The organism is Flavobacterium sp. (assembly GCF_031537875.1).
Classification (GTDB): domain Bacteria; phylum Bacteroidota; class Bacteroidia; order Flavobacteriales; family Flavobacteriaceae; genus Flavobacterium.
Genome location: NZ_JAVKNB010000011.1, coordinates 1 through 115,343, shown reverse-complemented (window position 1 = coordinate 115,343; position 115,343 = coordinate 1). Strand labels below are relative to the sequence as shown.

Annotated in this window: 106 protein-coding genes, 2 tRNA genes and 1 riboswitch (1 of these 109 running past the window's edge); of the genes, 43 read left to right on the top strand and 65 right to left on the bottom strand. The window is 34.3% G+C overall.

Annotated features, from left to right (window positions below; genetic code table 11):
• The 4 genes from pnuC to RMR09_RS07765 form a co-directional block, all read left to right on the top strand.
• Positions 1 to 391 carry the 3' portion of a nicotinamide riboside transporter PnuC gene (gene pnuC, locus RMR09_RS07780; RefSeq protein WP_310595233.1) on the top strand. Its footprint begins 239 nt before the window's first position, so the window shows 391 of its 630 coding nt (coding positions 240-630); its start codon lies off the left edge, out of view; it ends in the stop codon at positions 389 to 391.
• The gene (locus tag RMR09_RS07775; RefSeq protein WP_310595232.1) at positions 346 to 975 is read left to right on the top strand and encodes an ATP-binding protein; all 630 of its coding nucleotides are present in this window, start codon (positions 346 to 348) and stop codon (positions 973 to 975) included. Before pnuC ends, RMR09_RS07775 begins: the two co-directional genes overlap by 46 nt.
• Before the next feature lie 70 nt (positions 976 to 1,045).
• On the top strand, positions 1,046 to 1,450 hold the full coding sequence (gene arfB / locus RMR09_RS07770) for an alternative ribosome rescue aminoacyl-tRNA hydrolase ArfB (RefSeq protein WP_310595231.1): 405 nt from the start codon (positions 1,046 to 1,048) through the stop codon (positions 1,448 to 1,450).
• Positions 1,451 to 1,571: 121 nt separating this feature from the next.
• A riboswitch (TPP riboswitch) is annotated at positions 1,572 to 1,667 on the top strand.
• An 88-nt stretch (positions 1,668 to 1,755) separates the two neighbouring features.
• The gene (locus tag RMR09_RS07765; RefSeq protein ID WP_310595230.1) at positions 1,756 to 3,891 is read left to right on the top strand and encodes a TonB-dependent receptor domain-containing protein; all 2,136 of its coding nucleotides are present in this window, start codon (positions 1,756 to 1,758) and stop codon (positions 3,889 to 3,891) included.
• 52 nt (positions 3,892 to 3,943) lie between these two features.
• Here RMR09_RS07765 and RMR09_RS07760 read toward each other — a convergent pair whose 3' ends face one another.
• On the bottom strand, positions 3,944 to 4,357 hold the full coding sequence (locus tag RMR09_RS07760; RefSeq protein ID WP_310595229.1) for a hypothetical protein: 414 nt from the start codon (positions 4,355 to 4,357) through the stop codon (positions 3,944 to 3,946).
• Between the two features lie 167 nt (positions 4,358 to 4,524).
• On the opposite strand from RMR09_RS07760, the gene greA reads away from it, so the two are divergent.
• Both greA and RMR09_RS07750 read left to right on the top strand, forming a co-directional pair.
• The gene (greA, locus tag RMR09_RS07755) at positions 4,525 to 5,001 is read left to right on the top strand and encodes a transcription elongation factor GreA (protein ID WP_310595228.1); all 477 of its coding nucleotides are present in this window, start codon (positions 4,525 to 4,527) and stop codon (positions 4,999 to 5,001) included.
• A gap of 10 nt (positions 5,002 to 5,011) precedes the next feature.
• Entirely contained in the window at positions 5,012 to 5,401 is a 390-nt protein-coding gene (locus tag RMR09_RS07750) for an HIT family protein (protein WP_310595227.1), read from the top strand.
• A gap of 20 nt (positions 5,402 to 5,421) precedes the next feature.
• On the opposite strand, the gene RMR09_RS07745 is transcribed toward RMR09_RS07750, so the two are convergent.
• On the bottom strand, positions 5,422 to 6,576 hold the full coding sequence (locus RMR09_RS07745) for a HAMP domain-containing sensor histidine kinase (RefSeq protein WP_310595226.1): 1,155 nt from the start codon (positions 6,574 to 6,576) through the stop codon (positions 5,422 to 5,424).
• A 161-nt stretch (positions 6,577 to 6,737) separates the two neighbouring features.
• Here RMR09_RS07745 and RMR09_RS07740 point away from each other — a divergent pair, with 161 nt between their 5' ends.
• Complete coding sequence (locus RMR09_RS07740) at positions 6,738 to 7,121, top strand: DUF3127 domain-containing protein (protein ID WP_310595225.1); 384 nt, start codon at positions 6,738 to 6,740, stop codon at positions 7,119 to 7,121.
• Positions 7,122 to 7,204: 83 nt separating this feature from the next.
• The gene (locus RMR09_RS07735; RefSeq protein WP_310595224.1) at positions 7,205 to 8,551 is read left to right on the top strand and encodes a deoxyguanosinetriphosphate triphosphohydrolase; all 1,347 of its coding nucleotides are present in this window, start codon (positions 7,205 to 7,207) and stop codon (positions 8,549 to 8,551) included.
• 43 nt (positions 8,552 to 8,594) lie between these two features.
• Here RMR09_RS07735 and tyrS read toward each other — a convergent pair whose 3' ends face one another.
• Positions 8,595 to 9,890: a tyrosine--tRNA ligase gene (gene tyrS, locus RMR09_RS07730; protein WP_310595223.1), complete on the bottom strand. Its 1,296-nt coding sequence runs from the start codon at positions 9,888 to 9,890 to the stop codon at positions 8,595 to 8,597.
• A 128-nt stretch (positions 9,891 to 10,018) separates the two neighbouring features.
• Between tyrS and RMR09_RS07725 the strand changes: the two genes are divergently transcribed.
• Both RMR09_RS07725 and RMR09_RS07720 read left to right on the top strand, forming a co-directional pair.
• Complete coding sequence (locus RMR09_RS07725) at positions 10,019 to 11,014, top strand: NAD-dependent epimerase/dehydratase family protein (protein WP_310595222.1); 996 nt, start codon at positions 10,019 to 10,021, stop codon at positions 11,012 to 11,014.
• Between the two features lie 9 nt (positions 11,015 to 11,023).
• A complete protein-coding gene (locus tag RMR09_RS07720; RefSeq protein ID WP_310595221.1) occupies positions 11,024 to 11,443 on the top strand; it encodes an SRPBCC domain-containing protein in 420 nt (139 codons plus the stop codon).
• Between the two features lie 64 nt (positions 11,444 to 11,507).
• Here RMR09_RS07720 and RMR09_RS07715 read toward each other — a convergent pair.
• Positions 11,508 to 11,578, bottom strand: a tRNA-Gln gene (locus RMR09_RS07715).
• Between the two features lie 225 nt (positions 11,579 to 11,803).
• Here RMR09_RS07715 and RMR09_RS07710 point away from each other — a divergent pair.
• The gene (locus tag RMR09_RS07710; RefSeq protein ID WP_310595220.1) at positions 11,804 to 15,085 is read left to right on the top strand and encodes a DUF2723 domain-containing protein; all 3,282 of its coding nucleotides are present in this window, start codon (positions 11,804 to 11,806) and stop codon (positions 15,083 to 15,085) included.
• Between the two features lie 272 nt (positions 15,086 to 15,357).
• Here the strand turns inward: RMR09_RS07710 and RMR09_RS07705 are convergent, their stop codons facing one another.
• Genes RMR09_RS07705 through RMR09_RS07695 form a run of 3 tightly spaced genes read right to left on the bottom strand, consistent with a single transcriptional unit; the run spans position 15,358 to position 17,882 of the window.
• A complete protein-coding gene (locus RMR09_RS07705; RefSeq protein ID WP_310595219.1) occupies positions 15,358 to 15,798 on the bottom strand; it encodes a DUF4296 domain-containing protein in 441 nt (146 codons plus the stop codon).
• Positions 15,799 to 15,803: 5 nt separating this feature from the next.
• On the bottom strand, positions 15,804 to 17,144 hold the full coding sequence (locus RMR09_RS07700) for a dihydroorotase (protein WP_310595218.1): 1,341 nt from the start codon (positions 17,142 to 17,144) through the stop codon (positions 15,804 to 15,806).
• Between the two features lie 12 nt (positions 17,145 to 17,156).
• Entirely contained in the window at positions 17,157 to 17,882 is a 726-nt protein-coding gene (locus RMR09_RS07695; protein ID WP_310595217.1) for a polyprenol monophosphomannose synthase, read from the bottom strand.
• Between the two features lie 105 nt (positions 17,883 to 17,987).
• Between RMR09_RS07695 and RMR09_RS07690 the strand changes: the two genes are divergently transcribed.
• The 3 genes from RMR09_RS07690 to RMR09_RS07680 all read left to right on the top strand — a co-directional run bounded on the left by RMR09_RS07690 (position 17,988) and on the right by RMR09_RS07680 (position 20,041).
• Positions 17,988 to 18,659: a DUF4271 domain-containing protein gene (locus RMR09_RS07690; protein ID WP_310595216.1), complete on the top strand. Its 672-nt coding sequence runs from the start codon at positions 17,988 to 17,990 to the stop codon at positions 18,657 to 18,659.
• Between the two features lie 12 nt (positions 18,660 to 18,671).
• Positions 18,672 to 19,421, top strand: a complete 750-nt coding sequence (locus RMR09_RS07685; RefSeq protein ID WP_310595215.1) for a uroporphyrinogen-III synthase — start codon at positions 18,672 to 18,674, stop codon at positions 19,419 to 19,421.
• A gap of 149 nt (positions 19,422 to 19,570) precedes the next feature.
• On the top strand, positions 19,571 to 20,041 hold the full coding sequence (locus RMR09_RS07680; RefSeq protein WP_264534381.1) for an Lrp/AsnC family transcriptional regulator: 471 nt from the start codon (positions 19,571 to 19,573) through the stop codon (positions 20,039 to 20,041).
• Between the two features lie 12 nt (positions 20,042 to 20,053).
• On the opposite strand, the gene RMR09_RS07675 is transcribed toward RMR09_RS07680, so the two are convergent.
• The 4 genes from RMR09_RS07675 to RMR09_RS07660 form a co-directional block, all read right to left on the bottom strand.
• Positions 20,054 to 21,082 (bottom strand): hypothetical protein, encoded by a 1,029-nt coding sequence (locus RMR09_RS07675; RefSeq protein ID WP_310595214.1) that lies wholly within the window; start codon positions 21,080 to 21,082, stop codon positions 20,054 to 20,056.
• Between the two features lie 23 nt (positions 21,083 to 21,105).
• A complete protein-coding gene (locus tag RMR09_RS07670) occupies positions 21,106 to 21,780 on the bottom strand; it encodes a hypothetical protein (RefSeq protein ID WP_310595213.1) in 675 nt (224 codons plus the stop codon).
• Positions 21,767 to 22,324 carry an RNA polymerase sigma factor gene (locus RMR09_RS07665; protein ID WP_310595212.1) on the bottom strand — a complete coding sequence of 186 codons (558 nt, stop codon included), beginning with the start codon at positions 22,322 to 22,324 and terminating at the stop codon, positions 21,767 to 21,769. The genes RMR09_RS07670 and RMR09_RS07665 overlap by 14 nt, the downstream gene beginning before the upstream one ends.
• Before the next feature lie 135 nt (positions 22,325 to 22,459).
• Positions 22,460 to 25,507 carry a class I tRNA ligase family protein gene (locus RMR09_RS07660; protein WP_310595211.1) on the bottom strand — a complete coding sequence of 1,016 codons (3,048 nt, stop codon included), beginning with the start codon at positions 25,505 to 25,507 and terminating at the stop codon, positions 22,460 to 22,462.
• A gap of 198 nt (positions 25,508 to 25,705) precedes the next feature.
• On the opposite strand from RMR09_RS07660, the gene RMR09_RS07655 reads away from it, so the two are divergent.
• From RMR09_RS07655 to frr, 6 genes are all read left to right on the top strand, one after another.
• Complete coding sequence (locus tag RMR09_RS07655) at positions 25,706 to 26,581, top strand: permease-like cell division protein FtsX (protein ID WP_310595210.1); 876 nt, start codon at positions 25,706 to 25,708, stop codon at positions 26,579 to 26,581.
• 78 nt (positions 26,582 to 26,659) lie between these two features.
• Positions 26,660 to 26,905 (top strand): DUF3098 domain-containing protein, encoded by a 246-nt coding sequence (locus tag RMR09_RS07650; RefSeq protein WP_229330537.1) that lies wholly within the window; start codon positions 26,660 to 26,662, stop codon positions 26,903 to 26,905.
• Complete coding sequence (locus tag RMR09_RS07645; protein WP_310595209.1) at positions 26,906 to 27,691, top strand: undecaprenyl-diphosphate phosphatase; 786 nt, start codon at positions 26,906 to 26,908, stop codon at positions 27,689 to 27,691.
• Positions 27,691 to 28,395 carry a tRNA pseudouridine(55) synthase TruB gene (truB, locus tag RMR09_RS07640; RefSeq protein WP_310595208.1) on the top strand — a complete coding sequence of 235 codons (705 nt, stop codon included), beginning with the start codon at positions 27,691 to 27,693 and terminating at the stop codon, positions 28,393 to 28,395. The genes RMR09_RS07645 and truB overlap by 1 nt, the downstream gene beginning before the upstream one ends.
• A gap of 140 nt (positions 28,396 to 28,535) precedes the next feature.
• Complete coding sequence (gene pyrH / locus RMR09_RS07635) at positions 28,536 to 29,243, top strand: UMP kinase (RefSeq protein WP_310595207.1); 708 nt, start codon at positions 28,536 to 28,538, stop codon at positions 29,241 to 29,243.
• An 85-nt stretch (positions 29,244 to 29,328) separates the two neighbouring features.
• Positions 29,329 to 29,892 (top strand): ribosome recycling factor, encoded by a 564-nt coding sequence (gene frr, locus RMR09_RS07630; RefSeq protein ID WP_310595206.1) that lies wholly within the window; start codon positions 29,329 to 29,331, stop codon positions 29,890 to 29,892.
• A gap of 65 nt (positions 29,893 to 29,957) precedes the next feature.
• On the opposite strand, the gene RMR09_RS07625 is transcribed toward frr, so the two are convergent.
• Entirely contained in the window at positions 29,958 to 32,228 is a 2,271-nt protein-coding gene (locus RMR09_RS07625; protein WP_310595205.1) for a cation:proton antiporter, read from the bottom strand.
• Positions 32,229 to 32,427: 199 nt separating this feature from the next.
• Between RMR09_RS07625 and RMR09_RS07620 the strand changes: the two genes are divergently transcribed.
• From RMR09_RS07620 to RMR09_RS07605, 4 genes are all read left to right on the top strand, one after another.
• Positions 32,428 to 34,803 carry an MMPL family transporter gene (locus RMR09_RS07620; RefSeq protein ID WP_310595204.1) on the top strand — a complete coding sequence of 792 codons (2,376 nt, stop codon included), beginning with the start codon at positions 32,428 to 32,430 and terminating at the stop codon, positions 34,801 to 34,803.
• A gap of 59 nt (positions 34,804 to 34,862) precedes the next feature.
• Positions 34,863 to 36,296, top strand: coding sequence for an asparagine--tRNA ligase (gene asnS / locus RMR09_RS07615; protein WP_310595203.1), 1,434 nt, complete (start codon positions 34,863 to 34,865; stop codon positions 36,294 to 36,296).
• 83 nt (positions 36,297 to 36,379) lie between these two features.
• The gene (rpoN, locus tag RMR09_RS07610) at positions 36,380 to 37,846 is read left to right on the top strand and encodes an RNA polymerase factor sigma-54 (RefSeq protein WP_310595202.1); all 1,467 of its coding nucleotides are present in this window, start codon (positions 36,380 to 36,382) and stop codon (positions 37,844 to 37,846) included.
• A 256-nt stretch (positions 37,847 to 38,102) separates the two neighbouring features.
• Entirely contained in the window at positions 38,103 to 39,029 is a 927-nt protein-coding gene (locus RMR09_RS07605; protein ID WP_310595201.1) for a hypothetical protein, read from the top strand.
• Positions 39,030 to 39,087: 58 nt separating this feature from the next.
• Here RMR09_RS07605 and RMR09_RS07600 read toward each other — a convergent pair whose 3' ends face one another.
• Positions 39,088 to 39,684, bottom strand: coding sequence for a thymidine kinase (locus RMR09_RS07600; RefSeq protein WP_310595200.1), 597 nt, complete (start codon positions 39,682 to 39,684; stop codon positions 39,088 to 39,090).
• A gap of 181 nt (positions 39,685 to 39,865) precedes the next feature.
• Between RMR09_RS07600 and RMR09_RS07595 the strand changes: the two genes are divergently transcribed.
• The 7 genes from RMR09_RS07595 to RMR09_RS07565 are packed head-to-tail and all read left to right on the top strand — an operon-like array spanning position 39,866 to position 46,292.
• Positions 39,866 to 40,783 (top strand): hypothetical protein, encoded by a 918-nt coding sequence (locus RMR09_RS07595; RefSeq protein ID WP_310595199.1) that lies wholly within the window; start codon positions 39,866 to 39,868, stop codon positions 40,781 to 40,783.
• Positions 40,784 to 40,815: 32 nt separating this feature from the next.
• Positions 40,816 to 41,529 (top strand): 16S rRNA (cytidine(1402)-2'-O)-methyltransferase, encoded by a 714-nt coding sequence (gene rsmI / locus RMR09_RS07590; protein ID WP_310595198.1) that lies wholly within the window; start codon positions 40,816 to 40,818, stop codon positions 41,527 to 41,529.
• Complete coding sequence (locus RMR09_RS07585; protein ID WP_310595197.1) at positions 41,530 to 42,585, top strand: NAD(P)/FAD-dependent oxidoreductase; 1,056 nt, start codon at positions 41,530 to 41,532, stop codon at positions 42,583 to 42,585.
• Positions 42,586 to 42,597: 12 nt separating this feature from the next.
• Complete coding sequence (locus RMR09_RS07580) at positions 42,598 to 42,942, top strand: HopJ type III effector protein (protein WP_310595196.1); 345 nt, start codon at positions 42,598 to 42,600, stop codon at positions 42,940 to 42,942.
• Positions 42,943 to 42,963: 21 nt separating this feature from the next.
• Positions 42,964 to 44,652 (top strand): single-stranded-DNA-specific exonuclease RecJ, encoded by a 1,689-nt coding sequence (gene recJ / locus RMR09_RS07575; RefSeq protein WP_310595195.1) that lies wholly within the window; start codon positions 42,964 to 42,966, stop codon positions 44,650 to 44,652.
• Entirely contained in the window at positions 44,652 to 45,923 is a 1,272-nt protein-coding gene (locus tag RMR09_RS07570; RefSeq protein WP_310595194.1) for an MFS transporter, read from the top strand. Before recJ ends, RMR09_RS07570 begins: the two co-directional genes overlap by 1 nt.
• 6 nt (positions 45,924 to 45,929) lie before the next feature.
• Positions 45,930 to 46,292, top strand: a complete 363-nt coding sequence (locus tag RMR09_RS07565; RefSeq protein WP_310595193.1) for a DUF2200 domain-containing protein — start codon at positions 45,930 to 45,932, stop codon at positions 46,290 to 46,292.
• 9 nt (positions 46,293 to 46,301) lie between these two features.
• Here RMR09_RS07565 and RMR09_RS07560 read toward each other — a convergent pair whose 3' ends face one another.
• The 4 genes from RMR09_RS07560 to RMR09_RS07545 are packed head-to-tail and all read right to left on the bottom strand — an operon-like array spanning position 46,302 to position 48,500.
• Positions 46,302 to 47,057: a UDP-2,3-diacylglucosamine diphosphatase gene (locus RMR09_RS07560; RefSeq protein WP_310595192.1), complete on the bottom strand. Its 756-nt coding sequence runs from the start codon at positions 47,055 to 47,057 to the stop codon at positions 46,302 to 46,304.
• 10 nt (positions 47,058 to 47,067) lie between these two features.
• On the bottom strand, positions 47,068 to 47,520 hold the full coding sequence (locus RMR09_RS07555; protein WP_310595191.1) for a 6-carboxytetrahydropterin synthase: 453 nt from the start codon (positions 47,518 to 47,520) through the stop codon (positions 47,068 to 47,070).
• A gap of 35 nt (positions 47,521 to 47,555) precedes the next feature.
• Complete coding sequence (locus RMR09_RS07550; RefSeq protein WP_310595190.1) at positions 47,556 to 47,723, bottom strand: hypothetical protein; 168 nt, start codon at positions 47,721 to 47,723, stop codon at positions 47,556 to 47,558.
• Between the two features lie 9 nt (positions 47,724 to 47,732).
• Positions 47,733 to 48,500 (bottom strand): enoyl-CoA hydratase/isomerase family protein, encoded by a 768-nt coding sequence (locus RMR09_RS07545; protein WP_310595189.1) that lies wholly within the window; start codon positions 48,498 to 48,500, stop codon positions 47,733 to 47,735.
• 126 nt (positions 48,501 to 48,626) lie between these two features.
• Between RMR09_RS07545 and RMR09_RS07540 the strand changes: the two genes are divergently transcribed.
• A tRNA-Ala gene (locus RMR09_RS07540) sits at positions 48,627 to 48,700 on the top strand.
• A gap of 36 nt (positions 48,701 to 48,736) precedes the next feature.
• Here RMR09_RS07540 and RMR09_RS07535 read toward each other — a convergent pair.
• The 9 genes from RMR09_RS07535 to RMR09_RS07495 form a co-directional block, all read right to left on the bottom strand.
• A complete protein-coding gene (locus RMR09_RS07535; RefSeq protein ID WP_310595188.1) occupies positions 48,737 to 49,474 on the bottom strand; it encodes a rhamnogalacturonan acetylesterase in 738 nt (245 codons plus the stop codon).
• An 11-nt stretch (positions 49,475 to 49,485) separates the two neighbouring features.
• On the bottom strand, positions 49,486 to 51,498 hold the full coding sequence (gene pelA / locus RMR09_RS07530; RefSeq protein ID WP_409070960.1) for a pectate lyase: 2,013 nt from the start codon (positions 51,496 to 51,498) through the stop codon (positions 49,486 to 49,488).
• Between the two features lie 13 nt (positions 51,499 to 51,511).
• Entirely contained in the window at positions 51,512 to 53,134 is a 1,623-nt protein-coding gene (locus RMR09_RS07525) for a glycoside hydrolase 43 family protein (RefSeq protein WP_310595186.1), read from the bottom strand.
• Positions 53,135 to 53,143: 9 nt separating this feature from the next.
• Complete coding sequence (locus tag RMR09_RS07520; protein WP_310595185.1) at positions 53,144 to 54,349, bottom strand: glycoside hydrolase family 88 protein; 1,206 nt, start codon at positions 54,347 to 54,349, stop codon at positions 53,144 to 53,146.
• Between the two features lie 3 nt (positions 54,350 to 54,352).
• The gene (locus RMR09_RS07515) at positions 54,353 to 55,321 is read right to left on the bottom strand and encodes a DUF4861 family protein (protein WP_310595184.1); all 969 of its coding nucleotides are present in this window, start codon (positions 55,319 to 55,321) and stop codon (positions 54,353 to 54,355) included.
• 22 nt (positions 55,322 to 55,343) lie between these two features.
• Entirely contained in the window at positions 55,344 to 56,252 is a 909-nt protein-coding gene (locus RMR09_RS07510; RefSeq protein WP_310595183.1) for an alpha/beta hydrolase, read from the bottom strand.
• Between the two features lie 124 nt (positions 56,253 to 56,376).
• Positions 56,377 to 58,020 (bottom strand): RagB/SusD family nutrient uptake outer membrane protein, encoded by a 1,644-nt coding sequence (locus tag RMR09_RS07505; protein ID WP_310595182.1) that lies wholly within the window; start codon positions 58,018 to 58,020, stop codon positions 56,377 to 56,379.
• 12 nt (positions 58,021 to 58,032) lie between these two features.
• The gene (locus RMR09_RS07500; protein ID WP_310595181.1) at positions 58,033 to 61,101 is read right to left on the bottom strand and encodes a SusC/RagA family TonB-linked outer membrane protein; all 3,069 of its coding nucleotides are present in this window, start codon (positions 61,099 to 61,101) and stop codon (positions 58,033 to 58,035) included.
• 40 nt (positions 61,102 to 61,141) lie between these two features.
• A complete protein-coding gene (locus RMR09_RS07495) occupies positions 61,142 to 62,581 on the bottom strand; it encodes a glycoside hydrolase family 28 protein (RefSeq protein WP_310595180.1) in 1,440 nt (479 codons plus the stop codon).
• Positions 62,582 to 62,879: 298 nt separating this feature from the next.
• On the opposite strand from RMR09_RS07495, the gene RMR09_RS07490 reads away from it, so the two are divergent.
• Positions 62,880 to 63,908: a LacI family DNA-binding transcriptional regulator gene (locus RMR09_RS07490; protein ID WP_310595179.1), complete on the top strand. Its 1,029-nt coding sequence runs from the start codon at positions 62,880 to 62,882 to the stop codon at positions 63,906 to 63,908.
• Between the two features lie 46 nt (positions 63,909 to 63,954).
• Here the strand turns inward: RMR09_RS07490 and RMR09_RS07485 are convergent, their stop codons facing one another.
• From RMR09_RS07485 to RMR09_RS07445, 9 genes are all read right to left on the bottom strand, one after another.
• Complete coding sequence (locus RMR09_RS07485; protein WP_310595178.1) at positions 63,955 to 65,571, bottom strand: altronate dehydratase family protein; 1,617 nt, start codon at positions 65,569 to 65,571, stop codon at positions 63,955 to 63,957.
• 28 nt (positions 65,572 to 65,599) lie between these two features.
• Positions 65,600 to 67,036, bottom strand: coding sequence for a tagaturonate reductase (locus tag RMR09_RS07480; RefSeq protein ID WP_310595177.1), 1,437 nt, complete (start codon positions 67,034 to 67,036; stop codon positions 65,600 to 65,602).
• Between the two features lie 136 nt (positions 67,037 to 67,172).
• A complete protein-coding gene (locus RMR09_RS07475; RefSeq protein ID WP_310595176.1) occupies positions 67,173 to 67,988 on the bottom strand; it encodes an SDR family oxidoreductase in 816 nt (271 codons plus the stop codon).
• 4 nt (positions 67,989 to 67,992) lie between these two features.
• The gene (locus tag RMR09_RS07470; protein ID WP_310595175.1) at positions 67,993 to 68,661 is read right to left on the bottom strand and encodes a bifunctional 4-hydroxy-2-oxoglutarate aldolase/2-dehydro-3-deoxy-phosphogluconate aldolase; all 669 of its coding nucleotides are present in this window, start codon (positions 68,659 to 68,661) and stop codon (positions 67,993 to 67,995) included.
• 8 nt (positions 68,662 to 68,669) lie between these two features.
• Positions 68,670 to 69,692 carry a sugar kinase gene (locus tag RMR09_RS07465; RefSeq protein ID WP_310595174.1) on the bottom strand — a complete coding sequence of 341 codons (1,023 nt, stop codon included), beginning with the start codon at positions 69,690 to 69,692 and terminating at the stop codon, positions 68,670 to 68,672.
• Between the two features lie 48 nt (positions 69,693 to 69,740).
• Positions 69,741 to 71,141, bottom strand: a complete 1,401-nt coding sequence (gene uxaC / locus RMR09_RS07460; RefSeq protein ID WP_310595173.1) for a glucuronate isomerase — start codon at positions 71,139 to 71,141, stop codon at positions 69,741 to 69,743.
• Between the two features lie 17 nt (positions 71,142 to 71,158).
• Positions 71,159 to 71,944, bottom strand: a complete 786-nt coding sequence (locus tag RMR09_RS07455; protein ID WP_310595172.1) for a gluconate 5-dehydrogenase — start codon at positions 71,942 to 71,944, stop codon at positions 71,159 to 71,161.
• Positions 71,945 to 71,947: 3 nt separating this feature from the next.
• Positions 71,948 to 72,784, bottom strand: a complete 837-nt coding sequence (gene kduI / locus RMR09_RS07450; RefSeq protein WP_310595171.1) for a 5-dehydro-4-deoxy-D-glucuronate isomerase — start codon at positions 72,782 to 72,784, stop codon at positions 71,948 to 71,950.
• Positions 72,785 to 72,827: 43 nt separating this feature from the next.
• On the bottom strand, positions 72,828 to 74,273 hold the full coding sequence (locus RMR09_RS07445) for an MFS transporter (protein WP_310595170.1): 1,446 nt from the start codon (positions 74,271 to 74,273) through the stop codon (positions 72,828 to 72,830).
• 181 nt (positions 74,274 to 74,454) lie between these two features.
• Here RMR09_RS07445 and RMR09_RS07440 point away from each other — a divergent pair, with 181 nt between their 5' ends.
• Positions 74,455 to 75,396, top strand: a complete 942-nt coding sequence (locus tag RMR09_RS07440) for an alpha/beta hydrolase (RefSeq protein WP_310595169.1) — start codon at positions 74,455 to 74,457, stop codon at positions 75,394 to 75,396.
• 302 nt (positions 75,397 to 75,698) lie between these two features.
• On the opposite strand, the gene RMR09_RS07435 is transcribed toward RMR09_RS07440, so the two are convergent.
• Genes RMR09_RS07435 through RMR09_RS07425 form a run of 3 tightly spaced genes read right to left on the bottom strand, consistent with a single transcriptional unit; the run spans position 75,699 to position 86,213 of the window.
• Positions 75,699 to 76,613 carry a hypothetical protein gene (locus RMR09_RS07435; protein ID WP_310595168.1) on the bottom strand — a complete coding sequence of 305 codons (915 nt, stop codon included), beginning with the start codon at positions 76,611 to 76,613 and terminating at the stop codon, positions 75,699 to 75,701.
• Positions 76,614 to 76,660: 47 nt separating this feature from the next.
• Complete coding sequence (locus RMR09_RS07430) at positions 76,661 to 85,267, bottom strand: LamG-like jellyroll fold domain-containing protein (RefSeq protein WP_310595167.1); 8,607 nt, start codon at positions 85,265 to 85,267, stop codon at positions 76,661 to 76,663.
• A gap of 49 nt (positions 85,268 to 85,316) precedes the next feature.
• Positions 85,317 to 86,213, bottom strand: coding sequence for a tail fiber protein (locus tag RMR09_RS07425; RefSeq protein ID WP_310595166.1), 897 nt, complete (start codon positions 86,211 to 86,213; stop codon positions 85,317 to 85,319).
• Between the two features lie 113 nt (positions 86,214 to 86,326).
• On the opposite strand from RMR09_RS07425, the gene RMR09_RS07420 reads away from it, so the two are divergent.
• Positions 86,327 to 87,445 carry a hypothetical protein gene (locus tag RMR09_RS07420; protein WP_310595165.1) on the top strand — a complete coding sequence of 373 codons (1,119 nt, stop codon included), beginning with the start codon at positions 86,327 to 86,329 and terminating at the stop codon, positions 87,443 to 87,445.
• A gap of 169 nt (positions 87,446 to 87,614) precedes the next feature.
• Here RMR09_RS07420 and RMR09_RS07415 read toward each other — a convergent pair whose 3' ends face one another.
• The 7 genes from RMR09_RS07415 to mtgA form a co-directional block, all read right to left on the bottom strand.
• Entirely contained in the window at positions 87,615 to 88,481 is an 867-nt protein-coding gene (locus tag RMR09_RS07415; RefSeq protein ID WP_310595164.1) for a hypothetical protein, read from the bottom strand.
• A 73-nt stretch (positions 88,482 to 88,554) separates the two neighbouring features.
• Positions 88,555 to 88,980, bottom strand: a complete 426-nt coding sequence (locus RMR09_RS07410) for a hypothetical protein (RefSeq protein ID WP_310595163.1) — start codon at positions 88,978 to 88,980, stop codon at positions 88,555 to 88,557.
• Between the two features lie 37 nt (positions 88,981 to 89,017).
• Positions 89,018 to 89,539 (bottom strand): hypothetical protein, encoded by a 522-nt coding sequence (locus RMR09_RS07405; RefSeq protein ID WP_310595162.1) that lies wholly within the window; start codon positions 89,537 to 89,539, stop codon positions 89,018 to 89,020.
• A 12-nt stretch (positions 89,540 to 89,551) separates the two neighbouring features.
• The gene (locus tag RMR09_RS07400) at positions 89,552 to 90,091 is read right to left on the bottom strand and encodes an RNA polymerase sigma factor (protein WP_310595473.1); all 540 of its coding nucleotides are present in this window, start codon (positions 90,089 to 90,091) and stop codon (positions 89,552 to 89,554) included.
• A gap of 254 nt (positions 90,092 to 90,345) precedes the next feature.
• Positions 90,346 to 91,548, bottom strand: coding sequence for a PepSY-like domain-containing protein (locus RMR09_RS07395; RefSeq protein ID WP_310595161.1), 1,203 nt, complete (start codon positions 91,546 to 91,548; stop codon positions 90,346 to 90,348).
• Between the two features lie 441 nt (positions 91,549 to 91,989).
• On the bottom strand, positions 91,990 to 93,228 hold the full coding sequence (locus RMR09_RS07390) for a multidrug effflux MFS transporter (protein WP_310595160.1): 1,239 nt from the start codon (positions 93,226 to 93,228) through the stop codon (positions 91,990 to 91,992).
• Positions 93,229 to 93,250: 22 nt separating this feature from the next.
• Positions 93,251 to 93,946, bottom strand: a complete 696-nt coding sequence (gene mtgA, locus RMR09_RS07385; protein ID WP_310595472.1) for a monofunctional biosynthetic peptidoglycan transglycosylase — start codon at positions 93,944 to 93,946, stop codon at positions 93,251 to 93,253.
• A gap of 215 nt (positions 93,947 to 94,161) precedes the next feature.
• On the opposite strand from mtgA, the gene RMR09_RS07380 reads away from it, so the two are divergent.
• Complete coding sequence (locus tag RMR09_RS07380; RefSeq protein WP_310595159.1) at positions 94,162 to 96,057, top strand: S9 family peptidase; 1,896 nt, start codon at positions 94,162 to 94,164, stop codon at positions 96,055 to 96,057.
• Positions 96,058 to 96,096: 39 nt separating this feature from the next.
• Here RMR09_RS07380 and RMR09_RS07375 read toward each other — a convergent pair whose 3' ends face one another.
• The 7 genes from RMR09_RS07375 to pdxA form a co-directional block, all read right to left on the bottom strand.
• A complete protein-coding gene (locus tag RMR09_RS07375; RefSeq protein WP_310595158.1) occupies positions 96,097 to 96,561 on the bottom strand; it encodes a DinB family protein in 465 nt (154 codons plus the stop codon).
• A 152-nt stretch (positions 96,562 to 96,713) separates the two neighbouring features.
• Positions 96,714 to 98,060 (bottom strand): acetyl-CoA carboxylase biotin carboxylase subunit, encoded by a 1,347-nt coding sequence (gene accC / locus RMR09_RS07370; protein ID WP_229317833.1) that lies wholly within the window; start codon positions 98,058 to 98,060, stop codon positions 96,714 to 96,716.
• A gap of 96 nt (positions 98,061 to 98,156) precedes the next feature.
• Positions 98,157 to 98,645 carry an acetyl-CoA carboxylase biotin carboxyl carrier protein gene (gene accB / locus RMR09_RS07365; RefSeq protein WP_310595157.1) on the bottom strand — a complete coding sequence of 163 codons (489 nt, stop codon included), beginning with the start codon at positions 98,643 to 98,645 and terminating at the stop codon, positions 98,157 to 98,159.
• A 23-nt stretch (positions 98,646 to 98,668) separates the two neighbouring features.
• Positions 98,669 to 99,667, bottom strand: a complete 999-nt coding sequence (locus RMR09_RS07360; RefSeq protein ID WP_310595156.1) for a beta-ketoacyl-ACP synthase III — start codon at positions 99,665 to 99,667, stop codon at positions 98,669 to 98,671.
• A gap of 171 nt (positions 99,668 to 99,838) precedes the next feature.
• Complete coding sequence (gene rpmF, locus RMR09_RS07355) at positions 99,839 to 100,033, bottom strand: 50S ribosomal protein L32 (protein WP_031455170.1); 195 nt, start codon at positions 100,031 to 100,033, stop codon at positions 99,839 to 99,841.
• A 9-nt stretch (positions 100,034 to 100,042) separates the two neighbouring features.
• Positions 100,043 to 100,585 (bottom strand): DUF177 domain-containing protein, encoded by a 543-nt coding sequence (locus tag RMR09_RS07350; RefSeq protein ID WP_310595155.1) that lies wholly within the window; start codon positions 100,583 to 100,585, stop codon positions 100,043 to 100,045.
• A 66-nt stretch (positions 100,586 to 100,651) separates the two neighbouring features.
• Positions 100,652 to 101,716, bottom strand: coding sequence for a 4-hydroxythreonine-4-phosphate dehydrogenase PdxA (gene pdxA / locus RMR09_RS07345; protein WP_310595154.1), 1,065 nt, complete (start codon positions 101,714 to 101,716; stop codon positions 100,652 to 100,654).
• A 61-nt stretch (positions 101,717 to 101,777) separates the two neighbouring features.
• Here pdxA and RMR09_RS07340 point away from each other — a divergent pair, with 61 nt between their 5' ends.
• Positions 101,778 to 102,365, top strand: a complete 588-nt coding sequence (locus RMR09_RS07340) for a riboflavin synthase (protein ID WP_310595153.1) — start codon at positions 101,778 to 101,780, stop codon at positions 102,363 to 102,365.
• A gap of 16 nt (positions 102,366 to 102,381) precedes the next feature.
• Here RMR09_RS07340 and RMR09_RS07335 read toward each other — a convergent pair whose 3' ends face one another.
• The 8 genes from RMR09_RS07335 to RMR09_RS07300 all read right to left on the bottom strand — a co-directional run bounded on the left by RMR09_RS07335 (position 102,382) and on the right by RMR09_RS07300 (position 109,080).
• The gene (locus tag RMR09_RS07335) at positions 102,382 to 103,152 is read right to left on the bottom strand and encodes a hypothetical protein (RefSeq protein WP_310595152.1); all 771 of its coding nucleotides are present in this window, start codon (positions 103,150 to 103,152) and stop codon (positions 102,382 to 102,384) included.
• A gap of 77 nt (positions 103,153 to 103,229) precedes the next feature.
• On the bottom strand, positions 103,230 to 103,616 hold the full coding sequence (locus RMR09_RS07330; RefSeq protein ID WP_310595151.1) for a Dabb family protein: 387 nt from the start codon (positions 103,614 to 103,616) through the stop codon (positions 103,230 to 103,232).
• A 358-nt stretch (positions 103,617 to 103,974) separates the two neighbouring features.
• Entirely contained in the window at positions 103,975 to 104,895 is a 921-nt protein-coding gene (locus RMR09_RS07325) for a hypothetical protein (protein WP_310595150.1), read from the bottom strand.
• Between the two features lie 28 nt (positions 104,896 to 104,923).
• The gene (locus RMR09_RS07320) at positions 104,924 to 105,298 is read right to left on the bottom strand and encodes a hypothetical protein (protein WP_310595149.1); all 375 of its coding nucleotides are present in this window, start codon (positions 105,296 to 105,298) and stop codon (positions 104,924 to 104,926) included.
• Between the two features lie 159 nt (positions 105,299 to 105,457).
• Positions 105,458 to 106,666: a tyrosine-type recombinase/integrase gene (locus RMR09_RS07315; RefSeq protein WP_310595148.1), complete on the bottom strand. Its 1,209-nt coding sequence runs from the start codon at positions 106,664 to 106,666 to the stop codon at positions 105,458 to 105,460.
• Between the two features lie 4 nt (positions 106,667 to 106,670).
• Positions 106,671 to 106,880, bottom strand: a complete 210-nt coding sequence (locus RMR09_RS07310) for a helix-turn-helix domain-containing protein (protein ID WP_310595147.1) — start codon at positions 106,878 to 106,880, stop codon at positions 106,671 to 106,673.
• Positions 106,881 to 106,914: 34 nt separating this feature from the next.
• Positions 106,915 to 108,369 carry a DNA modification methylase gene (locus RMR09_RS07305; protein ID WP_310595146.1) on the bottom strand — a complete coding sequence of 485 codons (1,455 nt, stop codon included), beginning with the start codon at positions 108,367 to 108,369 and terminating at the stop codon, positions 106,915 to 106,917.
• A gap of 270 nt (positions 108,370 to 108,639) precedes the next feature.
• A complete protein-coding gene (locus RMR09_RS07300) occupies positions 108,640 to 109,080 on the bottom strand; it encodes a hypothetical protein (RefSeq protein WP_310595145.1) in 441 nt (146 codons plus the stop codon).
• A 250-nt stretch (positions 109,081 to 109,330) separates the two neighbouring features.
• On the opposite strand from RMR09_RS07300, the gene RMR09_RS07295 reads away from it, so the two are divergent.
• Genes RMR09_RS07295 through RMR09_RS07285 form a run of 3 tightly spaced genes read left to right on the top strand, consistent with a single transcriptional unit; the run spans position 109,331 to position 110,977 of the window.
• On the top strand, positions 109,331 to 109,852 hold the full coding sequence (locus RMR09_RS07295) for a hypothetical protein (RefSeq protein ID WP_310595144.1): 522 nt from the start codon (positions 109,331 to 109,333) through the stop codon (positions 109,850 to 109,852).
• 13 nt (positions 109,853 to 109,865) lie between these two features.
• Positions 109,866 to 110,480 carry a hypothetical protein gene (locus RMR09_RS07290; protein WP_310595143.1) on the top strand — a complete coding sequence of 205 codons (615 nt, stop codon included), beginning with the start codon at positions 109,866 to 109,868 and terminating at the stop codon, positions 110,478 to 110,480.
• Positions 110,477 to 110,977 (top strand): hypothetical protein, encoded by a 501-nt coding sequence (locus RMR09_RS07285; RefSeq protein ID WP_310595142.1) that lies wholly within the window; start codon positions 110,477 to 110,479, stop codon positions 110,975 to 110,977. The genes RMR09_RS07290 and RMR09_RS07285 overlap by 4 nt, the downstream gene beginning before the upstream one ends.
• Here the strand turns inward: RMR09_RS07285 and RMR09_RS07280 are convergent.
• The 4 genes from RMR09_RS07280 to RMR09_RS07265 form a co-directional block, all read right to left on the bottom strand.
• Entirely contained in the window at positions 110,974 to 111,282 is a 309-nt protein-coding gene (locus RMR09_RS07280; protein ID WP_310595141.1) for a hypothetical protein, read from the bottom strand. The genes RMR09_RS07285 and RMR09_RS07280 overlap by 4 nt on opposite strands.
• Positions 111,283 to 111,284: 2 nt before the next feature.
• The gene (locus RMR09_RS07275; protein ID WP_310595140.1) at positions 111,285 to 111,887 is read right to left on the bottom strand and encodes a recombinase family protein; all 603 of its coding nucleotides are present in this window, start codon (positions 111,885 to 111,887) and stop codon (positions 111,285 to 111,287) included.
• A gap of 145 nt (positions 111,888 to 112,032) precedes the next feature.
• Positions 112,033 to 112,389, bottom strand: coding sequence for a hypothetical protein (locus tag RMR09_RS07270; RefSeq protein WP_310595139.1), 357 nt, complete (start codon positions 112,387 to 112,389; stop codon positions 112,033 to 112,035).
• Between the two features lie 3 nt (positions 112,390 to 112,392).
• Positions 112,393 to 112,698 (bottom strand): hypothetical protein, encoded by a 306-nt coding sequence (locus RMR09_RS07265; protein ID WP_310595138.1) that lies wholly within the window; start codon positions 112,696 to 112,698, stop codon positions 112,393 to 112,395.
• Between the two features lie 625 nt (positions 112,699 to 113,323).
• Between RMR09_RS07265 and RMR09_RS07260 the strand changes: the two genes are divergently transcribed.
• The 3 genes from RMR09_RS07260 (at position 113,324) to RMR09_RS07250 (ending at position 114,913) form a co-directional block, all read left to right on the top strand.
• Complete coding sequence (locus RMR09_RS07260) at positions 113,324 to 113,923, top strand: hypothetical protein (protein ID WP_310595137.1); 600 nt, start codon at positions 113,324 to 113,326, stop codon at positions 113,921 to 113,923.
• Positions 113,924 to 114,121: 198 nt separating this feature from the next.
• Positions 114,122 to 114,334 carry a hypothetical protein gene (locus RMR09_RS07255; RefSeq protein ID WP_310595136.1) on the top strand — a complete coding sequence of 71 codons (213 nt, stop codon included), beginning with the start codon at positions 114,122 to 114,124 and terminating at the stop codon, positions 114,332 to 114,334.
• A gap of 3 nt (positions 114,335 to 114,337) precedes the next feature.
• Positions 114,338 to 114,913 carry a hypothetical protein gene (locus RMR09_RS07250; protein WP_310595135.1) on the top strand — a complete coding sequence of 192 codons (576 nt, stop codon included), beginning with the start codon at positions 114,338 to 114,340 and terminating at the stop codon, positions 114,911 to 114,913.
• Between the two features lie 165 nt (positions 114,914 to 115,078).
• Here RMR09_RS07250 and RMR09_RS07245 read toward each other — a convergent pair.
• A partial coding sequence (locus tag RMR09_RS07245) for a PfkB family carbohydrate kinase (RefSeq protein ID WP_310595134.1) occupies positions 115,079 to 115,343 on the bottom strand: 265 nt, incomplete at its 5' end.

Genomic DNA, 115,343 nt, shown 5'->3' with positions numbered 1-115,343 from the left:
CCATTGGACTCGAAAAAAAGGCGATACCATAGAATTCCCTATTTCAGTAATTTCCATTAATGAAAAACGTATTTCCTTATTTATCTTTATCTTTACCGTCGCATTTGTAGTCGCTGTGTACCACTATTTTAACAAATTCAACACTTGGTATGCCTACATAGACACATTTGTAACCGGAATTTTCTTTATTGGAATGTGGCTAATGGCTAAACGAAAAATTGAAAATTGGGTATTTTGGATTATTGGAGATGTGATTTCTATTCCGTTGTATTTTGCAAAAGGATTGACTTTTACCAGTTTTCAATATGTAGTATTTACAATTGTTGCCGTTTACGGCTATTTAGAATGGAAGAAAACCTTAAACAGCTCCCAACAGGCGCTAGAAAAATAATAAAGATTGCCTTATTTGGTCCCGAGAGTACTGGGAAAACTACTTTGGCAAAACAATTGGCAGAATATTACAAAACCGATTGGGTACCCGAATTTGCACGCGATTATCTTCAAGAAAAATGGGATAAACACCAAGCCATTTGCGATGTAAATGATATGCTCCCTATTGCGTACGGACAAACACAATTGGAAAATGAAAAAACAAAAACTGCCAATCAATATCTTTTTTGCGATACGAATTTAATGGTAACCAAAGTGTTTTCTGAAGTGTATTACAACTATTGTGACCCTTTATTAGACCAAGCGGCGCGCGAACACGAATACGATTTGTTTTTCTTAACCAATATTGATGTTCCTTGGGAAAAAGACGATTTACGTGACAAACCCGAAGGACGAGAAACTGTTTTTAGCGTTTTCAAACAATCTCTAATTGACAACAATAAACCCTTCATCACCCTTTCAGGCGATGCAAGCTTACGCTTAAAAAAAGCCGTTTCCATTATTGATGATTTAACTTTAGCATTACAAAAAGGGCAATCATCATTAGAATTTGTTCAGATGTATCTTAAAAATACAAGTAAATAATTCTTATTTTTAATTAAGAAACATTAAGCATAAAATCCTTAGTGCTTTGCGCCTTCGTGGCAGAAAAAAAATGAACAGAGAACAGCTTTTTACCGAACTCCATTTCAAGGCCGTACGCAGTAGCGGAGCCGGTGGTCAAAACGTGAATAAAGTTTCCTCTAAAGTCGTTTTAACCTTTGACATTCCAAAATCACAAGGGCTTTCTGAAGAAGAAAAAATAACACTTATTACCAATCTCAATTCGCGTTTAACTTCGGAAAATAGTTTAATTTTAAACTGTGACGAAGACAGAAGCCAACTCAAGAATAAAGAAATTGTCACCAAACGCTTTTTTGAAATCCTAAAAAAAGGGCTTTTGGTACCCAAAGAAAGAAAAGCAACCAAAATTCCTAAAGCAGCTATTCGAAAAAGAATAAAAGACAAAAAGAACCTGGGCGAAATCAAAAAATCTCGCAGAAAACCTGATTTAGATTAGTATTTTTTTGCCACAAACCTGCTTGCCGCAGGCAGGGACGCAAGGATGCAAGGTTTGATTTTGTATTTGAAATTGATTTTTGAAATTACCATTGCTATTGAAATTGATTTTTCTATCTTTGCACAGTCTCACGGGGTGCTCTAAATAACGAGCTGAGATTATACCCAATGAACCTGAGCGGGTAATGCCGCTAAGGGAAAACAGACCAACAATTAATGTGCACGTTAATCTTGAGGTCTAGAGTAACCATTTTAATTTTTTAACCAAGAATAATTTACCCCTGTTATTCGTAATTTTTTTTACGAATGAAATTTTTATTATTCAAAACGAGCCGAAAACAACTATTTGTTAACTCATTTCTGTTGTTCTCTTTAACAACATTTGCTCAAGAAAAACAAAAAGACACCACGCAAGTCAATCAACTCGACGAAGTGTTAGTCTCGGCGATTCGAGTAACTTCCAAAACTCCGGTTAGTTTTAGCAACCTATCCAAAAAAGAAATTCAAACTCGAAATTTAGGGCAAGACATTCCTATTTTGATAAATTATTTACCTTCGGTAGTAACCACTTCAGACGCTGGAAATGGTGTGGGTTATACTGGGATTCGTGTTCGTGGAAGCGATGCTACTCGCGTCAACGTAACCATCAACGGAATTCCGTACAACGATTCAGAAAGCCATGGAACCTATTGGGTCAATATGCCTGATTTTGCTTCTTCACTTCAAAGTGTGCAATTGCAACGCGGTGTAGGTACCTCAACAAATGGAGCGGGTGCTTTTGGAGCCAGCTTAAACATGTTAACCGATTCGTATTCAGAAAAGGCTTCTGGCGAAATATCCAATTCATTTGGAAGTTTCAATACCCACAAACACACCGTGAAATTTAGCACAGGTCTACTTAATGATCATTTTGAAATTGCAGGACGTGTTTCTACACTCAAGTCAGATGGGTATATAGACCGTGCAAGTTCTGATTTGAAATCCTACTTTTTGCAAGGGACGTATGTAGGCAAAACCACTTTAATCAAAGTCTTAGCTTTTGGAGGAAAGGAAAAAACCTACCAGTCTTGGAATGGTATTGATGGCGAAACTTTGTTAAGCAACAGAACCTTCAATTCGGCGGGGGTTTTTACGGATGAATTGGGGCAAACTCGTTATTACAACAATGAAACCGACAATTACCAACAAGATCACTACCAATTGCATTGGAACGAAAAAATTTCAAGTAATTGGAATACCAATTTAGCATTCCATTATACCAAAGGGAAAGGATATTATGAAAACTACAAGGAAGAGGCTGATTTCTCAAGTTATGGCTTAACTCCCATTGTAATCAACGGAACAACAATCAGTACTACTGATTTAATTCGCCAAAAATGGTTGGATAATAATTTCTACGGTACTACCTTCTCTGCAAATTACCAATCAAAACAATTAGAAGTAATCTTTGGCGGCAGCTATAACAAATACGAAGGCGATCATTTTGGTAAAGTGATTTGGGCAAGATATGCATCACAATCAGAACTGGGCGATCATTACTACGATGATTATGCTTCTAAAACAGATGGCACTACTTTTGCAAAAATCAATTATCAAGTAGCCGAAAACCTAAGCCTTTTTGGCGATTTACAAGTTCGAAATGTACATTACAAAGCCAATTCGTATGAAACGGGATTAGTGAATGACAACTTTACTTTTTTCAATCCAAAAGCAGGTGTAAACTATACCATCAATGATAAAAACAACCTCTATTTTTCGTATGCAAGAGCCAATAGAGAACCTAATCGTACCGATTATGAAGGAGGAAGTGTAAAACCTGAAAAACTGAATGATTTTGAATTGGGTTGGAGGTATTTGTCTGAAAAAATTCAATTCAATTCAAACCTATATTACATGGCTTACAAAGACCAATTGATTCTTACCGGAACCTTAGATGATGTAGGAAGTCCTATTCGTTCTAACAGTGAAAAAAGCTATCGATTAGGATTAGAAGTTGATGCTACTTTTGTAGTATCAAAACAAATCAGTGTTCATCCTAATTTTACACTAAGTCGTAATAAAAATCTAGATTTAGCGGTAAGTGGACATAATTACGGAACTAAAGACATTTCGTATTCACCATCTGTAATAGCTGGAAATAGTTTGATTTACAAGCCTACCGAAAGTCTTCAAATTGTTTGGTTACAAAAATACGTAGGTCAACAATACATGAACAATATTGAATCAGCTGAATCTACATTAGCCGATTACTTTATCAACGATCTGAATATTTCTTATGAAATCAAACCAAAATCAATTTTCAAATCCATTGTAATCAAAGGATTAGTCAATAATATTTTAGATAAAAAATACAGTTCAAATGGCTATATGTGGGACATCTATCCGTATTATTACCCACAAGCAGGGACTAACTTCCTAGCGGGATTGACATTGAAATTTTAGATTACTTTTTTATTATAAATTCGAAAAATCCTGGCAGCGATGTCAGGATTTTTTAATTATAAATATGAAGTACATTACCGTTTACTTCTACTCGGTATTGTTTCATTGGGTATTGCAAACTGCCTTGTCCTGTAAACAAACTATACGTTTTGCCATCACAAGAACAAACTGCCTCAATTCCGTTAATCGTCATAGCGGCACAGGAACTTACACTTTGATTTGGGCAAGCTGCATCAAAAGCATTGTAACCGCTTCCTGTATTGAAAATAATAAGACCCTTTACTCCTTTCCCTGCATAATAAACCGCATTGCTTGGATACTGAAGATTGGAATACAAAGGCAAGTTCATATTGATGTCTACTGTAAAAGTATAATTAGGAATAAAAGGATTCGTATTTACAGGTCCGTTAGTAGAGCAAGAAATGAGCATCAAAAAAAGAACAGACAACAATACAGACTTTTTCATTATTTAAGAATTAGCGCTAAGAATTAGTGAAACAAATTTAATTTATTTACATTTGATATAGATTGTGATAAAGAATATATTTACAGTCTAAATAAATTTATACTATCTTTGTGGAAAGAAATCCCGTCCTGATGGGATTTTTTCTATTTTATATAAACGATGAAGTTATGAGCACAGTATCTTATTACACCGCAGAAGGATTAAAAAAATTACGAGAAGAATTAGATTACTTAAAAAATGTGATGCGTCCAAAAGCATCTCAAGATATTGCCGATGCAAGAGATAAAGGTGATTTATCTGAAAATGCTGAATACGATGCCGCTAAAGAAGCGCAAGGTATGTTAGAAATGCGTATTGCTAAATTAGAAGAAATTCATTCTAACGCCCGTTTGATTGACGAAAGTCATTTAGATACTTCCAAAGTATTGGTTTTGTCTAAAGTAAAAATCAAAAACCAAACTAATGGTATGGAAATGGTATATACTTTGGTAGCTGAAAGTGAAGCGGATTTAAAAACAGGTAAAATCTCTGTAACTTCACCTATTGGTAAAGGATTATTAGGAAAATCTGTAGGAGAAGTAGCCGAAATTACGGTACCTAATGGAGTATTAAAATTTGATATCTTAGAAATTACAAGAGACTAATTCAAGCCCAATGAGTTCTATTTTTACCAAAATCGTAAACGGAGAAATTCCTTGTTACAAAATTGCAGAAGATGCTAATTTCTTAGCCTTTTTGGATGTTAATCCCAATGCAAAAGGACATACGCTATGTATTCCAAAACAAGAAATTGACCAACTTTTTGAAATAGAGGATGAATTGTATTTGGATTTAATGCAATTTTCTAAAAAAATAGCTACTGCATTACAAAAAACAGTCCCTTGCAAACGTATCGGGATGGCGGCAATTGGTTTAGAAGTACCTCACGCTCACATTCACTTAATTCCATTGAATGAAATGGACGAAATGCGATTCCAAAATAAAGTCACAATGACTAAAGATGAATTTGAGGCTTTAGCCAAAGAAATTCAAAGTAATTTATAACAAACAAAAAGCGAATCAGTTTAAACCGATTCGCTTTTTTTATAACTCAATTGTATCGTACTTCCTTTTCCTATTTCCGACTGAACGACTTTAATAAGTCCTTTATGGTACTCTTCCACGATTCGTTTAGTTAGAGAAAGTCCTAAACCCCAACCTCTTTTTTTGGTAGTAAAACCAGGTTCAAATATCATTTTGAATTGTTTTTTAGGAATCCCACTTCCTGTATCCGAAACCTTTATTTTGACCCAATCCCCTTCTTGCTCAATAACCAAATCTAAATTACCTTTCCCTTTCATGGCATCGATGGCATTTTTTACCAAATTCTCAATGGTCCAACTGTGCAAAGTAGCGTTAAACAAAACAAAAACAGGAATTTTGGGCGCTTGAAAAGAGAACACGACTTGCTTGGAGAATCGTGACTGTAAATAATCAAATGTTTCTTGGGTTGCTGCAATAATATCCTGCATTTCTAATTTGGGCTCCGACCCAATTTTAGAAAAACGATCCGTAATGGTTTGCAAGCGGTCAATGTCTTTTTCAATTTCTAACGTGGTGGATTCAGCAACATTTTCAGCCTTCAATAATTCGATCCAACCAATCAGAGAGGAAAGAGGAGTTCCTATTTGATGTGCCGTTTCTTTAGCCATCCCTGCCCAAAGTTTGTTTTGAGTCGCCATTTTTGTACTTCGGTAAAAGTTATACACCAAAGCAGCAAACAAAACAATAATTAACAATAAGGCAACCGGATAGTATTTTAATTTATTCAACAAAGCCGAATTACCATAATACAATTCCTGAAACTTTCCGGGTGCATATTCAATTACAATGGGTTCATTTTCGTTTTTAAGTTCGGCTAAAAAACGAGCCGATTCTGATTTACTTTTGATGATTTTATCCTCAATATTCACCGCATTAATAATCTTATTATTCTCGGTCAAAATAATTGGAATCGACGAGTTTGTACTGAAAATTTGCAGAGGCAATTCCACGTCGGTATTTTCATCGGCATTGATTAATGTTTTTTGAGCCTTCGCCCAAAGATTCATTTTTAAACGTTCTTCATTTTTGAAAATTTGAAAAAAAGTATAGGTATTCCAAAGTATTAATGAAATAATCAAGAAAGAGACCAATATGATAAACCAGCGCGTGGCATTTCTTCTGTCTGAGAAAAACATACATCAAATTTAGATTATAAATGTAACGAAATAATTTGAAAAAGATTTTAGGCCTTCGCCAAAGAAAAATTAATCCTATCAAAAAAGACCTCTTGCCTAGAAAAGAAGAAGTTAGTATATTTGTAAATCTAAAGAAGAAATAAACTTAAAAAATAATACAGATGGAAGTTACAGGAAGAGTAAAAATGATTGACCAAACTAAAGAAGTAGGTTCTGGTGGTTTCAAAAAAAGAGATATTGTTGTTACTACTGACGAACAATACCCACAACATATTTTGGTTCAATTTGTTCAAGACAAATGTGACTTATTAAACAGCTACCAAGTAGGTGATCAAGTTAAAATTGACATCAACCTAAGAGGTCGTGAGTGGACCAACCAACAAGGTGAAACAGTTTATTTCAATACTATTCAAGGTTGGAGAATTGGTAAAGTTCAAGCAGAAGCTCCTGCCGCTGCATCACAAACTCCTCCAATGCCAACAGCAGAAACTTTTGCTCCAGCAACTAATTTAAATGAAGAAGAGCCAGACGATTTACCGTTTTAATCTTTCTGAATATTCATAAAAACCCGACTCTTAAGCGTCGGGTTTTTTTATTTACATTTGTAATTCACAAATACTACCAAGCGATGAACTGGGAACAACTTTTATCATTAAAAAGACAAGGCGACAAAGGCAAAAGATTGCGTGTAGAACAAGACGACACCCGTTTGGGATTTGAAGTAGATTACGATCGTATTATCTTTTCGGCGGCTTTTAGAAGTTTACAAGACAAAACCCAAGTCATCCCACTTTCTAAAACCGACTTTGTTCACACCCGATTGACACACAGCTTAGAAGTATCTGTGGTAGGTCGTTCTTTAGGCCGATTGGTAGGAAAAAAAATACTAGAGAAATACCCGCATTTAAAAGAAGTTCACGGTTATCACATGAATGATTTTGGCGCTATTGTTGCCGCTGCATCCTTGGCTCATGACATTGGAAATCCGCCTTTTGGGCATTCGGGAGAAAAAGCTATTGGCGAATATTTTTCTATAGGAAAAGGACAGCAATACAAAGACCAGCTCAGCCCTAAACAATGGCAAGATTTAATTGATTTTGAAGGCAATGCCAACGGATTTTCGGTTTTGACAGCTGATCGTCCTGGGATTGAAGGGGGATTACGAATTTCATTTGCAACCCTAGGTGCTTTTATGAAATACCCTAAAGAGAGTTTGCCTAAAAAACCTACTAAGAATATTTCAGATAAAAAATATGGTTTCTTCCAAAGTGATAAAAACTTCTTTGAAGAAGTCGCTGCAGACATGGGTTTGATTCCAAATAAATCAGGAAAAGATATTGGATTTGAAAGACATCCACTAGCCTATTTGGTTGAAGCAGCCGATGATATTTGTTACACCATTATTGATTTTGAAGACGGAATCAATTTGGGTTTAGTTCAAGAAGAATTTGCCTTAGAATACCTCATTAAACTAGTGAAAGATTCTATCGACAGGGCTAAATACAGCACTTTAAATACTAAAGAAGACCGAATCAGCTACCTGAGAGCGTTAGCCATTGGCAGTTTAATTAACGATGCTGTTCGGGTTTTTATTGAAAACGAAGAAGCTATTTTGGCTGGTAAATTCCCTTATGCATTAACCGACAAAAGCAAGTACAAAGCGCAAATGGACGACATCATTAAATTGAGCGTTAAAAATATTTACCAAAGTCGAGAAGTCATCGAAAAAGAAATTGTGGGCTACCAAATTATCCAAACCTTATTGGACAAATTCATTTCGGCATTCAATAACAAATTCAATGGAAATGCTTCGAATTACGACCAATTAATTCTGAAAATGTTGCCTGAAAAACACGATTTAGAAAAAGAAAATCTATACGACCGACTGTTACATATTTGTCATTATGTTTCGATGTTAACGGACGGAAATGCATTGGAATTATTTGAAACGATAAACGGAACAAAAAAATCCTAATTAGATAACTAATTAGGATTTTTGTTTTTATTGAAACTGAAAATTACTTCACTCTTACAATAAAATAATTTTTCTTTCCACTTTGCAAAAGCACAAATTGATTATTGATTAAATCGTTGGTTGAAAGTTGGTATTCCTCTGTTATTTTTTCTTTGTTTACCGAAATTGAATTCGCTGTTAAAGCTCTTCTCGCCTCACCGTTAGATTTAAAGAAACCTGTTTTTTCATTCAAAACCGTTACAATATCCAATCCTGTTTCAATTTCATTTTTAGCAATTTCAGCTTGAGGAACTCCATCAAAAACTTCTAAGAAAGTCGCTTCATCTAATTGCTTCAAATCCTCAGCCGAAGCATTCCCAAAAAGAATGTTCGAAGCCTTAATCGCTTTCTCTAATTCTTCTTTAGAGTGAACCAAAGTAGTTACTTCTTCCGCTAATTTTCTTTGCAAAACTCTTAAATGTGGTGCTACTTGATGTTCAACAATTAAAGCGTCAATCGTTGTTTTATCTAAAAAAGTAAAAATCTTAATGTATTTTTCTGCATCTACATCGGTAGTGTTCAACCAAAATTGGTAAAATTTATATACCGATGTTTTATCAGCCGTTAACCACACATTCCCACCTTCAGATTTTCCAAATTTAGACCCGTCAGCTTTTGTAATCAAAGGACAAGTCATGGCGTAGGCTTTGGCGCCTTCGGCATTCATTCTTCGAACTAATTCAGTTCCCGTAGTTATATTTCCCCATTGATCAGAACCTCCCATTTGCAACAAACAGTTGTATTCTTTATGCAAATGATAAAAATCGTATCCTTGAATTAATTGGTACGTGAACTCCGTAAACGACATTCCTTCGCCTTCGCCAGACAATCGTTTCTTTACCGAATCTTTCGCCATCATATAGTTAACTGTGATTCGTTTACCCACATCACGAGCAAAATTGATAAATGACAAATCTTTCATCCAATCGTAGTTGTTCACTAAAACGGGTGCGTTGACATCTTTAGAATTAAAATCTAAGAAACGAGAAAGTACCGCCTTAATTCCTTCTACATTATGAGCTAAAGTCGCTTCGTCTAGCAAATTTCTCTCATCTGATTTTCCTGATGGATCTCCAATCATTCCCGTTGCGCCACCTACCAAGGCAATCGGTTTATGTCCAAAATTTTTCAAATGAACTAGCAACAAAATTGGCACCAAACTCCCAATGTGCAACGAGTCAGAAGTGGGGTCAAATCCAATATAGGTCGTTGTCATTTCCTTTAAAAGTTGTTCTTCGGTTCCCGGCATGATGTCATGAACCAAGCCACGCCATTGTAATTCTTCTACTAAATTTTTCATTTTGATAATCAATTTGCGCAAAGATAGCCATTTCAACAGCAATTGCAAAAATCAATTTCAATAGCAAAAATCAAAATTCAAATCCGTTTAATCCTTGTAATCTGTGGCAAAAAAATTATCTTTACCACATGATTTTAGTTACAGGAGGAACTGGTTTAGTAGGCGCGCATCTCTTACTCCATTTAGTAGAGAATGGCAAAAGTGTGCGAGCAATTTATCGTACAGCAACTTCTATTGAAAAAACTAAAAATTTATTTTCAATCTACCATAAATCTAACTTATTTGAAAAAATTGAATGGCTAGAAGCCGATATTCTTGACATTCCCTCTTTAGAAATAGCCTTCCAAAACGTGGATTACGTTTACCATTGTGCCGCGCTAATTTCTTTTGATCCAAAAGACGAGGATGCCATTCGTAAAACGAATATTGAAGGCACAGCCAACATTGTTAATTTTTGCTTGGCCTACAACATCAAGAAAATGCTATTTGTAAGTTCGATTGCCGCATTGGGAGATCCAAATGCAGCCGAAACTATAATTTCTGAAACAACTGAATGGAATCCCGAAAAACCACATAGTGACTATGCTATTTCAAAATATGGTGCCGAAATGGAAGTTTGGCGAGGTCAACAAGAAGGCTTAGACGTACTCATTGTCAATCCCGGAATTATAATAGGCCCTGGATTTCAAGAGCAAGGAAGTGGCGCTTTATTTTCGGCTGTTGCCAAAGGAATGCCTTTTTACACCTTAGGTACTACAGGGTTTGTTGCGGTTAGCGACGTGGTAGAAATGAGTGTAAAATTAATGGCAAGTGACATCAAAAACGAACGATTTACCTTGATTGAAAATAATTATTCGTTTCAAGAAATACTAAATTGTATTGCTGACAGCCTACAGGTCAAAAGACCTCAATGGCATGCTACACCTATTGTAATGAAAGTATTTTGGAGAATAGATTGGTTCTTGAATACCTTTCTATTTCAAAAAAGAAAAGTATCTCGTGCTAGTGCCAAAGCTTCGTATTCAAAAAGCAACTATGACAACACTAAAATAAAAACCGCATTGAATATTGACTTTAAATCGGTGAAAGAATATTGCAATCAAATACTAAATCCACACTCTTAAAATAAATTTATGTCATTAATAACCGTACAAACGACTATAACAGCATCCGTGGCAACTGTTTGGGAATGTTGGACAAAACCAGAACATGTCACGAAATGGAATTTTGCTAGTCCTGATTGGCATTGCCCAAAAGCAACATCTGTATTAGAAGTAAATGGAGAATTTCATCATATTATGGCTGCCAAAGACGGGTCATTCGAATTCGATTTTTGGGGAAAATTCACTCAAATTGAAATAGAAAAACAAATCCAAATCGAATTAGGTGATTCCCGTAAAGTAACCGTTCTTTTTGAAACTAAATCGGACCAAACCACATTGGTTACGGAACATTTTGAACCAGAAAATCAAAATTATTCATTAGACCTTCAAAAAGCAGGATGGCAAGCCATATTGGATAACTTCAAACAATATGTTGAAACTATAGTATAATATTTATTTCAAGAATAGGATTACTGCATAAAAAAAGCCTCTCAAAAAATTGAGAGGCTTTATGTTGGTCTACAAGGACTCGAACCTTGAAAGACTGCACCAAAAACAGTTGTGTTACCATTACACCATAGACCAGCAGTGCTGTTAAGCGAGTGCAAATTTAATACAAATTTTATTTTGCGCAAACTTTTGGATTGTTTTTATCAAAAAACTTTTGGGTATTCCCCAAAGCAATCAGAAACCAACTAAAAACCAATTCATTACTAACTGGTTTACGATATTAGAATTTTTTGTTAATGATCGCCTCATTACATAAAAAAACATTTTCTTTGCATTTAAAATAAAAACCCAATTTTAGACATGAATAAGGCCGATTTCAATTTTAATAAATGGAACACCATTTTAGGTTGGTTTGCATTTGCGGTAGCATTAGTAACTTACACCCTTACCGTTGAACCTACTATGAGTTTTTGGGACTGTGGTGAATACATTGCTACATCGGCAAAGTTAGAAGTTGGTCACCCACCTGGAGCGCCATTATTTCAAATGATTGGAGCTTTTTTCGCCATGTTTGCTATCGACAAAGAACATATTGCTTTGATGGTTAATATGACCTCTGTGGTATCCAGTGCCTTTACTATTTTGTTTTTATTTTGGTCGTCTAGTATGATTTTGAAAAAAATCATTGGTTCGTATAACGAGATTAACAAAGACAATTCTATAGTTATCTTAGGGAGTTCGTTAGTAGGTGCTTTAGCCTATACTTTTTCAGATAGTTTTTGGTTCAATGCCGTAGAAGCCGAAGTATATGCTATGGCTTCTTTATTGATTGCGTTGCTTTTATGGTTAGGATTGCGATGGGAACAAGAAATGAATACACCAAGAGGTGACAGATGGTTATTGATTATTTCATTAGTAATTGGACTTTCTTTTGGGGTTCACTTCATGGCTTTGCTAACAATTCCTGCCATTGGGTTTTTATATTTTTTCAAAAATTACAAAACCGTAACGGTCAAAAATTTCATCATTGCTAATGTAGTGGTGATTTCGATTTTGTTGTTTATCTTCAAAATGTTGTTGCCATTAACTATGGCTTTCTTTGGTAAAACCGAAATTTTCATGGTTAATGAAATGGGATTGCCTTTTAATTCAGGAACCATTTTTGTCACTCTTTTATTGATTGCTTTCTTCTACTTTGGATTGCGTTATACCAAACAAAAAGGGTTGGTTTTTTACAATACCATTATCCTTTGCACGTTGTTTATTTTAATTGGATTTTCGACTTGGATGATGTTGCCAATTCGTGCCAACGCCAATACTGTCATTAACGAAAATAAACCTTCTGATGCTGCAGAAGTTCTTGCGTATTATAACAGAGAACAATATGGTGTCAATCCTCTTTTTTACGGACCTCAATACACCGAAACATTTGCAGGATTGGACAAAAACAATCCGTATTTAGACAAGGCTCCAAACTACGAAAGAGATTACACAACAGGTAAATATGAAATTACCAATAATTTCAAAAATGCAGAACAAAATAGCGATGACAATCAGAAAACTATTTTGCCAAGATTATGGAGTTCAGAGCATATTACAAACTATATCAACTTCACTCATCCACCTGAATTTAAAATCAATTATGATTATCCATTTGAGGAAGATTTGGCCAAATACGGCATTGATGCTAAACAATTAAGCGAAGAAGAATACAACAAAGCGATTGCGCAATTGAAAGGAGAAATTGAGAAAGTGGTTGCCGAATTCAGACAAGCCTACGCTCAAAAACAAATCGACAATGATGGTTACGTGTCTTTCTTGAAAAACTATGGTGATTATTTAATCATTGAAAAACCAACTACTGTTGACAATTTCAGTTTTATGATTGAGTACCAATTTGGGTACATGTACTGGAGGTATTTGATGTGGAATTTTGTGGGACGCCAAAATGATGTACAAGGAAGATACGATAATTTGAACGGAAACTGGATTAGCGGAATTCCATTTATGGACAGTTTGCACTTAGGTTCCCAAGATAATTTACCTTCAGATGTATTGAATAACAAAGGACGCAACACCTACTTCTTCTTACCATTTATTTTAGGATTAATAGGATTGATGTACCACGCTAGTAAAGACCGAAAAAGTTTTTACGTATTACTTTCTTTGTTTTTATTCACCGGAATCGCATTGAAAATATACTTAAATGAACGACCTTTTGAACCTCGCGAACGCGATTATGCTTTAGTAGGTTCTTTTTATGTATTTGCAATTTGGATTGGTTTTGGCGTCTATTCGCTTTATGAAAGTACCAAAAAATATTTGGCTCCAAAAATTGCAGGACCGGTTTTAATTGCAGGAAGTTTATTAGCGGCACCAGTTCTTATGGGATTCCAAAACTGGGATGATCACGATCGTTCTGACCGTTATACTGCCGTAGCGATGGCTAAATCGTACCTGAGTTCTTGCGATAAAAACGCCATCTTATTTACAATTGGTGACAACGATACTTTCCCGCTTTGGTACGCTCAAGAAATTGAAAAGTTCCGTACCGATGTGAAAATTGTCAACACCAGTCTTTTCATGACTGATTGGTACATTGACCAAATGAAAATGAAAAGCTACGAATCTGACCCGCTACCTATTTCATTTAAACACAGTGAGTATGTAGGTGATAAATTAGATTATGTAGCCCATATTCCTAAAATTGAAACCCGATGGGATGTGAAAGATTTTATCGCTTTCATCAAGAATCCTAAGTCAACGGTAGAAATGCAAAATGGACAAACCATTCATTTTTATCCAACGAATAAAATCAGAATTCCTATCGACAAAAACACCATTATTAAAAACAAAGTGGTGAGTCCACAATACAATGATTCTATTGTTTCAGCAATTGATATTGACATCAAAGGAAGTGCTATTTACAAAAACAGACTGATGATGTTGGATTTAATTGCCAATAACAATTGGAAAAGACCAATCTATTTTAGCGGTGGCTCTTTTGACGATGATGATTACATCTGGATGAAAGACTTTATGCAATTAGAAGGAATGGTTTATAAACTAGTTCCTGTAAAAACGGCTATGAAAAAAGAGGGTAGTCAAATGGATATGGGACAAATTGACTCCGATGTAATGTACAACAAAGTAATGAAATGGGATTGGGGTAATAGCGAAAGTAATACCATTTATCACGACCCAGAAACCCGTAGAAATAGTATTACCTATCGAATGAACTTATATCGATTAATGGATCAATTAATCAAAGAAGGCAAAAAAGAAAAAGCTAAAAAAGTGATTGACTTAGCTATGACCAAGATGCCAGTAGATAAATTTGATTATTATTCTCTAGTGGATCCATTTGCAAAAGGGTATTATGAAGTGGGCGAAAAAACAAAAGCACAACAATTACTTACCCAATTAGTTGGCAAATATACTGAAGACCTCAACTATTACAGCCAACTTTCGGCATCAGAGCAAGTGGATATTGCAACTGAAATCATTACCGACATTGAGCGTTATAGAGGACTTTTAGAAATCATGAAAGAAAGTGGCGATCTAGCATTTTATAACAAATCAAAAAAAGCATTCAATACGTACATTAGTGTATTTGAACGTTTTGGAAGAGAAAAAGAATAAAAAACCTATGCTTCTATTGTAATTATTTTATGAGGTCAAATAGTGTATTTGATTTAACCACATAGAAACATAGACTAGATTAATTTGAAAGAAGAGATAGACGTTTCACTATTCACATAGCTATGAGAAAAATAGAATTATTTCTATCACCTCTTTTGGTTGTATATAAAACCTATGCATCTATGTGGTAAAAAAAACAATCCCGTTTTTAAATTGTTTAATAAATTATACTTCAAAAAAAGCAGCACTAATTGGTGCTGCTTTTTTTATTCTTATTTTTTAGACGTAGAGGGTATCGAATCTTTCGCTTTTCCAGCTTGCTGTTTTTTCTTTTTCAGCTTTTCAAGTCGGATTTTGGTTTTCTTTTCTTCCGCTTTAATTAAGACTTTAGCTTTTTTCTTATCAGTATCTAATCGTTTAGCTACTTCCTCAATCATCACTTTATATGCTTTATAATCAGACGCGTAATAGACATTATTTTGTGCCAGTTGCAAACTATCTATTTTATACTTTTTATAAATAAATTGTTTGGGTCTAATTTGATTCGAATCTAAAACAGCGGGGTTTTGATATTTAATTGCTTCTAATAAAGTTAAATCATACATGATATCGACCATCTGCGCTCTTTCAATCAAATGTTTTGGCTTTTTAACCAAATCTTCTTTACAACCCCAAAAGGTCAAAATCGCTAAAAATGGCACTATCTTCTTCATCCTTATTATCTATTAAATAACAATCGTTTTCCTGCGCGAATGTCTTTTACTTTAAAAGCATTATAAACTAATTGTCCGTTTACAAATGTATGGGTAATTCTTGATTTAAAAGTGAAGCCTTCGAAAGGAGACCAACCGCATTTAGATAAAATATTTTCTTTCTTTACACCCCAAGGCAAACTTGCATCAACAATTACCAAATCAGCATAATAACCTTCTTTGATAAAGCCTCTTTTTTCAATTTTGAAAATTTTAGCCGGATTGTGACACATTTTCTCTACAATCTTCTCAATACTTATTTTTCCTTGATGATACGCTTCAAACAAAGCTACCACTGCGTGTTGAACCAATGGCCCTCCAGAAGGTGCATTCAAATAAGATTGCTGTTTTTCTTCTAAGGTATGAGGTGCGTGGTCCGTAGCAATCACATCAATTCTATCATCTAATAAAGCTTTCCAAAGCGCATCTTTATCCTGCGCTGTTTTCACTGCTGGATTCCATTTAATAAAGTTGCCTTTGGTCGCATAATCTTCATTGGTAAACCATAAATGATGCACGCAAACTTCAGCTGTAATTTTTTTGTCCTCCAATGGAATTTTATTGGTAAACAAATCCATTTCTTTAGCAGTTGACAAATGGAAAATATGCAAACGAGCGCCTGTTTTTTTTGCCAAAGCAATTGCTTTTGACGACGATAGATAACACGCCTCTGCACTTCGAATTAAGTGATGTGCCGTAACTGGAACATCTTCCCCATATTGTTCTTTATATTGAGCTAAATTATTTTTAATTGTCGTTTCATCTTCACAATGCACGGCAATTAACATTGGAGTACTTGAAAAAATACGTTCTAAAGTGGCTTCGTTATCCACTAACATATTTCCTGTAGAAGAGCCTAAAAATATTTTAATTCCTGCAACATTTTTTGGATTAGTTTTTAAAACCTCCTCTAAATTATCATTCGTTGCTCCCATCATGAACGAATAATTAGCAAATGATTTTCGGGAAGCAATTTCGTATTTTTCTTCTAAAATTTCTTGCGTCACCGCATTTGGGACAGTATTTGGCTGTTCGATGAAAGAAGTAATTCCCCCTGCCACAGCAGCTCTCGATTCCGACTCAATATCACCTTTATGCGTAAGACCTGGCTCTCTAAAATGCACTTGATCATCAATTGCTCCAGGAATTAAATAATTTCCCTCGGCATCAATAATTTTACATTCGGCTGATTTGGCACTAATCTTTTCAGCAATTTCAACAATTAAGTCGTCCTCAATCAAAACATCGCCTTCAAAAATTGTCCCTTCGTTTACTATTTTGGCATTCTTAATTAAAACCCTGTTCATTCTATCTTTTTCTTATAATGTGTTGACTAATCTTTTTAATCGTAGTGCAATTACCCCAAAAACAGCTTCCACGATAATAGAATTGCTCATTTTTGATTGTCCTTTGGTTCTATCAGTAAAAATAATAGGCACCTCGGTAATTTTAAAATTTTTACAGAAAGTGCGGTACTTCATTTCGATTTGAAATGCATACCCCACAAACTTGATTTGATCTAAATGGATACTTTCCAACACCTGTCTTTTGTAACAAACAAATCCCGCGGTAGCATCATGAATTTTCATTCCTGTGATTAGACGTACATACACCGATGCAAAATACGACAACAATACGCGACTTAAAGGCCAGTTAACTACATTAACACCGGTCACATATCGAGAACCCACTGCCAAATCAGCATCACCAAAATGACACGCATTATATAATTTTTCTAAATCATGTGGATTGTGCGAAAAATCAGCATCCATTTCAAAAATGAAATCGTATTGATGTTGCATTGCCCATTTAAAACCATGTACATAAGCAGTCCCTAAACCCGCTTTCTTTGCTCTTTTTTCCAAAAACAAACGCCCTGGAAATTCTGATTGAAGTGCAATGACTTTATCTGCAGTATGGTCTGGCGAATTGTCATCAATAATCAGAACATGAAATGGCTTATGTTGTGAAAGCACAGTTCTAATGATGCTCTCCACATTTTCAATTTCGTTATAGGTAGGGATTATAACAATACAGTCATTCATCTTTTTGAGTAATTTCAACGCAAAAGTAAACTTTTTATGCCATTTGAGTCATAATAAAATTATAATAAAAAGAATGAAATAAAAAATTAGTAATTTTGTCACACTATGACTGAATACGTACTTCATCCCCGCATCACCGAGAATACCGATTGGGCAACACTTTTATTTTTAATGTGTTTTGCAACCATTGCAATTACCAAATCAGTGTTTGAAAATCGATTCAGTGATTTTGCCAACTTACTTTTTTCAGATAAATACAACAAGGTATATCGAGAAAGTAGTAATTTAAAAAATGGCTTTACCATTGCTTTATTTTTTGTTCAAGTCATTTCTTTAGCATTTTTTATCCAACTTTCTTTAAGCATTTATGGGTACGGGAGCAAAACAGACTGGATGCAATACATTCAAATTATTGATTTTTTACTTTTCTTCATTTTAGCAAAAGTATTGGTCGAAAAAATCATCGCTACTTCATTTCATATTGAAGAATTTGTAGAACAATTCAACCATCAAAAAGTAACCTATCGAACTTATATTGGACTTATTTTACTTCCAATTAATATGTTATTTTTCTATTTTGACCATATCTCAACAGTTATCCCCTCCATTATTATCGCAATCGTAATAGTAGCTAACCTAATAACTTACAGTATTTCTATAAAAAATTATCAAAATTTAATATTCAGTAAGTTGTTTTATTTTATTTTGTATCTTTGCGCTCTCGAAATAGCCCCTTACTATTTCATGTATTATTGGTTTACAAAAGGAATTGCTTAGAAAAAGTTAAATATGAAAGTGAAAACAATTTTGGTGTCGCAACCAGAGCCTAAAGTGGAGAATTCTCCTTACTTTGAGCTGCAACAAAAACATAAGGTAAAAATTGATTTCAGACCTTTTATTCACGTAGAAGGGGTTAGTGCCAAAGAAATTAGACTACAAAAAATCGACCTAAATAATTACAGTGCAATTATTTTAACAAGTAAAAACGCAGTAGATCACTTTTTTAGAGTGGCTGATGAAATGCGTTATAAAGTTCCTGAAGGATTAAAATATTTTTGCCAGTCAGAAGCCATTGCTTTTTACCTTCAAAAATATGTGGTGTATAGAAAACGTAAAATCTATGTAGGACCAAAAGATTTTGCCGATTTGTCTCCGCTTATAAAAAAATACAAAGACGAAAAATTCTTATTGCCAGCTTCAGACCAATTGAATGCGGATATTCCTGTTACTTTAAACGGTTTAAAAGTAGATTGGACTCCAGCAACTTTTTACAAAACAGTAATGAGTGATTTATCTGACTTAGCCGATGTGTATTATGATGTTTTGGCGTTCTTTAGCCCAACAGGAATAAAATCATTGTTCAAAAACTTCCCTGACTTCAAACAAAACGATACACGTATTGCTGTTTTTGGAAGCACTACTCAAAAGGAAGCTTTAGATCACGGTTTACGTATCGATATTATGGCTCCAACACCTGGAACACCATCCATGACAATGGCACTAGAAAAATACATTGCAGAAGCCAATAAAGGAAAATAAAATTTCTTATAAATACAATTCAAAAACCATCCTTTCGGATGGTTTTTTTATAAGCTAAAACGAATAAAATAATTAAATTCATTTTATTTTTTTTACTTTTGATTTTCAATTTAAACTAAAATCTATTTTTTAGTTACAATTAATAAACCATGAAGATCAATTCACTACAAGTAGAAATAGACGGAATCGACAAAGAAATTTTGCGCGATTTAATGGAAGATGCTAGAAAACCTATCCTACAAATCGCTAATAAAATTGGAATCTCTGGTGCGGCTATTCATCAACGATTACGAAAACTCGAACAATCTGGAGTTATTTCAGGTTCCAAGTTCACTGTCAATCACAAAGTGTTAGGCTACAATACTATGGCATTTGTTGGAATCTATTTGGACAAAGCCGCTCGAAATTCGGAAGCAGTTCGTGACTTGAAAAAGATTCCCGAAGTATTGGAATGCCACTATACTACTGGAAACTGGTCGATTTTAATTAAAATTATTTGTTTAGACAACGAACATTTAATGCATTTATTAAATACTAAAATTCAAGCTATTGAAGGTGTTTCTAGAACGGAAACATTTATTTCTTTAGACCAACAAATTGATAGACAAATTCAGTTGTAATAGCCTAGAAATTTAATTTAAATCAAATCGCACCCCTAAAGAAATAGTATTCTGTTTAACCGTATTTTTTTCAAAAAGAGGATTTAAATCGTATTTAAAATACAAACTTGTTTGTTTGTATCCAACATATGTACTCAACCCATAAACAAAATCATTGGCATTAAAATCTCCTTTTTGTTTTAATGTGTTTTCTTGATTATCAACAGAATATTCTTGAAATTGTTTTGATTTTATTCGCGCTCCAACATACCCTCCAAGTCCAAATCGATAACTTTGATGAGTTCTAAAATAAGATTTATCACTGCTCACCACTTTTCTACTAAAATCAAACTCTAAATGGAATGGAGCTACCAAATAGACGTTTTTGAACCGACTATCACTTAATGTTAATGGACTTGTTACTAATACTGTTTGATCTCCATTTTTTACAAAAACTCTATTATCAGTAGGTCTTAGATTATTATACATTACCGAAACACCATATTTGAAATGAAGTAAATTTGATTCTTTAAACAAACGAGTATTATACGTTGCTCCTACTTCATAAAAATGAGACCCAAAATACCTAAAATCAGAATTGTCAATCTTCCCTTCTGTTGTTACATTATTTATACCAGCTGCAAAAACAAACTGAGAGGTTGTTCTTTTTTCATAATTAACTGATTTGTGTTTTTTAGGTTTCCAATTAACACTCAAACCAGAAACAATTTCATCTTGTTTATTCACTTTCCCATCTACTTTTTGTTGAATTATATCTTTCAACTCAGCTTGCACAACTGCAATTTTATTTTCGATTAAAATCGCTCTTGCTTCCGCCATTTTTTTCTTCTCTAACTCAGCATTTTCTTTTGAAATACTACCCTTTCCCAATTGAGTATTAATAGCTTCAATCTCTACCTTTAAAGCCGCTTTTTCTTCTTTGGTAATTTGCTCTATTCTTTCTCCAATTACTTTAATTTTAGATTCAAATGTTTCTTGCGCATTTAATTTACTTGCCAAAAGGCTTACTACTACTGCTACATAAATAATACTGTTTTTCATAATTTAGGTTGGATTAAAATTAATTATTCTTGGTTTCGTGTTACTAAAACGACTTTTATTTCTTGGTAATTCTTACCAATTTTAGTAATCACTTTTTCTCTAAATGTTTGTTCTAATTCTCTATCAACTTCTGACAAAAGGCTATTAGCATCTACTTTTATCTTTTCATTTACAGGCACTTGTTTCAGAATGGAAACACGGATTCCTTTTTCGTTATCTTTTTCAGATTCTACTAGTGTATTTTGAGTTTTTGATTCTATTTCCTTTTCATTCGAAGATATTCTGTTTTGAATTTGAGAGATTGAACCATTCATTTTACCAATTCTCATTTTAACAGAAGTTTGTTTAATTAAATGGGGCTGATTAACAGAACTGATAGCAACCCTTTTTTCTTGAGGCAAAACCTTAATCGCTGTACTCTTTTCAACTGTGTGGTTTTTAGTTGAATTCGTCGAATTAGCAACTGCTCTGACGCCTTTATTTTTAGTAAAATCTCGCAAGCCATTAGTATTGAAAAACAATCCAATACTAATAAACAAACTAGCCGCTACAGGGATCCAAATGAAATTACGGTTTGACTTAGACTCTATTTTATCAGATAGCATAGCATCTAATCGTTCCCATGAAGAATCGCTAGGTGTAATTTCGTGGGCGCTTATTTTTTTCCTAATTTGGGATTCAAATTTATTTGGTTCCATTTCCATAATTCAACTTGCTAATTTGTTCTTTAAGTATTTTGCGAGCATGTGACAATTGTGATTTAGATGTTCCCTCACTAATCCCTAACATACTAGCAATTTCTTGATGCTTGAAACCTTCAATTGCATATAAATTAAAGATCATTTTATATCCTTCAGGGAGATTATCAATTAAATAGAGAATTTGTTCGGCTGAAAATTGAATTTCAATACTATTTAAACCATCATCTACAAACAATTCCTCTTCAATGAAAACTACTTTTTTTCGCGATCTAAGAAACGAAATACATTCGTTAACAATTATTCTGCGTATCCATCCCTCAAAACTACCTTCGCTTTTAAAGTGTTTTAAATTGGCGAAAACTTTAGTAAAAGCCGTAATTAAAACATCTTCCGCCTCGTGGATATCCTTACAATACCGTCGGCAAATTGCTAACATTTTTGGAGAAAATCTAACATATATCTTATGTTGTGCCTGACGATTATTATCGACAGCTAAACGAATTAGTTCTTCTTCTGATTGATATATATTGATGACTTTCAAATTTTGATAAATACGTTTCTATTACAATAGACGAGAAAATTTTACAAATGGTTGCATTAGGATAAAAAAAATCCCAAACTTTTATATTTGGGATTCAAATTATTATATTTTTTTACTTAAAGATTATTCTATAAACTACCCAACTAAATTAATAATCTTGCCTGGTACAATAATTACTTTATTAGGTGTTCTTCCATCCAACTGGCGTAATGTTCTTTCGTCTTTCATTATAATTTCTTCGATTTGTTCTTTGGTTAAATCCAAAGGCAATTCAATTGTGAAACGCATTTTTCCGTTGAATGAAACCGGGTATTCTTTGCTGCTTTCCACCAAATGAGCCGCCTCAAATTTTGGAAAAGCTACTGTTGCAATCGAATTCGAATGACCCAACAACGACCATAATTCTTCTGCAATGTGCGGCGCATACGGCGAAATTAAAATCGCCAATGGTTCTAAAATCGCTCTTTCATGGCAATTTTGCGTTGACAATTCATTGACACAAATCATAAACTGAGAAACTGAAGTATTGAATGAAAAACTCTCAATATCTTCTGCTACTTTTTTAATCGTTTTGTGAAGTGATTTCAAGTTGTCTTTGGTCGGTTCATTATCGGTAACTACCAATCCGTTATCATCAAAATACAAACGACATAGTTTTTTCAAGAAACCAAACACTCCAGAAATTCCTGCTGTATTCCAAGGTTTAGCTTGTTCCAATGGTCCTAAAAACATTTCGTACAAACGCAAGGTATCAGCACCATATTCAGCACAAATTAAATCAGGTGTAACAACATTGTATTTGGATTTCGACATTTTTTCAATCTCTCTTCTAACTATATAATCTTCATCTTCATTAAGAAAAGGAATATTATTATATTGTGGCATCCAATTTCGCAACTTTTCTTTGTCAATGATATTAGAGGTTCCTATTAAAAGAGAAACATCAACGCTAGTTTTAATTATACTTTCAGCTGAATAATATAATTGAATATTCTTTAATTGAGATGTATTATTTTTAATCCATTCATCAACGTAAGCATTACTATTATTTACTTGTATATCATTATAAATTTCTTCGGTTATTACAAGAGATTTTGGGGCGGTCGCTGCTTCTAATAAGTTTTCAATATTATTATTAGAATCATTACTACTTAAAAACGAATTACTTAAAGTTGTTTTTGAACGCAAAAGAACTATAAAAACAAATGCACTTTCTCCCAAAATCATTCCCTGATTAATCAATTTTTTGAAGGGTTCTTCCGTTGGTGCAAAACCTTTGTCTTTTAAAAATTTGTTCCAAAAACGAGAGTACAACAAATGGCCTGTCGCATGTTCGCTTCCGCCAATGTACAAATCCACACTTTCCCAATACTTCAAGGCATCTTGACTTGCAAATTCAGTTTCGTTATGCGCATCCATATAACGCATCCAATACCAAGAACTCCCCGCCCAACCCGGCATAGTGTTCAATTCTAAAGGAAAAATAGTCGTTTTGTCAACCAAATTCGTTTCAACTACTTTGTTGTTTACACTGTCCCAAGCCCAAACTGAAGCGTTACCCAAAGGAGGCAAACCGTCTTCGGTAGGTAAATATTTCTCCACTTCTGGCAAAATAATAGGCAAATGTTGGGCGTCAATCATCTGAGGCAACCCATTTACATAATACACTGGAAATGGCTCTCCCCAATAACGCTGACGAGAGAAAACAGCATCACGCAAACGGTAGTTCGTTTTCCCTTTTCCTTGTCCTATTTTTTCTAAAGCTTCAATTACTTTTTTCGTTCCTTCTTTGTATCCTAAACCGTTTAAAAAGTCGGAATCTATTAATTCGAAACCGCCTTTTTCTCCATAAGCTGCTTCTGAAATGTCTTTATTGAAAATATTTTTAATAGCCGGCATTCCGTTTTGACCTTTAAAGAAATTGGTAAAAGCATAATCTCTTTCGTCTCCACAAGGTACCGCCATTACAGCTCCTGTTCCGTATCCTGCCAACACATAATCGCCTATCCAGACAGGAATAGGTTCTTTAGTAAAAGGATGTTCGGCATACGCCCCAGTAAAAACACCTGAAATGGTTTTCACATCGGCCATTCTTTCGCGCTCGGAACGTTTGGCTGTTTTTTCGATGTATTCTTCCACCGCTTGTTTTTGTTCTGGAGTCGTAATTTGTGCCACCAACTCATGTTCTGGAGCCAAAGTCATAAACGTTACTCCAAAAATGGTGTCAGGACGAGTAGTGAAAACATCTATGGATTGTTTCGCTTCGCTCGCAATGACGTTGAACGAAACCATTGCTCCAACCGATTTTCCAATCCAATTGCGTTGACTTTCTTTAATACTTTCAGTCCAATCAATCGTATCTAAACCTTGTAATAAACGTTCGGCATAGGCTGAAATTCGCATACTCCATTGGGTCATTTTTTTACGAATCACTGGAAATCCACCGCGTTCTGAAACACCGTTTACAATTTCGTCATTCGCCAAAACCGTTCCCAATCCTGGGCACCAGTTCACTTCGGTTTCTGCTAAATAAGTTAAACGGTATTGCAACAGTATTTTTTGTTGTTCCTCTGATGAAAATGCGTTCCATTCTGATGCCGAAAAAGAGACAATGTTATCATCACAAACGGCATTGACAGTAGCATTTCCTTCTTTTTCGAATAAGTCAATTAAAGTCGAAATATCCTCTGCTTTATCTGAATTTTTATTGTACCAAGAATTAAATAATTGGATGAAAATCCATTGTGTATGCTTGTAATAATCGGGATTAGAGGTACGCACTTCGCGACTCCAATCAAATGAAAATCCGATTTTATCCAACTGCTTTCTATATCCCGCAATTTGGTTTCCTTCTTTGTCAACTCCACCGTCAATGTTTACTGAAGTAGTGTCTTCAGGACGTTGTCCCGTTTGAATGGCGTATTGCTCTGCTGGCAGTCCAAAACTGTCATAACCCATTGGGTGTAACACATTAAATCCTTGATGTCTTTTGTATCTTGAATACACATCCGAAGCAATATACCCTAACGGATGCCCCACATGCAGCCCTGCTCCTGATGGATAAGGAAACATGTCTAACACATAATGTTTGGGCTTGTCAGAATTATTTTGCGCTGCAAAAGTTTGATTTTCTGCCCAATACTTTTGCCATTTCGCTTCAATTTCGTTCGGATTGTATTTCATTGTATGCTCTATTTGTTGTAGCCTTTTCGTAGGCTGAAAATTATTTGTCTGAATACATGAAAAAGTAAAATAATATACGATCTTTTACAATTTCAGCTGCCAAATTTACGTTTATTGTACGAAAGTTAAAACTTTGAACGATATTAACTTTAAATAAAGAAATTCTTTATTATTTTTACCCCATAATTTTGACAAACTATGAGTTCTTCTTACGATAAATTTCAAAAACGCCGTTTAATTTCATCTTATTTTTCAGTAGTATTAAGTGTTTTCTTGGTCCTGTTTTTATTAGGAATGTTAGGCCTTTTTATCATCAATTCTAAAAAACTTGCCGATGACTTCAGAGAAAATATTGCTATGACGGTATTTTTCAAAAATGAAGCCAATGACACCATCATCAAATCTTTTGATGCCGAATTAAAAAAAGCACCGTTTGCAAAAACTTTCGAATACGTTTCTAAAGATGCTGCAGCTAAACAACATACCGATATTATTGGAGAGGATTTTGTTACTTTCCTTGGTGAAAATCCTTTGCAAAATTCCTATGATATTCACTTAAAAGCCGACTACGTTTACAAAGACAGTATTGCAAAAGTGGAAAGCCAATTGCGAAGAAATCCTATGATTTCAGATATTGTTTATGACAAACAATTAGTGAATTTAGTGAATGATAATATCAAAAAAGTCAGCATGTGGATTTTAATCATCAGCGGATTCTTGACTGTTATTGCCGTTTTACTTATCAATAGTTCGTTGCGTTTATCGATTCACTCTAACCGCTTTATCATTAAAACCATGCAAATGGTAGGTGCTACCAAAGCATTCATTAGAAAACCATTTGTGATGCGTAGTATACGCCTTGGAATGATTGGTGCGGGATTAGCTATACTAGCCTTAATTGGCGTGCTGATTTATTTAGAAAGCAACTTCCCTGACCTAGGACTTCTGGAAGATCAATTACTTATTGCATTAGTTCTAATTTCGGTATTTGGAATTGGAGTGTTGATTACTTGGTTGAGTACGTATTTTGCAACACAACGTTTCTTGAATTTACGAACAGACGATTTGTATTAAAAAATGGATTTGTTGATTGGATTATTTGTTTAGTTAACCAAATCCTATCACCATTTCTAAATATAATTTTCAACAATAATGAAAAACAATAGCGAACACAAACAAGAATTTCTTTTCGAAAAAGTAAATTATAAAATCTTACTAATTGGTATTGCCGTAATTGCGTTGGGATTTATTCTTATGTCTGGAGGAGGAAGCGATGATCCTAATGTATTCAATGAAGATGTTTTTAGTTTCAGACGCATTCGTTTGGCACCCACTACTGTTTTAATTGGTTTTGGAATCACCATTTATGCTATTTTGAAAAATCCAAAAAAAGCCTAAATGAATACTTTACAAGCTATACTACTCGCTATAATTGAAGGAATTACCGAATTTTTACCTGTTTCGTCTACAGGACACATGATTATTGCCTCATCATTCTTTGGGATTGAACACGACGAATTCACCAAACTTTTCACCATTGTGATTCAACTAGGGGCTATTCTTTCAGTAGTTGTTCTTTATTTCAAGCGATTTTTTCAATCTTTTGATTTTTATTTTAAACTTCTTATTGCTTTTATTCCTGCTGTGGTTCTAGGTTTGCTTTTCAGCAAAAAAATAGATGCACTATTAGAAAATCCAGTTACAGTAGCTATTTCATTATTAGTTGGAGGTATCCTATTGTTAAAAGTAGATGATTGGTTCAACACTTCTCAAGAAACAGAAGTTACTTATCTGAAAGCGCTAAAAATTGGATTATTCCAATGTATCGCTATGATTCCTGGAGTATCCAGAAGTGGTGCAACAATTGTTGGGGGAATGTCTCAAAAATTATCCCGTACTTCAGCAGCTGAGTTTTCATTTTTTTTAGCCGTTCCTACCATGTTAGGCGCAACAGCTAAAAAATGTTATGATTACTATAAAGATGGTTTTGTCTTATCTCACGACCAAATTAACTTCCTAATCATCGGAAATATAATAGCTTTTATTGTAGCCCTTTTAGCAATCAAAACCTTTATCGGTTTTTTAAGTAGAAAAGGATTTAAACTGTTTGGATATTACCGAATAATTGCTGGAATTGTATTATTATTCATCCACTTTTTTATTCATCCCTTGACTATTATTTAATGCAAGCAGATGATTTTTTAAATGGTCAAGTTCTTTTGATTGACAAGCCGCTGACTTGGTCTTCCTTTCAAGCAGTGAACAAACTGAAATACATTTTAAAACGCAATTTTGATTTACCTAAAAAATTTAAAATTGGTCATGCCGGAACTTTAGATCCGTTAGCTTCGGGTTTGCTCATTATTTGTACTGGAAAATTCACCAAGAAAATCACCGAAATTCAGGCACAAGCCAAAGAATATACGGGGACTTTTTTCATCGGAGCCACTACGCCTTCGTATGATTTAGAAACCGAAATTGACCAAACCTACCCGATCACTCATATTGACGATACTTTAATCCATCAAACTGTGCAGCAATTCTTAGGCGAAATTGATCAGAAACCACCTGTTTTTTCGGCAATTAAAAAAGAAGGCATTCGCTTATACGAACACGCAAGAGCAGGGGTTGAAGTGGAAATAGCTTCAAGAAAAACTACGATTTACGAATTTGAAATCACCCGAATCGCTTTGCCAGAAATTGATTTCAGAGTGGTTTGTAGCAAAGGAACTTATATTCGTTCACTTGCCTACGATTTTGGGAAAGCCATGCATTCTGGTTCGCATTTGACCGTTTTGCGTCGAACTAAAATTGGCGATTACAATGTGAAAAATGGACTTACTCTGGAGGAGTTTGAGAACACTATTCTACATCCTGAATCAAAATAATAATTTCATTTTGTATTTTCTCGATACGAAAGTTTATAAACAAAGGTATTTTACAAAAAACCATTAAAATTATTTTTTTTAAACACTATTTCAAAAAAACAGAATATAACTATATTTGCACCAAATAACTCAACTAAATCATGAAATACAACAGAATTCTTTTGAAATTAAGTGGCGAAGCTTTAATGGGCAATCTAAACTACGGAATTGACCCGAAAAGATTAGCTGAATATGCTGACGAAATCAAACAAATTCATGATAAAGGAGTTGAAATTGCTATTGTAATAGGTGGTGGAAACATTTTTAGAGGAGTAGCAGGAGTGAGTTCAGGAATGGATCGCGTTCAAGGCGATTATATGGGGATGTTAGCTACGGTTATTAATGGAATGGCATTGCAAGGTGCTTTGGAAGACAAAGGAATGAAAACACGTTTGCAAACTGCCTTAAAAATGGAATCTATTGCAGAGCCTTATATCAAAAGAAGAGCGGTACGTCACCTTGAAAAAGGACGAATTGTAATTTTTGGTGCAGGAACTGGAAACCCCTATTTTACAACTGACACGGCTGCAGTACTTCGCGGAATTGAAGTGAACGCCGATGTTATTCTAAAAGGAACACGTGTTGATGGAGTATACGATTCTGATCCAGAGAAAAATGCTTCTGCCGTAAAATTTGATTATATTTCTTTTGAAGATGTCTTGAGCAAAGGATTGAATGTTATGGATACCACTGCATTTACTTTAAGTCAAGAAAATAAATTACCAATTGTAGTTTTTGACATGAACAAAGAAGGGAACCTAATCAAAATTTGCGAAGGCGAAAACATAGGAACTGTAGTAAATATTTAAAAAAGACCTAGTAGACTTCTTAGATTATTAGACTACAATAAGTCCTAACAATCTAAATAATCTAACAATCTAAATAATCTGAAAAATGACTGAAGAAATTGAATTTATATTAGATAGTACCAAAGAATCTATGGAAGGTTCTATTGCACATTTAGAAAAATCATTTGTAAATATCCGTGCTGGGAAAGCGTCTCCTGCTATGCTAGGAAGTGTTTTTGTTGACTATTACGGTTCGGCTACGCCACTTTCTCAAGTGTCAAAAATCAGCGTGCCTGATGCTAGAACAATCACTTTGCAACCTTTTGAAAAAAACATGCTGCAAGCTATTGAAAAAGCAATCATGATTGCTAATTTAGGTTTCAACCCAATGAACAATGGAGATGTGGTTATTATTAGTGTGCCACCTTTGACAGAGGAAAGAAGACGTGAGTTAGCTAAACAAGCCAAAGCTGAAGCTGAAGATGCTAAAATCGGAATTAGAAATGCGCGTAAAGACGCGAATACAGATATTAAAAAATTAGAAAAAGAAGGGACTTCTGAAGACATTTGTAAAAGTGCCGAAGATGACGTTCAAAACTTAACTAACGCATATATCAAAAAAATTGACGAACTTCTTGTAGAAAAAGAAGCCGAAATCATGAAAGTGTAATTTCTTTGATTATAACATAATAAAAAATCCGCCTAAAAGGCGGATTTTTTATTATGCTTAAATACTTATGGTTTTAAGATTAAAACGGAAGGAACTCCACTCAACCAAACACTTCTGGAATCGACTAAGGCTTTCCAACTCTCCAGACTGATAATCATCACGTCTTGATTTGCTAAAAATTCTTTCTTTACGATTCGGTCTTCCATTAAATTAATGTTGTTCGGGTATTTTTGTTCCAAAGATTCCAAGGCACTTTGTACCACAAAATTGTTATGGATATCGCCATTAACATCCAGTATTTCAACTTTGGAATTGTTGTTGTAAATTAATTTTTGAGCATAATCTAACAAGAATGAATCTTCAGAAGTAAATATTGGGATAAACACCCTGTTCACACTTTGTAAATCTTTGTCAATCAAAATACCCAAAGGCATTTTAGTTTTGGATATAATTTGGCGCGTTCTCTCATCGAAAGGAGAGTTTTCAAACAATCCTTCTTTACCCGTAAATTTATCGATTAAACGGTCGGGATTAATGATTCGGGTAGTAAATCCGATTACCTTCCCTAAAATGGTGCCTTCAAAAATTGACTTTCCTAGACCCACCAATAATAAATCATAATCCCCTTGATTTGCTACATCCGCAATTTCAGTTTCGATATCCATCGTAGCCTTGAAAAGCGTATTAATTTCTTGATTCAAGGATTTAGATTCTTCTAAAATTGGTACAAAACTATCTTTTTCAATTTCCTCTGTGTTGAAGGTGTGCATTTCATCACTTAAATACAAATGCATCGCCGTAATTGAAGCCGATTTTTTCTGTTTTTTAGTCAAACTATTGGCTAAACGCAACAATGACCTGCCTTTTTCATTATTCCCAAAAGAAATTAAAACCTTGTATTTATTTTCATTGACTACAATTTCAGGAACAACAGCTTCTTTATTTTTAAATATAAAATTGATCAAATCTAAAGCGGGGCCTGTCATAAAAGTAGTGACCAATGCCATAATTACCATCATCGTAAATACTTCTGGCGTCAAAACTTTCAGTTCCAAACCTATGTTTAGTACAATCAATTCCATTAGCCCTCTAGTATTCATCAAAGCCCCAATAGTAAAACTATCCGACCATGTTTGCCCTACAAATTTGGCCGCCAAAGCACTTCCTAAAAACTTTCCAATTACAGCTACCAAGATAATAAACCCTGTTACTTTCCATAAATACGGATCGTTAATCAATCCTATTTCAGTTTTTAAACCCGTAAAGACAAAGAATAAAGGCAATAAAAGAATCAAAGAAACATCTTCTACTTTTTCAATAAATATAGTTCTGAATTTAGGCACATCTGGCATAATCGCGCCAGTCATAAATGCTCCAAATAAAGCATGAATACCAATTACTTCAGTGGCATACGACGAAATAATCAAAGTAAGGAAAAAGATCGCCACAACTGGTTTTACCAAAGTATCTTTTGTCCCATACAACTCCCCTATTCGCTTTAAAAAAGGTTTCACTATGAACAACATTGCCAAAACATATAAAGCTGCTAGTCCAATGATATATAAAGAACTTACAAAGTTATCTGCTTTAACAATGGCAATTACAACCGCCAATAAACTCCAAGCAGTAATGTCATCGGCAGCAGCACAAGTAATGGCTATTGCTCCCAATTTTGTTTTATTTAGTCCGCGCTCCTGAACAATTCGAGCCAATACCGGAAATGCTGTAATACTCATGGCGATACCCATAAACAAACTAAACGAAAGAAACTTGACTCCTTCGGGAGCAAAGCGATTGTAAACAAAATAAGCTAGTCCAATCCCTAAGGTAAATGGAATAACAATACTTGCGTGACTAATTACAACTGCTTCATTTGCTTTGTTTTTGAGCACTTTCAAGTCCAATTCCATACCAATTACGAACATGAAGAGTATTAACCCAATCTGACTCAAGAATTTTAAATTTCCTAAAGATTCAACAGGAAATAAAGTTGATGAAAATTCAGGGAAGTACATTCCAAGTAACGAAGGTCCTAAAACAATTCCTGCTATGATTTCTCCAATAACGGTAGGTTGTCCAATTTTTTTAAAAACCCAGCCAAAAAATCGAGCGACAACAATAATAGTTACAATTTGAGCCAAAAGAATCGCTAAAGGATCTTGCAAATTGTGCTGCATAGATTCCAAAAAATCATTCCAAGAACCATTCTCAACCACAGAACTTAAGATAGTTTTGTTGATTTCAAGATGCTTTCCCTCTCTGATAATCCATAGCATCAGTGCAGTAAACCCACCTGTTACAGCTATATAGAATGCAGCATTTTTATAATTTTTCATATTCTTTATCGTATGAATTTCCTCGTTTTAATAAAGCAAAAATGAGGAAATCAAATATATAATTTATATCTCATAAATTATCTTATTGTAAAATTAAAAAAACCGCTTGTATATATCTTCTCAAAAGACAAAAAGTTTATTTGAAACCTTATGTTTTATAGTGGTTTTCATTACCTTTGCGTGCATTTTTAAAACAATTATGAAAAAGAGAATAAAAGTAGGATTTTGGGAATTAGTGGCCCGAATTGTGCTTAAAAATAGAATTGCAATTTTAATAAGTATTCTTGCCTTAACCATTTTTCTATCCTTACAATGGAAAAATTTAGGCATGACCTACAACGAAGCCAATCTACTCCCTAAAGACCATATTGTCAATCAACAATACGATGCATTTCTAGATAAATTTGGCGAAGAAGGCAACTTAATTGTCATCGGTTTTAAAGACAATCGCTTTTTTACACCTAAAGCATTTCAAGCTTGGAACGAATTAATGACTGGTTTAAAAAATTCGAAAGAAGTAGAATTGGTGGTTTCTCTAAATGATTTAAAAAAACTACAAAAAAACGAAGTAGAAGAAAAATTTCAACTAGTACCACTCATCGACGATAGTCAAACTAATAATGCTGGTTATTTGGAACAAATAAAAAACGAATTATTTAACAAACTGCCTTTTTATGAAGGATTGTTATTCAACAAACAATCAGGTAGTATTCGTTCAGCCATCTATCTTAATAAGAAAATTGTCAATACTGCAGCAAGAAAGACATTCATTCTAGAAAACCTAGTGCCAAAAATCAACCGATTCGAAAAAGCGACTGGGATTGACCTTCGTGTGTCAGGTATGCCGTACATCCGAACTATCAATGCCGAAAATATGAAAGGCGAAATCGGGCTTTTCATTGGCGCAGCGCTGTTAATCACTTCGTTGATTTTCTTTTTGTTTTTTCGCTCTTTCAGAGCCACTTTTATATCCATTTGTATTTTGCTTTTTGGAGTAATGTGGTCTTTTGGCACCCTCGGATTATTTCATTACAAAATCACGATTTTAACGGCTATTATTCCGCCGCTGATTATTGTTATTGGAATCACCAATTGTATTTTCTTGATTAACAAATACCAGCAGGAAATTAAAATTCACCACAACCAAGCCAAAGCTTTGCAACGGGTAATTTCAAAAATTGGGGTTTCAACTTTGATGACCAATTTAACCACTGCAGCAGGTTTTGCTACCTTTATGATTACCGGAAATGAATTGCTTTTTGAATTTGGATTAGTGACATCTATCAATGTAATTTCGGTGTATTTACTCACCTTAGTTGTGGTTCCTATTGTGTATAGTTTTATGCCGCTGCCAAAAGAAAAACACTTATACCACTTGAGCAAAAACTACATTTCTTTCTTATTGGATTGGGTAGAAAATATTGTGAAATTCAGACGAAAAAGGATTTACATTATTTATGTACTCTTACTAATATTCAGTATTGTTGGGGTTTCACAAATGAAAGTTTCAGGAAGTTTAATTGGCGAAATGCCTAAAAGCGCTTCCTTTTTCAAAGACATTGTATTTTTCGAAAAAGAATTTAACGGCGTAATGCCTTTGGAGATTATGATTAACACCAAGCGTAAAAAGGGTGTTATGAAATTATCTACCATGAAAAAAATGAATGAATTACAGGAGACAATTGCTGAAATTCCAGAATTATCTAAACCTATTTCAGTTGTAAACTTGGTTAAATATTCTAAGCAAGCCTATTACAATGGGAATCCTGAGTATTTTGATTTACCTACAGCTCAAGAACAAACTTTCATTTTGTCGTATGCAAAAAATGCAACCAAAAACACCAAGGAAAACTTGATGAAAAGCTATGTAGATTCTACAGGACAATATGCCCGAATTACTACTTTTATGAAAGACATTGGCACCGAAGAAATGGCAAAAGTAGAAGGTAAATTGCGTGAGAAAATAGAAGCTGTTTTCCCAAAAGAACGCTATGAAGTAACCTTAACCGGAAAAGCGTTGGTTTTCCAAAAAGGAACCTCATATTTGATTGACAATTTGATTGAGTCGCTTATTTTTGCCATTGTTATGATTGCTGGATTGATGGCTTATCTATTCCGTTCTGGAAAAATGGTAATGGCATCTGTTATCACCAATGTATTGCCTCTTTGCATTACTTCCGGACTGATGGGGTATTTCGGAATTCCATTAAAACCATCTACCATTTTGGTATTTAGTATCGCATTCGGAATTTCAGTAGATAATGCCATTCAGTTTATGGCAAAATACCGCCACGATTTGATTCAGAACAACGGAAAAATAAAAAAATCAGTTTTCAGTGCTTTGAGAGAAACAGGAATTAGTACTTTTTATACTTCGATTGTGTTAATATTTGGATTTGCTATTTTTACACTTTCAAGCTTCAGCGGTACCATTGCACTAGGAGGTTTAATCTCTTGCACCTTATTATTTGCGATGTTTGCTAACCTATTAGTATTACCCGCATTAGTATTGACCTTCGAGAAAAAAAAGGCGTCGAAAGAAGAAATAAACGCAGATAATTCCATTAATTTGTAATTCAGAAACAAGATAAAATCTTGATTTTGTAAATTGTATACTTAAAATTTAAAATGAAAATGAAACATACAAAAGTTAAAGACTTACTAAACAGTACCTCGACACTTCAAGAAGTAAATGCAAAAGGATGGGTAAGAACTTTTAGAAACAATCAATTTATTGCGTTGAACGATGGTTCGACTATCAACAATATTCAATGTGTAGTTGATTTTGAAAATACTCCTGAAGAAACCTTGAAAAGAATCACAACAGGAGCTTCTGTTTCGGTTATAGGAAGTTTGGTAGAAAGCAAAGGCGCTGGACAGAAATACGAAATTCAAGTATCAAAATTAGAGATTTTAGGCGACTCCGATGCGGAAAAATTTCCAATGCAACCAAAGAAACACTCTTTGGAATTCTTGCGTGAAAATGCGCATTTGAGAGTACGAACTAACGCTTTTGGAGCCATTATGCGTGTGCGTTCTGTTTTGGCGCATGCCGTTCATACCTATTTTCAAGAAAAAGGATTTGTGTACGTAAATACACCAATCATAACTGGATCAGATGCAGAAGGAGCTGGAGAAATGTTCAAAGTAACAGCTTTGCCATTTGACAATACGCCAAGAACCGAAGAAGGAAAAGTAGATTACAAAAAAGATTTTTTTGGTAAAGAAACCAACCTTACCGTTTCAGGACAACTAGAAGGCGAAACCTTTGCGATGGCTTTGGGGCAAATTTATACTTTCGGACCTACTTTTAGAGCTGAAAACTCGAATACGTCTCGCCACTTGGCTGAATTCTGGATGATTGAACCTGAAGTGGCGTTCAATGATTTGGATGACAACATGGATTTGGCGGAAGATTTCATTCAGTATGTAATCAAATACACGATGGATAAATGTCCAGACGATTTGAAATTTTTAGAAAGTCGTTTACTAGACGAAGAAAAACAAAAACCACAAGCCGAACGTAGCGAAATGGCTTTGTTAGACAAGTTAAACTTTGTTTTGGAAAATAATTTCAAACGTGTTTCTTACACGGAAGCAATCGAAATTTTGAGAGAATCTACTCCTAATAAAAAGAAAAAATTCAGTTATATCATTGACGAATGGGGTGCTGATTTACAATCAGAACACGAGCGTTATTTGGTAGAAAAACACTTTAAATGTCCGGTAATCTTATTTGATTACCCTGCCAATATCAAAGCATTTTACATGCGTTTGAACGAAGACGGAAAAACCGTTCGCGCCATGGATATCCTTTTCCCAGGTATTGGAGAAATTGTAGGAGGTTCGCAGAGAGAGGAACGCTACGATGTCTTGGTCGAAAAAATGAAAGCATTGGGTATTGACGAGGAAGAATTATGGTGGTATTTAGATACCCGCCGATTTGGTTCTGCGGTACACTCTGGTTTCGGACTTGGATTTGAGCGTTTGGTATTATTTGTAACGGGTATGACGAATATTCGTGACGTAATTCCTTTCCCAAGAACGCCAGGTAGTGCGGAATTTTAAAAATTTGTTTCAAGTTTAAAGTTTAAAGTTGTTGAAAATGCTGCAACCTTAAACTTTAAACCTTAAACTTTTAAACAAAATAAATGCTAAAGCAATTCCTAAATCTCAAATTATCCCAGAAATTATCTCCTCAACAAATTCAGTTGATGAAGTTAATTCAGTTGCCTACGCAAGCTTTTGAGCAACGTTTATTAGAAGAAATGAACGAAAATCCAGCACTCGAATCAGGAAAAGAAGAAGAGGAATATGTAAAAGACGAGTTTGAAACGGAAGACTATGATGATTATGATGATGCCGAATCAGAACGTATCGATGCCGAAGAAATCAACATAGACGATTATCTAAGCAACGACGAAACGCCCGATTACAAAACACAAACCAACAATTATAGTGATGACGATGAAGACCACGATGCGCCTTTTGCTGCGCCGATTAGTTTTCACCAAGATTTAATCAACCAACTCAATACGTTTATCCTAAGCGAAGCCGACCGAGAAATCGCAGAATTCCTAGTAGGAAGTATTGACGATATGGGCTACATTCGAAGAAGCATCTCCGATATTGTGGATGATTTGGCCTTCACCCAAGCGGTTTACACGGATGAAAAAACGGTAGAACGTCTCTTGCATGTGATTCACGAATTAGAACCATCGGGTGTAGGTGCGCGTGATTTGCAAGAATGCTTGTTGTTGCAACTCAAACACAAAACCCCAACCGAATACATCGAATTGGCAACTGATATTATCGAAAATCAATTTGATGCTTTTACCAAAAAACATTACGACAAGCTCTTACAAAAATACAATGTTTCAAACGACCAACTCAAAAAAGCCGTTTACGAAATAGAAAAACTGAATCCGAAACCCGGAGGTTCTTTTACAGGGAATAATAAGGTGACGGAAAATGTAGTTCCTGATTTTGCCATCCGAATTGTGGAGGGCAAACTAGAACTGAGTTTGAATGGCCGAAATGCCCCTTCCCTTCACGTTTCTAGAGACTACCAAGAAATGTTGCAAACATACAAAGTTTCTAAAGACAAATCGAGTCAGCAAAAAGAAGCGGTGCAGTTCATCAAACAAAAATTAGATTCGGCGAAATGGTTTATCGATGCGATTCGTCAACGTCAAGAAACACTTTTTGTCACCATGAATGCCATTATGCATTACCAAGAAGAATTCTTTTTAGAAGGCGACGAAACCAAGTTGAAACCGATGATTTTGAAAGACATCGCTGACTTAGTAGGCTTGGATATTTCGACAATTTCTCGAGTTGCCAATAGTAAATATGTGGAAACTCCTTATGGCACTAAGTTAATCAAAGAGTTTTTCTCTGAAGCGATGAAAAATGACCAAGGAGAAGATGTTTCTACCCTAGAAATAAAAAAGATTTTACAAACCGTAATTGAAGAAGAAGACAAACACAAACCGCTTCCCGATGATCAATTAGCAGAAATTTTAAAAGAAAAAGGTTACCCTATTGCCCGAAGAACGATTGCAAAATACCGCGAACAACTCGATATTCCAGTAGCGAGAATGCGGAAGAAGATGTAAGAGTAAATTTTACAACCATTTAAAAATCACTAAATTCAGTGATATATTGTTTAATAAAATTAATTAATATTGCACAATAGTAATCCCAAATTAAAATAATTTTCCAAAACTTAAAGCCCCCAATCTTATGAAAATCCCAAATTTATTAGACACACTAAAGTATCTTAGTGAGTCGATTTTTTTTACCCCAAAAAAAATAGCTCAATTTATCAAGCTCCACTTTAGAATAGCTTACTTATTTCTAATTGGTATTTCCTTGAGCAACTGTTCATCCAGCGACCCTAATCCCGTTACTTCTACTTTTCAATACATTGCTATTCAATCTACTAATGCCAATACTCCTGCGGGAGACTGTAATATATGGAACTTAAAAGTAGAACCTGTCGCAATGTCACTACCCATCCCTGTAAGAACAGACTCATTTGCACCACATTTACTTACTAATCAAGTAATGTCATCTCAAAATTCAACTTATAATAAAACTGCAGGAATTTATCTAATTTCTACTAATCAATACGTAGGAAAATATTACATTAAAACTAGTGCTGCAACTATTACTTCATCAGCACCTACTATTTATACTATTTCTGGGGTACAAGCAATGGAATTTGTTGGAAGCCGTCTATTTTTTATTATCAATAACTATTTAACTGAGTATGATGTTAACTCTATGACACCAATTACTTCATTTACCCCTATTCATGTTGGTTCAGCTAATACAACTGGTTATATTTCGAACATGACTTCACTTTCAGGTAAATTATATTTCATTGTAGGCGGTGCGCTAAAATCATTAGATACAACTATTCCTAATCCATCTTTAAATATTATAAATAGCAATTTACCTGTTAATACAAGCGGTACGTTTATGTATAACGGTTTGGAAGTGTTTGATAGTAGTACTTTTTACGCAATTAAAAATCAAGCAGCTGGAAGTGAACTTATTAAAATCACACCCTCTACTACTTCAGTAGCTACTTCTAATATAAATATTAATGGAGAACGAATGTCAAGTGCATACGACTACACAACTGAATTTTATTATTTAACAACATATAATAGAAATGGTGACCAAACTAACATACTAGCATTTGACTTAACTCCTCTAAACAACAACCCAATTATTATTAATACAAATTCTACCGTACCTAGTTATATTTTTGGGCTACAACTCAAAGAATAAAAAAAACCAATAAATTAAAAAGGGAAAACAAATTGTTTTCCCTTTTTTTACTTTATTATTAAGAATCATTCTCTTCATTTTTTCTCATCGCATGAAAATACGCTGCTCTGCTTAAGGGTTCGTACTCCTCAGTTTCACCTAGCATTACTAATTTATCATTATCGGTTTTTCTAAAGCTATAATTAGCTAGATTACCTGTTCGGGTACATACCGCATGCACTTTGGTTACATATTCGGCAGTAGCCATTAAAGCAGGCATCGGACCGAAAGGATTACCTTTAAAATCCATATCCAATCCTGCCACAATCACACGAATCCCACGATTGGCTAAATCATTACAAACACGTACAATTTCATCATCAAAAAACTGTGCTTCGTCAATCCCGACCACATCACAGCCTTGTGCCAAAATCGCAATATTAGCAGCCGCAGGAACTGGAGTCGAACGAATTTCATTGGAGTCATGCGAAACCACCATTTCGTCATGGTAACGGGTATCAACCGCTGGCTTGAAAATTTCTACTTTTTGTTTGGCAAACTGAGCGCGTTTTAATCGGCGAATCAATTCTTCTGTTTTACCCGAAAACATCGACCCGCAGATCACTTCGATCCAACCAAATTGTTCTTTATGATTTACTGTATTTTCGAGAAACATTTTCTATTTATCTAACTTAGTTTTTATTCCTTTGTAAGGTATAAATTGATTATAAATTTTTATACTTTTACGTGTTTCCAAATGTAAAAAAATTTTCTAAAGCACCGCCCCTAGTTTTCCGAAATTAAAAATAAAAAACAACACACATACAATACAACATACATCCTATAATTTAAGTCAAATGAAAAAGAGATTGGAAGCCGATTTAATCAGCATTGCACACCGAATTTTACAATTAAAAAACAAGTCTGATATCAATCAATTGTATCTGGAAACGCAAAAATTATACGAAAAATTGGCACTGTTACGCTTTGTTGACGACCATTTTGGCGATAGTAAACCAACCATTGGACAAGCCGAAATAGAACAAAAAATCGAGGCCGCTTTTGAGGCTATTGAAAATGAGGTGCCTGTTACTATTATCATAGAAGACAATAGTCTTCCTGAAGTAGAAGCAACTCCTGAATTGGTTCTTGAAGAAGAGGAACAAGAGGAAATCACCGAAATGGAGGAGCCTATTTTTGAAGAAAGTGAAGATTTAGAAACCCTAGATGAAGACAACGACGAGGATGAAACTGAAGACGAAGAAACCGAACCCCCTTTCATCCCTGCTTTTGAATTAGAAAAAGAGGAAGAAGAACTTATCGAAGAAGCTCCAAAACAGGAAGCAGTTCAAATTTCTTTTGAAGACTTAATTGGCGGTGATTTTAATGAAGACTTATTCGTTAAAGTGGAGAGCAATGCCTATGAAACTCCTGTTGAAGAAGAAGCGGAAGAAGTTATTGAAACTGTTTCGATATCGATTGATGAAATGGAAATTCCTGAGGAAGTAGAAAAACCTAAATCGGTATCGCTAAACGAAAAATTAGCCAAAGGAATCAGTATCGATTTGAACGATCGTATTGCCTTTACCAAACATCTTTTTGGGAATGACCCTGAAGATTACAATCGTGTATTAAATCAATTAATCACTTTCGATACGTTCTATGAAACCCGAGATTTCATCAGAGATATGGTAAAACCAGACTACAACAACTGGGAAGGAAAAGAAGAATACGAAGAACGTTTTATGGAAATTATCGAGAAAAAATTCTTGTAATTCCCTTTTATCAATTGAATTTTTAGCGCCGAATGTCAAAATTATACATCGTTCCAACGCCTATTGGCAATCTTGAAGACATGACTTTTCGTGCCATTCGCATCTTGAAAGAAGTCGATTTAATTCTTGCTGAAGACACGCGTACAAGTGGCAAATTATTGAAACATTTTGAGATTAGCACGCACATGCACAGTCACCACATGCACAACGAGCACAAAACGGTGGAGAATGTCATTGCGAGATTACAAGCGGGCGAAAACATTGCCTTGATATCTGATGCAGGAACTCCTGCTATTTCAGATCCTGGTTTCTTATTGACCCGTGCTTGTATCGAAAAAGGAATCGAAGTTGAATGTTTGCCTGGTGCTACAGCATTCGTACCAGCTTTGGTTAATAGCGGTTTACCTAACGATAAATTTATTTTTGAAGGTTTTTTGCCTGACAAAAAAGGAAGACAAACTCGTTTTTTGGCTTTGGCCGAAGAAACTAGAACGATGATTTTGTATGTTTCGCCACACAAATTAGTAAAAACATTGGCTGAATTTGCGACCTACTTTGGAGAAGACCGACCAGTTTCGGTTTCAAGAGAATTATCTAAACTCCATGAAGAAAATGTTAGAGGTACGGTTAGAGAAGTGTTAACTCATTTCGAAAAAACGGCTCCAAGAGGCGAAATCGTTGTGGTTGTAGGTGGAAAACCAGTTGTGAAAGAAGCTAAGAAAAATAAATTTTCAGAAGAAGAATAAATGAATATCCCAAAAGTAATCGTCATAGGAGCTGGATTAAATGGTCTTACATGTGGTTATTTATTACAGAAAAAAGGTATTCATGTTACCCTTTTGGAGGCCAACACACGAATTGGAGGGCGCATCGAAACTCGAAATGGCACAACAAACGCAACAATCGAAATGGGAGCGACTTGGTTTAGCAAACTGCACCCCCATCTTTTTCAATTGTTAGACGAATTAGAATTAAGCTATTTTAAACAACATACTCAAGGTATTTCGTTGTTTGAGACGATGTCTTTTGTACCCCCTCAAAAATTTGAAATTTCAGAATTTGAAGAACCTTCTTTTCGCATAAAAGGTGGAACGCAAAAATTAATTGAAAAACTAGCAGAAAGAATTGGGAATGACAATATAAAAACACAAACTAAAGTAATCGCTGTAAACGAAGTTGGGAATCAAATGGAAGTGTTGGATCAAAACGAAACAGTTTATATCGCTGATTGTGTGATCACTACTTTACCCCCCAACTTAATGGTAAATACCTTATCATTCAACCCACCACTTCCAGAAAAACTAGTGAGTTTGGCCAAAAAAACTCATACTTGGATGGGAGAATCTATAAAATTTGCTGTAGAATACGCCACTCCATTTTGGAAAGAAAACAATTATTCTGGCACCTTATTTAGTCAAGCCAGCATCATTACCGAGATGTACGACCATAGTACATTTGACAATACTGGTTATGCTTTAAAAGGGTTTTTAAATGGTAGCACCAGCATACTTTCATTAGAAGAAAGAAAAACAAAAGTGATTACACAGTTGGAAAAATTATTTGGTTCGGATGCTAAAAATTATATTACTTACAATGAAAAAGTATGGCGTGATGAACCGCTTACTTTTAGTAATTACGACCATTTGGTCATGGCACATGAAAATAACGGACATCAACTCTATCAAAATTCATTTTTAAATAATAAATTATATATTTCGGGTTCAGAAACGGCCTTGCAACATCCAGGATATATGGAAGGTGCGATAGTTGCAGCAAAAAACATAGCCTCACAATTTTCATAAAATATAGAAATCATGACCTTAGCCTCTTTTTTAAATAAACTAAAACAAACCCCTGAAACCATCACTTTTGCTGAAACCATTGCAACAATTGAAAGTAATTACGAGTTTACGCCAACTGCTTTTCAGAATGGCAACCAACACAATGGGGCAGGAGAAAATTCAGGTTCTTGCAAAGTATTTGCTTTCGCCAAAATCCAACAATTGACCCAAGCGGAAACTTTAGCTTGCTTTGGCGCCTATTATTTTGAAGAAGTCTTAGGCGATCTGGAAGGAACCAACCACCAAAATATTCGTAATTTTATACAATCAGGCTGGAACGGAATTCAATTTGAAGGAGACGCTTTAAGCCTAAAATAAAAACCCAAATCCCAAATCACTATGCGCTGGACAATCAAACCAAAACCTGCAAAAGAACAAGTAGATCAACTCGCCCAAGAATTGAATGTTGATTCTTTGGTTGCCACTTTATTGATACAACGCGGAATTACCTCCTTTGACCAAGCCAAAACTTTTTTTCGCCCTTCGTTAGACCATTTGCACGATCCGTTCTTAATGAAAGACATGGATGTAGCCGTAAATCGGATAGAAAATGCGATTGTAAATCAAGAAAATATTTTAGTTTTTGGCGATTACGATGTAGACGGAACGACTGCCGTTTCCTTAGTGGCTTCGTATTTGAAAAGTTTTTATCCCAATATTGCGACCTATATCCCAGACCGCTATGCCGAAGGCTACGGGATTTCGTTTCAAGGGATTGACTTTGCCGAAGACAATGGTTTTACGTTAATTATTGCTTTGGATTGCGGTATCAAATCCATTGATCATGTGGCTTACGCCAAAGAAAAAAATATTGATTTTATCATTTGCGACCACCATAGACCGGGAGATTCTTTGCCTGAAGCCGTTGCCGTTCTCGACCCAAAAAGAGACGATTGCCACTATCCGTATGACGAATTATGTGGTTGCGGCGTGGGATTCAAATTGATTCAGGCATTGAGCCAAAATCGAAATCAAACTATTGATGATTTAATTCCATATTTGGATTTAGTTGCCACAGCCATTGCCGCTGATATTGTACCCATAACTGGCGAAAACCGAGTTTTAGCACACTTTGGATTACAAGTGATTAATGCCAGTCCAAGACCTGGAATTGCAGCACTGATCCAACAAATAAAAAAACAGTCACTTACCATAACGGATGTCGTTTTTGTAATTGCTCCGCGAATCAACGCAGCGGGACGGATCAAACACGGCAATCATGCGGTAGAATTATTAACCGAATTTAATTTGGAACAAGCCCAACAATTTGCCAAAGAAATTGAAGACTACAATTCAGAGCGCAAAGGCTTGGACAAACAAATCACTCAAGAAGCCTTGTTGCAAATTGAAGAAAACAACGAACAAGAGCGTTTTACCACAGTGGTTTTTCAAGAAAATTGGCACAAAGGAGTGATTGGAATTGTGGCTTCTCGATTGATTGAAACCTATTACCGACCTACTTTGGTTTTTACTCAAAGTGGCGATTACTATGCCGCTTCGGCCCGTTCTGTAAGAGGTTTTGACGTCTACAATGCACTGGAAGCCTGTTCGGAACATTTGGAGCAATTTGGCGGACATATGTATGCCGCAGGAATGACGTTGAAGGCAGAGAATTACGAGGCTTTTAAAAACGCTTTCGAAAAAGTAGTACAAGAAACTATTGACTCCGAATTATTGACTCCCGAAATAGAGCTGGATGCCGAAATTAATTTTTCAGACATTAACCCAAAACTCATTCGGATTTTAAAACAATTTGAGCCTTTTGGACCACAAAATATGACCCCGGTTTTTGTTACTAAAAATGTAATCGACACGGGTTATCCAAAATTTATGGGAGCCAATAACGAGCACATCCGACTATTTGTAAAACAAAATAATTCCGAAGGCATCGCTGCCATTGGTTTTAACTTAGCCAATAAAAAAAATTTAGTTGCTAATCAAAAGCCATTTCAAATGGCGTACTGCATTGATGAAAATGAATGGAATGGACAATTGAGTCTCCAACTTCGATTAAAAGATATTCAATAATGAAACAAAAAAATGACCCCTACGAAGCCTTGCGCTACAGAGAATTTAACGTGTTTTTAATCTTGCGATTTGCTATGGTTTTTGCCTGGTCAATGCAATTTATTGTCATTGAATGGCAGGTCTACAGCTTGACCAAAAGCGCCTTGTCATTAGGAATTATCGGGTTAATGGAAATTATCCCCGCGGTATCGATGGCGTTGTTTGCAGGACATATTGTAGATCAAAATGAGAAAAAAAGTATGCTTTTTAAATGCATCTTAGGCTTTTCTATCATTAGTTTAGGATTGTTTTTATTGACTTGGCCTGTAGTCGCTAGTGGCTGGTCTACTCCAATAGTTCTATACAGTATTTATTTCTTAGTTTTTTTAGGAGGATTAGTTCGCTCCTTTTTAGGACCTACAGTTTTCTCTTTAATGTCGCAAATTGTTCCCAAAAAAGCCTATCCTAATGCGGCTACTTGGAGCAGTTCCGTATGGCAAATTGCTTCTGTTTTAGGCCCAGCCGTAGCCGGATTTTCGATTACTTGGATTGGTATTCACTGGTCTATGTGTACAGTAGTCGCTTTTTCTGTATTGGCACTAATTGCCTTGTCAAAAATTGAATCCAAACCCATTTTGAATCCAAAAATTGGCGAACCCGTAATGCAAAGTTTGAAAGAAGGAGTGAAATTTGTGTTCCAAAATAAAACGATTTTAGGCGCACTTTCGTTAGATATGATTGCGGTGTTGTTTGGAGGTGCAGTAGCGTTGTTGCCTATTTTCGCTCAAGACATCTTAAAAGTGGGGTCAGAAGGTTTTGGAATTTTGAGAGCGGCACCTGCAATTGGCGCTTTCTTAACCATGTTCATTTCGGCTTATGTGCCTTTGAATAAAAATGCAGGAATAAAATTGTTAGTAGCTATTTTTGCTTTTGGACTCTGTATTATTGTCTTTGGTCTCTCTACTTATTTCTGGTTGTCCGTTTTTGCCTTGTTCATGAGCGGAGTGGTGGATGGTATTTCGGTAGTGATTCGCCAAACGATTTTACAACTCAAAACTCCTGACCACATGCGAGGTCGTGTAGCGGCGGTGAATTCTATTTTTGTAGGTTCATCTAACGAATTAGGGGCTTTTGAAAGTGGATTGACTGCTAAATTAATGGGAACGGTGACCGCAGTCGTTTTTGGCGGAAGCATGACACTATTAACTGTTTTGATTACTGGAATTTCTTCTCCTACCTTTAGAAAATTGGATTTAGAAAAAGACTTGGAAGAACATCGAAAAGAGGAGTAAAACTTGATGCAAACAACCCCAGAACATAACGAACGATTTGCCAAAATGACTTTTGCTTCAGTCTATCCGCTTTATCTTGCTAAAGTGGAACGCAAAAGTCGAACCAAAACAGAATTACATCAAGTAATTCAATGGCTAACGGGATTTAACGACATGAGTCTACGACAACTCATTGACGAAAACGTAACTTTTAAAACCTTTTTCGAAAGGGCTAGTCTAAACCCTAAATCCGAATTAATTACAGGGACTATTTGTGGTTATAAAATTGAGGAAATTGAAAATCCATTGACCAAACAAGTACGTTATTTGGATAAGTTAGTTGACGAATTGGCGAAAGGTAAAAAAATGGAAAAAATTCTAAGAGCGTAATTTACTAGCTTATTCCTGTTTTTTAATTTCGAAAGTTTCCCCGTCAAAAACGCCGTAGGTAAAATAGGTAATCCAGTCGCCTAAATTCACGTAGTCTGAATTATTACCTAAAGGAAACACCATAGGTAAGTGGCGGTGTCCAAAAACAAGGTAATTGTAGTGTTTGGTTTCGAGTTTGCGTTTAGCATATTGAATCAGCCATTCGTTTTCTTCGCCCAAAAATACCACATCTTCAGCACCCGAAATCAATTTATTTTTTACCGAAAGGTATTGTGCTAAACCCACACCCAAATCCGGATGCAACCAACGGAAAAACCATTTGGCTACAGGATTCGTAAACACTTTTTTCATACGTTTATACCCTTTATCACCAGGCCCTTTTCCGTCGCCGTGACCAATCAAAAAGGTTTTGTTTCCAAAAGTGAATTCTTGATTATCGCGGTACACGGGAATATTCAATTCTTTTTGAAAATAATCTTCCATCCACAAATCATGGTTGCCTACAAAGAAATAAATAGGAATGCCGCTGTCGCGAATTTCAGCGAGTTTGCCCAAAATACGAACAAATCCTTTTGGAACTACGGTTTTGTATTCGAACCAAAAATCAAACAAATCGCCCAATAAAAAAATAGCCTCGGCATCTTGTTTCACTTCGTCTAACCAAGCCACAAATTTTTGTTCTCTTGGAAAACTCAATTCGGCTGTTGGTGCTCCAAAATGCTGATCAGAAGCAAAATATATTTTTTTATTATTGGCTAATTGCATAGTTGTTGAATTACAGATTATCGCTTGCAAACCATTCTGCAAATGACGAATCGGTTTCTTGTAGTTTTAAAGAAAAAAGTGCAATTCCTTCTGGCAATCTGTTTTTGATGCGTTGTGCAAAATCAATCACCATATTTTCACTTGTAGGTTGGTAATCTACTAAAATAACATGATGTCCACGGGTTTTTAACTCCTTAGCCAATTCAATATGAGGGGTGGTTTCGTTAAAAACTGTTGCGTGGTCAAATTGGTCTACAATTTCTTCTTTCACGATTTTTTTCAAATCGGTAAAGTCAATCACCATTCCAAATTTCACGTTTGAACGGTCAATTATTGGCTTACCAATAACGGTTACAGATAGTTTATAACTATGCCCGTGTACGTTTTTACATTTGCCATCATAGCCATATAAAGCGTGACCGGTTTCAAAACTGAATTGTTTGGTGATTCTAATATTGCTCATTCCATTGTCTATTTGAGTGCAAACTTACGAAATAATTAAGGGTTTTGGTCTCTTTTTTTGGCTCGGCTGTACATCCAATACGCCAATCCAACTAAAATAACAAACGGAATAAATGACCCTATCAAGACTCCGATTTGGTAATTCCCATCAGGAGCATGTTTTATTTTTTGTGCAATATTTACTTGTTGTAAAGCTACTAACATAGTATTCTATTATTTTTTAAAAGCTGCTAAGGCTTTTTTAGTACTATCTGATAACACTAATTTTCCAGTAATGGCGGCTCTTTCTACTAATAAGCTTTCCCAATGATCGGTCCCTTCCCAAAGGACTTTTTTCATCTCAGCTAAGGCTTCGGGGTTATAGCTTGAAAGAACTTGTACCAATTCTGTTACCGCTTTGTCTAATTTTTCAATGGATTCAAACGTTTTGGCATACAAGCCTTTTTCTTGGGCCCAAGCCGCTGATTTCCATTCCTGAGCCGTTAATGCTAATTCAGCCAAAGCCGTTTTACCTATTTTTCTCGACACCGCTGGCTCAATTACAAAAGGGCCGATACCTATGGCTAATTCTGATAATTTGATATTCGCTTCTTGGCTAGCCAAAACATAATCGCAAGCGGCTGCAATGCCCACTCCACCACCTACTACTTTTCCTTGCACACGACCTACAATCACTTTGGGACATTTTCGCATGGCATTAATCAAATGCGCAAATCCCGAAAAGAAAGCTTTCCCTTCCGCTTCATTGGTTACGGCTAACAATTCGTCAAACGAAGCTCCCGCACAAAAAGCAGCGGCTCCTTGACTTTTCAAAACTAATACAACAACTTCAGGATTTTGGCCCAAGGTCTCAATCGCTTTAGTCAAATCTTGCAACAATTGCGCCGGAAACGAATTACTTGCTGGATGTCCAAATTCAATCGTAGCGATTGTAGCATCGATAGAAATCAATATAGAACCTGTAGCGTTTTGTAATGCCATAACAGAAATTTTAATGTAAAGTTAAAACTATTCTGTTAGTTTGTTCTTTTTTTGGAAAGAATGGCGTGGTTTTTTTCTGCAATTAAGAATTTAAAACCAAATTAAACTATATTTGTCCCCTGCATTGGGGATGTAGCTCAGTTGGCTAGAGTGCTTGACTGGCAGTCAAGAGGTCGTGGGTTCGAGCCCCATCTTCTCCACAAAAAAACCTGTAATTGTAATTACAGGTTTTTTTATTACAGTTTGTTATATTTATTTATTCCTAAATCCAGTTTGTGCAACTCTCTTATTGCTATTTTTGCTATTTCCATAGCTCCCATAAGACTCAAATGAGTATCATCTGATTTACCTTCGGGATAATAGGGATGCTCACCCGCTTTGAAGTACAAATGCAGTTCTTTAGACTTTTCTGGTCCGTAAGATTGTTCCAGAATTTCTGAAAAATATTCCAAATCGATAAATGGTACTTGGTATTCTTGCGCTACCAAACGAGCTTCTAACGGATAGTCTCCATGAGTGTCTACTAAAACCCCTTGTTCATTAAAATTGCGTCTAGCAATAGATGAAAATAAAATAGGTATAGCTCCTTTTTCTCTAGTTTCGGTAACAAAACGAATCAGATTATGGCGGTAGGTAGTATGCGGATTAGTATATCGTGTAGAATCAGCGACTTTTGCATCATTATGTCCAAATTGAATGAAAACATAATCGCCTTTTTTTAAAGATTTATACACTGATTCCCAACGTTTTTCATTGATGAAACTTTTGGTACTTCTTCCATTAACTGCTCGATTATCAATGGTAATTGTATTCAAATCAAAAAAAGAAGGTAATACCTGACACCATCCTTTCTCGGGATTTTCATCCGGCTTAATCTTATCTGCCATGGTCGAATCACCAATAGTGTAAATAGTAGTTTTTTGAGCAAAACAACTCAACGAAATACAAAAACAAAGAAAAATTAGAAATCTCATGGTATATAAATTTATTTAAATGACTGAATCTGATTTATGAATTCAATTCCCAAAATAGCTTCTGAGGTATATTCTTCAGACTCTTTTTTGGTCAGTTGATGCGACCACGAAACTCTTTTTTGAGGTTGAAAACCGGGACCTTTACAATTGTATTCGGCATAAAATGCTGATTTTTCTGCTTCAGGTTTGGACCAATTCTCCCACCCTTCGGGTTTTATATGTCCTCCCATTTCACAATTCATAAAAACTGTCTTTGCATAAATTCGCCACGGACGACCTAAATATACTTGACTTACCCCTTCAACTGCTGTCAATTTACAATCCTTAAAAACATAACCAAAGTTTGTATTTTGAGGTGTTGATGCCGCTGTTACATACGAATCTTTTTTACTATGGATTTCACAACTTTCAAATAGTACAGTTGCATCTCCAAAGATAAAATCGGTAGTACCTTCAATATAACAATTATTAAAATAATTTTTAGTTCCTTCTCCTGAAGTATACAACGTATCTTGATTTCCTATAAACGAACAATTGGAAAAGAAAACTCTATCTGCATTGACATTTAGCGCGACCGCCTGACCCACTTCGCCAGAAGTATTTTGAATAGTCAGATTTTTTGCAAAAAAATCATTCCCTTCTACTAACATCGTATAGGTGTAAAATGTACTATTCCTACCTAAACCAATTTTATTAAAATAGTCGTCGTAAGTAATAATGGTTCCTTCTCGACTTTCTCCTATTAATGATATTTTAGGGTTCCAAGAATGTACTTTTACTTTTTCTTTATATACCCCATTTTTAACAAAAATAATAATTCGTTGGTATGGAAACGATGGTGCTGAATTGATTGCATCTTGAATCGTTAGAAAGTTACCTTGCCCCGTTTGATCGACCACAATATAAAAATCATCTTTGACTAGGGCTTTTTTTTTACTACTTTCTGAGGAGATCCTTGCTATGTTTTTTTTCCAATAAATATATTTTTTAAGTACTTCTTTGGGCTCATCAGTATACCAGCCATAACCACTTCTTCGTTCCAATCCAATTTCGGCTAATGTTGCTTTTTTAATCCCATCCCGATCGCAAAAAAATGGAATATTGGTATCTAAATCCATGAATCGAGCCCAAAGTGGTGAGGCATTTGGACTTCGTACCACTACTTTATCTTCTTTCTTACTTGTGGGATTAGAAATACTTTCAATTTTAATTCCTTCAATTTTTGTTTTTTCAAACCAACGAACAGCTGCCTCAACCGCATCAATAATTTCTTGGGACGGGTTCTCGATTGACATTAATAACAGTGTAATCTTAGCCGATTCCTTACCACTTAACGAAGGCAATTCGTAAGCACGTGCTTTTGCAGGAAGTAAGCTAACCTCATCGTGCTGAGCGCACCATGCTGTAAGCTCTCCGTTTTGTTTGTACTGTGTTTTTAGTATGCAGTCTATTCCCTTATTAAAAGCAGAATTTACTTTTTCTAGAATTTCTGGAGATGGACTGATTGAATAAACATTGGTTTTATTTTTAAGTTCTTTAAACAATTCCAAAACATTTACCATCGCATCATCATTATACGTAATATGAGTATAATATCCTTTAATTAAAGGATAAAACTGTGGCCAACCACCGTTATCATACTGAGCAGTAAGCAAGTAGTTTAATCCTTTCAGAAAAGCCATTTTATACCGTGTGTCAGGATTTTTGCTGTAGATTTTAGATAAGAAAAGCATCTCCTGACAAGTCGCCCCATTATCTATAGTGCATTCTATAGGTTCTGATTTTAACTCTACTAACTTTTGCTTATCTACATCTGAAAGCGATTGCTGCATTTGGATGTTTTTGGGCCAACCACCAATATTTCTTTGGTACAACAAAACATTTTCAGCTACCTGAGCTGCTTCTTCTGAAGCATACCATTTTTGATCATTTGATTCTGTAATTTGTTTCCAAGATTTAGTATGTACTTGAGCGGTAACACTAATCGATACTAGAATACACAACCCTTTTAATAAAAATTTCAAAACACCCATATTGTTATTTATTAAATCTAATCCAATCTATTTTACTATTTCCAGCATCATTAATGAATCCGTTGCGTAGAGCAACAAAACCTAATTTTGCTCCAATCCACTTACCTTCTCTTGCCGTAAAAGGAACTCCCACCTCTTTGAAATTATTTCCATCTTCACTATAGAAAAATGTACAAATTCCATTTTTAATTACTTTTACTCGTAAATAAATTGAATTGGTTTTTAAAGGTAATGACACTATCTCGTTTTCAACACCTTTTTTATCAGCATTTTTGCATGCTATTTGAGACAAAATTATTTTCCCTTCAACCTGCTTTACTCTCAAGCTACTATAATCTAAACCCATAACGAGAAAATTTAGCTCTTCATCATCGAAATGCGGATTAAATGTTAATTGAGTTGTAGCGATGAATTCATCTGCTGGAAATTTTTGTAACAGTAAATTAGGAACCTCCCACAGATTAATTGCTTCTTTTGGTTTTGGTATACAATTCAGCATAAAATAGCCCAAATTAGTTGGGAAAGCCCAATTTAATTTTGGATTAGCATGCCATTGCCATTGCAACTCAAGTTGAGGTTGATTAAATTCATCTGACGTTATTAATGAGGTAATGGGAAATGATTTTCCAACATTCGGTTTTTTATACCTCGATACTGGCTCGCCAATACCATTCTTATCAGCATCAATTCCAATTATTGGCCAGTCATTTTTCCATTGCATAGGTTCTAGATGAACCACTCTTCCGTAAGCTCCTTTATCTTGAAAATGAAAAAACCAATCTTCGCCTGTTTGGGTTTGCACCCATGCTCCTTGATGTGGTCCATTGACCGAAGAGGTACCCTGTTCTAAAACTTTTATCTTCTCGTAAGGCCCTAAAATAGTTCGGGATCTAAGCACCGTTTGCCAGCCTGTAGCTACACCTCCAGCCGGCGCAAAAATATAGTAATAGCTATTTTTCTTGTATATTTTTGGCCCTTCTATCGTAGGTTCGTCTTGATGTCCGTCAAGTATCAATACATCATCATTATTAACCAAAAGACCTTTCGAATCCATTGTACAGACTAACAAAACACTTTTTACTCCAGCTCGACTTCCTGCTAAAGCATACACTAAATATACTTTGCCATCCTCATCCCAAAAAGGAGTTGGGTCAATTAATCCTTTCCCTGGTTTAACCAAAACTGGCTCCGACCAAGGTCCTTGAGCAGTTGTAGCTTTTATACAATAAATACCATAATCAGGATCCGGATAATAGATATAAAATTCGTTATTATGGTATCGAATACAGGGCGCCCAAACCCCGTTGCCATGTTGTGGCTTATCATAGACTTCAAATGGAGGTTGTTTGGTTAATCCATATCCTATCAATTTCCAGTTCACCAAATCACTCGATTCCAAAATAGGCAACCCAGGAATGCAATTGAAGGAGGACGCAGTCATATAATATTTATCTCCCACCCGAATCACATCCGGATCTGAATAATCACTATTTAAAATTGGATTAGTATAGGTTCCATCTCCATTATCAGAGACCCAAACACTTTTAGAAAAGGTAGCCTCTTGCCCCTGAACACAACAGAAAGAGGCTATAAAGAAAAATAAAAAACTAATTTTAATCCTTTTCATTTTATACTACTATCTATTTAATTCCAACGCTGCTAAAATAAAGGAACCTGTCGCTTTAGGATCATTGTCTTTTTTGCGTTCGTTTACGTAATACGAATATGAACCGTCTCTATAAGGATTTCCTCCTAGCCCCGCTACCGCACAAGCTTGAGTAATATGAATTTGACCGTCTGGATCTGTCTTAATCAATTGTGTTGTCAATCCGTCAAATGCTTTATTAGCAACAGCTTTGAATTGTATTGGCAAATAACCTTTGTTAGCTCCTTTTGCCATGGCATAAGCAAACATAGATGAACCTGAAGATTCCAAATAATTGCCTTCGCTTCCTCCTTTATCTGTTACTTGATACCATAGTCCTGATGGATCTTGAAATTTTACCAAGCTATTTGCTATTGCATTCAAATATCCTATCAACTCTTTTCTTTTAGGGTGATTTTTAGGAAAATAATCTAAGACATCTACCAATGCCATCACGTACCAACCAATTGAACGTGACCAAAAATTAGGAGAACACCCGGTCGTTTTATCGGCCCAAGGCATTTGTTTGCTTTCGTCCCAACCATGGTATAACAAGCCTGTTTTTGGATCTGTGGCATGCAATTGAATTAACTCAAATTGTTTAGCAATATCATTTAATTGAGCTCCTTTTTCAAATTGTGTTGTGTATTGAGCATAAAAAGGTTCACCCATATACAATCCATCCAACCACATTTGATTGGGATACATTTTTTTGTGCCAAAATCCACCACTTGCAGTCCTAGGTTGTTCTGCAATTTGTTTTCTCAATAATTGTAAAACGCTTAAATATCGAGCATCCTTTGTTGTTTTATACAAATTAAAAAGGATTCGACCGGCAGTAACCATATCAATATTGTACGTATCAAATTTATACGAGGAGATTACTCCATTCGCATCAATTGTAGCATCCGCATACTGCTTGATGTAATTATAATACTGTTTATCTTTTGTTTTCTTATATAACGCCTCAAAAGAAGTCAGAACCAATCCATGAACATAATCCCATTTAGGCTCTGTTTGACTATCAATTTGATAGGCCTGTGGGTGACGTTTCATAATAGACATAGCCATACGTTCTGACCATTTTAAATTAGAAGGGATCGTCTTGCTATTTTCTTGAGCTTCTAGTTTTTGATTAAAAAGTAGCGCTAATAAAACTATTGAAATTGTATATCGTAAAACAGTTGCTTTTCTCATCGTTTACATTTTATTATTTTTTTCCAAAGTTTTCAATCTTTCCTCTAAATATTTTACAAACGCTTCTTTTGATTTAATTCCATTAGGCTCCTGTTCCCATGCCCCCAAGAAATAAAAATCAACCACTTTTGTCGTAGGTTTGAATAGTAAAAGATGATCGAATTCAGCATCAACTATATTCTCAACTGAATTGGTTTGATAAAAAATAGCCATCCCTAATTGATCTGGAACCAAAGATTGAGTTCCATACGTTGCAATGTAAGCCCATTTTTTATTTTGACTTTCTTTTTGGAGTAGTTCTGTATTTTTTTGTTTTACAATTCCTGTACAAATTCCTTCAATTGCTTTTGATGGGTGGATGGTATGTTGTGTATACCGTTGATTCGGTTGAATAGTCAATTCAGAGGTAAAATCAATTTTATCTGAAGCTGTTTTCCAACCATAGTACTGCACTTTTACTACTGAATTTTTAGGTGTATTAGCAACGGTAGCAATGGTTGAATCTACCTCATAAAAATGCAGTCTTTCCTTATTCAAATAACGATCAATCGAACCTATTCCGATTCCTTTTCCCGCCTTCAAAATATCTGCTCCCCAATCACTCATTTCATGATAGGAATCAAAACCGTCTTGACCCACTTGTGGCAAAACAATTTTTTCTGTTTTTTTACCAAAAATATCAATCGCATTACGCCAATCCAAATACAATCGATATCCAATTTTATTACTTTCCCAACCTGGTCCTTCGTAGCGAATATCAAACGAATGATCGGTATGTTCTGTTGCTAATTTCAATCTTTGAACATTTTTAAATGTCCCTCCTATGTACTTCCTTCCTTCCCATTTTCCCCCTTCTTTAACCGAAACTTCAGCATAGATTTTAGATTGAGCCGTTTGACTAAATACTTCGTTTGACTTCATCGAAGCTAAACTTAAAAATAACACTAGTGTAATTTGTTGGATTTTCATCATTATATAATTTTAATTATGATACTTATTTATTGAAAATTCTATTCAGAAACTGAACCGAATAATCTACTGTTGTTGCAAACCAAGGATCAAAAAACCAAAAAGAATGGGGTGCATTCGGAATGGTTTTTACCTCATTATAAATATTATATTTATTTAATATTTCAATCATATCGGTTCGCCCTGCATGAAAGCGAGGCATATCGCTATTGATAAACAAAATAGGCGGCGTATTTTGATCAACATGAGTTAAAGCCGATGCCTCTTTCCAAATTTCGGGTATACTTTCATAATCTCCCCCGAGCCACAAACTTGCGACTTTACCTTCTTGCGATTCTGGATGCTTAAACGCCAATATACCATCCATATCAATAATTGCTTGTACACTTGATGTGGAAGTTGAATTAGTTGTTCCAATCAAAGCCGCTAATTGCCCCCCTGACGAACAACCTAGTACAGCTATTTTAGTCCCATCAACATTATATTTCAAAGCATTCATTCGTATAAACTGAATCGCCTCTTTAATATCTAGCACCGCTGCGGGATATTGGGCTTCAGGTGACAATCTATATTCAACCGCAAAACAAGAATAGCCTTTAGTCGCCATTGCATTTCCTAAAGATTCCATTTGGGATTTATTCCCTGACTTCCATCCTCCTCCATGAACTAAAACCACAGCAGGATTGAGCTTTTTTGATTTTTTATAAAAGGCATCTAGATGCAACCCTCTTGAATCTATTTCTTTGTAAACGATTTCTTGTTCTTCAACAACTCTTTTATCTTTATAAACCTTAGCAATCTGTATAAATGGAAATTTTTTTCTGTCTTTTGCAAACGTACTTTGAATAGTATAAGAAGTGTCTACTAGATTTTGACTATTTACATCGTAAAAACACAATCCAAAAATCAAAATTAAATAGTAAACTTTTTTCATTTTATAAATTTAAAATAAATATTGTTTTTAACACTCGTGTTTAGTAAAAAAAGGGGGACTTGATTATCACTAATCAGTCCCCCATAAAACAAACTTAAAAATTATCTAAACATTTATATTAGAATTAATACCCAGGGTTTTGTGGGAAATTTTTGTTTTGATTCAAGTCAATTGCATCCTGAGGTATTGGTCTTAAAATTTTAAGCGCTCCACCTGTTCCTACAAAACTAGCTGCACCACCATTAGCAGCAATTTTATAATGATATAAAGAAGCTCTTTCAACCAATTTACCCGTACGTTTCAAATCAAACCATCTGTTGTATTCACCTAACATTTCTCTTGCTCTTTCATCTAAAATGTAATCAATAGTCAAAGTAGTAGCTGCTGCTGCAGAAGATCTTGTTCTTACTGCGTTCAATCTAGCTAAAGCTGTTGCAGTATTACCTGCTTTAAAATAAGCTTCAGCAGCTATTAGGTAAGTGTCAGATAATCTTGAAACAATTAAATCACGTGTACTCACTCTTGGTGCAGAGGCACTAGTAGCAAAAGGTGCTTTTGGATCATCAAATTTACGCACTGGAATGCCTCCATAATCTGGAGTTGTAGAAGTCGCTCCATAAGTTCCATAAGCATGATATGTATATCCAGTTGCTTTTCTTCCTGCTGCAGTTAAGGCCGCCTCATAAGCTGTTTTATCAGCAGCAGTAAACCATTTAGGTGCAAAAAAGTGTTTTACTTTTATTGTACTTTTATCTGCTACATCATAAAAATCATAATATCTTTCATAGATTTCAGTCATAAAAGTACCTTCCCATCTTTTATCTCCTTGATCATATAATGAAATCGCATAACTAGTAGGAAGCAAAGTATTCGCTTTATAAGGCGCTTTTCCTGCTACTTCAGCTCCTCCTAAATATGAACTAAAATAACTTCCTTGAGCATTTCCTGATTTTTGTGGATCTGCCGTTACAGAAGATGGGTCAAACTGAACAGAAAAAATAGTTTCTGCATTCATATCAGTTCCTGGCATCCATGAATTATTGGCTAAGGTTAAGGCTTGACTAGCAATTGCTTGATCAGCAAAACTTGCCGCATTTGCAAAATCCGTTGATTTAGCAAAACTTTCATACCCTCTAGTTAAATATACTTTAGCTAGTAAATCTTGGGCAGCTCTTTTATTTGCGCGCCCTGTATAAGATCCAGTAGGTAGTGCTGCTATAGCAGCAACTAAATCACTCTCGATAAAATCATACACCTCTGCTGCAGTATTTCTATCATAAGACAAAATTGGACTAGGATTATAATCTTTAATTATAGGCACTCCACCATAGGTTTGTACTAATAAAAAGTAAGCATGTGCACGAAGAAATTTTAATTCCCCTTTTCTTGCTGGTAATGTAGTAGTTGTAGCAGTCAAGTCACTATAATACAATCCCATGTTTGCTTTTTGTATGGCTTTAAATCCTTCTGTATACAAATAACCAACATTAGGTGAAGAAGGACTTAATAATTTATACTGACCCAATCCAACTGGTTCCAAGTTTTTACCATCAGCATATAAGTCGGTTCCAGCAACAAATAACCAAGGTTCGTTACCGTATATTTCTCTCAATTCAGAATAATTAGCATTTACTAATGATTCGAATCCATTAGCAGTTTTATAAACCGCATCAGCACTTACTGTAGATAGATTTTCTTCTTCAATAAAATTACTACAAGAACTTAATGTAATAAGTGCTAGTGATAAGGATACTATTGTTTTTTTCATTTGATTTCTTATTTAAAATTTAACACTTAAACCTAATTGATATGTTACAGTGGCTACACGACCAATTCCTAATGCTGCACCTGCCCACTCTGGATCATATCCGTCATATTTAGTAATTACAAATGGGTTTAATACATTAGTATACACTCTTAATCCTTTTAATTTCAATTTATCTAATAGACTTTGGCTAAAAGTATAACCTAATGAAATATTTTTAATTTTTATAAAAGACGCGTCTCTGTAATATCCAACACCATCATTTACCCAATACGTTCCTTCATTTTTAGGTTGTGGATAATTACTAGCCGTATTTAATGGAAGTCCCGCTGTATTGGCTGGCATATACCAATCAATATTGGCTTTTTGTCTTCCTCTATCAGATAAATCTGTGAAGTTTTTATGAAATGGACTCAATACCAATGATCCCTGACTTATAATAGCAGAAGCTGACAAATCAAAGTTACCTACTTTTAGACGAGTTGAAATACTACCTGTCCAGTCTGGATTTGAATTACCAATGATATATCTATCTGCTGTAGTAATTTTACCATCTCCATTATGATCCTCTACTTTTGCATTTCCTTCTTTTAAAGTCCCATCAAGATAGGTTTCCCCTGCTCTAACAATTCCGTTAAATTTATAGTTATACACCGCATCAATTGATTCACCAATGAATAAGTTATTACCCACGTCATTAGAAGTATCATCATAAATAGATTTAATCTTATTAGTGTTTTTAGTAAACATGAAAGTAGTTTCCCAAGACACTAAATCAGTTTTAATGTTTTTAGTAGTCAAAGCTACCTCAACCCCTCTATTACTTACTGAACCAATATTGTTGATATAAGTAGAGAAACCATTCTCGATTACTAATTTTTGTTTCAACAATAAGTTAGAAGAAAGTCTATCATATACATCTACAGATCCTGTAATTCTGTTATTAAAAAATCCGAAATCCAAACCTACGTTCATCTCTCTTGTTTTCTCCCAACCTAAATTACTGTTACTTGGCGAACCTTGTAACCAACCATTAGCTGCAGTTCCATTCCAATCATAATACGTTTGAACATCCACTTTATTAATAGTAGAATACGATGGAATAATATTGTTTCCTGTATAACCATAACTAGTTCTCAATTTCAAATCTGAAACCGCATTAAAATTCTTCATGAATCCTTCTTCACTAATTCTCCAAGCCAAAGCTGCTGATGGGAATGAACCCCATTTTTTTCCTTCAGCAAAACGAGACGATCCATCCCAACGATTTGAAATAGTCAATAAATAACGACCTTTATATCCGTAATTGAAACGACCCGCAAACGAAGCTAAAGTATTTTTTTCATAAGAAGAACCTAAGTTAAATGAAGATTGTTTCCCAGATCCTAAATTATAAATTCCTGTATCAAAAGGCATATAAGCTGAACTAGCTGATAATGTTTCGTATCTAGCTGAGTTTATACTTTGTAAGCCTAAGAAACTAAAAGTATGATCTTTAACAGCATAATCTACATTGAATTGGTTATCCCAAGTGTAGTTGAATTTCTCACTTTGATTCACACTAGCTGATGGTAAATTTCCATTTGAAACACCCGTTTGAGTAAGTGCTCCCCATGATTGACCATTTTTCATAGTATTTAAACCTGCAGAGTACGTTGATCTAAATGTCAACCAAGTCAATGGTTTATACTCAGCAAACACGCTTCCAACACCATTCCACCCTTTAGTTGAATTAGATGAATTAGCCATCTCTAATAATGGATTGATTGTACTCGTTTTATTAATTAAAGAAACACCATTCGCATCTGTTAATTTACCTGGCATTAAAAACAAACTACCATCTAATGCATAAGGAGTGTAAAATGGACTTAATCTAAATGCTTCTTGCATTGCAATAGCACTTCCTTGTTCTTGTTCTGTTCTCGCTATTGTAATATTAGCTCCAACAGAAAATTTATCATTGATTTTATGATTCAACCCTAATTTAAATGAATATTTATCTAATGATTCATTTGGAATGTTTCCAGTTTCTTTTTGTAAACCTAAACCTAAATTATACGATACTCCTCCATCTGTTCTTCCAGCTACAGACACATAATGGTTTTGTTGTAAACCACTTTTCAATACTGCTCCATACCAATCAAATGTTTCATTATTTGCAATTCTTGTAGCTAATAATGGACTTGTACTTGGATTACCAAAAATACCTGCAGCTAATAAAGCTGGAGTTGTCGTAGTTGAAGAAAAATAAGCAGCTTGATGGTATGCCCACCACGTAGGACCATCCATCATAGTTGGTAATCTTGTCACATCTTTTTGACCTACGAAAGAATCGTAAGTAACAGACATACTAGATTTTACAGTTCCACCGCCTTTTGTAGTTACAATTACAACACCATTAGATCCTCTTGAACCATAAATCGCAGTAGATGAAGCATCTTTCAATATGTCAATACGAGCAATATCTTGTGGATTTAAGAAATCAATATTATCTGTTGGCGCACCATCAACCACATATAATGGTTTAGAATCAGGATTCATTGAGTTTTTTCCTCTAATAGTAATATTAAAAGAGTCTCCTAAACGTCCTGTTGCATTTGAAATTTGAACACCAGAAACAGCTCCTTGCATCGCTTCCATTGGACCTGTTAAATTTCTCTCTGTAATAGCGGCAGCACTTATTGAACCTACAGAACCCGTAAGATCTGTCTTCTTAACTTTACCATATCCAACCACAACCACTTCTTGTAAATTTTGCGATTGAGAAACTAAAGAAATTTTAATAGTACTTTTTCCAGCTACATTAACTGATTGGTCTTGATAACCAATATAGCTTACTACTAAAGTTGATTTATTAGAATTTAATTTGATAGAGAATTTTCCATCAAAATCAGTTGAAGCACTGTTTTTTGTTCCTTTTTCAATAATGTTAACCCCAGGCATTGGTTGTCCTGTTTCATCAAGAACAACTCCACTTAAAGGAGTCTGCTGAGCAAATGTACTTTGCCCTAACAGCAAGCACATAAAAACAAAAAAGGAAAAACTGCTCTTAGCTCCTTTTTTAAATAAACATCTAATACTCATAATTTAATTGTTTGTTAGTTATTAATTGGTTTTGTTTTGATTATTGGTTTTTGGGACTTTCCATCAAAGACCCGTTGATATAGGTATTCACAAATTTTAAATTTTCTACATTTTCAATTGCATATTCAGTCTCTACTTTATCAATAGTAACGTCTTTAAATCGAATATTTTTAATTGGATAACCTTTATGCCCTTTAGCTAAAACACCATAGAGTCCACCATTTTTAACCGTACTATTTTCTATGAAAATATTTTGAACTTGAGGCATAAAAGTTCCCGTTTGATTACCATGTACTCCATAAAACAAATCAATTCCAAGAACCGATTCTTTCACTTCTCCCACTTTAATATTACGTACGAATACATTTTCGACTAATCCTCCTCTTCTTGAATTAGATTTAATTCGAATGGCTCTATCAAGTTCAGGACTATCCATCAAGCAGTTTTCAACATAGACATTACTAACACCTGCTGAAATTTCACTACCAATGGTTACTCCACCGTGTCCATCATACATTTTACAATCTTGCACAATAATATTCTCGCTTTTTATAGCAACACGTCGACCATCATTATCTCTACCCGATTTAATTGCAATACAATCGTCTCCAGTATCAAAAGTGGTATTCTTGATCCAAACATTTTTAGAATATTCAGGGTCACAGCCATCATTATTAGGACCATGACTTTTAATAGTTACACCATCAACAATTACATTTGAGGACTTTATTGGGTGAATCACCCAAAAAGGAGTATTTACAATTTGAACTCCTTGAAGCAACACCTGATTACATTCAAAAAATTCTATACAATTAGGTCGCAAAAAATGTCCTTTACCAAAAATTCTTTCAGCAATAGGAACTCCTTTTTCTGCCATATCCATTAATCTAGTAACATCATCTTTTTGATCTGGTGTTCCTTTTTTCCATCCATAACTATCTTTTCCACACCATGACCACCATTTATCATTACTTCCTTGACCATTCAAAGTCCCTTTGCCCGTTACAGCCACATTATGTTTGTTATAAGCATAAATTAAAGGAGAATAATTCATTAATTCAGTTCCTTCAAATGAGGTATGCACTATTGGATAAACCGTTGAGTCTGTAGTAAATAAAATTTCAGCCCCTTCGGCTAAATGCAGATTTACGTTATCATCTAAATATATAGGTCCGGTGAAATATTTCCCAGCTGGCACTAATACCATACCCCCTCCATTTTTTGTGCATTTTTGGATGGCTTTTACAAAAACCCGTGTGTTGTCAACAACCCCTCCCGACTTAGCTCCAAAATCAAGAATATTATAAATTTTATTTTTAAAAACAGGCTCCTTAATTGTCTCAAGAATCGAAGGCAATTTTGCCCAAGACGCACTAGCTGTCACTTCATTTTGACACAAAACAGGCAGAGCAAATAGCAACAAAAAAATAGTTGCTGGATTTACTTTTGTTAGTTTAATTATTTTAATAGAATGAAGCATAGTCATAAATTATAAACGATTCCGAGTGCAACAACAATGTAATCGATTACACAAACGTAATAATAAATTTGAAATAAACAAAAAAAAGTGAGAAAAAAAACATAAATAAAATTTAAATCGACTATTTATTATGACTAATAGTTGAATTAAATGCTTTAACCTATACATTTACTATTTGCAATTAAACCTCATTGTTGCAATTTTAATTTTAAAAAGCTAAAATTGTAATCGATAACATTAAAAATAGTATGTTTTATTTTTTTGTTACATTTACCAACCAATTACACTAATTTTTGAGATGATAGAAAAAGTTACTATTTATGATATTGCTAAAAAACTTGACATAACAGCTGCCACTGTTTCAAGAGCTTTAAACAACAATCCAAAAATTAGCCCTGCAACTAGACAGCTTGTTCTAGACACCGCAGCCAAAATGAATTACAAACAAAATAAACTGGCCCAAGCACTACGCAGCGGAAAAAGCAATAATGTTGGTGTAATTGTACCTAGAATTGATAGTAACTTTTTCGCCTCGGTTATTCGTGGAATTGAAGAAGAATTACACCCCGAAGGCTATCATGTTATCATTTGTCAAACACATGAAGACGAAAAAAGAGAAATTGAAAATATCAACACATTATTAAATGCTCAAGTTGACGGAATTCTAATGTCTATTTCAAATGTGAGTTCAGAAAACGAGCATGTGATTAAACGGGTTTTAAGCGAAAAAGTTCCGTTGGTGTTTTTTGATAGAAAAATGAATGTTGATGGAGTTAGTTCTGTTACCATTAATGACTTTGAAGGAGGTTATCTTGCTACCAAGCACCTCATCGAAGAAGGCTGTACAAAAATCGCTCATCTTGCCGGGGATCAATCTTTAGAAATTTATCAAAATCGATACAAAGGATACAAACAAGCTCTTGTTGATCACAATATTCCTTTCAAAGAAGAATACGTTTTAAGAACAAAAAGTAATGTTGATGCTGGAATTAATGCGGCCAAAACGTTATTATTACAAGAAACTCCACCTGATGCCATTTTCTCTTCGAGTGATTTTGCAGGATTAGGAGCCATACAAGAATTGAAAGAACAAGGGATGGATATTCCAAGAGATTTTTGTGTAGTAGGCTTTGGTAACGAACCTTTTACAAAATTCATGGAATTATCTATTTCTTCAGTTGATCAGTCTCCAATGGAAATGGGAAAAATGGCAGCAAAAGTGTTTCTAGAACAAATCAATAATAACGATAATTTAAAAATCGAGAAGAAAGTAGTTTTGGTGCCAGAATTACTGACCCGAAAATCTTCCAATAGAAAAAACACATAAAAAAAGGAGCATAAAAGCTCCTTTTTTTATACCATCTACATATCCCTTATAAAGATACTCCACGTTTCCAAGGAATAAAGTCATTTTGGTTTAATATTGCAGCTTTAGTCTTAATTTCACCACTAGCTACTTTAATAATATATTCTAACATTTCATCTGCAGTTTCTTCAATTGATTTTTCACCAGTGATAATTCCACCCGTGTTAAAATCGATAATATCGGCCATTTTATTAGCTAATTGAGTGTTAGATGACACTTTTACAACCGGAGCAATTGGATTCCCTGTAGGAGTTCCTAAACCTGTTGTAAATAATACCATATTGGCACCTGAACCTACCATTGCAGTAGTACACTCAACGTCATTTCCCGGAGTACATAACAATGTAAAACCTGGCTTGTTAATGTATTCTCCATAATCGTAAACCCCTACAATTGGAGAAGTTCCTCCTTTTTTAGAAGCTCCTGCTGATTTCATTGCATCTGTAATCAAACCGTCTTTGATGTTACCCGGAGATGGATTCATATCAAATCCTGAACCGGCATCGACCACTGATTTTTCATACCATTGCATTAATTCTAAGAAACGTTTTCCGTCTTTATCATCTATACAACGGTTTACCAATTCCTGCTCCACTCCACATAATTCTGGAAATTCAGAAAGAATTGTTGTTCCTCCTAATGCTACTAATTTATCAGATAAAACACCTAATGTTGGGTTAGCTGAAATTCCTGAGAATCCATCCGAACCACCACATTCTAAACCTATGTTTAATTTAGACAATGGTGCTGGTTTTCTTTCAATTTGATTGGCTTTTTTAATTGCTTCGAATGAATCTTTCACCACACTACTCAACATATCTTCAATAGTTCCAATAGATTGTTGATCGTAAATCAAAACAGGCTTATCGCTGTTTGGATTAATCGCTTTCAAAGCATCTTGGAAAATAGAAATTTGCAAGTTTTGACAACCCAAACTTAAAACAGTAGCACCAGCAACATTAGGATTGTTTACATAACCTGCCAACAGTTTAGCCAAACTATGTGAATCTTGTCTGATTCCTCCACAACCACCTTGATGCGTAATAAATTTAACTTCTATATTATTAAATAAATCCGCATCATTAGATTTACCATCATGTTCATCCAATCCACTTTCAGCACTCACTAAAGAACGAAGTAGTAATTGGTAATCGTTTTCTTTGGGCTTCATTAATTCTTTCTCGAAAATATCTTTCAATATTTCGATGTTTCTATTTTCACAAAAAACCAAAGGAAAAAACAACCAAACATTTTCAGTTCCAACCTGACCGTCTGCTCTGTGGTATCCCATGAAAGTCCTATCTTTCCACTTGTCTACATTAGGTACTTCCCAACCAATAGTATCTGTTTTACCTGTTACTTTAGCACTTTCGTGTTTAATATTTATAGTAGTAATTACATCTCCTTTAGCAATTGCTTGACTTGCTTTTCCAACAATTACACCGTACATAATAATTTTGTCTCCAGATTCAAAATCTTTCATCGCAATCTTATGCTTCATTTTAGTGTCTGATACTACTAAAACGTCTTCTCCTTCAAATGCAATAGTTTCTCCAGCAACTAGATTCACTAAAGCTACAGCTACATTATCCGCAGGATCTACTTTTATTAATTTTTTTTGCATGTTATTTTATATAAAAATTAATTTATTATTATTTGCTAAAGTTTAAAAAGCCTTGCTGAATTCCATTAGCTTCAATTTCATTTAATGCATGCACTAAAGCTTGTGAAAGTCCGTCAACCTTGTTTAAATCTTCATCCCAGAAATCTGTATTAGCCAAAACTGCTGCTACAACTGATTCTAAATTTCCTAATTCCCAGGCTTTTTTGAATGCTTCAACTAATTCCGGAGTATCTTTCACCGGTAAAGCTTCATTATTCCAAGTTCCTTTGTAAAATCGGATCAAACAAGCTAATGAAAAAGTCAAACTAGTAGGCAATTTTTTAGTAGTAGTATAATAACCTAACAAACTTGGTAACACTCTTACTTTGAATTTTGAGATTGAATTTAAAGCAATATCAGCTAATGCATGCTTAATAAATGGATTTCTGAAACGATCCATCACCTCTTCAGCATAAGCAGTAATTTCATTTTTATCCATCGGTAGCGTTTCGCTAATTTCAGCGATCACATTATCAACAAATGGCCCAGTAAAATCTCCATTAACTGTTTCCATCACTAATTTGTTACCAAATAAAAGAGAAACAGGAACCATGGCTGTATGTGCGCCATTCAAAATACGAACTTTAATCATTTTGAAAGGACGAATATCGTCAACAATCTTCACATTCAAATCTGTTTTATCGAATGGCAATTTTGCCTTCAAATCGTCTCCTCCTTCAATAGCCCAAAGGAAAAATGGTTCAGCAGCAACAATTAAGTTATCTTCATAATCTAATTTGCTATTGTACTCTTCAATTTCAGCTCTTGGATATCCCGGAACGATTCTATCAACCAAAGTACTGTGATAGGTACAATCTTCTGAAACCCATTTTTTAAATGCAGCGTCTAAATTCCATAAATCACAATATTGTAAGATGCATTTTTTTAATGTTTCAGAGTTGTAATCTATCAATTCGCATGGAATGATAGTTACTGCTTTTGAAGCATCTCCTTTGAAATGTTTGAATCTTTCGTGTAATAAAAGCGTTAATTTAGCAGGAAAAGCGGCTGGCGGCTGCATATCCGGAGTGTCTGTATCCAAAAATTCAATTCCTGCTTCAGTAGTATTTGAAACAATAAACTGAAGCGCTGGCTCTTTAGCTAAAGCTAAATAATCTGCAAAATCGTTATAAGGATTAATTGCTTTCACAATATTTGAAATCAACTGGATATCTTGGATTTTTTCTCCTTTTTTGATTCCGTTCATAAACAGAGTATACAAACCATCCTGATCGTTAATCATATTTACCATACCCTCTTTCAATGGCTGAACTACTGCAATACCAGCATTGAAATCAACTTCATTGTTTAACCTATGAAAAGCGTAATCAACAAATGCTCTCAAAAAGTTCCCTTCTCCAAATTGAACTACTTTTATTGGTAATCTGTTTTCTAAACCTGTACTTTTTCTGTTTAATTTTTTCATTGTATTAATTATTCGATGCTATTTTATAATTTTTTAAATTAGAATAAACGACTTATTTCCCATTCTTTACTTTCAACTCTATTAGAGGAATAGTAGAGCTTCTATTTAAAATAGTTGTAAGTCGTTTATTAAAATTTTATACCCCTCCAAAAACTGTAAATCCTCCATCTACAGTTATTTTTGATCCTGTTACATATTTTGATGCATCACTCAAAAGCCAAACCAAAGCCCCTACTAATTCTTCAGGATTTCCAAATCGTTTGAAAGGCGTATTTTGAATAACCAAATGACCTCTTTCAGTTAAACTTCCATCAGTATTGGTGAGTAATGTTTTATTTTGTTCTGTTAAAAAAAAACCGGGTGCAATCGAATTCATCCGAATGGCATCCCCAAATCGATTGGCTAATTCCACAGCAAACCACTGCGTGTAGGAATCAATTGCTGCCTTAGCCATGCTATATCCTAAAACCTTTGTTATGGCCAACTGAGAAACAACTGAAGAAATATTGACAATACTTCCTGAACCAGTCTCTTTGATTGCTTTTCCAAAAACCTGTGTAGGCATCACTGATCCCATTAAATTCAATTGCATCACTTCTTGCAATGCTTGAAAATTAAGTTCAAATACATCCTGATTCGGTTGTACAACTGCGTCTGAAATATTCCCTCCTGCGGCATTCACTAATCCATCAATTTTTCCAAAAGCAGAAAGCATTTGCTGACAAGCAGCCTCTAATTGCGATTCATTGGTAACATCAGCAATTAATGCCAAGGCTTGTCCTCCTTTTTTATTAATTACACTAGCTCTTTCATTAGCAATTTTCTCGTTTCTTCCCAAAATGCCCACGATACCCCCTGCAGCAGCAATTCCTTCAACGAATGCTCCTCCAAGAATTCCTGTTCCTCCGGTCACAACAATTACTTTTCCCGCTAATGAAAAATTAGTTTCCAATGTATTATAAATTTGATTTTACGGTTTGCACTAAATGCAATACCTTTTTTGTTTCTGATTCAATAGTGGCATAGTCTTGATCCGCCATTAATTTTTTGCTAATTAATTTACTTCCCATTCCTACTGCAGAAACACCTGCTTTAAACCAAGCTTCAATATTTTCATGCGTAGTATCTACACCTCCTGTTGGCATAAAAACCAATTTTGGAAAAATATCTTTGATACTACTCAAATAATCAGGTCCTAACATATTGCCAGGAAATAATTTGATAAACGTTACTCCCGCATTCTCAGCAGCAATAATTTCTGTTGGTGTCATACAACCTGGACTGTATAAAACGCCTTTACTGATTAAGAACGAAGCAACTTCAGGCACAAATCCTGGACTAATGAAAAAATCAGCGCCAACATTAAAATATTCTTCGGCTTGTTGCACATTTTTGATGGTTCCAATTCCTAATAATAAATCGGGCATTTCAGCATTTCGAACGTCGATCATTTTAGTGAAATTTCGCAAAGCGGCATCACCACGGCTCGTGTATTCCACGGCTTTAATTCCACCTCTATAAATAGCTCTCAAGACTTCAATAGTTACATTTTCGTCCTCATTGTAATACAATGGGAGCATTCCTTGTTGAATAATCGCGTCTGTTGTTTTTTGTATCTTATTCATATTCTATTTTATCTTGAAACTAGTGCAGCGCCATTGCCATCTAGTCTATCTTCTACTTCTTTTAAAGTAACTAAATTGTAATCTCCCGCGATGCTATGTTTTAAACAACAAGCAGTAACTGCGAAATCTAATGTTTTTTGATTATCATTTTTGTATTCCAAAAGCCCATAAATCAAGCCTCCCATAAAGGCGTCTCCACTTCCTACGCGATCTACTACAGGTGTTACTTCTCTTACTGCCGAATTATAAATCGATTTTCCATCGTATAAAATTCCTCCTATTCTTTGATGTGAAGCACTTACCGAATATCTCAAGGTTGTAGCCATTGTTTTTAAATTAGGACAAAGTTCAAATACCTTGTCATACAAAACAGGCAATGAAGTTGTCTCCTGATAATTTGGATTTACTTTGGCTTGACCTAACATAAAATAAGCAGTGTCAATATCGCCCAAAATCACATTTGTATACTGTAATAGTTCAGGCATCACCTCGCTTGGCGTTTTACCGTACTGCCATAATTTTGACCTATAATTCAAATCGCAGGAAATAGTTAATCCTAACTGGTGCGCTGCTTTTACCGCTTCTAAACAAGCTTGAGCCGCAGACTCGGAAATAGCCGGTGTAATACCACTCCAATGAAACCAAGTGGCGCCTTCTAGCACTTTTGACCAATCAATCATTCCTTTTTCAAGGGTAGCCATAGCACTATGAGCGCGGTCATACACCACATTACTTCCCCTTACTCCTGAACCCGTCTCCAAGAAATAAATTCCTAAACGCTCTCCTCCAAAAATTACATTTTTAGATTCCACGTTCATTTTACGCATTTCTTTCAAAGCGCAAGTACCTATTTCATTATTTGGAATTCGGGTTACAAACTCGGCATTAATACCATAATTGGCTAACGAAACAGCAACATTGAATTCGCCACCACCGTATGTAGCAGTAAAGCCTTTTGCTTGTTCAAAACGCAAATGACTATCTGTTGAAAGGCGTAACATGATTTCGCCAAAAGTGACTACTTTGCTCATAATCTATTGTTTAAAAAGTGTTATTCAAAATTTAGGTCAATATACCTATTAAAATTTGAAGTACTCTTTTGCGTTATTGTAACTAATATCGGAAACCATTTTACCAATCCATTCCATATCATTTGGCAATTCCCCTCTTTTGATTTCATCCCCTAAAAGATTACACAAAATACGTCTGAAGTATTCGTGTCTAGGGAACGACAAAAAGCTTCTTGAATCAGTTAACATTCCAATGAAACAACTAATCAATCCCATATTAGATAAGGCATTCAATTGTTTGGTCATTCCGTCTTTTTGATCTAAAAACCACCAACCTGAACCAAACTGAACTTTCCCTTTTACGCTCCCGTCGTTGAAATTACCAATCATCGTTGCCATCACTTCGTTGTCTGCTGGATTCAAATTGTAAATGATCGTTTTAGTCAATTTATCTTTACTATCTAAAGCGTTTAAAAAGCCAGATAGTTTTTGTGCTTGTGGATAATCCCCAATAGAATCCCAACCGGTGTCAGGTCCTAAAATACGGTGCATACGCGCATTATTATTTCGTAAAGCACCTAGATGCAATTGTTGTACCCAACCAAATTCATGATAGGTTTCGAATAAGAAGAATAGAATCGCACTTTGGAATTTCAAAGCTTCCTCATTTGTCAAGTTTCCATTTTCTCTTTTCTTTTTGAAAATCGCATTGACTTCGCTTTCGGTATAGTTTTCAAAATACACTTGATCCAAACCATGGTCACATAACTTGCATCCGTTTTTATCGAAATAGTCAATTCTATTTCTTAGCGCCGTACATAAATCAGTATACGAATTGATGGTAACACCAGCCACTTCTCCTAAAGTATTGATGTAGTCATTGTAACCATCATTAGCAATTAAGATGGCTCTATCAGGTCTAAATGCAGTACTCACTTTCACTTCAAAAGCACTTGTAGCTAATTGCTGATGGTATTCTAAATTATCAATTGGATCCTCCGTTGTACATACAAACTCTGCATTCACTTTACGAAGTAAATTTTGAGTACTATAAGCAGGTGAATTAATTTTAGCCGAAGCCTCTTCGTAAATTTTCTCTGCTGATTTTTCATTCAACAAATCATAGATATCAAAATAACGAGCCAATTCTAAATGCGTCCAATGATACAAAGGATTACGCATCGTATACGGAACTGTTTTAGCCCAATTCATAAACTTATCTTTATCAGAACCATTACCGGTAACAAATTGTTCATTCACTCCTAAAGTTCGCATCGCACGCCATTTGTAATGATCTCCATTGATCCAAACTTTGGTGACGTTATCAAAAATTTTATCTTCTGCGATTAATTGTGGCGATAAATGATTGTGGTAATCAATAATCGGCTGATTTTTAGAATAATTATGGTATAATTCTTCCGCGTATTTGTTTTCTAATAAAAAATTGTCGTGTATGAATGTTGTACTCATGCTATTTTATAAAATAATTAATTTTCGTTTGAAGGTTTACCAATGGTCGCTAAAATTCCACCATCTACATAAACAATTTGTCCGTTTACAAAGTCACTCGCTTTGGAAGCTAAAAACACTGCTGCACCAGCCAAATCTTCTGGGTTCCCCCAACGTGCTGCAGGAGTTCTATTGATGATAAATTCATTAAAAGGATGTCCGTCTACACGAATCGGTTCGGTTTGAGAAGTGGCAAAATAGCCTGGTCCAATTCCGTTGACTTGAATGTTGTGTTTGGCCCATTCAGTCGCTAGATTTCGGGTCAACATTTTCAGTCCTCCTTTGGCAGCAGCATAAGCCGAAACACTATTTCTACCCAATTCACTCATCATCGAGCAAATGTTGATTATTTTCCCTTCTTGTCTTTCAATCATTTGTTTGACAACTAATTGCGACATAATAAAAGGTCCAACTAAATCGACATCGATTACTTGTCTAAAATCAGCAACCGACATGGTGGTAGCCAATTCTCTTTTGATAATCCCTGCATTATTTACTAGAATATGAATATCTCCTAATTCTTTGGCAATCAATTCGATATTCAAAGCCGCTGCTTTTTCATTGGTTACATCAAATAAATAACCTGCAGCCTTATATCCTTTGCTTTTATAATAGTTCAAAGCCTCTTCCATTTTAGAAGGTGTAGTTCCAGTAATCACTAATTCAGCACCGGCTTGCGCCAATCCTTCGGCCATTGCCATACCCAAACCATGAGTTCCTCCAGTAATCAAGGCTCTTTTGCCTGTTAAATCAAATAAATTCATCGCTTATCGTAATTCGTTTGGTGCCACAATATCCATATCGCCATAATCTAAATTCTCTCCTGCCATTCCCCAAATAAAAGAATAATTTGCCGTTCCTGCTCCTGAGTGAATTGACCATTCTGGAGACAATACTGCTTGATTATTTTGCATGAAAATATGACGTGTGTTTTGAGGCTCTCCCATAAAATGACTGATAGTTTGTCCTGCTTCTAAATCAAAATAAAAGTAGGCTTCCATTCGTCGATTGTGCGTATGTGAGGGCATAGTGTTCCAAATATTTCCTGGCAATAACTCGGTCAATCCCATTTGCAATTGACAGGTTTCTACCACACTATTCACAATCAATTTATTGATGACACGTTTGTTGGCAAACTTTTCTTCTCCTAAATGCACAATCTCGGCATTTTCTTTGGTGACTTTCTTAGTTGGAAATTTGTGATGTGCTGGAGCCGAATTGATGTAAAACAAAGGTTGTTCCCCATTCGTAGCAGAAAAGAGGACTTCTTTACATCCTTGTCCTACATACAAAGCCTCTTTTTTCTCTAAAAAATAATCCACACCATCCACGGTTACTTTTCCGCTACCGCCAACATTGATAATCCCAAGCTCTCTTCGGTCAAGAAAATTTTCCGACTTCAAATAGGGAATTGTTTCCAATTTTAATCGTCTATCAACAGGCATTATTCCTCCTACAATATATCTATCATACATAGAATAGATAAGTTGTATCTGGTTTTCTACGAACAGTGTTTCAATTAAGAAATGTTCTCTTAATTCGCTAGTAGTATATGTATTAGCATCTTTTGGATGAGATGCGTATCTGAATTCAAAATTTGTCATTCTTATTTATTTATTTTGGTAATCTAAAATCTTTAGGTTTGATTTACAAATCAGTGATTGGGCTGTATTTTGGCACCAATGCTTTCATCACCGTCCAGCCTATCAAATAACAAACTGCACAGATTGAAAATATAATGAAATACCCAGCCTCAATACCTTCAAAACCTATGAAAGACATATTGGTGTCTTTAGCGTGGTCAAACAAAACTCCCGATCCTTTATTAATTAATGTTGATCCTAGTCCACCAGCTAATCCACCTATTCCTGTTACAGTAGCAATAGCTTTTTTAGGAAACATATCTCCAACGGTTGTGAAAATATTAGCAGACCAAGATTGATGAGCGGCTCCTGCAATACCAATAATGATTACCGGCAACCAATACGTATAATGTCCTAAGGGTTGAGCCACTAAAGCTAGTAAAGGAAAAAAAGCAAAAATCAGCATCGCTTTCATTCTTCCATCATATGGATTCATTCCTTTCTTTTCTACAAAATAAGTCGGCAACCATCCACCAATAATTGAAAGTAAAGTAATCATATATAACACAAATAAAGGCAAAGCCGCTTCTGTTGCATCCATATCATATACAGAACTTAAATAAGCTGGTGTCCAAAATAAAAAGAACCACCACACACCGTCTGTCATAAATTTTCCAAAGGCAAATGCCCAAGTTTGTTTGTATCTAAAACAATCCTTTAAACTTACTTTAGTAGCTGTTTCGGCCACATAACCCACTAATTTGCTATCTGCAATTACATCTTGTTGAATATAAGCCAGTTCTTCAGGACTTACTTTGGTATGATTCTCAGGTTTGTCGTATAAAAAGACCCAAAATCCCATCCAAACAAAACCTAAAGCTCCAATAATAATAAACGACATTTCCCAACCAAAAGCTTTTGCAATAAATGGAATGGTAATTGGTGCCGCCAAGGCTCCCACCGTTGCTCCTGAATTAAAAATACTGGTTGAAAATGCTCTATCTTTTTTTGGGAAATATTCTGCTGTAGTTTTAATTGCTGCTGGAAAATTTCCTGCTTCTCCCACAGCCAAAACAAAACGCGCTAAAATAAATAAGGTGACACTAGTAGAAATAATCATTCCTGTATCGTTTACTGTTGCAATAGCATTTTTAGCACCCTCAAAACCTACTAGCCAATTTCCTGTCAATATCCCCGAAGTAACAATTCCTGCAAATGCATGTAAACAAGCGCCAACAGACCAAACTCCAATAGCCCATAGAAACCCTTTTTTAGTATCTAATACATCTACTAATCTACCCGCAAATAGTAACGAAACAGCATAAAAAATAGAAAATAAAGCTGTTATATTTCCGTAATCATTGTTAGTCCAATGAAACTCTGGAGCAATAAAATCACTCCAAGTTAAAGAAAGCACTTGTCTGTCTAAATAATTAATAGTAGTAGCAAAAAAAAGTAAGCCACAAATAGTCCAACGAAAATTTCCGATAGGTTTTTTAGCTGTATTCATTATTTGGTTTTTTGGTTAGTTAAACTAATCAATTATATTTTAACTATTTTCGTAAGAATATTTGTTATTGATTGGTACAAATATACTATTTTTAGTTTTTAATGTAATCGATTACACAAATATATATCTAAAAAATTAAATAGCAAGTTTTTTAATAAAAAACTCTTTAATAAAACTAACCATGAAAACAATTCCTTATTTAATAAACAAATACGCTTTTATTGTAATCATTAACCTATTAGCATTTTCTAGTAACGGACAAATAAATTCAATTCCCATCTGGCCTAAATCTATTCCTAACTCGATTAATGCTGTGGATTATACCGAAAAAGAAGTGATGAAAGAGGGACAAATGCAAAGCACTAGCCAAGTAACAAATCCTAACTTATCAATTTATCTTTCTAAAAAAGAACTGGCAAATGGAAGTGCGGTTATTATATTTCCAGGAGGCGGGTATTCGCATTTAGCTATGTATAAGGAGGGGCAAAAAGTGGCTGAATGGTTAAATTCTCTTGGAATAACAGCCTTTGTGCTAAAATACCGTCTGCCAAGTGACCTTATAATGAAAGACAAGACTATAGCGCCTTTACAAGATGCCCAAGAAGCCATTCGAATAATCAGACGCAATGCTAAAGAATGGAATATTGATCCAACTAAAATAGGCGTTTTAGGTTTTTCTGCAGGAGGGCATTTAGCATCTACATTATCAACACATTATCAAGAAAAAGTATATGATGCTGACACAATAAGTTCGCGTCCTGATTTTTCTATTTTAATCTATCCTGTTATTTCGATGGAAAATGGTATCACTCACAGTGGATCAAAGAACAGCCTTTTAGGAGAAAATGCCGGTCGAAATTTAATTGAAAAATATTCCAATGAAAAACAAGTCAACGCAGATACTCCCAAAACATTTCTTGTCCATGCTTCTGATGACAAAGTGGTTCCTGTTGCCAATTCAATTAATTATTATCTTAATTTATTACAATACAACGTTCCGGCTGAAATGCATATTTATGAAAAAGGAGGACATGGATTTGGATTAGGCAGGGATGGTACTAACAAAGACTGGCCAAAAGCTTGTGAAAAATGGCTTACTGAAAATAATTTTACTAACAACTAAAAAAAGATACTATTTTTAAAAAAAATAAATACTTGATTCAATTTTAAGGTCATTTTTTATTTTAAACATAACCAATAACATTCAGAAAATCAATCACTTGGTTTAATTTAATATATATATCACCAATAGTTGTACCAATGACCTTAAATTCATTTTAAGGTCATTTTTTATTTCACTAATTCGTATTCTCCTTGAGTTACTGATTTACAAGGAAGTTCATCTGCTTTACATCCTACCATAAGAGACAGTAGCAAAAGTATACCACTAAACTTTAGAATTGTATCCAATATTTTCATAACTATTTAATTTTTAAAATTAATATTTACCAATTTCCAATCATTTCCTATTGTTACTATGTATGAGTTAACTCCTAAATTAGGAAAAATTACCTCCCCATTAGTAACTTGTTTAGTTCCAATAGTAGTACCATTGGCACTAATGGTAACCTTTTCTCCTTCTTGACTTGAAACTACTTTTATAATCCCTTCAGTATTACAAACTGCATCTTTTTTATAAAACAAGGTTTGTCTCACAGTTTTGTCCACCTCAACGGTATACGTTGTTAAGGTTGATTCATCCTCAGAAAGCACTTCGTAGGTTAACTTTGTAGAAAAATCAGTTGGCGTTGCTCCTGAATTTTGAATTACTCTGTTTTTAAAAAGCTGTGCGCCTTTACTCAAACTAAAAATCGGATTCAAATTAGTAATCACGTTATTTTCATATACACTAATTACAATTGAATTTGTATTAATTAACGTAGTAACTGGGGTAATGTCCTTAAAACCAAAAGAGAGTATCTCTGCCTTATTATTTAATGCAGGCTCTGCAATACTATATGACTGAAATAAATTTCCCTTGTGTTCATTAGCTTCAAAAACTACTTTTTTTGTTACAACCGTGATTTTGTCTGTTGCACTATCGTATATTTTGAAATAAATTTCTTCATTCTGGGTATTTGAAAACAAAGTTAAATAGGCGAAATATGAATTTTGGCTCGCAATATAAGTCACACCACTAGTTCCTCTACATGTGGTACCTACAAATGCGCCTACTTTATCATTTACTCCTTTTAATTGCTTACCATCTATATTGAGTTTGGCAACAAAAGTCATCGTGTACTGATATTCGTTTTCATTGACACTCCAATTTGGCATTTGCGCGAAAAGAGTACAAAAAGGAATTATCGCAATAAGGAAACAAAAGGCTCTTTTTTTCATAATAAAATATATTGCTTTTTAGGAGCTGTACTTGAATTAGTTATACCTTAAATTTTAATTATTTTTTGTGTTTCAGTTTGACTATCTGTAACAACGTGTATGATATAAATCCCTGAAGGTAAATTCGAATTGATTTTCAAGACCGAGGATCCAGGATTTATTTCAAACATTTTATTATATAACTCCTGCCCAAGTAAGTTATTTATTACTGCTGTAACTCGTCCACTTTTTTTAGTTTCTATTGCAATACTTAACTCGTTTTGAAAAGGATTTGGATATATATTTATTTTTTCTTCAAAACTATCAATCACAATAGGGTTAGCAATACTACCCAACATACTATCCGATAGAAAACTAATGGTTTTTGATGTCTCCAAAAGAGATTCGTCAGTCCCAATAAAGGCGGTTAACCTTTCTGATTTGTCACCGTATAAAGTTATGAAAGCCAAATCAACACCTTGAACATTTATTGTTTTACTATTTCCTCTCAATTGACCTAAATGATTATAAAACGCAAGTGTTTGATAGCCTTCTGGTAGTCGTACTACAGCATTCATTGTATTAGGGAATTGCGTATAATCAGTTGAAATATTACTTTGTTCTTCTTCAGGAACTAGGTTGATAGAAGCCGTTTGAATTGCCCCTTTAATAATTGCTTTTTTACCCGTTGATCTATTCAAATATTCGGGATAAGTAAAGTTTTGAGGTGTGTTTATTCGCAACATATAACCTTCCCCGGCTTTTAAATAAGTCAACGATCCTTTCCATCCAATGGAGTTTGTATAAATAGCAAATTGAGATTGGGATTTAATGATATCGCCATCTGTTGCATTTAAATTTGCTAGAGCATCGCTAACCAATACGTTTTTAGAAACAACATAAGGTAACCAGTTCCAATTTTGAGCCAAATTAAATGACCATGTATTTAGATCAACGGGAACTCCTTTTATATTTAAATTTTGGGATGTAGCCAATTTAATTTTGTACATCTTTGAGTTAGAAATTCCACCATTCCCAGAAATAGTTCCTGACCAAGCGCTTTGAGTTGGATTGATTGCATTGTATTGGTATGCATCAAATAATGCTGGCGAATTAGATTCTACTAAATCTGAGGTGTTAAGCAACAGTCCTTTGGTTAGCAAATTCAAATTTGCAAATCGAGCATCGGTAACATTAAATGAAGTCCAGGTCCATCCTTGATTCAATTTTATTTGTTGGCCGGTAACTGCTGTATTAGTAAAAATAGCCGGAATTCTATAGGTTCCTAAGAGTGTATCGGCAACAAATGGTACAAATAAATTTCCTCCCAGAGAAGCCTCTTTTAACTTTCCATCCGAAGCATCCCAAATATAAAAGGAAATATCTTCTCCACTTAGATTATTACTATAAATAGTCAAGTAAACAAAATATTCATTTAATGCAGTGTCAAAAATGACATTAGTCATACCGCGAACTTCCCCGTTGACTAAGGCCACTATTTTGTCGTAGAAATCATCTGTAAAAACTCCATCTATTTTTATTTTACCTATTACATTCATAGATTGTGTAAACTTAGTTGGATCCAATACTAAGAGAGGCTCTTTTTCCAGAACCCTTAAGTCCAATTGAATTTTTTCGTTATAACCATAATTAGTAGCCAATGACAAAATAGTATTGTAATTTCCAATGGCCAGATTATTGTCCACAGTAGCTTTTAGTGTAACTGTTGTATTTGGTGCGATGGTTCCTGATTTTGCAGATAGCGTTAACCAATTAGGCACATCTACAGTATAAGGTTGGGTTTGACCACCTTGATTGATTAATGTAATATCAAAAGCCAAATTCTCGTTGTTCCGTTTCATCAAATTGACAATTTCACCCTGTCCTTCCACAAACCATTTCATAGGGTTTTTATTGATGTAGACACTCCAGGACACGGGAGATTGTTGACTATTATCGGACATATCATTCAGATTGGAAACGGTAATATTAGCTACTTTCCCTTCTACACTTGACCAGTCAGAGATAATCGGCATCAATACAATTTTATCACTATTTATTACCGCATTTACAACAATTGATTCTGTAGGGCGAAAGGATTTGATGGCAGGGGTTGTATCTGTAAAAGCCAGCGGCTTCCCATTCAACAAAGCGTAAGTACTTGTCTTATCTGTTGAATTCAGAGGATAATAGTATAGCGGTCCATTTCCACTATCAATTTCGGGTTTATTGAACGACGCATACAATAACAAACCGGTACTTGTGGGATCTACTTCATAGTATTGGTCGGCCTTTACCTGTGCCGCACTACGCGCCATATTCCAAAAACACAATTCGTCCATCAACCCTACATAATTTCTGTCAATAGTATTTATTTGACCTCGGGCACCTACGAATATGCGACTGGCATAAAATCCGCCAAGATCACCACTAACATAGGAAGCTAACTCATCGCCATCCACATACATTCGAAGCGTCCCGTTTCTACTTAAACTCAGTGCGATGTGATGCCAACTGTTGTCGTTTACTTTCACACTACCAAAAGGATAGGCTTTTGTTTCGGCTTGCAATTCAATACCGCCCGTATTATTGAGGTTGATAGCCCATTTATTACGATAGCCATTACTTTCTATTAAATCGGTAGCATCTCCTTTACCATTAGACAAAAGTGTAGCAACACCGGTCTGACTTGTTTTCATCCAAAAGCTAAGGGTAGCATTCATTTCTTTGGAAACAATTACTTTTGAGACTTGTGGTAGATTCAAATAATTGGTGCCGTCAAAAGCATAGGCCGTTCCTTTAGGAAAAATATCCCAATTAGCATTGGCTATGACAAGATGTTTGAATCGGGCTAAATCATTGGCAAGGATTCCGTTTCCTTCGCTTATGGGCCAATATCCTAAAAGACCGAGCTCATTTCCATTGAATACAGAACCCTTATTTGCATATTCCGTATCTTTCGAAATGTATTTTTTCCAAAATCGCAGATCGTGGAGGTTTCCTTTGAAGGTATTCCCTCCAATCACAATCGGATTTTCATTAGTGAAATTTAGTCTTGTAGTGATTGGATTTTCTTCAGTTTTTAAATCTACACCATTTTCAATGATAGACAATCGGATGTTTGTTGCGTCATACGAAAGCGCATAATGGTTGAATGCACTATCACTTGCAATTGTTGCCGTTACACTTTGGCCACCGATGGTATATTTCAATTTGTTATTGATCAATTCTATTTTAATACCGCCACTTTGGCTCAATAGAGTAGAAGTTCCCGTTGTATTTAAATTTTTCAACCAAAACTCGATACTAAAATCACCGCTTGCAAGGGCTGGTTTATTGATGGTAGCCGTATTGTTAGACCCATTAAAAGCAAGTGAAACTTCATGAATTAAAGGCAATTGCTCTTTTTGTACTTTGAATTCAAACTTGGTTACGGTACCATTAGTTTTAATAGGTTCATTGAAACGCAATGTAATATCGTCCCCTAAATTTAAGATCCCATTGGTTGGTGTGGGTGTGCCAAATACTACCGGGGCCGTTAGGTCTACATATCCCTCTATAATTTCCGACTCATAAGCCGTTTGGTTAAAACAACTCGTACGGGCACGAAGTTCGTAGGTTCCATTACCCAAGCCTAATGCAGCAATATCCCAGGCATAATTTAGTTGTTCCCCAACAATGACTTCCACATTTTTATCTCCTCCATTGTAAGCAACATCGCGATCAGCAGTTGTTTTATAATAAGTTCTCAATCCAATCCAATTAGGGGTGCCTTTTAATCGGTATTCTAAATTAATCTTTTGAAAATTGGCAAAACTAGTGTTATAATCCCCTAATTTAATATTTACAGGTTTTGTAGTAGTACCATTATAAGCCGTATTCCTATTTAGCAACCAGTTGTTCGGAGGATCCATTATGGTAACCGGAGAACAGGCAGGCACAAAGCTTGCCGATACCAATAAGTCATCAACAGCATTTCTGTCACAAGTAGATTCTAGCACTACCCGTATATTTTGATAATTAAACTGGTCTTGTTTGATTTTTTTGAGTGTCATGGTGTACAACACGGTTTTTCCTGCCGGAATAGTCACTAGGGTTCCGTTAGGTTCAATGTTGATTTGTGCATTATCAGGGTTGGTCGATTGATCTGCAACCAATCTAAAAGTAGCATCTTTGTTAATCGTACTCGTATTGCGCAGTCGAAGTACAAATTCGGCATTTCGACCTTCAAATATCCCTGAGACATCAGCATCTACGGCTGTTATTTCTGGTTTCTCTAAAGCCATAGTGGCTACAGATAAGGCTACCCGTTGCGCCTCGGGAAGATTTACGATAGTGGCCTTAGGACCTGTAGCATTGGGATGCGTCTTGTTATAAAAATGGGAAAGTTCCGCCCCTTCGTAAGGACAAGAGGTTTCTCCTCCTTTGGTTATAAAAATAGGCCCATTTCCATCAAAAGCGTTGATGACATCAACACTAAATAAATTACCCGCATCATTATCTTTTAGGGTATAACTGATATTGGTGGTCGTATTGTTCGTGTCTTGAGACGAATTTCCGGATCCGGATCCACTACTCGTACTGGTTTGCATCTCAAAACCAGTATCATTGAAACTGGCTCCAATCGCCAAAGCAACCGAACTGTCAAGTTGCAATTGATAGGTGAGTGAGTTAGCGCTTAACCGTTCTATTTGATATTCTTTAGTAAATGCACCGACTCCGGCGTCCAAAGAAATGTTTTCATAAAAAGTGGCATTCAATAAATCTTTAAGTTGCTTGGCGGAATCTGAGAAAGTTTTGGTGACTGGGTCCTTCAAACTCTCTACGAGGGCATTTAAGGAGGTTTTTAGCGCGTCTCTGCCATTAAGCGCTTGGTATTTTGCCAACTCATTGTTTAAAATTATTTTTCTCCAAAGATTCACCGAAGATTGATAGGCGTTTCTGGTAAGGATCCCATTATGATTTTCAACCAATGTTCCAGCATTAATTTGATTGATAATGTCTAAATATTTTGGAATAATTTCATTTAAAATGTTATGCTGCGAATAAACAAACAATGTTTTTTCTGGGGCTTCATTGAAGTACATCGCCTTATTGATTTTTGGATATACTTTAGAGATTGTAGAACCACTTGGGGTTACGACACTGATTGGAGTTGAGGTATTCACAGTAGTTGAAGCAACTAAATCATTATAAGTTCCATAAAATTGATTGGCCGAGGTTCCTATGTACAAATCTGCATCGCTACCAATCCAGCTAGGATCGTCACTTGTAGCAATTGTTTGATTGAAGGTATAGGTGTTAGTAACACTTTTCCCGTTTGAAGAGGTTTGTGCCATACTCACCCCAGTAGAAATATCGTTAGTGGTTTCGGTCTCCATAACAGGTCCAGCTAATCCACCACCTAAACTTAGTTTAAATCCAAGAGAGATGGTCGCATTTAAATCACTTCCATTATTTACACTCGAGGTGTTTTCTTTTGAAAAACTAAAAGACGATCCTTTTTCTATCGTTGCTGAACTGTTGGATCCCGGAGGATCTCTCAATACAAAGTCAGGCAATTCTGGGCCCGCCGTTACAAAAGTTTGAGTGCCATCAGCAACACCTCCTAAGAGGATTCCTTCTGTTTTATAATTCGTCAAGGGGTTGTCGACACCATTCGATCTATATTTTAAATCAATAGTTCTTTTATAACCGCTAGTAGCATCCGTGTTTGGCGTTCCTCCTTTGAAACTATAAATCAAGATACTTGGATCTGTTGAGGAAACTTCAGTTTTTTCACTGTTTTCCAAGGCTAAATTATTAGTAGCAATTATGGAACCGCCTTCTACTGGCACAGTTGTAATGATGGGATTAGTAAGGCTAGTATCATAATTGTAATACCGTTCCTGACCCTGAATTTGGATAGAATAATTTCCAAATTGACTGTAAATCGGTGGATTCTGACTCGATGCAATAGTATAGGTCTTGCCATCTGCCTTTATTTCTGTATCAGCAGTTTGACTTAATACGGAATGGATCGGACTGGCTAAATAAGTAAATTTTAAAACCTCTTGATAAGGCACCCCAGTGATGGTATTATCTCCCTGAACAAAAGTTGGGGTTTGAAAGGGTTTTATGGCTGTAAAATTGATTGTTTGGTCTTCGTTGAGAAGAGGCTTGTTGTCTGGATTTTTTCCACTGTTGAATGTCAAATCATTTCTAGACAACAAATAACTGAGTGGTAATAATTTCACCCGATATTCTCCTGTTTCACTATTGGTACCAAAACTGGTCTTATATTCTGGTGTAATACTAGTTGCTCCAGCAGGCAAATAACCCAGTGTTAATTTGGCTTGTCCAATATTATTGGTAGAAGTATACGTGGTTATTCTATCAATGCCTCCAGCATCTTTGTAAGGATAGATTTTTTTTCCACTCTCTCCAAAACCTATTGGCTTTTCGGATTGTATTGTTCCTCCTACCACACGACCGACTACAACTACTTTAGTATTGTCAATAAAAGTCACGGGTTCATCTCGATCTTCAAAAAAGTCTTGATAGGTGTTAACATAGTAAGTTTCTCCATTGGTGGTGGAACTCGTTTTGGCTGGAAATCGGCCGTCAAATTCAAATGTATGATTACTTTTGGTTAGGCTAATGGCATGTTTCCCAATGGGTACTTCAATAGTAAATCGCCCGTTAATATCCGTCTGTATGGGCACATTATTGGCATCAATTGCCGGAGCATTATCAATGTTTACATAGGCGCCTGGAACAGGGATGGTGGCATATCGTTTCAGACTAGTGATTTTTTTGGGAGTAGAATTGTCATACGTATCGGCCCAATACTCTCCTTTTTGATATTTTTGGTTGCCTATCGTATAGGCATTATAAGCTTCATTTTCTTTTATGTCTCCAGTGATGGCGGGATCTGAAGTGGTCGGAAACACACCCCGGCTGTCGTATACCGCTATTCCTTTGAATACAAACGAAGATTGATCAATAAAGTCCACATTATTTACTACACTAGAGTTTATACCTAAAAAAGCCAATTCCTGTTTTGGATTGAATTCGTGTTTTCCTAAGGATGGCACTATAGTAAAAGAATCTCCATTACCACTGTAAGGAACGGCTGAGATTACATAATTCCCAAACTCATCCGATACTCCTAAAACACCCAATTGACTATTAGTGGGAATGTTATTAATGTCGTCCTCATTGTTGGCCCAAGTAGGAGCTACTGGTGAGTTGCTCAACTTAGCATCATTACCATGAAAATCAAAACCTGTGTGAGCCAAATCGTAGGCATAATCACCTGATTTTTCATTGGCTCTAATGTAGGTGTTTAGATAGGGCTCATTCCCTTGTAAATACCTACGGAAATCTCGCTGTATCTGAGCTGGAGTTAAAGCTGTATCCCATAATCGGAACTCATCAAAGTAAGCTGATTTTTTTCCTCCCACTCTGCAACCATTCCATGTAGGCTTATCTGTTTCGTAATTTACCTGTACCGGTATATTATTGTTTGTATACGTCACATTAACGTTGGCTGTGGACGCATTTTGATGTAATATAGCGTTCATTTTAAGAACATATTCTGCGTTAATCAAACGGCCGTTTATATAAACTTCGGGGGTTTGATTATTCCTTAACACAAAGCTAAAATGAGTAAAAGCAGAATTTATTGTATTTATTGGCACTAAAATATCATCTCCTTTATTGTCAATTTCACCACTTGGTATATAATTATTTAATTTAATGTTGTTGTGTATAATATTAAGCGAAAGTGAATTATCACTAAAATTGATATTAATTGGGAATGACCCACCAACACCGCTACTTATCAGATTAAACAATACCATTTCATCAGAGGCAAAAGGGCTTTCAGGCTTAACCCAGGCTTGTAATGTAATTTCGTCTTGCAAACCCTTATGTAGGTTAGGAATTAAAATATAACTATTTGTTGGCACTTTTAGTGAACTTCCAAAACGCAAGGTACTCCCTGTTGGATTTGCAGTAATCAATACATCTTTGACAGGATTGCCTCCAGTAAAAGAAATATTTCCCGTAATAACGCCTGTTGGATTTCTATAGCCAATGCCCGTAATAAAATTAGAATACAGAATTTCTAAACCTTCAACTTCAACCCCTTTTGCAAAAAGTTTATATCTGTATAATTTTCCGCCTTCAATATTGGTGTCTGAAAATGTCCCCACATCTCCTGCCAATGTTTTTAAAGGTCTTCCCCAGTTGGGATTTGCACTAGTAACATCTTCAGTACGATATACTATGATGCTAATTATTTTTTCCTGATTTTTCTTAATATCCCAATTAATTTCAATTCTATCACTGAAATAGCCTTTAGAAACCGTAAAAGCATCTTCAGAAAAAGTAGTATATCGATAGCGAATACCCCAAGGGAAACCCAAATCTTTGATGTAATTTTGAGTAGATGGTGCAGAAGTACTAGACCCTTTTGTAAGTCCCATATAGGGTAATCCCACTTGCATACTCACATTAGAAATAGTAAAGGTGCGATTTACTCCATTTACAGGCTTGGTTAGTTGTAAATTTAAATTGTCTTTTTTGGAAGCCGTAGCACTGATTACCGATCTTACACCTGATTTTTCTTGAGCTAAAAGGGTAGAACTACAATAAAAAAATAGAAAAAATAACGCTATACTGTATTTCATTTTGTGGGGATTTATGAGAATATAAAACGGCTATAAAGGAGAAAAAAAATTATATTTTAATAATATAATTGACACCGTAATTAACTGGACGAGTTTCTGTGGCTGCACCATTTAAGTCAGTATTACCATTTACACTGTGGTTATGATTACCCGCGGTCAAAGTGCTAAATTGTCCAATTATTTGTCTATCAGTGGTGACGGCTGACTCTTCAGTAACTTTACTATCTCTTGAATCATAAGCTCCATTATCTGAATTAGACCTCCTGTTAAGAGGGTGCCAGTGAGCCCCAGCAGTGTTGGTAGTTAATGCTACATTATGTGAATGTGCTTTAACATCATCTTGTTGCACTGTTTTTAGATCAGGGCCTACTTTTCCATTTCCTATGCCTACACCACGTAAAAACATGGCGCGCAAATCAGGAGTGTTATTACCAGCAACAATTTTTAATCTATCATAATAAATCCCACTCGGTATAGCAGTTCCATCACATAACAACCAACCGTTTGGGGCTGTCGTGCCAATGTATGGCATAATTGAACCTGTTGGCACACCATTCTGCGCATACAGTGCATAGGGAACGGTCTGAAGTTTTTCGTCTGAAAAAACTACGCTTCCAGAACTTACCCTTAAATAAGCTGATTGTGTGCTAATTAGATTCGATTGGTCTTGGCTAATGCTCACAACATAAGAAAAGACACCAAAATTATCAGTTTTGACCGTAGTTACTGCAGTAGAAATGATTGTTGGTGTGGTAGATGTACCCACTAGATAATATACTTCAAATTTCAAATCTAATTGATCAATATTGGCTAAAGCCTCATTATTAATATCTCTAGCAATTCCCTGAACAGAAATTCCAGATGAGGTAACATTGGTTTGTGCAATTGCTTTTGTATTTGCGAAAAATACTATCACAATACTTACTAATAGATAAAATTTTTTCATGATTCTAGACGAGTTACATTGTTTAAAAAACAAATATCAATCATCAACTAACAAAAAAAAATTATGTAGTTAGTAAAAGCCTATATTTGTAACACATTTTGATTATTTGACACATGTTTTTAAACGTTGTATCTTTACTCGTTGGCTTTTTGTGCCTCTTTTTAGTGGCACTCATGTTATGTAGCTCAAAGCCAACCCAAAAGTCAAACGGTTATTTAATCATTATTTTATTTGTAGCAGGATTACAGCGTTTTGTGAATTCAATTGAAGTCTTGGGGTTTATAAATACTACTTTCAGTCCTCTAAAAATAAAAATGACACTTGCTTTTTTCATTATCCCTTTTTACTATTTATTTTTCAAAAGACTAATTCGCAAAAAAAACAATCTCAAGAAAGAAGCATTGCATTTTATACTACCTTCATTATTTGTTGCCTTTGATTTTATTGTTACAGATTATACCATCAGCTACTATTGGTATTTAATTTTTTCTTCTACCTATTTTATTTCTATTCTGGCATTACTAAATGAATTGTTTCAATTAAAAAAATTAAACATGCTAGAAAAGAGGAATTATAAAACCATTAGGGGCTGGGCAATATTAATGGCTACTATAACTTTCTTTTTAGTTGTTTACTCTAATTATTTTTTATTGAGTGACAAAGACCCAAAAATAAATCTGAATACATTTTATAGTTTTTCTTCCCTTTTATGGTTAGTCGCATTAATTTATATTTTTAGAAAGCCCGCTATTATATTTGGTGAACATTATTTAATAAAAAGTATTCAAAAAGAAAATCAACAAGATATTTTAATTTGGAGTGATAAACCTTTGAAAGAAATAGAAAGCAAGGATCAGCTATTATTTCAATCTATCATTGAAACAGTTGAGACTATAGTACTAAATATTCAAAAATTACAAAACAACACTTCATTTATATCTATTACCACTCTAACCTCAAAGACTATAGCAAAAGAATTGAAACTACCTAAAAGTCATCTGGACATAATATTCAAATATTATTGCTATTATTCGATTAATGAATTTGGCAATTTGGTAAAGATTTGTTATGCCTTACAATTAATAAACGAAGGTTACTTAAATAATTATACCGTAGAATCTTTGGGAGAAAAGTGTCTGTTTAATTCCCGTTTCACTTTTTCTAAAAATTTCAAAAAATTTATTGGTGTTTCTGTTAGTAATTATACAAAAGAAGGCCAGAATGAAATATAAAATTCAAACATAAATGTCCTACTAATTATAAATTTATTTTTAAGGCCATTTTTTATTTTATATCGAACACATAACCTTAAAAAACCCAATTGCTTAATTCGGTTTTAAGTCTATATTACCCACTTTTAAAACCATAATTATATTTAAATTATATAGTTATGGTTTTTTATTATAAATCAAACAAATAAGCTGCCGAAAAATTAAAATAACTAGTGTTTTTTAAATTAGTTTCACTTCCTATCGCAGAAGGAAAATTAACGTTGTAACCCAATTCAAAATCAAAAGAATTAGCACTAAATTGAATCGGTAAATTTAGTTGTTTATTGATTAAATAAAATTGTTTATTAGTTGTATAATCTGTTACTATACGACCATTCTGGATATACGTCCGAGATAACTCAACGGTTTGGTCTCCAGCAATTATGCTAAATTGAGGTCTAATATCCAATCTGTATCTTGGCGAATTAAGTAATTTAAGTACAAAATAAGTGGTAGATGCTACTTGGAATGCTTTGTCATTACCAAACAAATAAGAACCTGATAGTTGTGTGCCGATTGTTCTCTTTTTATTCTTAATTCCAAACCCAAGATTAATATCATTTTCAAATGAGTTAGAAAGACCATTGTTGTAAAAATATCTGGTATACGAAGTAAAATATTTAAACGTATTGTTTTTGCCCAAACTTTTTCCGTAGCCAAGATTAACAGTAGTTAAATCCCATTTTGGATCAAATTTATCATAATAAATTCCAGACACATTTAACGACAATCCTGAATAATGCAGATAACTTATTTTAGGACTCAGGCTATATTGATGAACGCCTATATCTCGTCCTGAAAAATAGGTGTTACTATTATAATTCATCGAAAGATACAGAAACTGATACTTTGTAAATGAAGCCAAAACCTCATCTAAAGTTTTATTATTTTGAAATAACTCATCAATAACATCATCCGTTTCTTTATCAGACAACTCCTGAGAGGATGCGATAAAAACTGCTGAGAAACAAAGAAGTAAAGTGAAATATTTTTTCATTAAGTCATAAAATTAAAAAGTAAGTAATTGAACTAATCAACCACTTACTTAAACACAAAATAAGTAAATAAATTTAATTTTTTCTTATTCTTCTTTCTTTTATTTCGCTTAATTTTTCACGTATTTTATTCTCATTTTGAGAATGTAACTGTTGGCGTTGCTCTTTTGTAAGTGTCGTCTTAAACTCTTCTTTAAGCGCTTTTGCTTTTTCTCTATTTTCATTTAAAATGGCTTTTTGAGCATCTGTAAATGTTGCTACAAGAGCCGCTTGTTGTTGTTCTCTAGTCAAACTTCCATCCTTTAAAATAGCCAATTGTTCAGCAGTCAACGATGCTTTGAAAGCCTCTCTATTAGCTTTCATTACATCGCGCTGTTCTTGTAATAATTTTTGCTGCTCAACAGTCAAATTCTCTTTAAGTTCTTTTTCTTGAGCAAAAGTCTTGGTACTACCTAAAAACAAAGTGATGGTAATGATTAAAATTGTAGTTATTGATTTCATTAGCGGGGTTTTTTATATTCTATAATTATCTTTAAACCTATATGTCTTCTAAAATTGAACTTTCTATGTATTTGTCTACCTCGGCTTCTTCTACAAATAATGATTTGACTAAGATATCATTTTCATTTTGAACTACATTATCTGCATTCGTTTTTTGATGTTCAATGTGTTTATTTGTATTAGATATAACTGATTCTAAATTTGTATTACCCTGATTGGAATCAGACTGCACTACCGATTGATTTATTTCATCCGAATTGTTTACTAAAGCTATTGAAGACGCATCAGTTCCTGAAATAGAATTAGCTGAAAACTGAAGATACACAACCAAGCCTAATATCAGAACGATACTAGCGGCTACTTTCCAGATACTATTTTTATGTAAAAACCAATTTATAGTAAGACTTTTATCCTGAGAAGTTTTACTTAAAATTTCATTTTTAGACTGGTTAAAATAACCCTCTGGAAGATTTAACCCCAATTCCTCTTTGTGGATTTGAGTTAGCTTTTGATCATGTAACTGACTAATCTTCATTTTATTGTTCATTTCTTTCTCCATTGTGTACCTAATTTAATCAACCTTTTTTAAAGTCAAAATATCAATGTTTTCAATTTTACTTTGAATAATACTTACCGAATTATAATAGGATGTTTTCAAACTTCCTTCTTTCATCCCTGTGATTTCGGCTATTTCTCTAAATTTCATATCATCATAATATTTCATATTAAATATTTCTCTATGCTTATCCGGCAATTCAGATAATATTCGGTGTAATTTTACTTGAAGTTCATTCCCTTCAAAAAAAGAATCTTCCATTAAATTATCCAAATATTTCCTATTCACATCATCTATCGAAATATGAAACTTCTTTCTATTTTGTTCTATAAATCGAAGCGATTCATTATAAGCAATTCTGTGCATCCAGGTATATAACGAACTATCTTGAGAAAACTTTGGCAACCCTTTATAAATTCTAATGAAGGTGTTTTGCAATACATCATCGGCATCCTCATGAGTACCTACCAACTTTCGAATAAGCCAATACAACTTCACCTGATAAAGATCCAGTAATTTATTAAAGGCAGCATCCCTTTGGTTATTGCTAAGCAATTTTTTTACAAAATCAACCTGATTATCCAATACTGAATTTTTAAATATTAAACCGCTATTCAACTATTAGACCCTAATAATCTCATTTAGTTTTAAAAAGCATCCACTTTTTTTTATTGGTATAAAAATAATATATTTTATAATAGCAAATAAGCTCGGAAAAACTCTTGTGTTGTCCTTTTTAATACATAAAGGCTATCGCTTATACAGATAGCCTTTATGTGTATTTAAATTGAAAAGGGAAACTTTCTTAATTAATTTTTTATACCTAAAAATGCTCCTGTAGCACTAAAATTTAATTTTAATTGAACTCCTGCAGCAGTAGTAATTACAATATCGTAAGTTCCATTTGATTCTAAATGTGCCTCTTTAATAATAGCACCTGCGTAATTAGTAGTAATATAATTCTTAATAGCAGTTACTAAATTGGTAATCGCTACTGGAGATAAATTAGAGGGAAAATGATTGTTAGTATTTGAACTCAAGGATACAAAAGTACCTGTTGAATCAAATTTCAATTCTAATTTTAGGCTGTCTGCAGTAATAATATGCACTTCAAAGCTACCATCTGCTTCTCTTTTTGCACCCACTATTGTTGATCCTACATAATTAGTGCTGATATAGGTTGTAATTGAAGCTGATAAATCAGCAATTGCAATTACAGTTCCATTATCTGAGTGATGAATATCATCTGAACTCACTGCAACAAAATCACCCGTAGCAGAAAAATTAATATTTAGCTTAGCTCCTGATGCTGTAGTAACAAACACATCAAAACTTCCATCCGATTCTTTATGCGCTGATGTAATTGTTGCTCCAGAATAGTTAGTTGAGATATAAGTAGTAATGGCTGGCAATAAATCAGCTATAACCACTGGTGTGTGATTATTATTGTGATCATGTTTATGATTTCCATTAGCTTTTAATGCTTTTGCAGCAACAAAAGTACCATCTGCTTTAAAATTTAATTTAATTTTATTCCCATCAGCCGAAGTTATCATTACATCAAATCCTCCATCTGATTCAACATGTGCATTATTAATTACAGCACCCGCATAATTCGTAGTAATGTAAGTCGTAATCGCAGGTAGTAAATCAGCAATAGCTACATTAGTTTGTACTTTAGCCGAAAGAAATGCTCCTCTAATTGAAAAAATTAATTTAGTTACCACTGCATTTGCTGTTGAACTAGTCGACTTAGCTGTTGTACCTGACGTCTTCGCGACATAAGCTACATATGTTCCATCAGATACTAAGTTTACTTCTGTAGTACTAGCTCCTGAATAATTAGATGCTATATAAGCTGAAGCAGAAGTTGGTAGAGCAGTTGCGGCTACCACTTCATAAGAAGTTGCTGTAGCAGCAGTTGTTGCTGCTGATCCAACAGGTTCATTACTAGAACAACTAAAAAGCATTGCTGAAATAGCGAAAGCAAAAATAATTTTGTGATTTTTCATTTTGATTATAATTTAAGATTTAAGATTATGATTTTTCATTTTGATTATAATTTAAGATTTAAGATTATGATTTTTTAATTTGATTGAAATTAATTCTTCTGATACGTCTATTTTTCATAAACGACTCAAGCCTTTTTAAAACTGTATTAAAAAGAGACATAAAAAAATAAACCCTAATACATAGTATAAGAAATACAATATATTATTGTGAAGATAGTCGGCAAAATGTTTCAATGGTTCCATATCTAATAATTTATTTGGTCTATGTTAGGTTAGACCTGAAAACATTTAAAAAGTTTTTTTATTGGAATGAAAATAATTTAAAAATAGTATCTTAAAATAAAAATTAACAAATAAACACTTGATTTTTAGACTACTAAAAAATAAAAAACCTCAAGTTGCCTTGAGGTTTTTTATTTTTAAAAATTATTATTTTAAATCCTATAAAGTACTAATCATCTCTATCTCTTCTTCTTTTACCAAAGTAGCACTAGCCTGTTTTTTAATTTTTTTACGACCAAAATAAAATAGTACCGAAGCAAATAAGGAACAAAATGCCATAATACCAATCATAGGTAATGCAGTTTCATTTTGTAAAAAACTTACCATAGCCGACATAAATGCACCTATACTCATCTGAATAAACCCCATAAGTGCCGAAGCACTTCCTGCATTACTACTAAAAGGAGCCATTGAAAGTGCGGTAGCATTAGGAAACAAAAATCCTTGGCAACACATAAAGAAAAAAACTAAAATAATAGTTGAATATAGATTACCCCATCCTAAAAGAGTAATGGCTAATAAAACAACAGCAACTATGTTTTGTATAAGTAAGGCCCATTGAATAATTTTTTCAGAAGAAAACCACCTCAAAATAAAAGTATTAAATTGACTTGAACCTATTAAACCAATAGCAATTGTTGCAAAAATCCAAGAATAATAATTCTCACTTACTTTAAATAAAACCATAAAAACATAAGGAGATCCACTGATGTATGCATATAATCCGGAATAAGCTACGGCACTTGTAAACGTATAAATAGCAAATTGAGAGTTTTTAATAACTGTGCTATATCCTTTAAGAATAGCCTTAGGTCTCAAAGAAAAGTTAGGGTCGGGCTGTTTACTTTCAGGTAATAAAAAATAAATCCCCCCAATAATTAACACTATAACAACCACGAGCGCCCCAAAAATATAACGCCATCCAAATAATAATGTAATATATCCTCCTAATGTTGGCGCAATGATTGGAGACACTGCGACCACCAACATTAAAGTTGAAAATACTTTTGCATTATCTTTAAGTTCAAATAAATCTCTAACCATCGCTCTTGCAGCCACCATTCCTACACAACCCCCTAAGGCCTGAAAAAGTCTAAAAATAATTAATGTATCGACTGATAAAGCTATTGCACATGCTAATGAGGAAAGCGCATACAGCACTAAGCCAAAATACAATGGTTTTTTCCTTCCAAACCGTTCCAATAATGGTCCGTATATAAGTTGTCCCACTGAAATTCCAATAAAAAAGGAAGACAAAGACAACATCACAGAAGATACTGATGTGTGCAACCCTTTAGCAATATCTGGGAAAGCGGGCAAATACATATCTATCGATAATGGTCCTATTGCCGAAAGCAATCCTAAGATTAATATGAGATATAATTTCTTTTTGTCCATTATCTAAGTTAAAGAGTGAAATTTAATACTGAATCTTTCCTATATGTTGCATTACTCGAACAATTCTAGCTTTTCTTTTATTGATAAATGCAGTCGAATTAGATGCTTTGAATTTTCTAGGATTGGGTAAAATAGCGGCAATTCCCGCAGCTTCCATTTTAGTTAAACTCGAAGCATCCTTTCCATACCAATATTGTGTGGCAGCATGCGCTCCATAAATACCATCCCCCATTTCAATACTATTTAAGTATACTTCCATGATGCGTTCTTTACCCCAAATCAGTTCAATTAAAACCGTAAAATAGGCTTCCAACGCTTTTCTAAAGTAACTTCTTCCCTGCCATAAAAACACATTCTTAGCTGTTTGCTGAGAAATCGTACTTCCTCCTTTTATTCGTTTCCCATTGGAATTGTTTTGAAATGCTTTTTGCATGGCACTAAAATCAAACCCATGATGTCTCAAGAAAGTCCCATCTTCGCTAGCGATAACTGCCTTTTGCAAATTCATTGAAATATTTTCAATTGGCTCCCAATTGTGTTCAAAATGAATGGGTTTTTTATCCAACTTATTTTCAATAACCCGAATCCCCATCAAAGGCGTAAACGGCACAGGAACAAACTTGAAAAATACTACTGAAAAAACAGATAGCCCAAAAAACCACAATAACCCTTTATATAAAATATGTTTTAACTTAACCATAAAAAAGAATCTAGCCATGTTCAAAAAAAACACCGTTTGAATTGGCATAAAAATAATACTTTTTTGGAGCTATCTCCAGCTGTCCACTATATCTTTTTCTTTTTTTATCCCAAAACCTCTCCTCTTCAAAAAAAGAAAAAGGATGCCGCTCCCATCTGGGCTAAAAATTCGCATTAAAATCGTGTTTCTCATTAGAATTAATTATTTTTATAGACTCAAAAACATTGATTTTTATGAAAAAAATAATTTTTTTAACTCTAATCGGTTTAAATGCCATGGCGCAAAACGTAATGACTCCCGAATTACTATGGAAATTGGACAGAATTAGTCCCTTAGGAATTTCTAAAGACGGTAAAAATATCGTCTATAAAGTAAGTACACCTTCTGTGGCGGAAAACAAATCCAATTCAAAAATCTACACTTTGCCTATTTCTGGAGGTACCCCAACCGAAATTAAAGATACTAAAAGTGTATTAGCTGATAAAAACGTTTCTCCTGACGGAAAGTATATCGTGTATAACGAAGAAGTGAAGATTGACAACGTTCACGGAAAAGACTTTTATCCAGAACTACAAAAATCAGAGGTGCAAATCTACAATGGTTTGGATTATCGTCATTGGGACACTTGGAACGAAGGAAAATTCAATCATATTTTTTATAAAGAAAATAAAGATGGAGCTGTGGGGATTGACATCCTAAAAGGAGAAAACTTCGATAGCCCTCAAAAACCTTTTGGTGGTGACGAAGATTATATTTGGTCGCCAGACAGCAAAAGTATTTTGTATGTATGCAAGAAAAAAGCAGGAACACAATATGCTATTTCAACTAATACGAACATTTATCAATACGATTTGGCCGCCGGAACAACCATCAATTTAACTGATGGAAATGAAGGGTACGATACAGCACCCCAATTTTCATCTACTGGGAATTTAGCTTGGCTGCAAATGAAACGCGATGGTTATGAAGCCGATAAAAACGATATTATAGTGGCTTCCAAAGGAATGAAGTTCAACTTAACGGCAAATTGGGACGGAAGTGTTGATCATTTTTTATGGAGCAAAGACGGCAAAAGTATCTTCTTCATTGCTGCTGTTGACGGAACCAAACAACTTTTTGAAGTCAATTTCCCAGGGGTAACAAAAATAGCCATTCAGGTGCGCCAAATTACCAATGGGGATTTTGATGTAAATGATATAATTGGTTTTTCAGGAGATACTGCCTTCTTAACTCGTGCCGATATGAATCATGCAGCTGAAATCTTTTCATTTAATTTAAAAAAGAAAAATTGGATTCAATTATCCAATGTAAATACGGCTACTTACAGTACTTTGGCCTTAAGCAAAACGGAAAGACGCTATGTAACCACCACTGATGGCAAGAAAATGTTGGTTTGGGTCATTTTGCCTCCCAATTTTGATGCTACAAAAAAATACCCAACGCTATTGTATTGCCAAGGCGGTCCTCAAAGTGCTTTAACACAATTTTATTCGTACCGTTGGAATTTTCAATTGATGGCAGCCAATGGCTATATTGTGGTAGCACCTAATCGTCGCGGAATGCAAGGACATGGTGTAAAATGGAATGAGCAAATCAGTAAAGATTGGGGCGGACAAGTAATGGACGATTACCTTTCAGCAATAGATGACGTGGCAAAAGAATCTTATGTAGACAAAGCGCGTTTAGGATGTGTGGGAGCAAGTTATGGTGGTTATTCTGTGTTCTATTTAGCTGGAATCCACAACAACCGTTTCAAAACGTTCATTGCTCATGATGGGGTTTACAATACGCAAAGTATGTTTGGCACTACCGAAGAAGTTTTCTTTAACAACTGGGATTTCGGAGGGGCTTATTGGGAAAAAGACAATGCGGCAGCTCAAAAAAGCTACACCACATTCAACCCAATGACTTTAGTCGAAAAATGGAACAAACCCATCTTAATCATTCAAGGAGGAAAAGATTTTCGTGTGCCAATTGGACAAGGACAAGAAGCATTTCAGGCGGCTCAACTTCGTGGTATAAAAAGTAGATTTTTGTATTTCCCAGAAGAAAATCACTGGGTATTGAAACCTCAAAACGCACAAGTTTGGCAAAAAGAATTCTTCAAATGGCTGAAAGAAACTTTATAATCTAAAAAAATAAAACCTCGTCAATGACGAGGTTTTTTATTACTTATTGTTGACAATATCTTCAATGATATTCAAATGATGTGTAGTATGAATTTCAAGAAAACGAATCGTTTCTTTTAGTTTGAGTTTTCCAAAATACGGATGCTCAAAATAGTTGTCTCTGGAAACTAGCTCCAACGATTTAACTGTATCTCTTGCTTTTGCTAAATGGTGTTCTAGGTCAGCACATGTTATATCTGCTTTTGGAACAACCACTTTAGGTGCTTTTGCTTTTCCTCTTGGAATTTTTTTGGTTGCCAAAACCATTATCTTAATTAAACTAAACTTCCAGTGGTAGTCTTTAGGATTGGACTTATGTACAGCGCTAACAACACCATTGATGGTTAAAAGCGAATGTTCAATTTGCCATCCGACAGTGGATTGTGATACTTGTAAATTGATAGTTTCATTTTTAGAAATATAGTGTTCTAATTGATTCAATAAAGCATCTAAATTATTTTTCATTTTCTGAATTTCGGTTAGTTGGCGCTATGCACTAATCAAAAATACAAAATCTTTAATCGAAAAAAATAATTATATGATAATACATAGCCTATTATTTGAAACAAAAAACCTTGCATCGCTGCAAGGTTTTTTATGAAATATATTTTTATTTCTTATTCCGGATCATTCATTTTGAATGTGTCCATGAAAGCAGTGGTATAATCCCCCGCAATATAACGAGGATCGTCCATCAACTGTCTGTGGAACGGAATAGTTGTTTTAACGCCTTCAATAACGAATTCGTCTAAGGCTCTTCTCATTTTGCTAATCGCCTCTTCACGTGTTTGCGCTGTTGTAATCAACTTAGCAATCATAGAATCGTAGTTAGGCGGAATAGAATAGCCTGAATATACGTGAGTATCTAAACGAACTCCGTGACCACCTGGCATGTGTAGCGTAGTGATTTTTCCTGGTGAAGGACGGAAATCATTGTATGGATCTTCAGCATTGATACGGCATTCGATTGCGTGCAATTGTGGCAAGTAATTTTTACCTGAAATTGGCACACCAGCCGCAACTAAAATTTGCTCACGAATCAAGTCGTAATCAATTACTTGTTCTGTAATTGGATGCTCCACTTGAATACGCGTATTCATTTCCATAAAATAGAAATTACGGTGTTTGTCTACCAAGAATTCTACTGTTCCAGCTCCTTCATATTTAATATATTCGGCAGCTTTTACAGCAGCTTCTCCCATTTTTAGACGCAATTCATCCGTCATAAATGGAGATGGAGTTTCTTCAGTTAATTTTTGGTGACGACGTTGTACAGAACAATCTCTTTCAGAAAGGTGACAAGCTTTTCCGTAAGAATCTCCAACCACTTGAATTTCGATATGACGAGGCTCTTCGATTAATTTCTCTAAGTACATTCCGTCATTTCCAAAAGCGGCAGCCGACTCTTGACGAGCGCCTTCCCATGCTTTCAATAAATCTTCTTCTTTCCAAACCGCACGCATTCCTTTTCCACCACCACCCGCAGTGGCTTTCAACATTACTGGATAACCAAATTGATTAGCTAATTCAGCTGCTTGTTCGTACGATTCTAAAATCCCAACAGAACCTGGAACACAAGGAACTCCTGCTTCAATCATGGTAGCTTTAGCCGAAGCTTTGTCTCCCATTCTATCAATCATTTCTGGAGCGGCACCAATAAATTTGATTCCGTGTTCTTGACAGATTTTTGAGAATTTTGAATTTTCTGAAAGGAAACCATATCCTGGGTGAATTGCATCAGCATTAGTAATCTCTGCTGCAGCAATAATATTGGACATTTTCAAATAGGATAAATTACTTGGAGCGGGACCAATACATACTGCTTCATCTGCAAATTTTACGTGTAAACTTTCCGCATCAGCAGTAGAATAAACAGCAACTGTTTTGATTCCCATTTCTTTGCAAGTACGAATTACACGAAGTGCAATCTCTCCTCTATTTGCAATTAATATTTTTTTAAACATACTTTTTTGTTTAGAAGTTTATGTGTTTAAGCGGTTAGAAGAAAGAGGTTAATAAACCCTTAAGCTTCTAAACTACTATACTTTTAAACTATTAAATTATGATGGATCTACCAAGAATAATGGTTGATCAAATTCTACTGGAGACATATCATCCACTAAAATTTTAACGATTTTACCTGAAATTTCAGATTCGATTTCGTTAAATAATTTCATTGCTTCAATCACACAAAGTACATCTCCTTTTCCGATAGTACTTCCTACCTCAACAAAAACTGGTTTGTCTGGAGAAGGTTTTCTATAGAATGTTCCAATAATTGGTGATTTGATTGTAATATATTTAGACTCTTCTGCAACTGGTGCTGCTGGAGCAGCAGGTGCTGCCGCCGCTGGAGCAACTGCTTGAGGAGCCACTGCTTGTTGAAGCATTGGTTGCGCTGGCATTTGCTGAACATAAGTTGTTTCTGTAGCATTACCTTCTAAAGTCGTTCTGATGGTTACTTTTACATCGTCCATCTCCAATTTAACCTCTGCAACTCCTGAGTTTGCAACAAATTTGATTAGGTTTTGAATTTCTTTTAAATCCATAATGATTTGTTTTTAGTTTACATTTATTTTTTGTCGTAGGCCCATTTCAAGTAAATAGAACCCCAGGTAAATCCACCACCAAAAGCAGCAAATATTATCGTATCTCCTTTTTTGAATTGTTTTTCGAAATCATTCAATACTAATGGTAAAGTAGCCGAAGTTGTATTTCCATATCGTTCGATATTCATCAATACTTTTTCTTCTTCTAAATTCATTCGGCTAGCAGTAGCGTCAATGATACGTTTATTAGCTTGGTGTGGCACTAACCAATTTACGTCTGCATTAGTCAAATTATTTCTTTTCAAGATTTGTTCGCTTGCATCAGCCATATTAGTTACAGCATATTTAAAAACGGTTTTTCCATCCTGAATAATATTGTGTCTGTTTTCTTTAACAGTATCAATTGTAGTAGGTATCAATGAACCTCCGGCAGGGATTTTCAAGAAATCACGTCCAACCCCGTCAGAACGCAAATATTCATCTAACAATCCTAAACCTTCATAGTTTGGTTCAAATAAAGCAGCACCAGCGCCATCTCCAAAAATAATACAAGTCGTACGATCTGTATAATCTACAATAGATGACATTTTATCAGCGCCAATAAGTAGTACTTTTTTATATCTTCCTGATTGAATGTAGGCTGCGGCAGTTGACATTCCGAATAAAAAGCTAGAACAAGCGGCTTGTAAATCGTAACCAAATGCGTTAGTTGCGCCAATTTCAGTAGCCACATACGCAGCAGTAGCTGCAACAGGCATATCAGCAGTGGCAGTTGCCACAATCACTAAATCGATCTCCAAAGGATCTAAATTAGCTTTAGCCATTAAATCTTTAGCGGCCATAATAGCAAGGTAAGAAGTCCCTTTGCTATCGTCTTTCAGAATACGTCTTTCTTTAATTCCTGTACGAGCGGTAATCCATTCGTCATTCGTATCGACCAAGGTTTCAAGAATTTCGTTAGTTAAAACAAAATCTGGAACATAGGCTCCAACAGCGGTAATTGCGGCTGTAATTGTACTCATTGTATTCATTTATTGTAATCAAATGCTAGGCATTTGACAAATTTTTAAAAGATTTGAAAATTACAAAAAAATTTCTAAACCAAACCTTTTAACACTCTAATTTGATGAAAATTATAGACAACAAAAAAAACTCTCACATGGTGAGAGTTCTATTTTGTCTACAAAAATGTATTAAGCAACAGCTTCTGATTTATCAATAACCACTTGTCCTCTGTAGTACATTTTACCTTCGTGCCAGTAAGCTCTGTGGTATAAGTGTGCTTCTCCTGTGATAGGACATGTAGCGATTTGAGCTACAGTTGCTTTATAATGTGTTCTTCTCTTATCTCTTCTTGTTTTCGAGATTTTTCTCTTAGGATGTGCCATTTTACTATATTATTTATCCGTTAATAGTTGCTTTAATTTGTCCCAGCGAGGGTCAATATTTTCTTCTTTTTTATTCTCTTTTTTGGTTTCTTTGACTGCTAATTCATTCAATTTTTTTAAGGCTTCTGACTCTAAAGTCCCGTCTTTTACTCCTGGATGAACTCGTCTTAGAGGTACTGAAAGTACAATCATTTCATAAATATACTGAGCAATATCGACTTCAAATTCACCGAAAGGCAAAATCAATAATTCTTCATTGTCATTATTGAATTCTTCGCCAAAACGAACAATCAATTTCATTTTACTCTTGATTGGCAAATCAAAATCTTCTCCTGTTACATCACAGGGTACATGTACTATTCCTTCATGCTTGAAACTGATTTCCAGCATATTGGACTTTTTCTCTAAAACTACATTTACTTTGATATCCGAATTTTGAAATTCGTCATAATCAAAGATGTCAAAGAACACATTGTCTATTTGATATTCAAAATGATGTTTCCCTAGCTTTAATCCTACAAACGGAATTAAATATTCTTTAGTCTTCTTCATTTCAACAACATTTTACCCTCAACTACGGGAGCGCAAAGATATAAAATTATTATAAATCCAATACCCTTATTCTCCTTTTTTTGAAAACTCTTGTTTTTCTCTTATTTTCAAAGGATTTTGACTGATTTCTTGGTATTGATTTCTCGAATGAAAAATATCAATAGCCAAATAAACCGCCTCTTTGAACGAATTGTAATCTGCAATTCCTTTTCCTGCAATATCATAAGCAGTTCCATGATCTGGAGAAGTTCTAACTCTGTTCAATCCGGCTGTATAATTTACTCCATTCCCAAAAGACAAAGTCTTAAACGGAATCAATCCTTGATCGTGATAGGTAGCAATAACCGCATCATATTTCTCATATTGGTTACTTCCAAAAAACCCATCAGCTGGGAAAGGTCCAAAAACCAAAGTCCCTTTTTCAAAAATCTTTTTCAACGTTGGTTTTAAAATCAGGTCATCTTCGTTACCAATAACTCCTCCATCACCACAATGTGGATTAACCCCCAAAACCGCAATTCTTGGTTTGTTGATGCTGAAATCCTGAATCAACGATTGTTTTATTGTTTCTATTTTTTTAGTAATCAAAGCCTCAGTTAAATGAGAAGCGACCTCACTCACCGGAATATGATCCGTCAATAAACCTACACGCAAATTGTCTTGCACCATAAACATCAAGGCATCGCCTTCTAATTCTTGTGCTAAATAGTCCGTATGTCCTGGAAATTTAAACGTATCCGATTGTATGTTGTATTTGTTGATTGGTGCAGTGACCAACACATCTACTTTTCCTTCTTTAAGTGCTTGCGTTGCAGTCACAAATGATTTGATAGCATATTCGCCAACCGTCTCGTCATTGGTTCCCAAATTCAAATCAAAACCTTCTCGCCAAACGTTCAATACATTCACTTTTCCCAAAACTAATTGGTCTAAACGATCGATTCCGTGAAGATTAATCTCTGAATTCAGATTGCGTTTAATGAACGAAAGTTGTTTTACATTAGCAAAAATAACGGGCGTACACATTTCTAACATTCTCGAATCTTCGAATGTTTTTAGCACCACTTCGCTTCCAATACCGTTTAAATCTCCAATCGAAATTCCAACAATTATATTTTCTGCTTTTTTCATACTGCCTTGAGCTTATTTATTACTAATTTTGAAGTGCAAATTTAGTAAAATAAAACAAGAAATGTTTACAGGGATTATAGAAACACTCGGAAGAGTTCAAGAAATACAAAAAGATCAAGACAATGTTCATGTTACGGTGGCATCAAGCATCACTGGCGAATTAAAAATCGACCAAAGTGTGGCGCACAATGGAGTATGTTTGACCGTAGTGGCCATTAAAGACAATACATATACCGTTACTGCCATTGCCGAAACGATTAACAAAACTAATTTATCCCACTGGAAAGTAGGCGACACTGTCAATTTAGAACGCGCTATGAAACTAGGCGATCGCTTGGACGGCCATATCGTTCAAGGACATGTGGATCAAACTGGAACTTGTATTGCTATGGAAGAAGCTGGTGGAAGTTGGCATTACACGTTTGAGTACGACTCAGTGGCTAACAATATTACTATCGAAAAAGGTTCTATTACGGTAAACGGAGTCAGTTTAACAGTAGTCAATTCCAAGCAAAATCAATTTAGCGTAGCGATTATTCCGTACACCTACGAACATACTAATTTCAATGCGTTTCAAATTGGTACTGTTATTAACTTAGAGTTTGATGTGATTGGTAAATACGTAAGTCGATTGTACGGGAATCGATAGGGCGAAATAAGACATATTACAATTTTATATATCCCCAATTAATGATTTGATTAGAGCCGCTATTATTTCTAATACCAAATTTGAATTGGTTACTTGTATTAGGACCATAACCATTTGGTGAGTTAAGAATCGTATTATTTGTTCCTATAATTTGATCTGGCATAGCGGTTAAAACTAAAGCATTACCTGTAGCATAATACCATCCATACTGACTCCCAATTACCGGCACATTCGTATTGGCTGTAGTTACAGTTGCATTCCATGTTACAATACCATTGGGAACATTCCCATTAACCCACATAGAATAGACTCCTCCAGAAGTAACTGAAAAGCTTACAACATTGTCCCCTGGAACCAAAGTCCAACTTCCTGTAACTCGCGTTACTACATTAGACAACTGACTTCCGTCACCAATGAAGGAAGATGCGGTTACCGAACCTCCAGTAGTTTGATTACCCGTAATCGAAACATTCCCTGCAGAGTAACTAATATCGTTTCCTGATCTAGCCCAATCAGAATTTATTCTAGTCCAATTGGGGGTTCCTGAACTCCCTGAATTGACATAAAACCCTATTATCCCATCTGTTTGATACACCAATAGGCCATTGGCGGGATTGGCAATTGCGTCCCTTTGTGCGCTAGTCATTCTAGGAATTAAAATTCCTTTGTTGGCTGAAGCTACTTCTAACTTTGCTGAAGAATCAGGTGTAGTAGTCCCTATACCTGTTTGGGCTGTAACAGTTATACTCAGGCAACAAAAAAGGAATACAATCTTTATAAGCTTCATTTGAAAATTATAATTTGGGAATACGTTTCAAATTTATTACTTTTTTTTTAAATTGTAATAGTATTAAAAATTACTACTTACACCTCCACCATATCATACACTACAACCTTTTGCCATAGATGCGCGTAGTTTTTCACAAAAGCTTGATGAATGGGATGGTCTTGGTAGATTTTTTGATCTACTTCATTATCAAAATACAATAATTCAGAAACTTGCCAAGACGTATCTACCACCTCGCGTGGCTCCGTAGAGGCCAACAATCCTATATGGATTTGACGCACTACGGGAATGGCTTCCAAGGTTTTTAATCCAGAAAGCAATTCTTGTTTATCCGCTTCAGAGCTAGGGTTTTTCAACCAAAAAAACACATGGTGTAACAATTGTTTTTTCTTGGGACGCATCCCAAAACTAAACCCTGTAAATCCCAATAAGGCGGATGCCGTTATAAATCTTCTTCGTTTCATACTATTTGATTTAAAAAGTAAATATCGAGAAATAAATTTAATAATTAAGAATAGTCACAAATAGTTTAAAGCCAGGAGACTTTGTTTAGCTAGGATTTTAATCCGTTGGGGAAACCCATAAAAAAAGCCTCTCAATTACTTGAAAGGCTTGTTTTTGTGGTCCCACCTGGGCTCGAACCAAGGACCACCTGATTATGAGTGTTTCAAACAATTTTCCATAAACCCCCGTATTCATTGACTTGCAACAAGTTGTAATTTTAATAAATTACACTATTTATCATTTTTTTACCTCTTTTATCAAGAAATCTTGCTCGAAATCTTGCTTGTAATTAAACCCATTCTTTACGGCTTTATTGAATTAGTATAAACTCATTACTAGTTCTTCTTGATTCAATTTGTTTTTATTACATATTGATATTATTTCATTCTCAGTACTTTCAATAATCATTTCTTCATTTTCATTCTCAGGGACAGATTTCTCTTTAAATGTTTTTTCCAAACTTCTATTTAAAAAATACTTATCAAGTCTTTTCTCACTATTTGCCAATACTTTATGAATCAATAAATAGGCGTCACAATTTAATCCAAAAAAAACTGAATCTTGACTAAATATTCTTTTACTAATTCCATTACCCCATATTGATAATCCACATTCAAGCTTTATTCCGGAATTTTTATCCATTAAAAGTTTATCTAGTATTTGCTCACTTAGAGTATAGTTATACCATTCAAATTTGAATTTGGGTATCAATCTTCTTCTTTGATAATTTTTTATTTCTGTTGTAAAAATACTGTCAATTAATTTTGTCTCATTCCCGGACGTAATTAACTCATTTATGTAGAAATTACGTTTCGTAAATAAGTAAAACATAATTAATTCCTCATCGAATCTGTTACCCAATTTATCATTAATCCATTTTGTGCAAATTTCAATCGTAGGATTTTCCATTTGCATTAAAAAAGGAATATGGATTAGTTTAACTATTAAATTATCTAAGGCCAACAAATTATCAATTTGTTCCTGTATGGTTTTGTATATTTTCTCTTGTCTATCTTTCTCAAGTTGCTCTTCTACAGTTAAACATATTTCACCATTTTTAAATTGTTTTTTTTGATAGGTCCCATTTCTTTCATACGAAATAAATTCACCATCAATAACTCCATTAGTTTTAACAAATTGCTCTTTAATAAAACCTTTACCATTGTCATAATAAATTTTATTAAGACCATTATCGGTAATAATATTTTTGTTTTTTCTAAATAAATCAAATACTCCCATTAAGTAAATTATATGAATTGATTATTTACTAAATTTCTTTGTACATATAAAAATACGGAATAGGTTCGTCGTCTAATCTATTAGTTACTTTGTTTTTCTTTCCATTTTCATTTTCTATTATTTTCCACAGATTCCCTTTATTTGATAAAAACTCCTTTACACCTATTTTACTTGAGTCTGCGTTGATATAATAGTTTGAAGAACCGATTTGAATTAATATCAACTTTTGATTATTGTTCATAATCTTCAAATCTCCTATTGTTTGGTTAGTAGATATTATACTCCACCATTTCAAAATATCATACAAATCTTCTTTACTCTTAAGAGTATTTACTTTTTGCATAGGCTTTATATGGTTGCCATCAATAGTTAAATATTGATTTTTAATTTCTTCCGCATTCATAATTATTCATAGTTAAATTATTGAAAACAATAAAAGTATAACGATTTTGATTCTTCAATATTGCTTAGTTAAATCGTCCCTCCATCAAATTTAATAAAACTATTAAGGTTTCCTAAATTAATATCATTTATTGCTTGAATTCAGTCCAAAAAAAACACCTTATAAAAGGTGTTTATTTACATTAAAAACAGTCTCCCTATCAAGACTTGCGATATAATGTTCCGTCACAATTGAATTTGAATGTCCTAACATTTCTCCTATCTTGTCTTTTGACACTCCCGCTCTATTAAGAGTTGTCGCATAGGAATCTCTTGCACTTTTAGTTCTTAACGGAACAGACAAATTCAATTTTTGTGTTATCAATTCTAATTGAGAGTTAATTATAGCCTTCCACTTATGACTCTTGTTATCAAACATATTATCTGTATAACCTTCTTTCAATTTACCGAGAATAAAAACACTATCCTTAACTCCAATTTTATCAATTAACAACTTCAAGTCTTTGGTGATAGGAACCATTATTTTTTTTCTATTACTTTTTCGTGTTGTTTCTGTTTTTTTTCTATAAAACTCTATACACTCGCCTCTAATATCTAACCATCTCATTCGAAGTAAATCGGCAAAATTAATTCCGTTACAACGATACAACATTAACCAAATATCTCTTGCATATTCTTGTTGTGGAGAATCAAATTCAGTCATATTGATTATTTGTTTAATCTCTTCGTTTGTCAATACTAATTTACTCGGGAATAAGTTTTGAATACTATATCCACCTTTCCCAAATGGATATTGATAATATGTGGGTAATATTTTCTCTTCATTGGTAAAATAATTTACAATCCTCCTTAGATTACGTAAATTAGATTCAATGGTACTTTGACTAATTCCCGCTTGAGTTCTATCTTTTATAAAATTATTTATAAACGAAAGGTTAACATCTAATATATTTACATTTGGACTATAATTTTCAAATACAAGTTTTGTGTATTTGTAATGCTTAATACTTGATAGTTTCAAACTTTTATAGTTATCAATAAATCTATCAAAGAGGTCTCTTAACAGATAAGAATTTGTATTGGTTCCTTCAACCTGAAAAAATTGTTCTCTGTATTTTTGTTTATTAAATGGATTAATCTCCGTAAACAACTTCTCACTCTTTGCTAAACTTTCATTACAACTTTTTCTAAACTCTCTACAACTTACATCCATAGATTTTTTTACAAAAATATGATTGTATTGTTCTTTTGTCATTTTAGATAATTGTAAGTATATCTGCTCTTTACCATTTAAAACTCTAATCGAAAGATTGTACTTCCCATTTTTCATTTTTAGCCGAGTATCCAAAACTAATGTGAATGTTGCCATATCCCTAAGCTGCTTTTAATGTTGGCATTTCAAAATTAGAATCGCAACCATTACTCATCCATCTATCAATTTCTTCTTTATCAAACAATACTCTCTTTCTCATTTTAATGATAGGTATTGAGCCGTTTGTAGTTCTTTTATAGATATTAGAGGTGGATATTTTTAAGTACTCTGAAAGTTGTTTTACGTTAAGGTATCTATTTTCTGTATTCATGATTTTAATTTTTTAATTCAATAATAATTTTGTACTATGCTACTTGACCTAATTCATATTCAGATAATCTAATCTCTGAAGCCAACATATATTCAGGTGAAGGTTCGTAACCGATATATTCTCTTCCTTGACCCAACTCCATTACAGCCTGGCCTGTCATTGCGGTGCCGTTGAAATTATCAAGAATTTTGTCATAAGGTTTTGAGGTTAGTTTCAGACAAATCATAGGAACATCTAAAGGGAAAGTGGCTTGGTGGTCTAAAATCACTCCACGATCTTCACACTTTTTCTTCAATTCTCTTGTTGAAGAAACTCCGGTTTTTAATACACCACCAAAGAAATCTAAAGATGAAGTTAGTTTTGGACAAACCTGAGTTGTACCAATTGAAAACGAGTTATTTATATCCTCACAATCTTTCAACCATTCTTCGTTGTAATAGAAATCTTTAGATTTTACAAAATGAAAAATTGGTTCATGTCTTCTAATGCTTCTTTTTCCTCCTGTTGGTCTAGGGTTCTGTTTTAACCATTGGAATTCGTCATTTAGAATAAACCCTATTGATTTCATCATTAAAACAAATCTTTGTGGAACTAATTGATACTCTCCTTCTTTACAACAGTCGTTGATATTCACCCAAACACTTCCATCATGTTTTAGAACTCTATACACTTCTAAATAATGTTTTTTTAGATTATTTATGTATTCATCAACTGTAGATTCTTGGCCTAATTGATTAGAATCCAATTGGTACATTTTCATGTCCCAATAAGGGGGTGAAGAACAGGCAACGTTTATAGTCCCGTCTTCTAATTCACTTAAAACCTCTGAAGATTTATTGTAAATTGTTGAGGTAGCTGTTACATAATCCCCACCAAATAACTCTTGGTTGCAGTTACTCTTCACTTTAAGGTGGTTTGCTTTTGTGTAAGCTTTATTTAAAGTAATAACTCCTTTGTCAATATTTGAAAATACCTTATCTAATTCTTTGCTAGAGTTCCCATATAACCCCTCATAAGTAGTAGCAATAGAGTTTAATTTATTGCGAGTGTCTTTGGACATTGAAGATAGAATTATATCTCGCTCTTCTTTTAGTTTTTGTAATTCAGGATTAAGATCGGTTCGGTGCCCTTTTCTAATTCCAAATAAAGTTTTATACAATTTCATCTCATTGTATTTTTCCATTGTAGTTTTCTCTCTGTGAAGATTAGAAGACAATGAAACTAATTGTAAATCATCTTGAATATCTACAAAGTAAACAGGAATAAGTGGTATACCTAATTCAATACAAATGGTGTGTCTTAAATTACCCGATACAATTACCATATTCTTTGAATTTACAATGAGTGGGGTAATGATACCCATCTCTTTAATGTTTTCTTTAATAGCTTGGTAATTCTCAGGTAAGTTATAAACTTTACCTAATTCTTCATTTCTGAAGATGCTCTCTGGTTTTACGTACTCTACGTAAGATTGTGTGTTTGTGTTCATAATAAATGGGTTTTAGAATGAACCTTTACGACTGGTTGAAACGGGTTGTTGTTGAGTTTGTCCTCTCAATAGGGTTTTTAAGACGGTTTATCGTCTTTGCCGACAAATACAATTCTCAAGTAGAGAATTAAAGAACTTTTCATTAAGACTTTCAAATTAGGTCTCTTTGACAGCGCAAATGTATAACTTTATTTTTAATTTATAGCACAAAATTAGCTATAATTTAATAATAAAATTATAAAAAGTTGATTATTAGGTAATTAGATTCTTTTATTCTATAAAATAAATTCCCCCATCGTCTTTTTTAAGTTCAATAGGTGAAGTTTTTCTTAAATAAGACTGAATAATTGATGGTGCCTCATATAGAAGATTAGGATCTTTAAGGCCTTTCGGATATTTTTTTAATGCACCAATATGGACATTAATATAAGGTGGGGATTTAGGTTTGCCCTTAAATAGATAAGGCCATTTTACTTTAGCCTTTATATATGACTTGTCTGGATTTTTTGGATTTGCAATAGAAAGAGTATATATCGGATCTATTCTATATTTTATTTCTTCCAACTTTTTAGTCAAGTATAAAAAATCTTCAATTGATTTCCTACTCTCTTCATTGGTCAACAATCTTTCAATATCATTTTCCAACAGTCCTACTAATGTTGATGAAAACATTGAAGAAAACTCTGTTACATATTTACTATAATCGACCATTTGGATAATTTATATTTTCTGCAATATAAGAAAATTGTACATTTTAAAAAACAGTAGTATTTATAGTGTCATGACTTTTTCAGATAACTGAGAATGTGATTAACCCTATTATCACATCACAATCCATAGTTTATAGGTTCCAAACTAAACCCTTTTTGCCAGGATTTGATGAGGGTAAATTTAAACAAACACTTATAAACAGCCTTAAACACTAAAATAGGATTATCCCACAAGTAAAACAATCAACTAAATGAACAAAAAGAACACCGCGAGAATTAAAGTATTATTAGAAAAACTAAAAAAAACCGAAACAAATAAACCTTTCACAATTGTAGTATTAGAGTATGACTCTGATGAATTCTTTGATAAAAATTATTCCATATCTAAATGGTTCCAAAAGTTTTCTAACTCCAAAAGTGCCACAAGCAGATTAACTAACCGGGAGTGGTTCAAAAATATTGACGGGGGATTCTACAAATATGAAGTGACTACAGATACCACTAAAATCATAATGGCATTCACAAGTATTAAGCCCATTCTTGAATTAGACCTTACCGTAAGAATAAATAAGATTGGTCCTAAACCCAAAGAGCTAACTATTGGTATTCAGGATTGGGAACTTTATAATCAGTATTTCACCACGCTATTTGATGTTAGAACAGGTACAGAAACATTCGGAACATTAAAAACTATGGATTATTACCAAGTAGAAATAATGCAAGAACTTATTGAACCTGACAACCAACTTTTCAATGAACCGGCATATTTATAGTTAAACAAATAAGATGATAGATTTAGCAGATTTTTATGGATTTCCCGCAAGACTAAATAAAGAAAAAGGTACAGTTGATATTCAAAGTAATTGCGAATTTCCAAATCAAAGTAAAGAATGTAATGAATTGTTGAAATCCATTGAACGATTATATATTGATGCGGCGCAACTCAAATACCCATTAAACATAAAGTACTGGAAAGCCGTGTTTGAACCAACACAAGAAAATATCAAAAAATATTATTCTCCCGAGGGGATTAAAGTATATGTTCAAGAACTGAAAAACAGATTGATTGGCAAAACTACTTTCTTAAAACCGGAAATACATTACGGAAAGGATAAAGGGTTACCCTACCTTATTCTTCATTTTTATCAAGTGAATTATGATGAGAAATTAAATATTCACGACTCCTATGATTTTGTAAATAAGTGTAACATAGATTACAAAGACTTAAAGCATTTAACTCCGGATAGAAAACTTAATCTCATACAAAATGGGGTTAATGTCAATTGGGTTCGCAACATTCCTTTATTCCCCGCTGAACAAATCAAGTTTGATAACCAAGATACTATCATGGATTTCAAGTTTCAAGAATTAAACAAATCAAATTTTAATGACGAAATATGACAAGCCCTATAAGACAAATCATTAAAAATAAACTTGACGAATTCAAAGAAATAAAAGTTAGGGAGAAAAAAAAGATATGGTATACTATTGAAATCACATTTGATTCCATAGAGTTCAACAAATACTTCTCGTCAGTGGATTCTTTTTGGAGATTGCTTACTACTAACTTTTTTGGTCCGGATGAGTATAAAAAGTCAAATCATTCATGGTTTAACTCCCTTGAACCTGAAGGGTTTTTCTTTTTCACAGAAACCTTCAAATTAGTGCAGTTCCGCATCTATCTTGAAACAAAGACTAAGATAGACTTTGAGGAGTTCGGAAAAAGAGTTGAGGAAATATCCCCATTTATTGAACTATCGTACTCCTTCAAAGATGAGTTTGAATTCAACAAAATGTTTGCTAACGATATTTTTGCTATTCAAAAGTCAGAAATACAATATATCGGGAATGCTGTTACTTCAAATGAATATGATGAAACTGAAGACCTCCCGTTTTAATTTACAACTACATCTATCTTTTTAACTTCTTTATAGTTATCTAAATCAACACACTTTAGAATCATATTGATATTGGATAACAAACTCACTTCAATAATCTTCAATTTGTTTAATGGAACGGGGTGTTTTACAAGTACCGAAACTTGTTCAACACCCTCTATCCAATAACTATAGTGGGTACGGTTCAATATAAACTTCATAGGATTTAATCTTATTGAAATACCGGAACCTAATTCTTGTTTAGTTGCCCGAGTCAATAATCTGTTCACAAGTTTATAGGTGTAGTAAAGTTGAAGATTTGCCATATCTATAGTTTTAATCTTTTAATTTTAGTTACCGTATTATAATGTAATCCAACAATCTTGGCAACCTCAACATTCTTATACCCTTTTTTGATATATTCAAGTGCTTTTAAGTTTTTAGGTTTTGATAAAAATTTATAGATATCCTCTGAACTCCCTTTTTTTCTTCCAGTATAAACATCTCCTTTAAGTTTCGCAACCATAATCCCTTCCATTTGCCTTTCTCGAGATATGTTTCTCTCCATTTCCGCTAGAGTACCGAGAATGGAAATTATCATCTTAGTAATATTATTCTCTGTTCCATCGGTTTGAATTGTACTTAAACCTTGGGATATAAAATGAATACATATTTTCTTTTCCGTTAGAAATTTGATATTAGAGAGAATATCCAATAAACATCTCCCAAGTCTATCGATTTGCCAAACATATAATTCAGTTAAAACTCCTTTTTCTATTAATCTGAGTAATTGTTTCCCTCCTTCCCTCTCAAACAAATTTATTGTCCCGCTACATTTATCCTCAACTACAAGTTCAAAATCTTTTTCATTAACTCTTTGTCTATCCGTTTTTTGTTCAAGTGTACTAATACGAACATAAAGTACTTTCATATTTCACAATTTTAGGTTGGGGCTAATTACACGCTAAAATTGTGAATATGCGCTACTTAAAGTGCTAAATAATTGCTAAATTGAGTAAGTTGGAAACTCACAATAAAAGGTATACCCTAAAAAAGTTAAAATAAAAACTTATCAATTATGCCTCTTTTTCTAATTCTTCAAAAAAAGTATTTTCCTCAATCCATTCACTTAATTCATCCTCATCGTCACAGTTTATTATTCCTTCTTCAAAGTCATATTCACTAATTGTATTTCCAATTAAATCAATTAAAAAGGATGCATTGTTATCACCATAACGTGTAAAAGAAATAATTTCACCATAACTATTAGTATTTAACCATAGATAGTGTTTACCATTTGTTAAATAAAAGTATTTTTTCTCAATTGCAGTATTGACATCGATGGGATTCTCTTGTATTCCAATTTTCCAATTAGTTATTTCAATAACCTCTTTAATGCTGACTCCTCCGAAATGTCTATAATATGTACTCATAATTTATGCTGCTTTTTTCAATTCATCTCTATAAATCAACATACTCTCTAAATACTCATCAATATTAAGTTTGATGAAACATAAAAAACATTTTTCTTGAATTAAAAACTCTAGAAAATTTAGATTAAATAATTCATACTTATATTCGCTACATTCTGCTAGTATTTCAAAATTAAAATGGTCATAAATAAATTCATATAATTCTTCATCTATTTCAATTGATTTAAGCATTTTAACTGTTTGGATATAGATAAAAAAATCCTTTAAATAAAATTGTTCTTGTTTTCTTGTAAATTTTTGTTTTTTCATTTTTGTGTTCATTTTGTGATTATTTAATGTTGTTTTAAAATTCTAATAGAAATAAATTATAAAGTCAAATCCGGATTAAAACTTTAAAATTATTTCTGTATTTTTTGAATGGGTGGCCACCTGAATTCGGATACAAAACTAGAGCCGATATTTTGATTACGCGCTATCCTATGTAAAGATTTTATGCAATTCAGACTCATCCTATATAACTGATAACTAAATACTTAAGTTGTTAAAATAAACCTTTTCAGACATCTGAAGAGGTAAGGAATTATATAATCATTAATAGATATAAAAGTCTCAAATAAATACGATCTCCTCCCATACGGGGGTACCCCCTCCCTTGCGGGTATCCGACCTCTTTATTATGACCCATGGATGTTTTATAAGGTTCAATTCCCTTTAAAACCCAAAATAAATTTTTGCCAATTTTTTCAATAAAAATCAACTTTCAAAGTTGACTTTCTTAACCACTTTGCTTATTAATTAAAAAGGAACAAATACTACGAGGGTTATAGTTTAAGAGGTTAGATAAAAATTCACTTCTTGGTCTCTTTTACTTATAATGATATCCCTAGAATGATGTTGATCCGATTAAACTTAAATAAATTAAGATAGATTACTTATGCAACAAATTAAACAATGGTATACTAAAAAAGAGATATTAGAATTATACCCAATCTCTAACTCTACCTATAAGACAAGAATTAAAAATATTGATCCTCTGAGGACAATGTTCATTCCGTCAGGAACTGGGTCACCGACAAGATTGATTCATATTTCTGAACTAGACAACTTGTTCAGAAAACGGAGAAAGTTAAGTAAAAGAGACTTCCGTCAAACTATTAAATGGGTGAGGAATTATCAATGGAACTACATTGGAAATATCGTTCCTGTAACTTCTTCCGTTGAAGATTTGAAGAACAAGATGAGATTCTTATTTGAAGCTCTAAAAACATTACAAATAGAAGACAATCATCTTACTCTATTCTATAGCGTTGAAAAAAATCCCAATGACAATTATTATCACACACATTTTTTAATCAATTGTGAAAAAGATATGATTGACCAAATAGAGATTATTAAAAAACTTGAGCTAATCTGTGAACCCAATACAAACAAATACTCAAGAATTTATCTTGAACCTTACGATAATTTCTTTGGAAAGAGTGGGACATTTTATTCCTCAAAACAACCTTTTTACTTCTATGAACTTTTAGGATAATATATCACCTTTTCAGATATCTAAAAAGGTGTGTTTTAACAACTTAAGTATTTAGTTATCAGTTATCTAGAACGAGCCAGAATTGCATAAAATGTTTAAATAGGATAGCGCGTAATCAAAATATCGGATCTAGTTTTGTATCCGAATTCGAGTAGCTACAAATTCAAAAATAAATTATTAAATAAAATTAATTAACAAATGACAATCTATCAAAAACAAGAAAATGAAAAATATTTAAATAATGTTTTAGAAATGGGTAAATTTTGGATATGGCCAGGTGCAAATGCATCTTACACAATTGAAAACGGTTTATTTATTGCTAATACGGAAAGAGAGTTCTTTCGATTAAAAGAAATTACTACAAAAGAATATCATAACAAAATCCAGTTAAGAAATAACACAAATAATTAAATAATGGAAAACGAAATTTTAAAAAAAAATATCCTCACAAAGCAAGACTTTGTGGGGATGTTATTAGACGAATTAAGTAATTCAGTTTACTTTGAGGACAAAGCAGACGAGGACATAAAATTAATCAGAGAAAAATCAAACTTTGATCTAATTCAAAAGTATTGTACTCGGGATATTAAAACAATAATAAATCAAATGAAAGACTTTGAAAATTTTGAATTGAATGAATTTGAATATTGGTTTGGGTTAAAAGTTAAAGAATACATAAATGAAATTATAAAACAAAAAAAGGATAACATGAAAAGCATAGATGAAATATGGAAAGAATTAATAAATCATCCTGAATATATGACAGGAAGTATATGGACAATAGAATCCGTAGCACAAGTAATTGAAACTGACATTGAGGATGACGAGGATTTTGATTTACTTGGAATGAGCATCAAAGATTACACAAAGGAAATTGTTACTAAAAACAAAACCAAGTTTATTGACATTATTGATGATTTTGAAGCCTACTGTTATAAACATGATAGTTGGAGTTCAAAATTAGATTATTATGGTATTGAATTAAAATAAAAGATGGAGGGCAAATACCCTCCATCTTTTATTTTTTTTACTATCTACAGACTGAATTAATTATCATTAGAACTTTAATTTTTTAAGCATCTAACTGACATCCCAAAACTTTTTTCAGTATGAAAAAAAAGCCTCAAGGTAAATCTTGAGGCTTTTGAATTACTATTAAATTAATTGAATATTTTTAAACTCTTTCAACATCATAAATTTTTTGATTTCTTTTTCGGAAATTTCAGGATTTGCTCCTTCTTTTGATGCTACCAATGCCCCCATTGCGCAAGCAAAATTTAATGATTTTTGAGGTGAATCTCCTCGCAAAAGTTTAGTTACTAATGAAGCTAAAAACGAATCTCCTGCCCCTACTGTGTCAGCTACTTTTATAAAATATCCACTGTTATAATAAAATTTGTCATTGTAAAACAAAACAGCC

What these genes read in the sequence shown, in the direction of transcription:
- RMR09_RS07775 (WP_310595232.1), top strand. Translation starts at nt 346, where the DNA reads ATGGAAGAAAACCTTAAACAGCTCCCAACAGGCGCTAGAAAAATAATA.
- arfB (WP_310595231.1), top strand. Translation starts at nt 1,046, where the DNA reads ATGAACAGAGAACAGCTTTTTACCGAACTCCATTTCAAGGCCGTACGC.
- RMR09_RS07765 (WP_310595230.1), top strand. Translation starts at nt 1,756, where the DNA reads ATGAAATTTTTATTATTCAAAACGAGCCGAAAACAACTATTTGTTAAC.
- RMR09_RS07760 (WP_310595229.1), bottom strand. Translation starts at nt 4,357, where the DNA reads ATGAAAAAGTCTGTATTGTTGTCTGTTCTTTTTTTGATGCTCATTTCT.
- greA (WP_310595228.1), top strand. Translation starts at nt 4,525, where the DNA reads ATGAGCACAGTATCTTATTACACCGCAGAAGGATTAAAAAAATTACGA.
- RMR09_RS07750 (WP_310595227.1), top strand. Translation starts at nt 5,012, where the DNA reads ATGAGTTCTATTTTTACCAAAATCGTAAACGGAGAAATTCCTTGTTAC.
- RMR09_RS07745 (WP_310595226.1), bottom strand. Translation starts at nt 6,576, where the DNA reads ATGTTTTTCTCAGACAGAAGAAATGCCACGCGCTGGTTTATCATATTG.
- RMR09_RS07740 (WP_310595225.1), top strand. Translation starts at nt 6,738, where the DNA reads ATGGAAGTTACAGGAAGAGTAAAAATGATTGACCAAACTAAAGAAGTA.
- RMR09_RS07735 (WP_310595224.1), top strand. Translation starts at nt 7,205, where the DNA reads ATGAACTGGGAACAACTTTTATCATTAAAAAGACAAGGCGACAAAGGC.
- tyrS (WP_310595223.1), bottom strand. Translation starts at nt 9,890, where the DNA reads ATGAAAAATTTAGTAGAAGAATTACAATGGCGTGGCTTGGTTCATGAC.
- RMR09_RS07725 (WP_310595222.1), top strand. Translation starts at nt 10,019, where the DNA reads ATGATTTTAGTTACAGGAGGAACTGGTTTAGTAGGCGCGCATCTCTTA.
- RMR09_RS07720 (WP_310595221.1), top strand. Translation starts at nt 11,024, where the DNA reads ATGTCATTAATAACCGTACAAACGACTATAACAGCATCCGTGGCAACT.
- RMR09_RS07710 (WP_310595220.1), top strand. Translation starts at nt 11,804, where the DNA reads ATGAATAAGGCCGATTTCAATTTTAATAAATGGAACACCATTTTAGGT.
- RMR09_RS07705 (WP_310595219.1), bottom strand. Translation starts at nt 15,798, where the DNA reads ATGAAGAAGATAGTGCCATTTTTAGCGATTTTGACCTTTTGGGGTTGT.
- RMR09_RS07700 (WP_310595218.1), bottom strand. Translation starts at nt 17,144, where the DNA reads ATGAACAGGGTTTTAATTAAGAATGCCAAAATAGTAAACGAAGGGACA.
- RMR09_RS07695 (WP_310595217.1), bottom strand. Translation starts at nt 17,882, where the DNA reads ATGAATGACTGTATTGTTATAATCCCTACCTATAACGAAATTGAAAAT.
- RMR09_RS07690 (WP_310595216.1), top strand. Translation starts at nt 17,988, where the DNA reads ATGACTGAATACGTACTTCATCCCCGCATCACCGAGAATACCGATTGG.
- RMR09_RS07685 (WP_310595215.1), top strand. Translation starts at nt 18,672, where the DNA reads ATGAAAGTGAAAACAATTTTGGTGTCGCAACCAGAGCCTAAAGTGGAG.
- RMR09_RS07680 (WP_264534381.1), top strand. Translation starts at nt 19,571, where the DNA reads ATGAAGATCAATTCACTACAAGTAGAAATAGACGGAATCGACAAAGAA.
- RMR09_RS07675 (WP_310595214.1), bottom strand. Translation starts at nt 21,082, where the DNA reads ATGAAAAACAGTATTATTTATGTAGCAGTAGTAGTAAGCCTTTTGGCA.
- RMR09_RS07670 (WP_310595213.1), bottom strand. Translation starts at nt 21,780, where the DNA reads ATGGAACCAAATAAATTTGAATCCCAAATTAGGAAAAAAATAAGCGCC.
- RMR09_RS07660 (WP_310595211.1), bottom strand. Translation starts at nt 25,507, where the DNA reads ATGAAATACAATCCGAACGAAATTGAAGCGAAATGGCAAAAGTATTGG.
- RMR09_RS07655 (WP_310595210.1), top strand. Translation starts at nt 25,706, where the DNA reads ATGAGTTCTTCTTACGATAAATTTCAAAAACGCCGTTTAATTTCATCT.
- RMR09_RS07650 (WP_229330537.1), top strand. Translation starts at nt 26,660, where the DNA reads ATGAAAAACAATAGCGAACACAAACAAGAATTTCTTTTCGAAAAAGTA.
- RMR09_RS07645 (WP_310595209.1), top strand. Translation starts at nt 26,906, where the DNA reads ATGAATACTTTACAAGCTATACTACTCGCTATAATTGAAGGAATTACC.
- truB (WP_310595208.1), top strand. Translation starts at nt 27,691, where the DNA reads ATGCAAGCAGATGATTTTTTAAATGGTCAAGTTCTTTTGATTGACAAG.
- pyrH (WP_310595207.1), top strand. Translation starts at nt 28,536, where the DNA reads ATGAAATACAACAGAATTCTTTTGAAATTAAGTGGCGAAGCTTTAATG.
- frr (WP_310595206.1), top strand. Translation starts at nt 29,329, where the DNA reads ATGACTGAAGAAATTGAATTTATATTAGATAGTACCAAAGAATCTATG.
- RMR09_RS07625 (WP_310595205.1), bottom strand. Translation starts at nt 32,228, where the DNA reads ATGAAAAATTATAAAAATGCTGCATTCTATATAGCTGTAACAGGTGGG.
- RMR09_RS07620 (WP_310595204.1), top strand. Translation starts at nt 32,428, where the DNA reads ATGAAAAAGAGAATAAAAGTAGGATTTTGGGAATTAGTGGCCCGAATT.
- asnS (WP_310595203.1), top strand. Translation starts at nt 34,863, where the DNA reads ATGAAACATACAAAAGTTAAAGACTTACTAAACAGTACCTCGACACTT.
- rpoN (WP_310595202.1), top strand. Translation starts at nt 36,380, where the DNA reads ATGCTAAAGCAATTCCTAAATCTCAAATTATCCCAGAAATTATCTCCT.
- RMR09_RS07600 (WP_310595200.1), bottom strand. Translation starts at nt 39,684, where the DNA reads ATGTTTCTCGAAAATACAGTAAATCATAAAGAACAATTTGGTTGGATC.
- RMR09_RS07595 (WP_310595199.1), top strand. Translation starts at nt 39,866, where the DNA reads ATGAAAAAGAGATTGGAAGCCGATTTAATCAGCATTGCACACCGAATT.
- rsmI (WP_310595198.1), top strand. Translation starts at nt 40,816, where the DNA reads ATGTCAAAATTATACATCGTTCCAACGCCTATTGGCAATCTTGAAGAC.
- RMR09_RS07585 (WP_310595197.1), top strand. Translation starts at nt 41,530, where the DNA reads ATGAATATCCCAAAAGTAATCGTCATAGGAGCTGGATTAAATGGTCTT.
- RMR09_RS07580 (WP_310595196.1), top strand. Translation starts at nt 42,598, where the DNA reads ATGACCTTAGCCTCTTTTTTAAATAAACTAAAACAAACCCCTGAAACC.
- recJ (WP_310595195.1), top strand. Translation starts at nt 42,964, where the DNA reads ATGCGCTGGACAATCAAACCAAAACCTGCAAAAGAACAAGTAGATCAA.
- RMR09_RS07570 (WP_310595194.1), top strand. Translation starts at nt 44,652, where the DNA reads ATGAAACAAAAAAATGACCCCTACGAAGCCTTGCGCTACAGAGAATTT.
- RMR09_RS07565 (WP_310595193.1), top strand. Translation starts at nt 45,930, where the DNA reads ATGCAAACAACCCCAGAACATAACGAACGATTTGCCAAAATGACTTTT.
- RMR09_RS07560 (WP_310595192.1), bottom strand. Translation starts at nt 47,057, where the DNA reads ATGCAATTAGCCAATAATAAAAAAATATATTTTGCTTCTGATCAGCAT.
- RMR09_RS07555 (WP_310595191.1), bottom strand. Translation starts at nt 47,520, where the DNA reads ATGAGCAATATTAGAATCACCAAACAATTCAGTTTTGAAACCGGTCAC.
- RMR09_RS07550 (WP_310595190.1), bottom strand. Translation starts at nt 47,723, where the DNA reads ATGTTAGTAGCTTTACAACAAGTAAATATTGCACAAAAAATAAAACAT.
- RMR09_RS07545 (WP_310595189.1), bottom strand. Translation starts at nt 48,500, where the DNA reads ATGGCATTACAAAACGCTACAGGTTCTATATTGATTTCTATCGATGCT.
- RMR09_RS07535 (WP_310595188.1), bottom strand. Translation starts at nt 49,474, where the DNA reads ATGAGATTTCTAATTTTTCTTTGTTTTTGTATTTCGTTGAGTTGTTTT.
- RMR09_RS07525 (WP_310595186.1), bottom strand. Translation starts at nt 53,134, where the DNA reads ATGAAAAGGATTAAAATTAGTTTTTTATTTTTCTTTATAGCCTCTTTC.
- RMR09_RS07520 (WP_310595185.1), bottom strand. Translation starts at nt 54,349, where the DNA reads ATGAGAAAAGCAACTGTTTTACGATATACAATTTCAATAGTTTTATTA.
- RMR09_RS07515 (WP_310595184.1), bottom strand. Translation starts at nt 55,321, where the DNA reads ATGATGAAAATCCAACAAATTACACTAGTGTTATTTTTAAGTTTAGCT.
- RMR09_RS07510 (WP_310595183.1), bottom strand. Translation starts at nt 56,252, where the DNA reads ATGAAAAAAGTTTACTATTTAATTTTGATTTTTGGATTGTGTTTTTAC.
- RMR09_RS07505 (WP_310595182.1), bottom strand. Translation starts at nt 58,020, where the DNA reads ATGAAAAAAACAATAGTATCCTTATCACTAGCACTTATTACATTAAGT.
- RMR09_RS07500 (WP_310595181.1), bottom strand. Translation starts at nt 61,101, where the DNA reads ATGAGTATTAGATGTTTATTTAAAAAAGGAGCTAAGAGCAGTTTTTCC.
- RMR09_RS07495 (WP_310595180.1), bottom strand. Translation starts at nt 62,581, where the DNA reads ATGCTTCATTCTATTAAAATAATTAAACTAACAAAAGTAAATCCAGCA.
- RMR09_RS07490 (WP_310595179.1), top strand. Translation starts at nt 62,880, where the DNA reads ATGATAGAAAAAGTTACTATTTATGATATTGCTAAAAAACTTGACATA.
- RMR09_RS07485 (WP_310595178.1), bottom strand. Translation starts at nt 65,571, where the DNA reads ATGCAAAAAAAATTAATAAAAGTAGATCCTGCGGATAATGTAGCTGTA.
- RMR09_RS07480 (WP_310595177.1), bottom strand. Translation starts at nt 67,036, where the DNA reads ATGAAAAAATTAAACAGAAAAAGTACAGGTTTAGAAAACAGATTACCA.
- RMR09_RS07470 (WP_310595175.1), bottom strand. Translation starts at nt 68,661, where the DNA reads ATGAATAAGATACAAAAAACAACAGACGCGATTATTCAACAAGGAATG.
- RMR09_RS07465 (WP_310595174.1), bottom strand. Translation starts at nt 69,692, where the DNA reads ATGAGCAAAGTAGTCACTTTTGGCGAAATCATGTTACGCCTTTCAACA.
- uxaC (WP_310595173.1), bottom strand. Translation starts at nt 71,141, where the DNA reads ATGAGTACAACATTCATACACGACAATTTTTTATTAGAAAACAAATAC.
- RMR09_RS07455 (WP_310595172.1), bottom strand. Translation starts at nt 71,944, where the DNA reads ATGAATTTATTTGATTTAACAGGCAAAAGAGCCTTGATTACTGGAGGA.
- kduI (WP_310595171.1), bottom strand. Translation starts at nt 72,784, where the DNA reads ATGACAAATTTTGAATTCAGATACGCATCTCATCCAAAAGATGCTAAT.
- RMR09_RS07445 (WP_310595170.1), bottom strand. Translation starts at nt 74,273, where the DNA reads ATGAATACAGCTAAAAAACCTATCGGAAATTTTCGTTGGACTATTTGT.
- RMR09_RS07440 (WP_310595169.1), top strand. Translation starts at nt 74,455, where the DNA reads ATGAAAACAATTCCTTATTTAATAAACAAATACGCTTTTATTGTAATC.
- RMR09_RS07435 (WP_310595168.1), bottom strand. Translation starts at nt 76,613, where the DNA reads ATGAAAAAAAGAGCCTTTTGTTTCCTTATTGCGATAATTCCTTTTTGT.
- RMR09_RS07430 (WP_310595167.1), bottom strand. Translation starts at nt 85,267, where the DNA reads ATGAAATACAGTATAGCGTTATTTTTTCTATTTTTTTATTGTAGTTCT.
- RMR09_RS07425 (WP_310595166.1), bottom strand. Translation starts at nt 86,213, where the DNA reads ATGAAAAAATTTTATCTATTAGTAAGTATTGTGATAGTATTTTTCGCA.
- RMR09_RS07420 (WP_310595165.1), top strand. Translation starts at nt 86,327, where the DNA reads ATGTTTTTAAACGTTGTATCTTTACTCGTTGGCTTTTTGTGCCTCTTT.
- RMR09_RS07415 (WP_310595164.1), bottom strand. Translation starts at nt 88,481, where the DNA reads ATGAAAAAATATTTCACTTTACTTCTTTGTTTCTCAGCAGTTTTTATC.
- RMR09_RS07410 (WP_310595163.1), bottom strand. Translation starts at nt 88,980, where the DNA reads ATGAAATCAATAACTACAATTTTAATCATTACCATCACTTTGTTTTTA.
- RMR09_RS07405 (WP_310595162.1), bottom strand. Translation starts at nt 89,539, where the DNA reads ATGGAGAAAGAAATGAACAATAAAATGAAGATTAGTCAGTTACATGAT.
- RMR09_RS07395 (WP_310595161.1), bottom strand. Translation starts at nt 91,548, where the DNA reads ATGAAAAATCACAAAATTATTTTTGCTTTCGCTATTTCAGCAATGCTT.
- RMR09_RS07390 (WP_310595160.1), bottom strand. Translation starts at nt 93,228, where the DNA reads ATGGACAAAAAGAAATTATATCTCATATTAATCTTAGGATTGCTTTCG.
- mtgA (WP_310595472.1), bottom strand. Translation starts at nt 93,946, where the DNA reads ATGGCTAGATTCTTTTTTATGGTTAAGTTAAAACATATTTTATATAAA.
- RMR09_RS07380 (WP_310595159.1), top strand. Translation starts at nt 94,162, where the DNA reads ATGAAAAAAATAATTTTTTTAACTCTAATCGGTTTAAATGCCATGGCG.
- RMR09_RS07375 (WP_310595158.1), bottom strand. Translation starts at nt 96,561, where the DNA reads ATGAAAAATAATTTAGATGCTTTATTGAATCAATTAGAACACTATATT.
- accC (WP_229317833.1), bottom strand. Translation starts at nt 98,060, where the DNA reads ATGTTTAAAAAAATATTAATTGCAAATAGAGGAGAGATTGCACTTCGT.
- accB (WP_310595157.1), bottom strand. Translation starts at nt 98,645, where the DNA reads ATGGATTTAAAAGAAATTCAAAACCTAATCAAATTTGTTGCAAACTCA.
- RMR09_RS07360 (WP_310595156.1), bottom strand. Translation starts at nt 99,667, where the DNA reads ATGAGTACAATTACAGCCGCAATTACCGCTGTTGGAGCCTATGTTCCA.
- rpmF (WP_031455170.1), bottom strand. Translation starts at nt 100,033, where the DNA reads ATGGCACATCCTAAGAGAAAAATCTCGAAAACAAGAAGAGATAAGAGA.
- RMR09_RS07350 (WP_310595155.1), bottom strand. Translation starts at nt 100,585, where the DNA reads ATGAAGAAGACTAAAGAATATTTAATTCCGTTTGTAGGATTAAAGCTA.
- pdxA (WP_310595154.1), bottom strand. Translation starts at nt 101,716, where the DNA reads ATGAAAAAAGCAGAAAATATAATTGTTGGAATTTCGATTGGAGATTTA.
- RMR09_RS07340 (WP_310595153.1), top strand. Translation starts at nt 101,778, where the DNA reads ATGTTTACAGGGATTATAGAAACACTCGGAAGAGTTCAAGAAATACAA.
- RMR09_RS07335 (WP_310595152.1), bottom strand. Translation starts at nt 103,152, where the DNA reads ATGAAGCTTATAAAGATTGTATTCCTTTTTTGTTGCCTGAGTATAACT.
- RMR09_RS07330 (WP_310595151.1), bottom strand. Translation starts at nt 103,616, where the DNA reads ATGAAACGAAGAAGATTTATAACGGCATCCGCCTTATTGGGATTTACA.
- RMR09_RS07325 (WP_310595150.1), bottom strand. Translation starts at nt 104,895, where the DNA reads ATGGGAGTATTTGATTTATTTAGAAAAAACAAAAATATTATTACCGAT.
- RMR09_RS07320 (WP_310595149.1), bottom strand. Translation starts at nt 105,298, where the DNA reads ATGAATGCGGAAGAAATTAAAAATCAATATTTAACTATTGATGGCAAC.
- RMR09_RS07315 (WP_310595148.1), bottom strand. Translation starts at nt 106,666, where the DNA reads ATGGCAACATTCACATTAGTTTTGGATACTCGGCTAAAAATGAAAAAT.
- RMR09_RS07310 (WP_310595147.1), bottom strand. Translation starts at nt 106,880, where the DNA reads ATGAATACAGAAAATAGATACCTTAACGTAAAACAACTTTCAGAGTAC.
- RMR09_RS07305 (WP_310595146.1), bottom strand. Translation starts at nt 108,369, where the DNA reads ATGAACACAAACACACAATCTTACGTAGAGTACGTAAAACCAGAGAGC.
- RMR09_RS07300 (WP_310595145.1), bottom strand. Translation starts at nt 109,080, where the DNA reads ATGGTCGATTATAGTAAATATGTAACAGAGTTTTCTTCAATGTTTTCA.
- RMR09_RS07295 (WP_310595144.1), top strand. Translation starts at nt 109,331, where the DNA reads ATGAACAAAAAGAACACCGCGAGAATTAAAGTATTATTAGAAAAACTA.
- RMR09_RS07290 (WP_310595143.1), top strand. Translation starts at nt 109,866, where the DNA reads ATGATAGATTTAGCAGATTTTTATGGATTTCCCGCAAGACTAAATAAA.
- RMR09_RS07285 (WP_310595142.1), top strand. Translation starts at nt 110,477, where the DNA reads ATGACAAGCCCTATAAGACAAATCATTAAAAATAAACTTGACGAATTC.
- RMR09_RS07280 (WP_310595141.1), bottom strand. Translation starts at nt 111,282, where the DNA reads ATGGCAAATCTTCAACTTTACTACACCTATAAACTTGTGAACAGATTA.
- RMR09_RS07275 (WP_310595140.1), bottom strand. Translation starts at nt 111,887, where the DNA reads ATGAAAGTACTTTATGTTCGTATTAGTACACTTGAACAAAAAACGGAT.
- RMR09_RS07270 (WP_310595139.1), bottom strand. Translation starts at nt 112,389, where the DNA reads ATGAGTACATATTATAGACATTTCGGAGGAGTCAGCATTAAAGAGGTT.
- RMR09_RS07265 (WP_310595138.1), bottom strand. Translation starts at nt 112,698, where the DNA reads ATGAAAAAACAAAAATTTACAAGAAAACAAGAACAATTTTATTTAAAG.
- RMR09_RS07260 (WP_310595137.1), top strand. Translation starts at nt 113,324, where the DNA reads ATGCAACAAATTAAACAATGGTATACTAAAAAAGAGATATTAGAATTA.
- RMR09_RS07255 (WP_310595136.1), top strand. Translation starts at nt 114,122, where the DNA reads ATGACAATCTATCAAAAACAAGAAAATGAAAAATATTTAAATAATGTT.
- RMR09_RS07250 (WP_310595135.1), top strand. Translation starts at nt 114,338, where the DNA reads ATGGAAAACGAAATTTTAAAAAAAAATATCCTCACAAAGCAAGACTTT.